The 114,718-nt window shown below is 62.2% G+C and carries 99 protein-coding genes, 1 tRNA gene, 2 pseudogenes and 1 other annotated feature (2 of these 103 running past the window's edge); of the genes and pseudogenes, 43 read left to right on the plus strand and 59 right to left on the minus strand.

Translation table 11 applies throughout. From position 1 onward, the window contains the following. The 3 genes from JKV55_RS14510 to dapA form a co-directional block, all read right to left on the minus strand. Positions 1–2,149, minus strand: partial view of a DNA polymerase II gene (locus tag JKV55_RS14510; protein ID WP_202087184.1) — the 5' portion only. The gene continues 200 nt to the left of window position 1, outside the view; the window shows 2,149 of its 2,349 coding nt (coding positions 1–2,149); the start codon lies at positions 2,147–2,149; its stop codon lies beyond the left edge, outside the window. Positions 2,150–2,251: 102 nt separating this feature from the next. Then, complete coding sequence (bamC, locus tag JKV55_RS14515; RefSeq protein WP_237332893.1) at positions 2,252–3,214, minus strand: NlpB/DapX family lipoprotein; 963 nt, start codon at positions 3,212–3,214, stop codon at positions 2,252–2,254. Positions 3,215–3,248: 34 nt separating this feature from the next. After that, positions 3,249–4,136, minus strand: coding sequence for a 4-hydroxy-tetrahydrodipicolinate synthase (gene dapA / locus JKV55_RS14520; protein WP_202087186.1), 888 nt, complete (start codon positions 4,134–4,136; stop codon positions 3,249–3,251). A gap of 132 nt (positions 4,137–4,268) precedes the next feature. Here dapA and JKV55_RS14525 point away from each other — a divergent pair, with 132 nt between their 5' ends. Both JKV55_RS14525 and bcp read left to right on the plus strand, forming a co-directional pair. After that, positions 4,269–4,796 carry a glycine cleavage system transcriptional repressor gene (locus JKV55_RS14525; RefSeq protein ID WP_202087193.1) on the plus strand — a complete coding sequence of 176 codons (528 nt, stop codon included), beginning with the start codon at positions 4,269–4,271 and terminating at the stop codon, positions 4,794–4,796. 17 nt (positions 4,797–4,813) lie between these two features. Beyond that, positions 4,814–5,281 carry a thioredoxin-dependent thiol peroxidase gene (bcp, locus tag JKV55_RS14530; RefSeq protein WP_202087195.1) on the plus strand — a complete coding sequence of 156 codons (468 nt, stop codon included), beginning with the start codon at positions 4,814–4,816 and terminating at the stop codon, positions 5,279–5,281. Between the two features lie 156 nt (positions 5,282–5,437). Here bcp and ruvC read toward each other — a convergent pair whose 3' ends face one another. From ruvC to aspS, 4 genes are all read right to left on the minus strand, one after another. After that, positions 5,438–5,959, minus strand: a complete 522-nt coding sequence (gene ruvC, locus JKV55_RS14535) for a crossover junction endodeoxyribonuclease RuvC (protein WP_202087197.1) — start codon at positions 5,957–5,959, stop codon at positions 5,438–5,440. Between the two features lie 83 nt (positions 5,960–6,042). Continuing rightward, positions 6,043–6,783: a YebC/PmpR family DNA-binding transcriptional regulator gene (locus JKV55_RS14540; protein ID WP_202087199.1), complete on the minus strand. Its 741-nt coding sequence runs from the start codon at positions 6,781–6,783 to the stop codon at positions 6,043–6,045. Then, the gene (nudB, locus tag JKV55_RS14545) at positions 6,770–7,231 is read right to left on the minus strand and encodes a dihydroneopterin triphosphate diphosphatase (protein WP_202087200.1); all 462 of its coding nucleotides are present in this window, start codon (positions 7,229–7,231) and stop codon (positions 6,770–6,772) included. The genes JKV55_RS14540 and nudB overlap by 14 nt, the downstream gene beginning before the upstream one ends. 3 nt (positions 7,232–7,234) lie before the next feature. Further along, entirely contained in the window at positions 7,235–9,016 is a 1,782-nt protein-coding gene (gene aspS, locus JKV55_RS14550) for an aspartate--tRNA ligase (protein WP_202087202.1), read from the minus strand. A gap of 390 nt (positions 9,017–9,406) precedes the next feature. On the opposite strand from aspS, the gene JKV55_RS14555 reads away from it, so the two are divergent. From JKV55_RS14555 to JKV55_RS14580, 6 genes are all read left to right on the plus strand, one after another. Then, on the plus strand, positions 9,407–10,249 hold the full coding sequence (locus tag JKV55_RS14555; RefSeq protein ID WP_202087204.1) for a DUF72 domain-containing protein: 843 nt from the start codon (positions 9,407–9,409) through the stop codon (positions 10,247–10,249). Positions 10,250–10,422: 173 nt separating this feature from the next. After that, positions 10,423–11,151 (plus strand): carboxy-S-adenosyl-L-methionine synthase CmoA, encoded by a 729-nt coding sequence (gene cmoA, locus JKV55_RS14560; RefSeq protein WP_202087205.1) that lies wholly within the window; start codon positions 10,423–10,425, stop codon positions 11,149–11,151. Continuing rightward, positions 11,148–12,158: a tRNA 5-methoxyuridine(34)/uridine 5-oxyacetic acid(34) synthase CmoB gene (cmoB, locus tag JKV55_RS14565; RefSeq protein WP_202087207.1), complete on the plus strand. Its 1,011-nt coding sequence runs from the start codon at positions 11,148–11,150 to the stop codon at positions 12,156–12,158. The genes cmoA and cmoB overlap by 4 nt, the downstream gene beginning before the upstream one ends. Continuing rightward, entirely contained in the window at positions 12,151–12,921 is a 771-nt protein-coding gene (locus JKV55_RS14570; RefSeq protein ID WP_202087209.1) for an ATP-dependent zinc protease family protein, read from the plus strand. The genes cmoB and JKV55_RS14570 overlap by 8 nt, the downstream gene beginning before the upstream one ends. 5 nt (positions 12,922–12,926) lie before the next feature. Then, positions 12,927–14,441: an inactive transglutaminase family protein gene (locus JKV55_RS14575; RefSeq protein WP_202087210.1), complete on the plus strand. Its 1,515-nt coding sequence runs from the start codon at positions 12,927–12,929 to the stop codon at positions 14,439–14,441. Beyond that, entirely contained in the window at positions 14,434–15,405 is a 972-nt protein-coding gene (locus tag JKV55_RS14580; RefSeq protein ID WP_202087212.1) for an alpha-L-glutamate ligase-like protein, read from the plus strand. The genes JKV55_RS14575 and JKV55_RS14580 overlap by 8 nt, the downstream gene beginning before the upstream one ends. Before the next feature lie 164 nt (positions 15,406–15,569). Here the strand turns inward: JKV55_RS14580 and rluB are convergent, their stop codons facing one another. From rluB to rnm, 3 genes are read right to left on the minus strand one after another with little or no spacing between them, the layout of a single operon-like run. Beyond that, positions 15,570–16,493, minus strand: coding sequence for a 23S rRNA pseudouridine(2605) synthase RluB (gene rluB, locus JKV55_RS14585; RefSeq protein ID WP_202087214.1), 924 nt, complete (start codon positions 16,491–16,493; stop codon positions 15,570–15,572). 9 nt (positions 16,494–16,502) lie between these two features. Further along, positions 16,503–17,123 carry an L-threonylcarbamoyladenylate synthase gene (locus JKV55_RS14590; protein WP_202087217.1) on the minus strand — a complete coding sequence of 207 codons (621 nt, stop codon included), beginning with the start codon at positions 17,121–17,123 and terminating at the stop codon, positions 16,503–16,505. A gap of 19 nt (positions 17,124–17,142) precedes the next feature. Beyond that, positions 17,143–17,967: an RNase RNM gene (gene rnm, locus JKV55_RS14595; protein WP_202087219.1), complete on the minus strand. Its 825-nt coding sequence runs from the start codon at positions 17,965–17,967 to the stop codon at positions 17,143–17,145. A gap of 109 nt (positions 17,968–18,076) precedes the next feature. Further along, positions 18,077–18,179 (plus strand) — a sequence feature (Trp leader region). A gap of 176 nt (positions 18,180–18,355) precedes the next feature. On the opposite strand from rnm, the gene JKV55_RS14600 reads away from it, so the two are divergent. Genes JKV55_RS14600 through trpA form a run of 6 tightly spaced genes read left to right on the plus strand, consistent with a single transcriptional unit; the run spans position 18,356 to position 24,874 of the window. Further along, positions 18,356–19,906, plus strand: coding sequence for an anthranilate synthase component 1 (locus JKV55_RS14600; protein WP_202087221.1), 1,551 nt, complete (start codon positions 18,356–18,358; stop codon positions 19,904–19,906). Further along, positions 19,899–20,495 carry an aminodeoxychorismate/anthranilate synthase component II gene (locus tag JKV55_RS14605; RefSeq protein WP_202087223.1) on the plus strand — a complete coding sequence of 199 codons (597 nt, stop codon included), beginning with the start codon at positions 19,899–19,901 and terminating at the stop codon, positions 20,493–20,495. Before JKV55_RS14600 ends, JKV55_RS14605 begins: the two co-directional genes overlap by 8 nt. After that, positions 20,492–21,499, plus strand: coding sequence for an anthranilate phosphoribosyltransferase (gene trpD, locus JKV55_RS14610; RefSeq protein ID WP_202087225.1), 1,008 nt, complete (start codon positions 20,492–20,494; stop codon positions 21,497–21,499). Before JKV55_RS14605 ends, trpD begins: the two co-directional genes overlap by 4 nt. Further along, entirely contained in the window at positions 21,493–22,881 is a 1,389-nt protein-coding gene (trpCF, locus tag JKV55_RS14615) for a bifunctional indole-3-glycerol-phosphate synthase TrpC/phosphoribosylanthranilate isomerase TrpF (protein WP_202087226.1), read from the plus strand. Before trpD ends, trpCF begins: the two co-directional genes overlap by 7 nt. Further along, positions 22,878–24,071 carry a tryptophan synthase subunit beta gene (trpB, locus tag JKV55_RS14620; protein ID WP_202087227.1) on the plus strand — a complete coding sequence of 398 codons (1,194 nt, stop codon included), beginning with the start codon at positions 22,878–22,880 and terminating at the stop codon, positions 24,069–24,071. Before trpCF ends, trpB begins: the two co-directional genes overlap by 4 nt. Continuing rightward, positions 24,068–24,874, plus strand: coding sequence for a tryptophan synthase subunit alpha (trpA, locus tag JKV55_RS14625; protein WP_202087229.1), 807 nt, complete (start codon positions 24,068–24,070; stop codon positions 24,872–24,874). Before trpB ends, trpA begins: the two co-directional genes overlap by 4 nt. Positions 24,875–24,950: 76 nt before the next feature. Here the strand turns inward: trpA and JKV55_RS14630 are convergent, their stop codons facing one another. Next, positions 24,951–25,523 (minus strand): PIN domain-containing protein, encoded by a 573-nt coding sequence (locus JKV55_RS14630; RefSeq protein ID WP_202087231.1) that lies wholly within the window; start codon positions 25,521–25,523, stop codon positions 24,951–24,953. After that, positions 25,520–25,978 carry a helix-turn-helix domain-containing protein gene (locus tag JKV55_RS14635; RefSeq protein WP_096778810.1) on the minus strand — a complete coding sequence of 153 codons (459 nt, stop codon included), beginning with the start codon at positions 25,976–25,978 and terminating at the stop codon, positions 25,520–25,522. The genes JKV55_RS14630 and JKV55_RS14635 overlap by 4 nt, the downstream gene beginning before the upstream one ends. Before the next feature lie 218 nt (positions 25,979–26,196). Between JKV55_RS14635 and JKV55_RS14640 the strand changes: the two genes are divergently transcribed. Genes JKV55_RS14640 through JKV55_RS14650 form a run of 3 tightly spaced genes read left to right on the plus strand, consistent with a single transcriptional unit; the run spans position 26,197 to position 32,824 of the window. Next, positions 26,197–26,775: a class I SAM-dependent methyltransferase gene (locus JKV55_RS14640; RefSeq protein ID WP_369409657.1), complete on the plus strand. Its 579-nt coding sequence runs from the start codon at positions 26,197–26,199 to the stop codon at positions 26,773–26,775. Beyond that, a complete protein-coding gene (locus tag JKV55_RS14645; RefSeq protein WP_202087233.1) occupies positions 26,772–29,684 on the plus strand; it encodes a DEAD/DEAH box helicase family protein in 2,913 nt (970 codons plus the stop codon). The genes JKV55_RS14640 and JKV55_RS14645 overlap by 4 nt, the downstream gene beginning before the upstream one ends. Before the next feature lie 11 nt (positions 29,685–29,695). Then, on the plus strand, positions 29,696–32,824 hold the full coding sequence (locus JKV55_RS14650; RefSeq protein WP_202087235.1) for a DEAD/DEAH box helicase: 3,129 nt from the start codon (positions 29,696–29,698) through the stop codon (positions 32,822–32,824). A gap of 59 nt (positions 32,825–32,883) precedes the next feature. Here JKV55_RS14650 and JKV55_RS14655 read toward each other — a convergent pair whose 3' ends face one another. The 3 genes from JKV55_RS14655 to JKV55_RS14665 form a co-directional block, all read right to left on the minus strand. After that, entirely contained in the window at positions 32,884–33,375 is a 492-nt protein-coding gene (locus JKV55_RS14655; RefSeq protein ID WP_202087236.1) for a nucleoside deaminase, read from the minus strand. Between the two features lie 205 nt (positions 33,376–33,580). After that, a complete protein-coding gene (locus JKV55_RS14660; RefSeq protein ID WP_202087244.1) occupies positions 33,581–34,558 on the minus strand; it encodes a calcium/sodium antiporter in 978 nt (325 codons plus the stop codon). 279 nt (positions 34,559–34,837) lie between these two features. Continuing rightward, on the minus strand, positions 34,838–35,281 hold the full coding sequence (locus tag JKV55_RS14665) for a hypothetical protein (RefSeq protein ID WP_202087245.1): 444 nt from the start codon (positions 35,279–35,281) through the stop codon (positions 34,838–34,840). Positions 35,282–35,647: 366 nt separating this feature from the next. On the opposite strand from JKV55_RS14665, the gene nirK reads away from it, so the two are divergent. Genes nirK through JKV55_RS14680 form a run of 3 tightly spaced genes read left to right on the plus strand, consistent with a single transcriptional unit; the run spans position 35,648 to position 38,341 of the window. Then, a complete protein-coding gene (gene nirK / locus JKV55_RS14670; RefSeq protein WP_202087246.1) occupies positions 35,648–37,069 on the plus strand; it encodes a copper-containing nitrite reductase in 1,422 nt (473 codons plus the stop codon). Beyond that, complete coding sequence (locus JKV55_RS14675) at positions 37,069–37,842, plus strand: formylglycine-generating enzyme family protein (RefSeq protein ID WP_202087247.1); 774 nt, start codon at positions 37,069–37,071, stop codon at positions 37,840–37,842. Before nirK ends, JKV55_RS14675 begins: the two co-directional genes overlap by 1 nt. Next, the gene (locus JKV55_RS14680) at positions 37,802–38,341 is read left to right on the plus strand and encodes an SCO family protein (protein ID WP_202087248.1); all 540 of its coding nucleotides are present in this window, start codon (positions 37,802–37,804) and stop codon (positions 38,339–38,341) included. The genes JKV55_RS14675 and JKV55_RS14680 overlap by 41 nt, the downstream gene beginning before the upstream one ends. A 4-nt stretch (positions 38,342–38,345) precedes the next feature. Here the strand turns inward: JKV55_RS14680 and JKV55_RS14685 are convergent, their stop codons facing one another. Then, positions 38,346–38,978: a YceH family protein gene (locus JKV55_RS14685; protein WP_202087249.1), complete on the minus strand. Its 633-nt coding sequence runs from the start codon at positions 38,976–38,978 to the stop codon at positions 38,346–38,348. A 395-nt stretch (positions 38,979–39,373) separates the two neighbouring features. On the opposite strand from JKV55_RS14685, the gene JKV55_RS14690 reads away from it, so the two are divergent. Both JKV55_RS14690 and JKV55_RS14695 read left to right on the plus strand, forming a co-directional pair. Beyond that, positions 39,374–41,257 carry a methyl-accepting chemotaxis protein gene (locus tag JKV55_RS14690; RefSeq protein ID WP_202087250.1) on the plus strand — a complete coding sequence of 628 codons (1,884 nt, stop codon included), beginning with the start codon at positions 39,374–39,376 and terminating at the stop codon, positions 41,255–41,257. A gap of 94 nt (positions 41,258–41,351) precedes the next feature. Further along, complete coding sequence (locus tag JKV55_RS14695) at positions 41,352–41,903, plus strand: hydrolase (protein ID WP_202087252.1); 552 nt, start codon at positions 41,352–41,354, stop codon at positions 41,901–41,903. A 123-nt stretch (positions 41,904–42,026) separates the two neighbouring features. Here JKV55_RS14695 and JKV55_RS14700 read toward each other — a convergent pair whose 3' ends face one another. Next, the gene (locus JKV55_RS14700; protein WP_202087254.1) at positions 42,027–43,448 is read right to left on the minus strand and encodes an alanine/glycine:cation symporter family protein; all 1,422 of its coding nucleotides are present in this window, start codon (positions 43,446–43,448) and stop codon (positions 42,027–42,029) included. A 420-nt stretch (positions 43,449–43,868) separates the two neighbouring features. Between JKV55_RS14700 and tal the strand changes: the two genes are divergently transcribed. Both tal and JKV55_RS14710 read left to right on the plus strand, forming a co-directional pair. After that, positions 43,869–44,822 carry a transaldolase gene (gene tal, locus JKV55_RS14705; RefSeq protein WP_202087256.1) on the plus strand — a complete coding sequence of 318 codons (954 nt, stop codon included), beginning with the start codon at positions 43,869–43,871 and terminating at the stop codon, positions 44,820–44,822. Positions 44,823–44,966: 144 nt separating this feature from the next. Next, complete coding sequence (locus JKV55_RS14710; protein ID WP_202087258.1) at positions 44,967–45,161, plus strand: DUF3545 family protein; 195 nt, start codon at positions 44,967–44,969, stop codon at positions 45,159–45,161. Between the two features lie 199 nt (positions 45,162–45,360). Here the strand turns inward: JKV55_RS14710 and ung are convergent, their stop codons facing one another. After that, positions 45,361–46,035, minus strand: coding sequence for a uracil-DNA glycosylase (gene ung, locus JKV55_RS14715; protein WP_202087260.1), 675 nt, complete (start codon positions 46,033–46,035; stop codon positions 45,361–45,363). Between the two features lie 211 nt (positions 46,036–46,246). On the opposite strand from ung, the gene JKV55_RS14720 reads away from it, so the two are divergent. Next, positions 46,247–47,434: a dicarboxylate/amino acid:cation symporter gene (locus JKV55_RS14720; protein WP_202087262.1), complete on the plus strand. Its 1,188-nt coding sequence runs from the start codon at positions 46,247–46,249 to the stop codon at positions 47,432–47,434. 292 nt (positions 47,435–47,726) lie between these two features. Here the strand turns inward: JKV55_RS14720 and tesB are convergent, their stop codons facing one another. The 5 genes from tesB to JKV55_RS14745 form a co-directional block, all read right to left on the minus strand. Further along, positions 47,727–48,590, minus strand: coding sequence for an acyl-CoA thioesterase II (tesB, locus tag JKV55_RS14725; RefSeq protein ID WP_202087263.1), 864 nt, complete (start codon positions 48,588–48,590; stop codon positions 47,727–47,729). A gap of 854 nt (positions 48,591–49,444) precedes the next feature. Continuing rightward, a complete protein-coding gene (gene thrC / locus JKV55_RS14730) occupies positions 49,445–50,719 on the minus strand; it encodes a threonine synthase (protein ID WP_202087264.1) in 1,275 nt (424 codons plus the stop codon). Continuing rightward, positions 50,716–51,672: a homoserine kinase gene (gene thrB / locus JKV55_RS14735; protein WP_202087266.1), complete on the minus strand. Its 957-nt coding sequence runs from the start codon at positions 51,670–51,672 to the stop codon at positions 50,716–50,718. Before thrB ends, thrC begins: the two co-directional genes overlap by 4 nt. Then, on the minus strand, positions 51,673–54,132 hold the full coding sequence (gene thrA, locus JKV55_RS14740) for a bifunctional aspartate kinase/homoserine dehydrogenase I (protein WP_202087271.1): 2,460 nt from the start codon (positions 54,130–54,132) through the stop codon (positions 51,673–51,675). Between the two features lie 217 nt (positions 54,133–54,349). After that, positions 54,350–55,048 (minus strand): tRNA/rRNA methyltransferase, encoded by a 699-nt coding sequence (locus JKV55_RS14745; protein WP_202087272.1) that lies wholly within the window; start codon positions 55,046–55,048, stop codon positions 54,350–54,352. A 156-nt stretch (positions 55,049–55,204) separates the two neighbouring features. Between JKV55_RS14745 and aceK the strand changes: the two genes are divergently transcribed. Then, on the plus strand, positions 55,205–56,944 hold the full coding sequence (gene aceK / locus JKV55_RS14750; protein ID WP_202087273.1) for a bifunctional isocitrate dehydrogenase kinase/phosphatase: 1,740 nt from the start codon (positions 55,205–55,207) through the stop codon (positions 56,942–56,944). 70 nt (positions 56,945–57,014) lie between these two features. On the opposite strand, the gene JKV55_RS14755 is transcribed toward aceK, so the two are convergent. Further along, positions 57,015–57,506, minus strand: coding sequence for a putative 4-hydroxy-4-methyl-2-oxoglutarate aldolase (locus JKV55_RS14755; RefSeq protein ID WP_202087274.1), 492 nt, complete (start codon positions 57,504–57,506; stop codon positions 57,015–57,017). A gap of 439 nt (positions 57,507–57,945) precedes the next feature. On the opposite strand from JKV55_RS14755, the gene arcA reads away from it, so the two are divergent. Further along, the gene (gene arcA / locus JKV55_RS14760) at positions 57,946–58,662 is read left to right on the plus strand and encodes a two-component system response regulator ArcA (protein ID WP_202087275.1); all 717 of its coding nucleotides are present in this window, start codon (positions 57,946–57,948) and stop codon (positions 58,660–58,662) included. Between the two features lie 196 nt (positions 58,663–58,858). Here arcA and JKV55_RS20010 read toward each other — a convergent pair whose 3' ends face one another. From JKV55_RS20010 to JKV55_RS14770, 3 genes are all read right to left on the minus strand, one after another. After that, positions 58,859–59,554 carry an MBL fold metallo-hydrolase RNA specificity domain-containing protein gene (locus JKV55_RS20010; protein WP_369409661.1) on the minus strand — a complete coding sequence of 232 codons (696 nt, stop codon included), beginning with the start codon at positions 59,552–59,554 and terminating at the stop codon, positions 58,859–58,861. Next, on the minus strand, positions 59,548–60,087 hold the full coding sequence (locus JKV55_RS20015; RefSeq protein ID WP_237332895.1) for an MBL fold metallo-hydrolase: 540 nt from the start codon (positions 60,085–60,087) through the stop codon (positions 59,548–59,550). Before JKV55_RS20015 ends, JKV55_RS20010 begins: the two co-directional genes overlap by 7 nt. Positions 60,088–60,260: 173 nt before the next feature. Next, positions 60,261–60,334: transfer RNA gene (locus tag JKV55_RS14770), tRNA-Gly, on the minus strand. Positions 60,335–60,627: 293 nt separating this feature from the next. On the opposite strand from JKV55_RS14770, the gene rcsF reads away from it, so the two are divergent. The 4 genes from rcsF (at position 60,628) to JKV55_RS14790 (ending at position 64,860) form a co-directional block, all read left to right on the plus strand. After that, complete coding sequence (gene rcsF / locus JKV55_RS14775; protein WP_202087276.1) at positions 60,628–60,996, plus strand: Rcs stress response system protein RcsF; 369 nt, start codon at positions 60,628–60,630, stop codon at positions 60,994–60,996. Further along, positions 60,997–61,719, plus strand: a complete 723-nt coding sequence (tsaA, locus tag JKV55_RS14780; RefSeq protein WP_202087282.1) for a tRNA (N6-threonylcarbamoyladenosine(37)-N6)-methyltransferase TrmO — start codon at positions 60,997–60,999, stop codon at positions 61,717–61,719. Between the two features lie 61 nt (positions 61,720–61,780). Further along, a complete protein-coding gene (locus tag JKV55_RS14785) occupies positions 61,781–63,499 on the plus strand; it encodes a proline--tRNA ligase (RefSeq protein WP_202087284.1) in 1,719 nt (572 codons plus the stop codon). Positions 63,500–63,708: 209 nt separating this feature from the next. Then, entirely contained in the window at positions 63,709–64,860 is a 1,152-nt protein-coding gene (locus JKV55_RS14790) for a patatin-like phospholipase family protein (protein ID WP_202087292.1), read from the plus strand. Between the two features lie 130 nt (positions 64,861–64,990). On the opposite strand, the gene tilS is transcribed toward JKV55_RS14790, so the two are convergent. The 19 genes from tilS to rpsB form a co-directional block, all read right to left on the minus strand. After that, positions 64,991–66,316: a tRNA lysidine(34) synthetase TilS gene (tilS, locus tag JKV55_RS14795; RefSeq protein WP_369409658.1), complete on the minus strand. Its 1,326-nt coding sequence runs from the start codon at positions 66,314–66,316 to the stop codon at positions 64,991–64,993. Then, complete coding sequence (locus JKV55_RS14800) at positions 66,313–69,198, minus strand: ligand-binding sensor domain-containing diguanylate cyclase (protein WP_202087304.1); 2,886 nt, start codon at positions 69,196–69,198, stop codon at positions 66,313–66,315. Before JKV55_RS14800 ends, tilS begins: the two co-directional genes overlap by 4 nt. A gap of 151 nt (positions 69,199–69,349) precedes the next feature. Then, positions 69,350–70,306: an acetyl-CoA carboxylase carboxyl transferase subunit alpha gene (gene accA / locus JKV55_RS14805; protein ID WP_202087306.1), complete on the minus strand. Its 957-nt coding sequence runs from the start codon at positions 70,304–70,306 to the stop codon at positions 69,350–69,352. 9 nt (positions 70,307–70,315) lie between these two features. Beyond that, positions 70,316–73,789 carry a DNA polymerase III subunit alpha gene (dnaE, locus tag JKV55_RS14810; RefSeq protein WP_202087308.1) on the minus strand — a complete coding sequence of 1,158 codons (3,474 nt, stop codon included), beginning with the start codon at positions 73,787–73,789 and terminating at the stop codon, positions 70,316–70,318. Next, positions 73,786–74,382: a ribonuclease HII gene (gene rnhB / locus JKV55_RS14815; protein ID WP_202087310.1), complete on the minus strand. Its 597-nt coding sequence runs from the start codon at positions 74,380–74,382 to the stop codon at positions 73,786–73,788. The genes dnaE and rnhB overlap by 4 nt, the downstream gene beginning before the upstream one ends. Beyond that, on the minus strand, positions 74,379–75,548 hold the full coding sequence (gene lpxB, locus JKV55_RS14820; RefSeq protein ID WP_237332896.1) for a lipid-A-disaccharide synthase: 1,170 nt from the start codon (positions 75,546–75,548) through the stop codon (positions 74,379–74,381). The genes rnhB and lpxB overlap by 4 nt, the downstream gene beginning before the upstream one ends. Next, the gene (lpxA, locus tag JKV55_RS14825; protein WP_202087314.1) at positions 75,523–76,314 is read right to left on the minus strand and encodes an acyl-ACP--UDP-N-acetylglucosamine O-acyltransferase; all 792 of its coding nucleotides are present in this window, start codon (positions 76,312–76,314) and stop codon (positions 75,523–75,525) included. The genes lpxB and lpxA overlap by 26 nt, the downstream gene beginning before the upstream one ends. Before the next feature lie 2 nt (positions 76,315–76,316). Continuing rightward, a complete protein-coding gene (gene fabZ / locus JKV55_RS14830) occupies positions 76,317–76,778 on the minus strand; it encodes a 3-hydroxyacyl-ACP dehydratase FabZ (RefSeq protein ID WP_116472487.1) in 462 nt (153 codons plus the stop codon). A gap of 63 nt (positions 76,779–76,841) precedes the next feature. After that, positions 76,842–77,870, minus strand: coding sequence for a UDP-3-O-(3-hydroxymyristoyl)glucosamine N-acyltransferase (gene lpxD, locus JKV55_RS14835; RefSeq protein WP_202087316.1), 1,029 nt, complete (start codon positions 77,868–77,870; stop codon positions 76,842–76,844). Positions 77,871–77,881: 11 nt separating this feature from the next. Next, entirely contained in the window at positions 77,882–78,376 is a 495-nt protein-coding gene (locus tag JKV55_RS14840; RefSeq protein ID WP_237332919.1) for an OmpH/Skp family outer membrane protein, read from the minus strand. Positions 78,377–78,589: 213 nt separating this feature from the next. After that, positions 78,590–81,004, minus strand: a complete 2,415-nt coding sequence (gene bamA / locus JKV55_RS14845) for an outer membrane protein assembly factor BamA (protein WP_202087321.1) — start codon at positions 81,002–81,004, stop codon at positions 78,590–78,592. Between the two features lie 29 nt (positions 81,005–81,033). Further along, positions 81,034–82,383, minus strand: a complete 1,350-nt coding sequence (gene rseP / locus JKV55_RS14850; protein WP_202087323.1) for a sigma E protease regulator RseP — start codon at positions 82,381–82,383, stop codon at positions 81,034–81,036. Then, positions 82,383–83,573, minus strand: coding sequence for a 1-deoxy-D-xylulose-5-phosphate reductoisomerase (gene ispC / locus JKV55_RS14855; protein ID WP_202087331.1), 1,191 nt, complete (start codon positions 83,571–83,573; stop codon positions 82,383–82,385). Before ispC ends, rseP begins: the two co-directional genes overlap by 1 nt. Positions 83,574–83,575: 2 nt before the next feature. Further along, a complete protein-coding gene (locus JKV55_RS14860; RefSeq protein ID WP_202087333.1) occupies positions 83,576–84,430 on the minus strand; it encodes a phosphatidate cytidylyltransferase in 855 nt (284 codons plus the stop codon). A gap of 225 nt (positions 84,431–84,655) precedes the next feature. Then, positions 84,656–85,423 carry a polyprenyl diphosphate synthase gene (gene uppS / locus JKV55_RS14865; RefSeq protein WP_202087335.1) on the minus strand — a complete coding sequence of 256 codons (768 nt, stop codon included), beginning with the start codon at positions 85,421–85,423 and terminating at the stop codon, positions 84,656–84,658. A 74-nt stretch (positions 85,424–85,497) separates the two neighbouring features. Beyond that, the gene (gene frr / locus JKV55_RS14870; RefSeq protein WP_202087337.1) at positions 85,498–86,055 is read right to left on the minus strand and encodes a ribosome recycling factor; all 558 of its coding nucleotides are present in this window, start codon (positions 86,053–86,055) and stop codon (positions 85,498–85,500) included. 58 nt (positions 86,056–86,113) lie between these two features. Then, a complete protein-coding gene (pyrH, locus tag JKV55_RS14875; protein WP_202087339.1) occupies positions 86,114–86,842 on the minus strand; it encodes a UMP kinase in 729 nt (242 codons plus the stop codon). A gap of 70 nt (positions 86,843–86,912) precedes the next feature. Then, positions 86,913–87,791 carry a translation elongation factor Ts gene (gene tsf, locus JKV55_RS14880; RefSeq protein WP_202087341.1) on the minus strand — a complete coding sequence of 293 codons (879 nt, stop codon included), beginning with the start codon at positions 87,789–87,791 and terminating at the stop codon, positions 86,913–86,915. A gap of 108 nt (positions 87,792–87,899) precedes the next feature. After that, the gene (gene rpsB / locus JKV55_RS14885; RefSeq protein ID WP_202087344.1) at positions 87,900–88,625 is read right to left on the minus strand and encodes a 30S ribosomal protein S2; all 726 of its coding nucleotides are present in this window, start codon (positions 88,623–88,625) and stop codon (positions 87,900–87,902) included. Positions 88,626–88,824: 199 nt separating this feature from the next. On the opposite strand from rpsB, the gene map reads away from it, so the two are divergent. Then, positions 88,825–89,742 carry a type I methionyl aminopeptidase gene (gene map, locus JKV55_RS14890; RefSeq protein ID WP_255511296.1) on the plus strand — a complete coding sequence of 306 codons (918 nt, stop codon included), beginning with the start codon at positions 88,825–88,827 and terminating at the stop codon, positions 89,740–89,742. 145 nt (positions 89,743–89,887) lie between these two features. On the opposite strand, the gene icd is transcribed toward map, so the two are convergent. Next, on the minus strand, positions 89,888–91,141 hold the full coding sequence (gene icd, locus JKV55_RS14895) for an NADP-dependent isocitrate dehydrogenase (RefSeq protein WP_202087348.1): 1,254 nt from the start codon (positions 91,139–91,141) through the stop codon (positions 89,888–89,890). Positions 91,142–91,404: 263 nt separating this feature from the next. On the opposite strand from icd, the pseudogene JKV55_RS14900 reads away from it, so the two are divergent. From JKV55_RS14900 to JKV55_RS14925, 6 genes and pseudogenes are all read left to right on the plus strand, one after another. Further along, positions 91,405–91,989 (plus strand): annotated as a pseudogene (locus JKV55_RS14900) (pseudouridine synthase); the annotation flags it as partial. 5 nt (positions 91,990–91,994) lie between these two features. Then, entirely contained in the window at positions 91,995–92,459 is a 465-nt protein-coding gene (locus JKV55_RS14905; RefSeq protein WP_202087352.1) for an NUDIX hydrolase, read from the plus strand. Positions 92,460–92,714: 255 nt separating this feature from the next. Beyond that, complete coding sequence (mnmA, locus tag JKV55_RS14910) at positions 92,715–93,821, plus strand: tRNA 2-thiouridine(34) synthase MnmA (RefSeq protein WP_202087353.1); 1,107 nt, start codon at positions 92,715–92,717, stop codon at positions 93,819–93,821. After that, positions 93,818–94,441: a high frequency lysogenization protein HflD gene (gene hflD / locus JKV55_RS14915; RefSeq protein ID WP_202087355.1), complete on the plus strand. Its 624-nt coding sequence runs from the start codon at positions 93,818–93,820 to the stop codon at positions 94,439–94,441. Before mnmA ends, hflD begins: the two co-directional genes overlap by 4 nt. A 41-nt stretch (positions 94,442–94,482) precedes the next feature. After that, on the plus strand, positions 94,483–95,853 hold the full coding sequence (gene purB / locus JKV55_RS14920; protein ID WP_202087361.1) for an adenylosuccinate lyase: 1,371 nt from the start codon (positions 94,483–94,485) through the stop codon (positions 95,851–95,853). A gap of 156 nt (positions 95,854–96,009) precedes the next feature. Continuing rightward, a complete protein-coding gene (locus JKV55_RS14925; RefSeq protein ID WP_202087363.1) occupies positions 96,010–97,158 on the plus strand; it encodes a cupin domain-containing protein in 1,149 nt (382 codons plus the stop codon). Positions 97,159–97,203: 45 nt separating this feature from the next. Here the strand turns inward: JKV55_RS14925 and JKV55_RS14930 are convergent, their stop codons facing one another. Both JKV55_RS14930 and pdxH read right to left on the minus strand, forming a co-directional pair. Then, entirely contained in the window at positions 97,204–97,695 is a 492-nt protein-coding gene (locus JKV55_RS14930; RefSeq protein WP_202087900.1) for a GNAT family N-acetyltransferase, read from the minus strand. A gap of 14 nt (positions 97,696–97,709) precedes the next feature. Then, entirely contained in the window at positions 97,710–98,345 is a 636-nt protein-coding gene (gene pdxH / locus JKV55_RS14935; protein ID WP_202087365.1) for a pyridoxamine 5'-phosphate oxidase, read from the minus strand. A 198-nt stretch (positions 98,346–98,543) separates the two neighbouring features. On the opposite strand from pdxH, the gene JKV55_RS14940 reads away from it, so the two are divergent. Next, the gene (locus tag JKV55_RS14940) at positions 98,544–98,795 is read left to right on the plus strand and encodes a YfhL family 4Fe-4S dicluster ferredoxin (RefSeq protein WP_202087370.1); all 252 of its coding nucleotides are present in this window, start codon (positions 98,544–98,546) and stop codon (positions 98,793–98,795) included. A 42-nt stretch (positions 98,796–98,837) separates the two neighbouring features. On the opposite strand, the gene JKV55_RS14945 is transcribed toward JKV55_RS14940, so the two are convergent. After that, complete coding sequence (locus JKV55_RS14945) at positions 98,838–100,016, minus strand: MFS transporter (protein ID WP_369409659.1); 1,179 nt, start codon at positions 100,014–100,016, stop codon at positions 98,838–98,840. Positions 100,017–100,143: 127 nt separating this feature from the next. Continuing rightward, on the minus strand, positions 100,144–100,638 hold the full coding sequence (locus JKV55_RS14950; protein ID WP_202087372.1) for an acyloxyacyl hydrolase: 495 nt from the start codon (positions 100,636–100,638) through the stop codon (positions 100,144–100,146). Between the two features lie 247 nt (positions 100,639–100,885). On the opposite strand from JKV55_RS14950, the gene suhB reads away from it, so the two are divergent. After that, on the plus strand, positions 100,886–101,689 hold the full coding sequence (suhB, locus tag JKV55_RS14955) for an inositol-1-monophosphatase (RefSeq protein WP_202087373.1): 804 nt from the start codon (positions 100,886–100,888) through the stop codon (positions 101,687–101,689). 255 nt (positions 101,690–101,944) lie between these two features. Here the strand turns inward: suhB and JKV55_RS14960 are convergent, their stop codons facing one another. The 4 genes and pseudogenes from JKV55_RS14960 to ydiJ all read right to left on the minus strand — a co-directional run bounded on the left by JKV55_RS14960 (position 101,945) and on the right by ydiJ (position 107,817). Then, on the minus strand, positions 101,945–103,720 hold the full coding sequence (locus JKV55_RS14960; RefSeq protein WP_202087374.1) for a DEAD/DEAH box helicase: 1,776 nt from the start codon (positions 103,718–103,720) through the stop codon (positions 101,945–101,947). Positions 103,721–103,843: 123 nt separating this feature from the next. Then, positions 103,844–104,271 (minus strand): annotated as a pseudogene (locus tag JKV55_RS14965) (hotdog fold thioesterase). A 38-nt stretch (positions 104,272–104,309) separates the two neighbouring features. Then, positions 104,310–104,552: a GlsB/YeaQ/YmgE family stress response membrane protein gene (locus JKV55_RS14970; protein ID WP_202087375.1), complete on the minus strand. Its 243-nt coding sequence runs from the start codon at positions 104,550–104,552 to the stop codon at positions 104,310–104,312. A gap of 208 nt (positions 104,553–104,760) precedes the next feature. Then, entirely contained in the window at positions 104,761–107,817 is a 3,057-nt protein-coding gene (gene ydiJ, locus JKV55_RS14975) for a D-2-hydroxyglutarate dehydrogenase YdiJ (protein ID WP_202087378.1), read from the minus strand. A 214-nt stretch (positions 107,818–108,031) separates the two neighbouring features. Between ydiJ and tyrS the strand changes: the two genes are divergently transcribed. Further along, on the plus strand, positions 108,032–109,309 hold the full coding sequence (gene tyrS, locus JKV55_RS14980; RefSeq protein ID WP_202087379.1) for a tyrosine--tRNA ligase: 1,278 nt from the start codon (positions 108,032–108,034) through the stop codon (positions 109,307–109,309). Between the two features lie 19 nt (positions 109,310–109,328). Here tyrS and rluF read toward each other — a convergent pair whose 3' ends face one another. From rluF to JKV55_RS15000, 4 genes are all read right to left on the minus strand, one after another. Then, entirely contained in the window at positions 109,329–110,219 is an 891-nt protein-coding gene (rluF, locus tag JKV55_RS14985; protein WP_202087389.1) for a 23S rRNA pseudouridine(2604) synthase RluF, read from the minus strand. A gap of 128 nt (positions 110,220–110,347) precedes the next feature. Further along, entirely contained in the window at positions 110,348–110,815 is a 468-nt protein-coding gene (locus JKV55_RS14990) for a methyltransferase family protein (protein ID WP_202087391.1), read from the minus strand. After that, the gene (locus tag JKV55_RS14995) at positions 110,815–112,572 is read right to left on the minus strand and encodes a SulP family inorganic anion transporter (RefSeq protein WP_202087393.1); all 1,758 of its coding nucleotides are present in this window, start codon (positions 112,570–112,572) and stop codon (positions 110,815–110,817) included. Before JKV55_RS14995 ends, JKV55_RS14990 begins: the two co-directional genes overlap by 1 nt. 101 nt (positions 112,573–112,673) lie before the next feature. Then, the gene (locus JKV55_RS15000) at positions 112,674–113,285 is read right to left on the minus strand and encodes a glutathione S-transferase family protein (protein WP_202087395.1); all 612 of its coding nucleotides are present in this window, start codon (positions 113,283–113,285) and stop codon (positions 112,674–112,676) included. Between the two features lie 247 nt (positions 113,286–113,532). Here JKV55_RS15000 and JKV55_RS15005 point away from each other — a divergent pair, with 247 nt between their 5' ends. Together JKV55_RS15005 and JKV55_RS15010 are read left to right on the plus strand one after the other, a co-directional pair. Beyond that, positions 113,533–114,537 carry a response regulator gene (locus JKV55_RS15005; RefSeq protein WP_202087397.1) on the plus strand — a complete coding sequence of 335 codons (1,005 nt, stop codon included), beginning with the start codon at positions 113,533–113,535 and terminating at the stop codon, positions 114,535–114,537. 3 nt (positions 114,538–114,540) lie between these two features. Then, positions 114,541–114,718, plus strand: the 5' portion of a protein-coding gene (locus JKV55_RS15010) for a GGDEF domain-containing protein (RefSeq protein WP_202087406.1). The gene runs 776 nt beyond the window's last position; only the first 178 of its 954 coding nucleotides appear in the window; its start codon is at positions 114,541–114,543; its stop codon lies off the right edge, out of view.

Consider the following 114,718-nt stretch of genomic DNA (forward strand, 5'->3'; position numbering starts at 1 on the left):
GGCCCCGCCGGGCATTGTGCTCGTCGGCCAGGCGCGCCGCCCGCACCTGGGGTGGCTGGGATTTCACGTACTGGGCCAGGGGCCGGCGCAAGCGCTTGCGATAGACCAGCTCCGCATCCCGCTCACCGGCCAGAGTCTGGGCCAGGGTCAGGCGGATGAAGTCGCGGGGATCCTGGTCCGCGAACACCAGCCGGTACAGTTCGGTCTGGAACTGCCGGGCCAGGGGCGTCCAGTCGGAGCGCACCGTTTCCATGCCCTTGAACACCAGCCCGCCTACGCCGTTTTTCAGCTGCAGCCCCGCATAGCGCTTTTTCGAGCCCTGCTCCCGGCCACGGATGGTGGGCATCAGGAAACGGGCGAAATAGCTTTCGAACTGCAGCTCCAGAAAACTTTCCAGTTGCAGCTCCGCGGCCAGTTTTTCCCGCCAGTGCCCGCTTACCAGGGCCGCCAGCCGCCGCCCCTCGCGGCTGGCCGAGGCCTCATCGTGATCCCCTTCCAGCAACACGAACACCGAGTCGGTGTCGCCGTAGATCACCTCGTGGCCCTCGCCTTCGATCCAGCGCGCGCTTTGTTGCATGATCTCGTGGCCGCGCAGGGTGATGGACGACGCCAGCCGGGTGTCGAAAAAGCGACAGCCCCCCGAGCCCAGCACCCCGTAGAAGGAATTCATCAGGATCTTGATGGCCTGGGAACGGGGCCCGTCCCGCTCCCGCTTGGCCTGATCCCGCTCCCGCCACAGCCGCTCGATGATGGCGGGCAGGAAGTGGTGGCGGCGGGAAAAACGCCCGCCGCGAAAACCGGGAATGGCATCCTCTTCCTCGAGTCCCAGCACCAGGCCGAGGGGATCTATCCTGAAGGTGCGGATGATGGCGGGATAGAGGCTCTTGAAGTCCAGCACCAGCACATGGCGGTACAACCCCGGGCGGGAGTCCATCACATAACCGCCGGGGCTGGCCAGGCCCCCACCCGCCGGCAGGTTGGGGGCCACAAAACCGGCCCGGTGCAGGTGGGGCAGGTAGACCTGGGTGAAGGCGGCCACCGAACCGCCGACCCGGTCCAGTTCCAGGCCGGTGAGCTGGCTGCGCAGGCGCAGGAAATCGAGCAGCCGGGTGTGCTCGAAGATGTCCCACACCAGGCGGCAGTCCTCCAGGTTGTAGGCGGCGAGTTTCGGTTTGTTGTGGCGAAAGTCCCGGCTGATGGCCGCCAGCCGGTTGGCTACGTCCTCGGTCTGCTTGCCCCGGCCCAGCAGTTGCCGGGCCACCGATTCCAGGCTGAAGCTGTCGAACTGGTAACAGGCGGTCTTGAGCGCCTCTATGCCGTCGATGGCCACCCGCCCGGGCAGGGTCAGGAACGCCTGGCCGGTCAGGCTCTGCTCCCGCAGGTGCGCGACTTCCCCGCCCCGTCCCAGGCGCAACCGCAGGCCATGGAGGGCGGCCCGCGCCAGCAGGGTGCGAAAGTCGAAGCCCACCAGGTTCCAGCCGATGATGATGTCCGGATCATGGGACTGCAGTTCCCGCTCCAGCGCCCGCAGCAGGGCCGGCTCGTCGGCCAGCCAGCGGATGTCGGTATCGGCGGGCTCGGGCTCGCCTATCATCAGCACCCGGGCGAACTGCTCGCCGTAGAGGCCGATGGAGTAAAGCTCGCCCTGGCCTGAACATTCGATGTCCAGCGACAGCACCCGAAAGCGCGGCTGCCAGTCGGCCGCCTTCAGCCGGATCCCGTCGAACTGGCGGTAGCCGTCCCGCCGCTGCTCCCGGCCGACAAAGGCCAGGCTGCCGCGGATAAAGCGGCTGATGAGAAAGCGCTCATGCAGGCGGAAGTCGTCCTCGTAGACCGCCACCCCTTCCCGGCAAAGGCATGCCGCCGCCGCCCGGTGCGCCGCCAGGGTCGGGAAATAGAGCACCGCCACCGGCCGGTGCTCGAAGCTCTGCAGCCCGGGCTCGGCCCACTGGTAGCCGATACCCGCCGCCGCCAGCAGACGCATCACCCGCTCCCGTTCCGCCACCGGCACCATAAACAGCGGCCGCTCGCCGGCCAGCAGCAGGCGTACCGGGCCCCGCTCGGTGCAGAGCCAGTAGCAGATTTCGGTGCGCCCCCGAAGATCCCGACTGTGGCGGCTGAGGATAAAGCCCTGCTCTATCTGGTTCATGGCCCCATTATAGGGAAGGATGAAAAGACTTCCCGCAGTACCGACGACAACAATGAAAAAGGGCCTGCCGGCCCTTCAATCCCCAGTGGCAATAGGTTCGCCTTAACGGATGAGATCGGTACGCTGGAAGGCCGCGCTCAGGGTGGTGGCGAACCCGCCCAGCACGTCGGCCGACACCGGTATCCGGTCCTTGTCGCTCAGGGTGATGCTGCTCTGGTTGCCCAGATCGCCGAGTTGGATACGGTATTCCCGCTCGGGAATATCCAGCTCCGGCAGACCCAGATCACGCCACTTGGAGGCGCTCAGGCCGTCGTAGTCCACGTCCACATAGCCCAGGGCCTGCTGCCGGTTGGTCAGCTTGAAGCCCAGCTGGGGCAACAGGGTCACCAGCCGCTTCCAGGTGCGGTCATAGCCGTCGGCAGCCAGCAGCCGTCCCTGGGGCTGATCCAGCTCCAGGGCGATGGGGCTGCGGTCCAGCAGCTCCTGCTGTTGGGTCAGCTCGCGCTGGTAGGACAGGGAAAAGGCATTGAGCATGGAGGACTCGGCCCGTTGCCGGTCCTGGACCAGGCTCTCGCCGCCCAGCAGATTCACCTGTACCGCCACCGCCCGCCGCACCGCGTCCGGCACCAGCTGCCAGCGGAACTGCTGGCCGGCGTTGCCGATGGGCCGGCCGTTGCTCTGCCAGCCCAGGCCATCGCGGCTGGGCGCCGCCCTCTGGGCGGCGAAAAACGCCTCCAGCGCCTGGCCCAGTTCCTGCTCCAGCGGCTGATCCAGCCGCTGCTGGTAGAACCAGAGCCCGGAGCCTCCTTCCATGGCTTCGGAACCGCGCACCAGGGGCAACACCTGGGTGGGTGGACGGATGTCCAGCTCCCGGCCGGTCACCCCGCGCAGGGCTTGCTCGGACAGGACAGGTACCACGTATTCGTTGTTGAAGGCCGGGGCCTCCAGCCCTGCCGGGATCAGCAGCGGGTTACTTCTCAGGCTTTCCCCTTCATAGTCGAAGCCACGATTGGCCTGGCTGCGGGTTTCCGGGTTGCTGCACCCCGCCAGCACACTGATAGCCAACAGGCCTATTACCATCTTTTTTGCATTCAAAGGTTTATCCACGCCCTATTAACTCCGCTTTAACTAACGCCGCCCTCACCTGCTCCTGCCCCGAAGTGTCCAGGGGGATCAAGGGCAGGCGCGGCATTGGTGATGCGATGAGCCCGAGCTCGGCACAGGCCCATTTCACCGGTATGGGATTGGTATCACAAAACAAACGCTGATGCAGCGGCAACAATCGCCGTTGGATGGACTCCGCCGCCGGCCAGTCTTCGGCCAGGGCCGCCCTGAACTGGGCCGCCATCTCCGCCGCCGCCACATTGGCGGTGACCGACACCACGCCATGGCCACCGAGGCGCACGAAATCGAGCGCCAGGTGGTCATCGCCGCTGAACAGCAGGAAGTCGTCACCGCAACAGGCCTTCAGCTCGCTGACTCGCTCGAGCCGACCGCTGGCCTCTTTGATGCCGATAACAGGCACAAGTTCCGAAAGAACGCCGACGGTTTCCGGCAACAGATCGCAACCGGTCCGGCCCGGCACATTGTAGAGGATCTGTGGCAGGCCACTGGCCTCGGTGATGGCGGTATAATGGGCCGTTAGCGCGGCCTGGGAAGGCTTGTTGTAGTATGGCGTGACCGACAGCCCCGCCGTGACCCCCATCTCCTCCATGGCCCGGCTCAGGCGGATGGCCTGGCGAGTATTGTTGGAGCCACAGCCGCCGATCACCGGAATACGGCCGTCGGCATGTTCCACCACGGCCCGTACTACCTCGAGGTGCTCGGCGGTGGTCAGGGTCGGCGATTCACCGGTGGTGCCCATGGCGGCAATGGCGGCCGTTCCACCGGCCACATGATGGTCGACCAGCCGGCGCAGGCTGCTGAAATCGATGTCACCATCCGCCGTCATCGGCGTAATCAATGCCACTATGCTGCCGCTGAACATGACAAATTCCGCTAAGTATCAAGAGTTCGCTATGGTAGTGGCGGCACTGTCGGAATACAAGAGAGGCGCTGGAGCCCCCCTTAATTTGTGCTACCATGGCCGCTCTCTTCCAATTGACCTTTCGGACCGCCGATGACCCATCATCTTGTGGTGACCGCCATAGGCGAAAACAGACCCGGTATCGTGAACGAAGTGGCCCGCCACGTTACCGACTGCGGCTGCAATATCGTCGACAGCCGGCTCGGCATCTTCGGCAACGAGTTCACTTTTATCCTGCTGTTATCCGGCAGCTGGAACCAGATCACCCGGCTCGAAACCACGCTGCCCCTGTTCGGCCAGAGCCTTGCGCTTATCACCATGATGAAGCGCACCCAGGTGCTGAGCCAGCCCAGCTACGCCCTGAGCGCCGACGTGGAAATGGTGCTGACCGACAGACCCGGCATCGTCAACCGCTGCACCCAGTTCTTCAGCGACCGGGGGTGGGATATCCAGGCCATGCAGAGCCAGACCCTGTCCGGTGACGAGTCGGGAAAGTTTCAGGCCCACTTCCAGCTCAACCTTCCGGAGCAGCTGGCCGACGGCGAGGCGGAAGATACCTTCGATCAGTTGTGCCGCGAGCTGGAGTGCCAACGCCACGGCTTTCGCCTTAAACGCAAATAACCCACAGGAAAGCGCAGATGACTTATCTTCCCGAAGGCAGCCAGGCCCCGGCCTTTACCCTGCCCGACCAGAACGGCACCCCGGTCAGCCTGAGCCAATTTGCCGGCCGCAAGGTGCTGGTGTATTTCTATCCCAAGGCCATGACCCCGGGCTGCAAGGTACAGGCCTGCGGCCTGCGCGACAGCCGGGCCGAGCTTGATGCCCAAGGCGTGGTGGTGCTCGGCATCAGCCCGGATCCGGCAGCCCGGCTCAAAAAGTTCGAAGAGAAGGACAGCCTCAACTTCACCCTGCTGTCCGACGAGGATCACGCCGTGGCCGACGCCTTCGGGGTCTGGGGGCCGAAGAAGTTCATGGGCAAGGAGTACGACGGCATCCACCGCATCAGCTTCCTCATCGACGAGGCGGGCAAGGTGGCCAGGGTGTTCGACAAGTTCAAGACCAAGGATCACCACCAGGTGGTGCTGGATTACCTGAACCAGGCGTAGGCTGGAAGCCTGAAGCTGATCGAGCTGGCCGACACCTATGCGCCATGTCCGCTGCCTGGGTAGTTCCTGCCGGCGGTCCATGAGGCCCGGTTGGTCTCCTGATCCCAGCCAACGCCGGGCTGCTTCCAGCATCCAGCTTCCAGTTTCTGGCTAAAGTCAGCGTAACCGTCCCCGCACCGTGCCGCGTACCTGGCCCGCCATGCTGATCAGGCTCTGGCGGGTATGGCCGTGACACAGGGCCACCGCCAGGGCGTCGGCGGCATCGGCCTGGGGCGTCCCCGGCAGATTCAGCAGCTTGACCACCATATGCTGCACCTGGGCCTTGTCGGCTCCCCCCTGCCCCACCACCGCCTGCTTGATCTGGCGGGCGGAATACTCCGCCACCTCCAGGCCGGCGTTGGCGGCGGCGACGATGGCCGCGCCCCTGGCCTGGCCCAGCTTCAGCGCCGAGTCCGGATTGCGCGCCATAAACACCTGCTCGATGGCGAACAGTTCGGGCCTGAATTGCAGGATGATCTCGCTCACCCCGTCGTAAATTTTTTTCAGCCTGGGCGCCAGCTCATCATCGCCCATGCGGATGCAGCCCGAGCCCAGGTATTCCATCTTGTTGCCGGTCTGGCGCACCACACCGTAGCCGGTGATACGCGAGCCGGGGTCGATACCTAAAATAATCGCCATATCAATAAAGCCGGAAGCCGGAAGCTGGAAGCCGAAACCCGAAGCAGAAACCTCTTCCAGCTTCAGGCTTCTAGCTTCAGGCTTCAGAGCTTTTCGGCCAGTTCATCGGAGATCTCGCCGTTATGGTAGACCTCCTGGACATCGTCCGCGTCTTCCAGCATATCGATCAGCCGCAGCAGTTTGGGGGCGGTGTCTTCGTCCAGCTCGGCCTTGGTGGAGGGGATCATGGTTACTTCGGCGTTCTCGGCACTCAGGCCGCCGGCGTCCAGCGCATCCTTGACGGTGCCGAATTCCTCCCACAGGGTGTAAACATCGATGGAGCCGTCCTCGTTCACCACCACGTCCTCGGCGCCGGCCTCCAGGGCCGCCTCCATCACCCTTTCTTCGTCTGCGTCCAGATAGGTGATCACGCCCTTCTTCTCGAACAGATAGGCCACAGAGCCGTCGGTGCCCAGGTTGCCGCCGCTCCTGGAAAAGGCATGGCGCACCTCGGACACGGTACGGTTGCGGTTGTCGGTCATGCATTCCACCATCACGGCGGTGCCGCCCGGGCCGTAGCCTTCGTAGATGACGGTTTCCAGCACCTGGCCGTCCAGCTCGCCGGCACCGCGTTTCACCGCCCGGTCGATGGTGTCCCGGGTCATGTTGTTGGACAGCGCCTTGTCGATGGCCGCGCGCAGGCGGGGATTGGTGGCCGGCTCGGAGCCGCCCTCACGGGCCGCGGTGCTCAGCTCGCGGATAAGCTTGGTGAAGATCTTGCCGCGCTTGGCATCCTGGGCCGCCTTGCGGTGCTTGATATTGGCCCATTTACTATGACCTGCCATAACCATCTTCTCCCTTTGTCTTGCGGTGGATCAACCTGCCGATAGCCTCTTTATTGGTCCAGGAGCTGGCCTGTTGCCGGGCCTGCTCCAGAGGCAGCCAACGCTGGGCCAGGTGCTCGCTTAACTGCACTTCGACCGGCGCGGGCAGGCACAAATAAAACTCGTATTCCCAGTTATGGGTCACCCCCGGGCGGTAACGGTGCCGCCAGCGGGGATAGATTTCAAAACGCACCCGCTGGCCGGTCTCTTCCAGCCGCAAGCCGTTGTCCAGCCGCAGTCCGGTTTCCTCCTCCAGTTCGCGCACCGCCGCCTGGTGGCGGCTTTCACCGGGCTCCAGGCTGCCGGTCACCGACTGCCAGAAATCCGGGTTGTCCTTGCGTTGCAGCAGCAGCACCTGGTCCTCGGTATGGATGAGGACCAGCACCGACTCCGGGTGCTTGTGGCCCATGCCTCAGTTGTCCGCCTTGTCCGTCTGGGCCGCCGGCAACTGGGTACGGATGGCCAGCTCCGCCAGCGCATCCGGATTGGCCAGGCTGGGGGCATCGGTCAGCAGACAAGAGGCGGTGGTGGTCTTGGGGAAGGCGATCACGTCGCGGATATTGTCGGTACCGGTGAGCAGCATCACCAGACGATCCAGGCCGAAGGCCAGGCCGGCGTGGGGCGGCGTGCCGTATTTCAGTGCCTCCAGCAGGAAACCGAACTTTTCCTGCTGCTCCTCGGCGTTGATGCCGAGCAGGCGGAACACGGTTTGCTGCATCTCGTTGTTGTGGATACGCACCGAGCCGCCACCCACTTCGTAACCGTTGATCACCATGTCGTAGGCATTGGCCACCGCCTCGAGCGGGCTGGCCTCCAGCTCGGCGGCGGCCACATCCTTGGCGGCAGTAAAGGGATGGTGCATGGCGTACAGACGACCGTCGTCTTCCTCGAACATGGGGAAGTCGACCACCCACAGGGGCTTCCAGCTCTCTTCCAGCAGACCCAGCTCCTTGCCGAGCTTGAGCCGCAGGGCGCCCATGGAATCGGCGACCACCTTGGCACTGTCGGCTCCGAAGAAGATGGCATCGCCGTCGGTGGCGCCGGTGCGTGCCAGCAGTTCGGCTACAATGCCTTCATTCAGGAACTTGGCGACCGGCGACTGGATGCCGTCCATGCCCTTGGCGGCCTCGTTGACTTTCAGCCAGGCCAGGCCCTTGGCACCGTAAATAGTGACGAACTTGCCGTATTCGTCGATCTGCTTACGGGAAAGCTGGGCGCCACCGGGCACCTTCAGGGCCGCGACCCGGCCCTTGGGATCCCGCGCCGGGCCGGCAAACACCTGGAAGTCCACGTCTTTCACCAGATCGGCTATATCGGTCAGCTCCATGGCAATACGCAGATCCGGCTTGTCGGAACCATAACGGCGCATGGCCTCGGCATAGCTCAGCACCGGGAAGGCACCCAGATCCACGCCGGCCACGTCCTGCCACAGCTCGCGTACCAGCTGCTCCATGACGGCCCTCACCTCATCGGCGGTCATAAAGGAGGTTTCCACGTCGATCTGGGTGAATTCCGGCTGGCGGTCGGCACGCAGGTCTTCGTCGCGGAAGCACTTGACTATCTGGTAGTAGCGGTCGAAGCCGCTCATCATCAGCAACTGCTTGAACAGCTGGGGGGATTGCGGCAGCGCATAGAAATACCCCTTGTGCACCCGGCTCGGCACCAGGTAATCACGGGCCCCTTCCGGGGTGGCCTTGGTCAGCATCGGGGTTTCGATATCGAGGAAGCCTTGCTCGTCCATAAAGCGGCGCACCCGGCTGGTGACCTTGGCACGGGTCTTGAGATAACGGGCCTGCTCGGGGCGGCGCAAGTCCAGGTAACGGTACTTGAGGCGCTGCTCTTCCGAGTTGTTCTGGTTGAAGTCCAGCGGCAGCGGCGCCGCCCTGTTGATGATGCTGAGCGCGTGGGCGAAGATCTCCACCTCGCCGGTGGCCATGTCCTTGTTGACCTGGGAGTCGGGGCGGGCGCGCACCACACCGGTGATTTGCACGCAGAATTCGGCACGCAGCTCGGCCGCCTTCTCGTAGGCTTCGGCCTTGTCCGGATCGAAGAATACCTGCACTATGCCTTCCCGATCGCGCATATCGATAAAGATAAGACCGCCCAGGTCGCGACGGCGATGGACCCAGCCACTTAAGGTCACGCTCTGGCCAACCAGGGCAGCGTTGAGCTGCCCGCAATAATGAGTGCGCATGGATGTCTTCCTATGGTGTTGCCGCACGACCGCCCGGGCCGCGGGACTGAATTTGTCAGCAAATAGCGCGCTAGTATAATGGAAAACCCGAACAGGGATCCAACCGCTTCGCGGTAGCATTAAGCCGGAAGCTTGAAGCCGGAAGCTTGAAGCCGGAAGCTTGAAGCTTGAAGCTTGAAGCTTGAAGCTTGAAGCCGGAAGCTTGAAGCCGGAAGCTTGAAGCTGGAAGCAGGAAGACGCTCGGAGCTGCTGGCGTCTTCAGCACCGAGTGTTCCGGGCTTGCAAGATCGGCGGGCTAACCCTGATATCAAACCGGCCTTGGTCTCTACCGACACCGCCGAACAGCTTCCAGCTTCCGGCTTACCGCTTCAAGCTCGACGAAGGAGTCACATGCCGTTATATCTGGGCCTCAGCCAGTGGTCCCATCCCGACTGGCCCGGCAGCCTGCTGAGTCCGGGCCTGAAAAACGCCGAGCACCTGACCGATTACGCCAAGGTGTTCAATACGGTGGAAGGCAATACCAGCTTCTACGGCATCCCCGAGCAACGCAGCCTGCTGCGCTGGGAGGCCCAGACCCCGGCCCATTTCCGCTTTACCTTCAAGTTTCCCTCCCAGGTCAGCCACCAGGGCCCGCTGGATGACAACATCGGCGCGGCGTTGGACTTTATCGCGCACCTGGCCCCCCTGCACCACAAACTCGGCATGCTGATGCTGCAGTTGTCCAAGGCCTCCGGGCCCGGGCAACTGGATCAATTGCAACAGTTTCTGGATGCCCTGCCGGCTCATTTCAACTACGGGGTGGAAGTGCGTCACCCGGCGTTTTTCGCCAAGGGCGAAGCGGAGCGCCGGCTCAACCGGCTGCTGCTAGAACGCCAGATCAACCGCATTATCATGGACTCGCGCCCGGTGTTTTCCTGCCCGCCCACCACCCCGGCCCTGGCCGACGCCCAGGGCAAGAAGCCCAGGGTGCCGGTGCACATCATCAGCACCGGCAACCACCCCATGGTCCGATTTATTGGCCATCCGGAACCGGCTTACAACCTGCCCTACTGGCAACCCTGGCTGACACGGATCCAGGGCTGGCTGCAGCAAGGCAAGTCGGTCTACCTGTTCGTGCATACCGCCGACAACCGGCTGGCACCACAACTTGCGGCAGAGATAGCCAACGCCCTGGCCGCCCCCCTGCCCGATTTTCCCGGCCAGGCGCCGGCTCCCCAGGGCGAGTTGTTCTGAGCCTGAGGATGGTTAGATGAGGAGTGAGGGACTTCCCCCTCACGCCGCCAGGCGAAAAATAATTTGTCGCGCCGCCTTGCCGCCCGCAAGACAACACCCTGCGCTTCTTTTACAATACCGGCCATTGAGTGCAGCTGTTGCTGCCGTGAGCCAAGGTCGTCATTACTAAAACCATGCAATCAAAAGATCATATTTTCGCCGCGCCCATCGCCCAGCTCGGTGATTTCTGCTTTGACCAAAAAGTCGCCGAGGTGTTTCCGGACATGATCAAAAGATCCGTGCCCGGCTATTCCAATATCATTTCCGCCATCGGCATGATGACGGCCCGTTTCGCCCGGCCAAACAGCCAACTGTACGATCTGGGCTGCTCCCTCGGCGCCGCCACCCAGGAAATGCGCCGCAACCTGACGCAACCGGGGTGTAAGATTATCGCCGTGGATAACTCGGCCGCCATGCTGGAGCGGGCGCGCAGCCATCTGGCGGCGTTCAAGTCCGATGCCGTGGTGGAACTGGTCGAGGCGGACATCAGCGATATCGCCATCGAAAATGCGTCCGTGGTGGTGCTCAATTTCACCCTGCAGTTTATCGCCCCCGAACGGCGCGAGGCGCTGCTGGCCCGTATTTATCGGGGACTGAACCCGGGCGGGGTGCTGATCCTGAGCGAAAAGTTTATCAGTGCCGACGACACCGTGAATGAATTGCTGATCGAGCTGCATCACGATTTCAAGCGGGCCAACGGCTACAGCGAGCTGGAAATCAGCCAGAAGCGCACCGCCCTGGAAAAGGTGCTGCGCCCGGATACCCCGGAACAGCACAAAGAGCGGCTCCGAAGAGTGGGTTTTTCACAGGTGGACCTGTGGTTCCAGTGCTTCAACTTTGGTTCCATGGTTGCTATTAAATGATTGATTTCAGTGACTTCTATCAGCAGATCGCCAAGAGTCGACTGCAACACTGGCTGCACTGCCTGCCGGGGCAACTGCACGATTGGCAGAAACAGCACCTGCATGGCGACTTTGCCCGCTGGGTGCGGGCGCTGCACAAACTGCCGAAGATAACCACCGACCATATCGAACTGGTCGACGGCGTGACCGTGGGCCGCCCGGGTGAAATCACCACCGGCGAGCAGAAAAAGATAGAAAGCCTGCTGCGCCAGTTCCATCCCTGGCGCAAGGGACCTTTCGAGATCCACGGTATCCATATCGATACCGAGTGGCGCTCCGACTGGAAATGGGATCGGCTGAAAGAACATATCAGCCCACTCAGGTACCGTTATGTGCTGGACGTGGGCTGCGGCAGCGGCTACCACCTGTGGCGGATGATGGGCGCCGGCGCCGAAATGGCGGTGGGCATAGACCCCTCCCAGCTGTTCCTGTGCCAGTTCGAAGCGGTGAAGCATTTCGCCAATGGTTATAAAGGGATTCAAGTATTACCCTTAGGTATCGAAGCGCTGCCCGAATTGCGGGCCTTCGACACCGTGTTTTCGATGGGGGTGCTCTACCACCGCCGCTCACCCATCGATCACCTGCTGCAGCTCAAGGCCCAGTTGCGCGGTGGCGGCGAACTGGTGCTGGAAACCCTGGTCATCGACGGGGACGAGCAGCAGGTCCTGGTGCCGGGCGAACGCTACGGCAAGATGCGCAACGTCTGGTTCATCCCCAGCAGTGCCGCCCTGGTCGGCTGGCTGGAAAAATGCGGTTTCGAACAGATTAGGGTGGTCGACGAAAGCACGACCAGCCTGGAAGAACAACGGCGCACCGACTGGATGCGCAACGAATCACTGGCGGATTATCTTGACCCACAAGACCCCAGCCGCACCATTGAAGGGTACCCGGCTCCCAAACGGACGATCATCATCGCCAACAAGCCGGTGGACCCACAGTATCAACCTCAAGAGGGAAGTTATGAATAAAGTCGCGACATCACTGGCATTATCCCTGTTGCTGACCGCCTGTGTCAGCCAGACCTCAGCGGTGGACGCGCAACCCGAGCCCTCTCCCGTTTCCGAAGCTCAGCTCAGCGCTTCGCTGGCCAGCCTGGAAGCCCGGCTGGTGGACACCATGTTCCAGCAGAACACCCAGCTCAGCAGTAACCACCATGCCTTTATGACCGCCCTGCAACAGGAGCTCAAGACCTTGAAAAAGCAACTCGATGAGCCGCAGCACGCCATGCCGCTGCCGCCGCCGCCGCCTCCCCCCCGGGGAGACTACCCCGAAAACGAAACCCGGGACGGCAAGCTGATCGTGGGCGAAACCGAGGAAATCTGGCTGGATGCGGTCAACGACAGCTTCCCGGCACGCATCGACACCGGGGCCACCACCTCCTCCCTCAGCGCTCAGGACATCACGGTGTTCGAGCGTGACGGCAATCCCTGGGTCAGCTTCAGCCTGGCCCACGAAGGGGTGGACGAGCGGCTGCAGGTGGAAACCCCCCTGGTGCGCTATGTACGCATCCGCCAGGCTTCCGCCGACAGCACCGAAAGAAGGCCGGTGGTTGCCATGACCATGCGCCTGGGCCGCTTGTCGGAACGCACCGAGTTTACCCTGACCGACAGATCCCAGATGACCTACCCGGTCCTGCTGGGCCGCGAATTCCTGAAAGACATTGCCGTGGTGGATATTGCCCGTCAAAACGTACAGGGCAAGCCCAAGCGTCCGACTTCTTCAAACGAGTAACCTTCATGTACTCACGCAAGCCGTTTTATCTGATTGTGGCCGCCCTGTTTCTGGTCGGCCTGGCACTGATGCTGCATCGCCATTTCGTGTATGAAGTGCCCTGGCTGCCCGGTGAAAAGCGCCAGATCTGGTCCATCGAAGCCAAGGTGGAATTCGAGGCCTCCGGCCGGCCGGTCAAGGCCTCGCTGGCCATTCCCGGCAGCCAGCCCGGCTTTACCCTGATGAACGAGTCGGCGGCCTCCCCCGGCTATGGCCTGTCCTTTGTCGAGGCCGACGGCGGCAGCCGGGCGGAATGGTCGATCCGCTCCGCCTCCGGCATGCAGGAACTGTATTACAAGGTCGACATGATGCAGGATCCCTTCGCCAAGGGCCCGCTCTCGAGCCAGATCCCCACAGTATCCCGCCCGCAGGTGCCCGAACCCTATGCCACCGCCATGGATCAGGTGCTGTCCCTGGCGCGGGAGCGGTCGGCCGACGGTATCACTCTCACCCGGGAACTGTTGAAGGAACTGAGCAACCGGGGTCAGAACGCCGAACTGCTGGCCCAGTACAAGTCCGCCGGCCCGCTGCTGGTGGATCTGCTGCACCGGGCCGAAGTGCCGGCCCGGCTGCTCAAGGGGCTGCAGCTGGAAGACGGCCGCCGTCGCCAGCAGCTTATCGATCTGGTGCAGGTCTACGAAGGTGAGCAGTACGAGCTGTTCCACCCGGTCAGTGGCCGCCAGGGCCACCAGGAGCAGCTGCTGCTGTGGGAATACAGCTCGGCGCCGGTGCTGGATCTGGTGGGCGGCAGCAACTCCCGGGTGACTTTCACCATGCTGCAGCAGGAGCAACCGGTGAACGTGGCCCTGGCGCAGAAGTTCGACCAGCCCGAGTGGATCAACGTCTCGCTCTACAACCTGCCACTGGAAGAGCAGGCCCTGTTCAAGGGCATACTGCTGATCCCCATCGGCGTGCTGGCGGTGGTGTTCCTGCGCATCATAGTGGGCGTCAAGACCTCGGGTACCTTTATGCCGGTGCTGATCGCCATGGCCTTTATCCAGACCAGCCTGCTCACCGGCCTGGTCGGCTTCCTGCTGATCGTGGGCACCGGCCTGGTGCTGCGTTCCTACCTGTCGCACCTCAACCTGTTGCTGGTGGCCCGGATATCGGCGGTGATCATCATGGTCATCGGCATGATCGGCTTTTTCAGCATCGTCGCCTATCAGTTGGGTCTGACCGAAGGTATGAAGATCACCTTCTTCCCCATGATCATCCTGGCTTGGACCATAGAGCGGATGTCGATCCTGTGGGAAGAGGAAGGCGCCAAGGAAGTGGTCAAACAGGGTGGCGGCTCACTGCTGGTGGCGGTGGCCGCCTTCCTGGCGATGAACAACGAATTCGTCCGCCACCTGACCTTCAACTTCCTCGGGCTGCAGCTGATCGTGATGGCCGCGGTACTGCTGCTGGGCAACTATACCGGCTATCGCCTGACCGAACTCAAGCGCTTCAAGCCGCTGGTGGATGAGCAGAAAGATGTTTAAGAGCCTGCTGGAAAAATACGCCTCGCCCTTTGCCCTGCGCCGCATGGGCATCATGGGCATGAACAAGCGCAATATTTCCTATATCAGCCGCTACAACCCGCGCCGGCTCTATCCGCTGGTGGACAATAAGCTGAAAACCAAGCAAATCGCCCTGGATGCGGGGGTGACGGTGCCCGAGCTGGTCGGCGTGATCGAGTTCCAGCACCAGGTGTCCCACCTCTGGGAGCTGGTCAAGGACTGGCCGGGTTTCTGCATCAAGCCTGCCAAGGGCTCCGGCGGCAAGGGCATAGTGGTGATCGAGCGCCACGACAGGACCAACTTTGTCAAACCGAGCGGCAAGGTCGAAACCATCGGTGATCTGGAGCGGCATATCTCCAACATTCTGGCCGGCCTGTTTTCCCTCGGCGGCAAGCCCGACGTGGCCCTGATCGAAGCGCTGATCAACTTCGACGACGTCTTCGAGGGCTTTTCCTACGAGGGCGTGCCCGATACCCGGGTGATCGTGTTCAAGGGCTTTCCGGTGATGGCCATGATGCGGCTGTCCACCGACGCCTCCGACGGCAAGGCCAACCTGCACCAGGGCGCCGTGGGCGTGGGGCTCGACATCAATACCGGCCGCGCCATCCGCGCGGTGCAGTTCAACCTGCCCATTCGCTACCATCCGGACACCGGCCGGGATCTGCTCGAACTCAAGGTGCCCTACTGGGAAGAGCTGCTGAGCCTGTCCTCTTCCTGCTACGAGATGTCGGGGCTGGGTTATATCGGCACCGACATGGTGCTCGACAAGCAGAAGGGCCCCATGCTGCTGGAGCTGAACGCCCGCCCGGGGCTGGCGATCCAGACCGCCAACGCCGCCGGCCTGGTGCCCCGGCTGCGCAAGATTGAAAAACTGGGCAAAAAGATCACCATGTCGCCGGAAGAGCGGGTGGCGTTTTCCCGACGGGAATTTGCGACCGAAGCCTGAGGCGCGAGGCTGGAAGCTGGAAGCTGGAAGCTGGAAGCTGGAAGCTGGAAGCTGGAAGCTGGAAGCATAAGCCTCTCAGTCCCATAAAACCAACAAAAACGGCGCCGGGATGACTCCCGGCGCCGTTTTTGTTCAAGCTTCAGGCATCCAGCTTAGCGCCACTTTTACATCCGGGTTTTGCGCTTCTGGCGCTGGTTCGTGCTGCGCGGGCGGGCGGGGGCCGGTTTTTTGGGTGCCGCACCGGTGCCGGCGCTCTTCATGCGGGAGTTGTGCTTGCGCACCGCCTTGCGGATCTGGGCCACCTGCTTGTAGCGCTCGGTGGCATGCACGTCCACCTTGCTCTGCTCTTCCGGCGCCAGCCCCACTTCCCGGCGCAGGTAGTTCACCTGCTCCAGCGCCATCTCGGCCCAGCCGCCCCGCGGCAGGGTACGGGGCAGCTCGATCTTGCCGTAACGCACCCGGATCAGCCGGCTCACCTGCATTCCCTGGGATTCCCACAACCGGCGCACTTCCCGGTTGCGGCCTTCCTTCAGGGTAACGTGGAACCAGTGGTTCATGCCTTCGCCGCCGCTGTACTTCAGGGTCTCGAACTTGGCCATGCCATCTTCCAGCATCACCCCCTTGCGCAGCCGCTGCAGCATGGCCTCGTCCACCTCGCCGAACACCCGTACCGCATATTCCCGGTCGATTTCATGGCGCGGATGCATCAGCCGGTTGGCCAGCTCGCCGTCGGTGGTGAACAGCAGCAGGCCGGAGGTGTTGACATCCAGCCGGCCCACCGCCACCCAGCGTGCCCCCTGCAGCTTGGGCAGGCGGTCGAACACCGTCGGGCGGCCTTCCGGATCCTTGCGGGTGCTTACCTCGCCTTCCGGCTTGTGGTAGGCCAGTACCCGGCAGATGATCTCGGCCTGGGGCTGGGTTTCCACGCTGTGGCCATCCACCCGGATCTGCTCGCTGCCGGTCACCCTGTCACCCAGGTGGGCCACGTTGCCGTTCACGCTCACCCGTCCCTGGCTGATCAGCGCTTCGATTTCGCGGCGAGAGCCCTTGCCCGCGCGGGCCAGTACTTTTTGCAGTTTTTCGGTCATGTCATTCACTTATTCAAAGGGACGGGTATCGCCGGCGCCTTGGCGCAGGATAACGGGAACATCGTCATAGAGATCCACCACAGTGGTGGGTTTGGGATCCAGCACGCCGCCGTCGATAATGAGGTCGACCACTTTTTCCAGCCGCTGGCGGATCAGGTGCGGATCGTATTCGGCCTCGGCTTCACCGGGCAGGATCAGACTGCAGGACATCAGCGGCTCGCCCAGGGCCTCGAGCAGCGCCAGACTGATGGCGTTGTCCGGCACCCGCAGGCCGATGGTCTTGCGCTTGGGGCTCTGCAGCCGCTTGGGCACTTCCTTGGTGGCATGCAGGATAAAGGTATAGGCGCCGGGAGTGTTGTTCTTCATCAGCCGGAAGGCACCGTTGTCGACCCGGGCGTAAAACGACAGCTCGGAGAGATCCCGGCACACCAGGGTGAAGTTGTGATCCCTTTCAATCTTGCGGATGCGGCAGATGCGCTCCATGGCATTCTTGTCGCCCACCAGGCAGCCGATGGCATAACCGGAATCGGTGGGATACACCAGCACCCCGCCCTGGCGTACGATGGCCACCGCCTGGTTGATCAGGCGGGCCTGGGGGTTGTCGACGTGAATTTCGAAATACTGACTCATAATTCCTCCCGGAATGATTTTAGAGAAAACGCTCCCACACGGGGGTCGCTTCTTTGGGCAGCCACAGTTGCCGGCCCAGCTCCCGCCAGTGGCTGGGATAATGAAAGTCCGAGCCCACCGAGGCCGCCAGGTTGAAGTCTTTGCTCCACTGTCCCAAATTAGCACGTTCCTGGGGACTCTGCTGAGCCATGGACACCTCCATGGCATCGCCCCCCGCCTCGGCGAAGGCCGCCAGCATTTTCTTGATCCACTTGTTGGACAGATCGTAACGGGTGGGATGGGCCAGCACCGCCACCCCACCCGCCTGCTGGATAACGGACACCGCCTCACCGAGCGGGCACCAGTCGGGCGGCGCATAGCCGGTGTTGCCCCGGCTCAGGAACTTCTGGAATACCTTGCCCATGGAGTCCGCCGCCCCCTGCTCCAGCAGCCACTGGGCCATATGGGTGCGGGTAATGGGCGCCTCGCCCGCAATGGCCCGGGCCCCTTCATAGGCGCCGGGAAAGCGGGCCTTTTCCAGCCGTTCGGCCATCAGCCGGGCGCGGGCCTCGCGCCGTTGCTGCTGCGCCTCGAGCAGGCGACTGAACCCTTCATGCCGCGGATCCATATTAAGGCCCACCACATGGATTTCCTTGTGCTCCCACAGGGCCGAGATTTCCACTCCGTCCACCAGCCGGATACCGTGCAGCTCGGCCGCCTGCCGCGCCTCGGCCAGGCCGGCCACGGTGTCGTGGTCGGTCAGGGCCAGCACCTCCACCTCCTGGGCCGCGGCCCGGGCCAGCAGCTCGCTGGGGCTGAGCCGGCCGTCGGAGGCGGTGGAATGGCAGTGCAGATCGATTCGCATAAAAAATCCTGTGGTCGGGGTTGACTTGCACCCCCGAATATCGTTTAACTGTACCCAGTTTCTGATTGACGAGAAGAGCGCGATGTTTCGGCAAATTTCCACTCTGACCATTTGGTGGTGGCACACTCCCTGAACGCGGGTGGTGTGAATTGCTGTATTCGTCTCAAAGTCTCAGCACACATAAAAGCCCGCAACCTTGCGGGCTTTTTTATTATCCAGCAAAAGGGGATGCGATGAAACCGACCCAGACAGTTTTTTGGCGATGGCAATCCGGGCCCCGGCTCCCGCCACTGCACGTGGCTTTTGTGTCCATAACCGATGACGACATTGCCAGCCAGGTGATCAGGCAAATACCTGATGACCGCGACTAACTAAAAAGGAAGACCCCATGGCGCATGGTCAGCTCCACGTTTTACTGCAAGATGCTCCCTATACCGGCGATCCCCTAGCCCTGTTCGCCGCCCTCACCACCCCAGGTGACAACAGCATATTGCTGGAGTCCGCCGAAATCGACACCAAGGCCGGCACCCAGAGCCTGCTGATGCTGGACGCCTGCGTCCGGCTGGTATGCCACCGCCACAGCGTCACCCTCACCGCCCTCAACGCCAACGGCCTGCCCGCCCTGGACCTGGTCGGGCGCGAGCTCGGCGGCGAACGCCAGGCCCATCAACTGGTGGTGACGGTGCCCGAGGCCGATGCCAATCTGGACGAAGACAGCCGGCTCAAGGCGCCCTCGGTGCTGGAAACCCTGCGCCTCATCCTGACCCGCTTCACCGCCGATCAGGGCCAGCAGCACCTGTTTATGGCCGGCACCTTCGCCTACGATCTCATCGCCGCCTTCGAGCAGTTGCCCGAGGTGCCCGAGGGCATCAACCACTGCCCCGATTTCTGCTTCTATCTGGCCGAAACCCTGATCACCCTGGATCACGTACAGGAAACCGGCCGCCTGGCCGCCTGCGTGTTCGACCCCGCCGAGCAAGGGAGGCTGCAGGCGCGCCTCGACCGGCTCGCCGCCGCCTGTGGCCAGGCTCACGCCGAGCCCGAGGCCGACAGCCTCCTCGCCGGTCAGGTGCAGGCGAACAAGAACGACGCCGAATTCCGTGCCGACGTGGAAACCCTCAAGGGCCATATCATGGTGGGCGACATCTTCCAGGTGGTGCCTTCCCGCTGCTTCAGCCTGCCCTGCCCCAGCCCCCTGGCCGCCTATCGCAAGCTCAAGCAGACCAACCCCAGCCCCTACATGTTCTACGTCAACGATCAGGACTTCATCCTGTTCGGCGCCAGCCCCGAGAGCTCGGTGAAGTTCGACCACGGCAACCGCCAGGTGGAGATGTACCCCATCGCCGGCACCCGCAAACGCGGCTTCAACCCGGATGGCAGCATCAACCTGGATCTGGACGGCCGCATCGAGCTGGACCTGCGCCAGGACGAGAAGGAAACCGCCGAACACCTGATGCTGGTGGACCTGGCCCGCAACGACATCGCCCGCATCAGCGAGCCGGGCAGCCGCTATGTGAAGGATCTGCTGAGCGTGGATCGCTACAGCCACGTGATGCACCTGGTGTCGCGGGTGGTGGGCACCTTGCGCGCCGACCTGGACGCCCTGCACGCCTACCAGGCCTGCATGAACATGGGCACCCTGACCGGCGCCCCCAAGATCCGCGCCAGCGACCTGATCCGCCACGTGGAGCACAGCCGCCGGGGCAGCTACGGCGGCGCCGTGGGCTACCTCAACGGCCTGGGCGACATGGACACCTGTATCGTGATCCGCTCCGCCTTCGTAAGCAAAGGCCTGGCCCATGTGCAGGCCGGCGCCGGCGTGGTGTACGACTCAAACCCTCAGTCGGAAGCCGACGAAACCCGCAACAAGGCGGCGGCGGTGCTCAATGCCATCGCCCTGGCCCACGGCAAGACCCTGGCGGAGGTGACCCATGGCTAACACCGTTTTCCTGCTCGACAACTACGACTCCTTTACCTACAACCTGGTGGATCAGTTCCGCGCCCTGGGCGCCACGGTGCACATCTACCGCAACACGGTGCCGGTGGCCCAACTGCTGGCCGCCATGGACGCCGCCGACCAGCCGGTGCTGGTGCTCTCCCCCGGTCCGGGCAAGCCCTCCGAGGCCGGCAACATGCCCGCCCTGCTGAAGCAGTGCATCGGCCGCTTCCCGGTGCTCGGCATCTGCCTGGGCCACCAGGCCATCGTGGAGCACTACGGCGGCACCGTGGAGAGCGCGGGCGAGATCAAGCACGGCAAGAGCTCGCTCATCCACCACTCGGGCCGCGACATGTTCGCCGGCCTGCCCCATCCGCTGCCGGTGGCCCGCTACCACTCCCTGGTGGGCACCGACATTCCCGCCGGCCTGGACGTGGTGGCCGATTACCACGGCATGACCATGGCGGTGCTGGACCGGGCCCGGCGGGTGCTGGGCTTCCAGTTCCATCCCGAGTCCATCATGACCACCGACGGGGCCCGCCTGCTGGCCCAGAGCCTCGACTTCATCACCGCACAGGAGCCCACCGCATGAACCAGGCCATGGAAAAACTCTACCGGGGCGAGCACATCAGCCGGGAGGAATCCCAGGCCCTGTTCGGCCAGCTGCTGCGCGGCGAGATGGACCCCATCGTCCTTTCCTCCCTGCTCACCGCCCTCAAGATCAAGGGCGAGAGTCCGGAGGAGATCGCCGGCGCCGCCAGCGCCCTGCTGGCCGCCGCCAGCCCCTTCCCGCGCCCGGACTACCCCTTCTGCGACATCGTCGGCACCGGCGGCGACGGCATGCACACCATCAACGTGTCCACCACCTCGGCGCTGGTGGCCGCCGCCTGCGGCATCAAGGTGGCCAAGCACGGCAACCGCGGCGTCTCCTCCAAGTCCGGCTCCTCGGATCTGCTGGAGCAGCTCGGCATCCGCCTCGATCTGAGCCCGGACAGCGCCCGCCGCTGCCTGGACGAAGTCAACGTCTGCTTCCTGTTCGCGCCCCACTACCACGGCGGCATCCGCCACGCCATGCCGGTGCGCCAGGCGCTCAAGACCCGCACCATCTTCAATGTGCTGGGTCCGCTCATCAACCCGGCCCGGCCCGACTTTATGCTGCTCGGCGTTTATGCCGGGCAGCTGGTCACCCCCATCGCCGAGACCCTGGTCGCCATGGGCCTTGAGCGGGGCATGGTGGTGCACGGCAGCGGCCTGGACGAAATCGCCATCCACGGCACCACCCGGGTGGCGGAGATCCGGGACGGCGCCATCGACCACTACGAGCTCAGCCCCGAACAACTGGGGCTGAAGCGCTACGACATCGGCGCCATCCAGGGCGGTACCCCGGCCGAAAACAAGCTGATCACCCTGGATCTGCTGGCGGGCAGGGGCAGCGACGCCCAGCGGAGCGTGATCGCCATGAACGTGGCGCCGCTGTTGGTGATGAACGGCCAGGCCGACAGCCTGAAAGAAGGCGTGGAGCAGGTGCTGGCTGTGTTAAAATCCGGCCGAGCAATGGATGTAGCCACCAGACTGGCGGAGTTGAGCCAATGTTAAGTACCGTTCTCGGCAAAATTGTTGCCGACAAGAAAATCTGGGTCGAGGCGCGCAAGCAGGCCCAGCCCCTGGACAGTTTTGAAGCAGGACTGGTCCCGAGCGATCGGGACTTCGAGGCGGCCCTGGCCGCCGGCCAGCCGGCCTTTATCCTGGAATGCAAGAAAGCCTCGCCCTCCAAGGGCCTGATCCGCGCCGACTTCGACATCGACGCCATCGCCGGTGTGTACGGCCGCCATGCCTCGGCCATCTCGGTGCTGACCGACGAAAAATACTTCCAGGGCAGCTTCGAGTTCGTGGCCCGGGTGCGCAATCAGGTGACCCAGCCGGTTGTCTGCAAGGACTTCATCATCGACCCCTACCAGATCAAGCTGGCCCGCCACCACCAGGCCGACGCCATCCTGCTGATGCTGTCGGTACTGGACGATGACCAGTACCGGGAGCTGGCCGCCGTGGCGCGCGCGCTCGGCATGGGCATACTGACCGAGGTCATCAGCCGTGAGGAAGTGGAGCGCGCGCTGCGCCTCGATGCCCGGGTTATCGGCATCAACAACCGGGATCTGCGCGATCTGTCCATCGATCTGAACCGCACCCGGGAATTGTCCGCCCTGATCCCGGCCGATCGCATCGTCATCTCCGAATCCGGCATCCATCACCACGCCCAGGTGAAGGCATTGTCCGCCCACGCCGACGGCTTCCTGGTGGGCAGCTCGCTGATGGCCGAGGATGACCTGGATCTCGCCGTGCGCCGCCTGATCCTGGGCGACAACAAGGTGTGCGGCCTGACCCGCCCACAAGACGCCGCCGCCGCCCATGCCGCCGGTGCCGCCTTCGGTGGCCTGATCTTCGTGGCCAAGAGCCCGCGCTGCGTCAGTCTGGAGCAGGCGCAGGCCCTGATCCGGACCGCGCCCCTCGACTACGTGGGCGTGTTCCAGAACCACAGGCGCACCGAGATTGCCGATACCGCCCGCACCCTGGGGCTGAAGGCGGTGCAGCTGCACGGTGACGAGGACGAGGCCTATATCGACGCCCTGCGCGCCATGCTGCCCGAAGGCGTGGAAATCTGGAAGGCGGTGGCGGTGGCGGATGCCCTGCCTCCTCTGCCCGCCAACGCCGACCGGCTGCTGTTCGACACCCAGGCCTTCGGCCAGAGCGGCGGCACCGGCCAGGCCTTCGACTGGTCGCTGCTGGCCACGCTCGACAAGCGCAACCTGATGCTCGCCGGCGGCCTCAACCCCGACAACGCCGCCCGTGCAGCCGCCCTCGGCTGCCGGGGGCTGGATTTCAATTCCGGCGTGGAAAGCGCCCCCGGGCAGAAAGACCCGGCCAAACTCGACGCGGCCTTCGCCGCCCTCAGACATTACGGACGCAGGAACACACAATGACCCTACTTAACCCCTTCTTCGGCGAATTTGGCGGCATGTACGTGCCCCAGATCCTGATGCCGGCCCTGCTCCAGCTGGAGCAGGCCTTTGTGGACGCCCAACAGGATCCGGAATTCGAGCGGGAATTCCGCGAGCTGCTGTGCGAATACGCCGGCCGCCCCACGCCCCTCACCAAGGTGCGCAACCTGGCATCCCACACCAAGACCCGCATCTACCTCAAGCGGGAAGACCTGCTGCACGGCGGTGCCCACAAGACCAACCAGGTGCTGGGCCAGGCGCTACTGGCCAAACGCATGGGCAAGCGGGAGATCATCGCCGAAACCGGCGCCGGCCAGCACGGCGTGGCCACCGCCCTGGCCTGTGCCCTGATGGGCCTCAAGTGCCGGGTATACATGGGCGCCAAGGACTGCGAGCGGCAGAAACCCAACGTGTTCCGCATGAAACTGATGGGCGCCGAGGTAATACCGGTGCACTCCGGCTCGGCCACCCTCAAGGACGCCTGCAACGAGGCGCTGCGCGACTGGGCCGCCAACTACGAGACCACCCACTACATGCTGGGCACCGCCGCCGGTCCGCATCCCTTCCCCACCATAGTGCGCGAGTTCCAGCGCATGATCGGCGAGGAAGCCAAGGTGCAGATCAGGGAGCGCGAAACCCGGCTGCCGGACGCGGTGATCGCCTGCGTCGGCGGCGGCTCCAACGCCATCGGCATCTTCGCCGACTTTATCGATGAAGAAGGCGTGGAGCTTATCGGCATCGAGCCCGCCGGCAAGGGCATCGACACCGGCGAGCACGGCGCGCCCCTGCGCCACGGCACCAAGGGCGTGTTCTTCGGCATGCACTCGCTGCTGATGCAGAACGACGACGGCCAGATTGAGGAGTCCTACTCGGTGTCCGCCGGGCTCGACTTCCCCTCGGTCGGCCCCGAGCACGCCTACCTGGCCTCCATCGGCCGCGCCCGCTACGAGTCCATCACCGACGACGAAGCGCTGGACGCCTTCCAGGCCCTGGCCCGCTTTGAGGGCATCATACCGGCGCTGGAGTCCTCCCACGCCCTGGCCTACGCCCTGAAGATGGCCGAGGCCGAGCCGGAGAAAGAACAGGTGCTGGTCGTCAACCTCTCCGGCCGGGGCGACAAGGACATCTTTACCGTGGCCGAGATCCTGGAGCAGAAAGGAGTGCTGAAATGAGCCGTTACCAGTCTTTGTTCGACCGGCTGAACGCCGCCGGTGAAGGCGCCTTCGTCCCCTTCGTGACCCTGGGCGATCCCACCCCTGCCCGGTCGCTCAAGGTAATCGACGCCCTGGTGGCCGGCGGCGCCGACGCCCTGGAGCTCGGCATTCCCTTCTCCGATCCGGTGGCCGATGGCCCCACCATCCAGGGCGCCACGGTGCGGGCGCTGGCGGCCGGCACCCGCTCCGCCACCTGCTTCGAGATGCTGACCCAGATCCGCGAACAATACCCGGAGCTGCCCATCGGCCTGCTGGTGTACGCCAACCTGGTGTACAAGCCGGGCCCGGCCAACTTCTACGCCCAGTGCGTGGCCGCCGGGGTAGACTCGGTGCTGGTGGCCGACGTGCCGGTGGAAATGGCCGCCCCCTTCAAGGCCGCCGCCGACGAAGCGGGCATTGCCAGCATCTACATAGCGCCGCCCAACGGCAACGACGACACCCTGAAAACCGTAGCGGAAATGGGCTCGGGCTACACCTACCTGCTGAGCCGCGCCGGGGTGACCGGCACCGAAACCAAGGCCGGCATGCCGGTGGACAGCCTACTGGCCAAACTGAAGGCATTCGGCGCCCCGCCCTCGCTGCTGGGCTTCGGCATCTCCAGCCCGGAGCAGGTGCGCGACGCCGTTCGCGCAGGTGCCGCCGGCGCCATTTCCGGCTCCGCCGTGGTCAAGATCATCGAGCAACACCTGGACGACGACCAGGCCATGCTGGACGCCCTGACCGCCTTCGTGCGGGATATGAAGGCGGCTACCCGCCCATAACCAGAAGGGCCGGAGTGCATCACTCCGGCCCTATTCACCCCCTGGCTTGTATAAACAGGCCGATACCGCCAGCCATTCAGATCAAAAGTTCAAACGGCCTCAATCTGGACACCGTTTCCGGGAGCCGCTGCTTCAACAGGCAGTCAAGGTATTCACTCGCGCTCAGCGCCGGACTTTTCAACGCCGCCCGTTGCCGACGAGCAGCTTCCAACACAACACTGATATTCAGCTCCATCAGATCCGTAATAAAGTCATCCGGGTGGATCGCTCTTATATTAAACGGAGTCAGTATGTCGTTGGGAAAATCCTTCAAATTGAAGGTGATAATCGACTCGGCCCGAGTCTGAATCGCGGCGGCCACCACATGGCGATCATCCGGATCGGGTAGCTCAATGCCCGGAATAAGCTGCTCATAGCCGGTGACCAAGGCACCTGGTACATGGCTATCCATCAGTTCGCGCACTCTCTCAACCTTTGACTCATCGAGTTCGGGACGATTTTTGAGCAGGTTACGCATCCATTCCCGGTGGATATCATTCGACCAGCGAGCCCGAAACTGGCCGGAAAGCGCCAGGTACATCAACAAGCTCCTCAGGGGAGCCGGATACATCACACAGGCATCGTAGATGACCGTATAGTTCGAGCTCATTCGTATCCCATCCCCAATGCCTGATCCAGCTCGGACAGCTCAGACAGGCTCGCCAATCGCTTCTGCTCAAGCTGCTGCTGATAGGCACGCAGATCGGCAAACTTCACCTTGCGGCGATTTCCCGTGCGATGGAAGGGAATGGCGCCCTCGTCGAGCAAGCGAATAAGAGTTGGCCGCGACACATTCAGCAGATCCGCCGCTTCCTGGCTGGTCAATTCGGCATGAATAGGGACTAATTTGACACTATTCCCTTCTCCCAATTCGGTCAGTACATCGACCAGTAGGCGCAGGGCGCTGACCGGGATCTTGACCCTGTGTACTTCTCCCTTCTGATCGGTAACCGCCAGGGTCTGGGTATCCGCCCTGGTTTCCAGAATCGCGGATAGCTCCTGACTACAGAGCTTGGCCAGACTGGCTTCTTCCTGGGTCGGCAAGGTATCTTGTAAACGGCTCATAAGACTATTTCCATCCGGTTGAACTAACCCGAATTATTCGAAACTTTCGCAAACATGTCAATTATTCGAATTATCCGAAAAAGATATGGCGGTTTATAGCCCTTATCCGAGCAGAGCAGTTGGGCTACCAACTCCACGCCGGCAGCCAAGAGCTGTGCCGACGCAGGAACTCTGATAAGGTACTGAACCATCATTGATTTTACTATTAGTGCCGGCCAGTGGATTTTTATCAGCAAAACGCCCTCAGCTTCTACCGGGATACGGTTTCCGTCGATATGGCGTCCCTCTATGGCCGTTTTCTGCCCCATGTCGCCAAGGGCGGCCGGATCCTCGACGCAGGATGCGGCTCGGGCCGGGATGCCCGCTATTTCCTTCACCAGGGCTTTGCGGTGGAAGCCTTCGATGCCAGCCCCGCCCTGGCCGATCTGGCCCGGCAACTGACCTGTCTACCGGTCGCGGTATGCCGTTTCGAGGAGTTTAGCGGCCTATCCCGGTTTGATGCCATCTGGGCCTGTGCCTCCCTGCTGCATGTACCGCTGGCGAAATTGCCCGGCGTCATGGCCCACCTGACCGACATGCTGCACCCCGACGGGGTGTTTTACTGCTCCTTCAAGTACGGCGACGGCGAAATCCGCCGCGACGGCCGCACCTTCACCAATATGACCGAAACCGGCCTGGCCCAGTTGCTGACGGGCTTGCCGTTACGCCTTGAAGCAATGTGGCAAACCAGCGATCTACGTCCGGGCCGGGAGCAGGAGCGCTGGCTCAACGCCCTGCTGGTCAAGGAGCCGTCATGACCGCCTTGCACCTGATCCCCGGCGGCAGCAGCGGCGACATCAGCTTCCAGCAGCCGCTGCTCGCTCCCCTGCTCGATGCCATCAACGCCACCGGCGCCGCAGGCCGTATCGATATCTGCGTATCCTTTATCCGCCTGAGCGGCCTCGAATTGCTGCAGCCGGCCCTGAGCGACGCTCGAGAGCGTGGGGTAAGGCTGCGCATCGTCACCTCCGATTACCTGGACGTCACCGAGCCGGTGGCCCTGCGCCGGCTGATGCTGCTGGCGGAACGGGGCGCCGAGGTGCTGATCTACGAGAGCGCGGGCAACCCGGGGTTTCATCTCAAATCCTATCTCTGTATTCATCAGCGGGCAGGCCACCGGCTCAGGGGCCACGCTTTTGTGGGCTCCAGCAATATATCCCGGGCGGCGCTGACCGAATCCCTGGAGTGGAACTGGTCGCTCAGGGTGGATGACGAAGCAACCGGCGAGTCGGCCCGTAGCCTGCTGGAACTGGCCGAACAGATGGAGCAACTGGCACGGGACCACCGGGTAACGACACTCAGCCACGATTGGATAGACGGCTATATCGAACGCTACCGGCATAGTCCGCTGACCGGATTGCGCGCGCTCAGCGGCGACGCCGATAGCGATGCCGACACCCTGCGCGAACCCCCCATTCCCAACAACGTGCAACAGGAAGTACTGGTAGCACTACAGGCCAGCCGCAGCCAGGGTTTCAAGCGAGGCCTGGTGGTGATGGCCACCGGCCTGGGCAAAACCTGGCTGGCGGCGTTCGATGCCCGCCAGTTACAGGCCCGGCGGCTGCTGTTTGTGGCACACCGGGACGAGATCATCGAGCAGGCCCAGCAGACCTTTATCCGGTTGCGCCCCGAGGCCCACACCGGGATCTACAACGGCAAACGGCAGGAGCAGGCCGACTGGCTGTTCGCCTCGGTGCAAACCCTGGGCAGGGCCGAACACTTGCGCAATTTCGCGCCGGATCACTTCGACTACATCATCGTCGACGAATTTCACCATGCCGCCGCCACTGGCTATCGCCGCCTGCTGGATCACTTTCGCCCCCGCTTTTTGCTGGGCCTGACCGCCACGCCGGATCGCACCGACCAAGCCGATATCCTAGCATTGTGCGACGACAACCTAGTGTTCGAACGGGGCTTACGCGATGCCATCCAGGCCCGTCAACTGGCGCCCTTTATCTATCAGGGGATCCTCGACGAGCACATCGATTATGCTCACATCCCCTGGCGCAACGGCCGTTTCGATCCCGCCGCGCTGGAACATGCCTTTGCCAGCCGCCGGCGAGCGCAGCACGCCCTCAGGCACTGGCGCGCCCATGCCCAGCAACGCACCCTGGCGTTTTGCATTTCCCGCGCCCACGCCGACTTTATGGCCAAGGAATTCATCGAGGCCGGCATCCGCGCCGTTGCCATCCATTCCCACTCCGAGATGCCGCGCAACCAGGCCCTGCGCGAGCTTGAAAGCGGCACCCTGCAGGTGATCTTCTCGGTGGACCTGTTCAACGAAGGCACCGATCTGCCCGCCATCGACACCCTGCTGATGTTGAGGCCCACCGAGTCGCGCATCGTCTTTTTGCAGCAACTGGGTCGCGGCCTGCGCCTGCACCCGGGCAAACAGCAACTGATGGTGGTCGATCTGGTGGGCAACCACCGGGCCTGCCTGTTCAAACCCTATCTGTTGCAACAGTTGTTGGAAGACGACGACCGCGCCATCCGCGCCAGTCAGCGGCCCGAGCTGCCCGACGGCTGTCATATCAACCTGGATCCGGCGCTGCTCCCCTTGCTCGAGCAACTGCGTCGGGGCCATCGACTGAAGATGGTGGACGACTACCGGGCTCTGAAGGAGGAGCTGGGATATCGTCCTTCCGCCGTGCAGGCCTTCCAGGCCGGGCTGGATTTTGCCAAGTTGCGTCGGCAGCATGGCAGTTGGTTCGAACTGCTGCACGACGAAGGCGAGCTGTCGGAAGCGGCCGGCCGGGTGCTGGCCGAGTTGCGGGACTTTCTGCGGACCGGCATTGAAACCACCACCCTGACCAAGAGCTTCAAGGCGATATTGCTGCAGGCCCTGCTGGAGCTGGACGGTCTGCGCCAGCCGCCTACCCTAGCGGCACTGGCCGAACAATCCCGCTATGTGCTGGAACGCCATCCCGATCTGCTGCAACTCGATCTACCACCCGCCCAGCAGGCCATGACCGCCGACTCCAGCGCCTGGCTGCGCTACTGGCAAGGCAACCCTGTCAGGTTCAGCACCGGCGGCACCCCAGGATCGCAAGCCGATTACTGGTTCGAGCTGAAAGACGACCGCTTCTGCCCCCGTTTTGCCCTGCCCGTTGCGGAGCTGGAGACCCTGCACCAAATGATGCAGGAACTGGTGGATCTGCGCCTGGCCGAATACCGCCGGCGCAAGGCACCGCAGCTTGCGAAAGCGAAACAGCCAGCGACCAACAGCGTCAGCACACCAATGGCAGAGGCCATCAAATTATTCTGTTTTCCCGACTTGAAAATTGCCTGTGGCCATTTCAAGACCGGCAGCGGTGACTACGCCGAGATGGTGCCGATGCCGGACCATTACGGACGGCTCGATCCTAGTCGCCACTTTCTGGCCCGGGCCAGCGGTTACTCCATGAACGGTGGCAAACAGCCGATACAGGATGGCGATCTGCTGTTGCTGGAATGGATCAGGCCCGACGCCGCCGGCAGCATCAGCGGCCAGACCCTGGCCATAGAACGGCAGGACGAATCCGGCGACAGCCAATACCTGTTGCGGGTGATTAACAAAAATCCGGACGGCAGCTATCGGCTACATGCCACCAACCCGGCTTATGAGGATCTGGCCGCCACCTTTGATATGAAACCCTTTGCCCGGTTCAGGGCGGTGGTCGCAGAATAATAAGGAACAGGATGAAAACACCGCTGGCACAGGGACTCTACGATCTGCTGACCACCCAAGGGATAGCGGCGGCGCTGGAACGATCCGGGCTTTATGCCGAGCCCGAAGCGCTGAACCCGGCGTTCAGCCACGAGCGTCTGGCCGATGCCCTGGCCGAGCAGTTGTCGCAGCTGCTGGCTGAAGTTGCGGGTGACAAGCAAGCCAAGGTGAAAGCGCAGGCTGAGCTTATCAACGACATACTGCAATATTCCCGTCAGCGATTGAACCAGGCCGAAGAGCCCGATCTGCTGTGCACGCCGCCCCAGGTGCTGCGCTCGCTTTATCCTGCCCAACGAAAGCCAGCGTTGCCGACCATCGGCCTGGCACAGCCCTGGTTGTTTACCGCCGGCAAGGACTCCCCCGCCCTGTTGCATGAGCTGACCGCCGAACTGGCCTCCTGTAACAACGTGGATATTCTGGTGAGTTTTATCACCGTATCGGGGGTGCGCAAAATCATCGAAGTGCTCAAACGGATCACCAGCACCGATGCTGGGGGCGCCAGCCAGGCCCGGATCCGGGTACTGACCACCACCTATGTGGGTGCGACCGAGCAAAAGGCGCTAGATATGCTGGCCCGACTGCCTCACTGCGAAGTCCGGGTATCACTCGACGGCCGCCGCACCCGCCTGCATGCCAAGGCCTGGATCTTCGAGCGGGACACCGGTTTCGGCTCAGCCTATGTGGGCAGCGCCAACCTCTCCGGCGCCGCCTTGATGGGCGGCCTGGAATGGACGGTCAAATTCACCGAAAAAGGGCAGAACCTGCTCTTCCAACGGGCCCAGGCGCATTTTGAAACCCTGTGGGAAGACGGCGAGTTCCAACCCTATAACCCGGACAATCAGACGCACCGTGACGAGCTGGAAAAGGCGCTGAAACGGGAATCAGGCAGGGATCTGATCGCCACGCCTACTTTCTTCGATATCGAGCCCAAGCCTTTTCAACTGGATATTCTGGAACAGCTGGATAACGAGCGGGAACATGGCCGCATGCGTAACCTGCTGGTGGCTGCCACCGGCACCGGCAAAACCGTGATGGCGGCGTTCGATTACCGCCGTCTGGCCCGCAAGCAGGGGGGCTGGCCACGGCTATTGTTTATCGCCCACCGCAAAGAGCTGCTACTGCAGGCCCTGCGTACTTTTCGGCTGGTATTGCGTGAGCCGGAGTTCGGCGATCTCTTTACCGGCGAGCACCAACCCGAGCAGGATCAACACCTGTTTGCCACCATCCAGAGCCTCAATGCCCGCAAGCTGGTCACCCACCAGAGCGCCGCTTACTGGCAGATGGTGATCGTCGACGAATGCCATCATATCGAGGCCAACAGCTTCGACACTTTGCTTTCCACCCTCAGACCCGCATGCCTGCTGGGCCTTACTGCCACCCCCGAGCGGGCCGACGGCAAGAATATCCTGCGCCATTTCGATAACCGGCCGGATGGCTCACCGGCGGCGCAGCTGCGCCTGTGGCAGGCGCTGGATCTGCAACTGCTGGCGCCCTTTGAATATTACGCCTGCGACGATGACACCGACTACAGGGGCATTCCCTGGCAGCAGGCCAACGAACTCAAGGCCCTGGATACGCTGCTAACCGGCAACCAGGTACGTGCCGCCGCCGTGATCCGCGCCTGGCAACAGCTGGTAGACGATCCTCGCCGGAGCAAAACCCTGGTGTTCTGCGTGAGCATTGCCCATGCCGAATTTATGGCAACCCAGTTTGAGCAAGCCGGCATCCTCGCCCGGGTGATCTCCGGGCAAAGCGCGGCCAAGGAGCGGCGGGATCTGCCCAGGCAACTGGAGCGCGGTGAGATCCACGCCCTGGTGACGGTCGACCTCTATAACGAAGGGGTCGACTTGCCCTTTGTCGATACCTTGCTGCTGTTGCGGCCCACACAGAGCTCCACCCTGTTCCAGCAACAAATCGGCCGGGGGCTGCGCCTGTTCGAGGGCAAGGAAAGCTGTCTGATCCTGGATTTTGTCGGCCAGCATAAAGAAGGGTTCCGTTTCGATCTGCTCTACGGCGCCATTACCGGCCTGTCGCGCCGTGAGGTCATCGGCTGCATAGAAAACGGCTTTGCTCGCCTGCCCAGCGGTTGCCATATCCAGCTGCAAAAGCAAGCCCGGGAACATATTCTGGCCAGCCTGAAGCAGGCGCTGAACCAGAACTGGCGCCGACTGCAGCAAGAGCTGCACGCCTATGTCAGCCTAACCGGCAACCGCCGGGTTGCGCTTGGGGATTTTCTTCGCGATCAACAACTGGAACTGGACGATATCTATCGCGGCGGTAACAACAGCGGCTGGACCAATCTGCAACGGGATGCGGGTTTATTACCGGGAGAAGCCAACCCCGAGGAGCATTACTTCAGCCGCCGCCTGAGCAGCCTGTTGCACCTGGACGATCCGGAACAACTACAGCTGTTCGGCCAGGTAGCCGAGCAGCGGGCCCGATACGTCATCGACGATGAGCAACGCCGACAGCGGCTACAGATGCTGGCCTATCAAATCGATGGCCAACAAAGCCAGACCGGCTCGGCCCAGGCTTTTCTCGAACGGCTGGCCCAGGCGCCGGCGGTGTGTGATGAACTGGCCCAGCTCAGCCGCTACCTGGATGCCAGGACCCAGCATCAATACCCGTCCCTGCCAGGGTTGGAGCATACCCCTCTTAAGCTGCATGCAGCCTACCACAACCGGGAAATCCTCACCGCCGTGGGCTTTTTGACCGCGGAAAAACGCACCCCTTTCCAAGCCGGGGTACTAGTGCTAAAAGCATGTAAAACCGAGCTGCTGTTTGTCACCCTGGATAAAAGCACCTCCCTGCACGAGGGCGTGGCCTATCACGATTACGCCATCAGCCAAAGCCTGTTCCACTGGCAATCCCAGAACAGCGCCGGTCCCCACACCTCGACCGGTCGCCGCTATATCGACAGCGGGCACAATGGCTGGCGCTTCCAGCTGTTTGTGCGCATCGACAAGAATGCCCCCTACCGTGCCTGCGGCCCAGTGCGCTTCGTTCGCTACCATGGCAGCAAGCCGATGAACATCACCTGGCAGTTGGAACACCCGCTGCCGGTGCGACTGTTCAAGGAGTTCAGTGTGTTGAAGGGGTAAAAAGAATAGGCCCCCGCCTTCGCGGGGGCGACATGGGATAGTTCAAGCGGAAGCTGAGCCTAGTCCTTGCTCTCAATGCCAAAACAACGCCGGTACAGCTCGCGCAGCTGTGCCGCCAGCTCGGGCTCGGGGCCGTCCACTGCTATGTTCGGCGCCACCTGATGGATGGACAGCGGCGCGACCGGCGAGGCCGGCAGGCCCCACTCCTGGCACCACTGGCCGAACTGCTCGGCCGAGCAAGCGTAAACGATGCGCCCCAGCCCCCCCCAGGCGTGAGCGGCGGAGCACATGGGACAGTGCTCACCCGAGGTATAGAGAATGGCGGCGGCCCGCTCCTGCTCGGTGAGGTGCCCGGCGGCCCAGCGCGCCAGGGCGATTTCCGGGTGCCAGGTGGGCTCGCGGCTGTGGATGCGGTTGCGATCTTCCGCCAGCACGCTACCGTCCGCTCCCACCAGCACGGAGCCGAACGGCTGATCCCCGGCCGCCAGCGCCTGTGCCGCCAGTTCCACACAACGGCGCAGATGCCGTTTATCCTGTTCTGTGATTGCCATTGTTGCCTCCCTTTAAATTACGGTTCCAGATCATGTCATTGTCCCGAGTACGCATGTGGGCCCCGTAATGCCGTTCGGAGGATTCAGCCGTTCTCTTTACGGACCACGGATTTGCAAAGCGAGAGTAGACAGATCCACCACACTGATAGAAATAGCAGGCCCGGCCTATGCCGGGCTCGCAAGAATCGGGCCCTTAGCCTCCGGCTCAGGCGGCGCCCAGCACGCCCAGCGCCAGCCAGGTGGTGTAACCGCCGTAGGCCAGCAGCAGCAGGCCGCCTTCATAACGGTTGATGCGGCCCTGGCGGCCCTTGAAACCGTAGCCCAGCACGAACAGCGACAGGGTCAGGGCACCCATCACCATAAAGTCGCGGCTGATCACCTCGGGCGCCACCGCCAGGGGATGGATGACACCGGCCAGCCCGACCACCGCCAGGGTGTTGAACAGGTTGGAGCCGATGACGTTGCCGATGGCCAGATCGTGCTCGTTCTTGCGGATGGCGGCGATGGACGACGCCAGTTCCGGCAACGAAGTGCCCACCGCCACTATGGTCAGGCCGATGATAAGATCGCTCACGCCGAAGGCCTGGGCCACGTTCACCGCGCCCCACACCAGGATGCGCGAGCTGATGATCAGCAACAGCAGGCCGGCCACCAGCCAGAACAGTGCCTGCTTGAGGCTCATCTGGTTTTCATCCAGCGCCTTGGCTTCATCCGCCGCCATGGCATCGTTGCCGTCGCGCAGGCCCTGCCAGATGCTCCAGCCCATCAGCAACACGAACACCCCCAGCAACACCAGGGCATCGCCGCGCGCAAGCCAGCCGTTCCACAACAGGCCGAGGGAAAGCAGGGTGATCAGCAGCAGTATCGGCAGCTCCTTGCGCAGCACCTGGGAATGCACGGTAATGGGGCTTATCAACGCCGTTATCCCCAGGATCAGCCCGATATTGGCGATATTGGAGCCATAGCCGTTACCCAGTGCCAGGCCGGGGTTGCCTTCCAGGGCGGAGATGATGGACACCACAATCTCGGGTGCCGAGGTACCGAAACCGACGATTACCATGCCGATCAGCAAGGGGGGCATGCCTGCATAACGGGCGGTGGCCGAGGCGCCGTCCACGAAACGGTCGGCACTCCAGACCAGCACGGCCAGGCCGAGAGCAATGGCGGCTAACGACATCAGCATGAGCAGGTTTCCCCCTGGGCCGGGGTAACAAAAAAACAGAAGGGTGTGTTGTGTTTCATAGGCGCTCTTCAGGGCGGGATCATGGATACCGGAGACCTCGTGACGTCCCGCCCGGAAAGTCACGCTGTCTCAGGTCTCATCAATCCATCAGGACACCACTGCCATAAGCCTTCGGCTCAGAGATTGTTGACAGTGGTTTCGGTGGGCACCGAACGATTACTCCCCCAAGAGGGGCCTATTCTGACAGCTTGCTCAGAGGATGAAAAGGGGGAAAAGGACTCAGCCCCGGCCGTTACCGCCGCCGTTACCGCCGCCGTTGCCGCCTCGGCCGGCACTGTTGGCCGCGCCCATGGAGGAGCGGCTTTCACCCTGGGCGCCGATACCATTCTCCTGGCCCGACTCCTTCGCCTTGGCCGCCGCGGAGGTGATGGCGCCGGTCTGGCTGACCTGCTGGGCGTGTGCTATGGCCTCCAGGGCCTGCTCGGACGCTTCCCCTTCCTCCACCTTGATGCTCAGCTTGTCATATACCCGCTGCAGGGTCTCGGCACTGGCCGCGTGGATCACGGCGCCTTCGGTTACTTCTTCCGTTTGCTCGGGCGCCGGCTCTTCCGCCAGGGTTTCCTCTATCGACGTTTCTTCCACCAGGGGGGCTTCCTGGGCATAGAGGGCACCAGACAAGGCCCACAGGGTACAGGCCGCGGTGATCATGCTGGCTTTCTTCATCCTTCACTCCTTCTATAACAGGATGACGCTCCTCCCAACGGGAACGCCTTGGCGGATTCTAGGAGCGAATGGCCGCCGACAACAGCGGCCATGCGCTCGCCAGGGCCAGCTCCTGACGCCTGCCCTGCCGACAAAGCTCAAACGAGGCCTTTCCGGCGAAAAAAAAGGGGCAGGAAACACTCCACGCCTTTCCCGCCAAAACTGTGCGCCATGTCGATAAATTGCACACCGCCGCCTCCCTCCAGGGAGGTATAGCGACCTTTATTGATCCAAATCAGCCCCGTTTGGTGATGCCACAACCAAACTTACATATGAAATACAGATTAAAACCAATCAACAACAAGCGCCAAGCGCAGGGAGCATCCCATGAAAGTGAGCAAGTTAGTCGCAGCCCTCGGCATGACCTTCGCCCTGTCCGTGCAGGCCAATACCCTGCCGGTGGAAGAAGCCGTTCTCACCGCCCCGCCCCTGGTGCCGCCGCCCATCACCCGGGATCACGCCGCCAAGGTGGTGGTGAAGATGGAAACCGTGGAAAAAGTGATGGAAATCGCCGACGGCGTGGATTACATGTTCTGGACCTTCGGCGGCTCGGTACCGGGCCAGTTCCTGCGGGTGCGGGAAGGGGATGAAGTGGAGTTCCACCTCTCCAACCACCCCGACTCCAAGATGCCCCACAATATCGACCTGCACGCGGTCACCGGCCCCGGTGGCGGTGCGGCGGCCTCCTTTACCGCCCCCGGCCACACCTCGGTGTTCAACTTCAAGGCGCTCAACCCCGGCCTTTACGTCTACCACTGCGCCACCGCGCCGGTGGGCATGCACGTGGCCAACGGCATGTACGGCCTGATCCTGGTGGAGCCGAAGGAAGGGCTGCCACCGGTGGATCGGGAATACTATGTGATGCAGGGCGACTTCTATACCCAGGGCGCCTACGGTGAGCAGGGCCTGCAGCCCTTCGACATGGACAAGGCCATCAAGGAGCAGGCGGACTACGTGGTGTTCAACGGCGCCGTGGGGGCCCTGAACGGCGACAAGGCGCTGACCGCCAACGTGGGCGAAACGGTGCGCCTCTTTGTGGGCAACGGCGGGCCCAACCTGGTGTCTTCCTTCCACGTCATCGGCGAAATCTTCGACAAGGTCTATGTGGAAGGCGGCGACCTGGTCAACCACAACGTGCAGACCACCCTGGTGCCGGCCGGCGGCGCCGCCACCGTGGAATTCAAGCTGGACGTGCCCGGCAACTTCATCCTGGTGGACCACTCCATCTTCCGCGCCTTCAACAAGGGCGCGCTCGGCATGATGCAGGTGGACGGCCCCGAGGACAAGGTAGTCTATTCCGGCAAGGTGGCCGACAACGTCTATCTGCCCGAGGGCTCGGCGGTGCAGAGCATTCCCAACGGTCATCCCAAGGTTACCGCCAAGAACAAGGAGGAGCAGATGCTGTACGGCAAGCGCGCCTATGAAGCCAACTGCCAGGCCTGCCACCAGGGCAGCGGCCAGGGCATTCCCGGCGCCTTCCCTCCGCTGGCCGCCTCCGACTACCTGAATGAAGATCCGATCCGCGCCATCGACGTGGTACTGCACGGTCTCAAGGGTCCGATCAAGGTCAACGGCCAGGCCTACGACAGCATCATGCCGGGCATGCGCCTGTCCGACGAGGATGCCGCCAACGTGCTGACCTATGTGCTCAACAGCTGGGACAACCAGGGGGGCGAAATCACCCCCGCCCAGGTCGCCAAGCGCCGCGAGGAAGGCAAGGCCATAGTGATGGAAGGGAGCGCCCACTGATGAACCCGGCGCTGCTGCTGGTCCTGGCGGCGCTGCAGATGGCCGACCTGCCCGGCGGGGAGGTCCGGCCCCTGTATCTCAGCAAGGACAGCCCGCTCACCCGGGTGGCACCGTTCCGGCTGGATGTCACCCCGGTCACCAACCGGCAGTTCGCCGACTTCGTGGCCGCCCATCCCCGCTGGCAAAAAGGGCGGCTTCCCGCCCTCTTCGCCGAGCCCAACTACCTCAGGCACTGGCCGGGGGAGCAGCCCTCCCCCGCGCTGGCAGCCCAGCCGGTCACCCATGTGTCCTGGTTCGCGGCCAGCGCCTACTGCCAGGCCCAGGGCAAGCGGCTGCCGACGGTGGCGGAGTGGGAGTTCGCCGCCCAGGCGTCGGAGCAGGCCGCCAACGGCAGCAGCGAACCCGGCTACAACCGGCGTATCCTGTCCTGGTATGCCCGCCCCGCCACCGCCAGCCTGGCCGAGGTCGGCCAGGGTCCGGCCAATTACTGGCAGGTGCAGGATCTGCACGGCCTGGTGTGGGAATGGACCCGGGATTTCAACTCCACCCTGGTCACCGGCGAATCCCGCGGTGACAGCAGCCTGGACGGGGCCATGTTCTGCGGCTCCGGCGCCGCCGGCAGCGCCGATCCGTCCGATTATGCCGCCTTTATGCGTTTCGGCTTTCGTTCCAGCCTGAAGGCCCCCTATACCCTGGGCAACCTGGGTTTTCGTTGTGCACAGGAGATAACCGATGAAACCATGGCTACTGCTGATCTGGCTGGCCGCCTTTAACCTCCAGGCGGCCCTGCCCGGCGACTCCGTCTACCAGCTCGATGCCCCCTGGCAGGACAGCCGGGACGAACGGCTCCAGTTGCGGGAGCTGGCCGGCAAGAAACAACTGCTGGGCTTTATCTATACCGACTGCGCCACCGCCTGCCCGGTGATCGTGGCCAACCTGCAGGCGGTGCAGAAAGTGCTGACCCCGGCGCAGCAGGCCGAACTCGGCTTCGTGCTGGTGTCGCTCACCCCGGGGCGGGACACCCCCAGGGTGCTGCGGCATTTCGCCGAGCAGCGCGGCCTGGATGAACACTGGACCCTGCTGAGCGGCACCGATGATAACGTGCGCGAGCTGGCCATGGCGCTCAATATCCAGTACATGGGGCAGGCCGACGGCGAGATTTCCCACTCCAATGCCATCACGGTGCTGGATGAACAAGGCCGGCTGTGGTTACAGCAGGTCGGCCTGCCCGAGGGCGCCCGGGATCTGGCCGACCAGCTGTTCGTACGCTAGTCCTCTAGCCTTCCAGCTCGGCGATGCGCGCCTGCAGGCGCTGCACTTGCGCTTCCAGCTCATGGATGCGCGCCTGCAGCTCGGCCTCCCGGTCCTGGCCGCCGGGCTCCTGCTCGGCATCGAGCGCGGCGTAGTCGGTATTGCCGAACAGGTGGGCGTAGCGGGATTCCCGCTTGCCGGGCTGGCGCGGCAGCCTGACCACGAAGGGGCCCTTGTCGGCCAGGCTTTGCAGGCAGGCTTCCACCTGGGTCACGTCGTCGAAGGCATGCAGGCGCGGGGTTCGGCTGCGCAGCTCACCCGGGGTCTGGGGGCCACGCAGCAGCAGTTCGCAGACGATGGCCAGCTCTCCCGGGCTGAACTGCAATTCACCGAATTCGGTGTTGCAGAAACGGTGTTGATACTTGGCGGCACGGGCATTAAAGCCCGCCATGTTATTCACCAGACGCCGGGCAATCAGCGTATTCAGCACCGACTGCACCGCCTTCTCGTCCAGGCTCAGCACCGGGTCCCGGTTGCTTTTCTGGTTGCAGGCATTGACCAGCGAATTCAGGGTAAGCGGATACACTTCGGGGGTGGAAACCTGTTTTTCGATCAGGCAGCCAATCACCCTTTGTTCGAGGGCGGAAAGCATTTCCATAAGCAGACTCCTCAGGTTTATTGCTTTCAGCCTACCGGACAAACCCCGAAACACCAACGAATTCCGTGATTTAAGCCGCTACCGGAGCTCTGTCCAAGGACCACGCGGATAAAGCTGCCACCAGGGCAATGCCCGTCCAGGTCCCTACAAGTAAATTGAAAGCCATCCGGAATCAAGAGGGTGGCGAGGCGGCCGATAAAGAAAAAAGCAGTGTCTGTTGTTGCGGCCAAGAAAGGTCTCAAGTGACAACATATCTGCACGTAAAACCGCGGTAAAAACTGTGCACCAACGCAGGATATTGCAAACTTTTAAATTTTTTCAGTATGTTACTCTGATATATACGACTAAAGTATGAGCCGCTCTCGATCAAACAATAATTATAGGGACCTAGTTGTATGAAAATAGCCCATAAAGTCGGACTGACCGCCGCCGCCGTGCTGCTGATTACCGTCAGCATACTCTCCTGGATGCAGATCTCTCAGGTACGGGATGCGTTACGTACGCAAACCGCCGCCGCCATCGGTGAAACCAGCTCGACCCTGGCCAAGCAGATAGAAAACTGGCTCAACGCCAAGCTCGGCCTTATCGACATGATGGCCCAGAATATCGACAGCCAGTTCAGTCCCGAACAGGTGCAACGCACCTTCGACCTGCCGCTGCTGAAGGACGAGTTCGTGATGATCTTCGGCGGCCTGGACAGCCAGAGCGGCCGCCCCATCGGCAACGATGCCAGCTGGAACCCCGCCGGCTGGGATGCGCGCCAGCGCCCTTGGTATGCGGTGGCCATGGGCTCCCCCCACGCCGCCCTGACCGAGCCTTACGCCGACGCTGGCACCGGCGAAATCCTGATCTCCGCCGTGGCCAAGCTGAGCGATAAAGGACGTCAGCAGGGCGCCTTCGGCGGCGATCTCAGCCTGCAGACCGTGGCCGATGCCATCAACGTCATCGACTTCAACGGCGCCGGTTATGCCTTTCTGGTGGCCGAAAACGGCAACATCATCTCCCACCCCAGGGCGGAGCTGAACGGCAAGCCGCTCAGCGAGCTGTTCGAAGGGCAGCGCCCCGCACTGGCTGCCACCCTGACCAACCACCGCCTGGAGGGCAAGAACCACTGGGTTTCCTTCACCCCGCTGTCGGAGCTGCAGAGTGCCAAATGGTATGTAGGTGTGGTGCTGGATGAAGCCGCAGTCATGGCCCAGGCCGATCGCCTGCAGTGGCAGGCCCTGCTGATCGCGGTGCTGGGGGTGCTGATCAGCATGGCCTTGTTGATCCTGCTGATGAGCAGCCTGCTCAAGCCGCTGAACGGCCTGCATCAGTCCCTCAAGGACATCAATGGCGGCCAGGGCGACCTGACCAAACGCCTGCCCATAGTACGCCGCGACGACTTCGGCCTGGTGGCCAACGAATTCAACGGCTTCCTGGGGCATCTACAGAAGTTGATCGGCGATGTCATGGACAGTTCGGACAAGCTGAAAGCCAGTATCAATGATACTTCCGGCCAGTCGGCGCAGGCGGAAAACCAGCTGCAGCAGCAGCTGCAGGAGCTGGATCAACTGGCCACCGCCATGCATGAAATGGCCGCCACCGCCACCGAAGTGGCCCAGCATGCCCAGAATGCCGCCGAGGCCGCCAACGCCGCCAACCGGGAAACCGAGCAAGGCGCCCTGGTGGTGTCCCGCTCCACCCAGGCGGTGGAGCGGCTGGCCGCCGACATGGAAGACACCATGACCTCGGTCAACGAGCTGGCCCAACTGAGCCGCAATATCGAGTCCATCCTGTCGGTGATCACCGGCATCGCCGAGCAGACCAACCTGCTGGCCCTCAACGCCGCCATCGAGGCGGCCCGGGCCGGCGAATCGGGCCGGGGTTTTGCGGTGGTGGCCGATGAAGTGCGTTCGCTCGCTTCCCGCACCCAGCAGTCGACCCAGGAGATCGGCGACATGATCGAGCGACTGCAGTCCGGCGTACGGCTGGCGGAAAGCAAGATGAAACAGAGCCAGGAGCTGGCCGCCCAGACCTCGGTCGATGCGGCCGAAGCCAACGAAGTGCTGGCGCGGATCCGCCAGGCCATCAGCCATATCAATGATATGAACCTGCAAATTGCCACCGCGGCGGAAGAGCAAAGCGCCACCAGCGAGGAAATCAATCAGAACACCACCAACATCCGTGACATCAGCCAGGATGTGGCCAGCGGTGCCATTGCCCAGGTAAAACAGTGCCAGTCCATGCTGGAGCAGATGCAACGGCAGAACAACCTGCTGGGAGAGTTCAAGGTCTGAGACCGACACTATCATCAAAGGGCGCCGCGGCGCCCTTTTTCTTTACCCGACAAAAGGGCCATACTAACGGCACCAGACAGAAAGGGAGAAAACGATGTTGATGGAGTTCGATAAAGCGGCGCTGATGGTGATCGACGTGCAGGACAAGCTGATCCCGGCCATCGATCATGGCGAGCGGCTGAGTGCCCGCATTCAGTGGCTGATCTCGGCCTGCCAGACGCTGGGCACCCCCATCTTGTTTACCGAGCAGTATCCCAGGGGCTTGGGCCATACCCAGGCCGCCCTCACCACCCTGGTGGACGAACCCCAAGTAGTCGAAAAGATGCACTTCTCGGTGGTGGCCGCCGGTTGCCTGCCGGCCCACTGGCACAACCACAGCCAGGTGATCGTCTGCGGCATGGAAACCCATGTCTGCGTGCTGCAGACGGTGATGGATCTGCTAAAGGCGGGCAAGGAGGTGTTTGTGGTGGCGGATGCGGTGGGTAGCCGTACCGAAGAGAACCGGCAGTTGGGACTGGCCCGGATGCGTGATGCCGGCGCCCGGATCGTCAGCCGGGAAATGGTGGTGTTCGAACTGCTGCACCAATCCGGCACCGAGCAGTTCAAGAGCATCAGCAAGCAATTCCTGGTGGGAGAACAGCCCTGATGGCGTGAAGCGTGAAGCGTGAAGCGTGAAGCGTGAAGCGACAGCATAATAGAACGTCGTCAAAGGCATAACACCACCTGAAGGTGGGGACTGGGGAATGCCTGATCCCCAGTCTCCGGCCTATTATTTCCTGTCCCAGATCCCCTCTTCCAGTTGGCGATGCAGCTCCGGATATTTGGTGGCATCGAAGGTCGGTACCTTGCCCAGCTTGAGCTGGTCGTTGTAGTCCTGGGCCAGCTTGATGGCCACGCCGGACAGCAGCAATATCGCCACCAGGTTGATCAGTGCCATCATGCCCATGGAGGCATCGGCCATGGCCCAGATGGTGGGCAGCTCACCCACGGCACCGAACATCACCATGCCCAGCACGAACAGGCGGAACACCAGCAGGCCGGCCTTGTGGTTGTGCTCCAGGAAAATCAGATTGTTTTCCGCATAGGCATAGTTGGCCACGATGGAGGTAAAGGCAAAAAACAGGATGGCAATGGCGATAAAGGTATTGCCCCAGTTCCCCACTTCGTTGGCCAGCGCCCGTTGGGTCAGTTCGATACCGGTAATACCGGAGCCGGGCTCAAACTGGCCGGACAGCAGTATGATGGACGCGGTACAGGTACAGATGACGATGGTGTCGATAAAAACGCCCAGCATCTGTACATAACCCTGCGATGCCGGATGAGGCGGATAGGGCGTGGCCGACGCCGCCGCGTTGGGCGCCGAGCCCATGCCCGCTTCGTTGGAGAAGAGGCCGCGCTTGATACCGTTTATCAGGGCCTGGGAAATGGCATAGCCCATGGCGCCACCGCCGGCCTGCTCCAGCCCGAAGGCCGACTTGACGATAAGCAGCAGCACGCCCGGCAGCTCGGTGATGTTCATGGCCACCACCACCAGGGCAATCAACAGATAGGCCAGCGCCATCACCGGCACCACCAGTTCGGCAAAACGGGCGATGGTGCGCAGGCCGCCGAAGATGATAAGGCCGGACAGGAACACCAGGGCCAGGCCGGAAGCCCAGTCGGGAATACCGAAAGCCACCTTCATGGCGGCACTGATGGAGTTGGCCTGTACCGCGTTGAATACCAGGCCGAAGGCGATGATCAGGAAGATGGCAAACAGCACCCCCATCCAGCGCAGCCCCAGGCCCTTCTCCATGTAATAGGCCGGCCCCCCGCGGTAGTTGCCGTCTTCATCCTTGACCTTGTACAGCTGGGCCAGCGAGCTTTCCACGAAAGCGGTCGACATGCCGATCAGCGCGATCACCCACATCCAGAAGATGGCGCCCGGCCCCCCCAGATACAGGGCCACGGCCACCCCGGCCAGGTTGCCGGTGCCAACCCGGGCCGCCAGGCTGGTACAGAGCGCCTGGAAAGACGAGATGCCCGCGGCATCGGACTTGCGGCTGTGCTTGAGCACCGAAAACATATGACCAAAATGACGGAACTGAATAAAGCTCAAACGCAGGGTAAAAAACACCCCCACACCCAGCAATAAATAGATCAGCACGGTTCCCCAGAGCAGGTCGTTGATAAAACCAATTATTGTATCCATTAATGTGTCTCTGCTTTCTTCGAATGATGAACCTTACCCTGGGCTGACCGATTCATCCGGCCCCCGGGTCCGCAGCGCACGGAATCTAGCACAGGCAGCAAAAATCGCCATGTGACGCAGGTCACACCAAAGCATAATAAACTACAAAAAAACCTTAAAAACACCAATAAAGGCATATTTAGACTAAACAGTTAAAACAAAAAACCAACAACTATCGATCTTTAAAAACATAAATTTGTTGTATTTGTGCGCGAACTTGAATGGATTCATATAACCCCTTTTCCGTCGACGCCGATAATTCCTGTGCGCAGAGTCAGGATTTAAAACACTCCTCCGTTCCGTCTCTTTATTTTAGTAGCCCGAATAAGGGATACTGTCCCACCGTTCCCGCAAGCCGACCCAGATGAAGGATCTTTTTCAATGGCTGATAAACTGACCCAACTGAGAAAACTCACCACAGTGGTTGCCGACACCGGCGACATCGACGCTATCCGCAAGTACCAGCCGCAAGACGCCACCACCAACCCATCGCTGATCCTCAAGGCGGCGCAGATCCCGGAATATGCCCCTCTGTTGGCGGACGCCGTGGCCTGGGCCAAGTCCCAGAGCCAGGATGCCGCCCAGCAGTTGATCGACGCCTCCGACAGGCTGGCGGTCAACATCGGCTGTGAAATTCTCAAGATCATTCCCGGCCGTATCTCCACCGAGGTGGATGCCCGTCTGTCGTTCGATACCGAGGCCAGCATCGCCAAGGCTCGCCGCCTGATCGAGCTGTACCGCCAGGCCGGTATCGGCCGCGAGCGCATCCTGATCAAGCTGGCTTCCACCTGGGAAGGCATCCGCGCCGCCGAAGTGCTGGAGCAGGAAGGCATCAACTGCAACCTGACCCTGCTGTTCAGCTTCGCCCAGGCCCGGGCCTGTGCCGAAGCCGGCGCCTTCCTGATCTCCCCCTTCGTGGGCCGCATCCTGGACTGGTACAAGCAGAACAGCGCGCAAAAAGACTATGCACCGGCAGAAGATCCGGGCGTGCTGTCGGTCAGTCGTATCTACGACTACTACAAGGCCCATGGCTACCACACCGTGGTGATGGGCGCCAGCTTCCGCAATACCGGTGAAATCCTGGAGCTGGCCGGTTGCGATCGCCTGACCATAGGCCCCAACCTGCTGGAAGAACTGAGCCAGGCCGAAGGCGAAGTGGTACAAAAGCTGAAGGATCAGGGTGCCACCCAACCCCGCCCGGCTCCCATGACCGAAGCCGAATTTCGCTGGGAGCAGAACCAGGACGCCATGGCGACCGAAAAACTGGCCGAAGGTATCCGCAACTTCGCCGTGGACCAGGGCAAACTGGAAGAAATGCTCAGCGCCATGCTGTAAGAAAAGCACTCGTATGAAAACCAAAGGCGGGCCTTCCCGCCTTTTTTATTGCCTTAATAAAAGTGAAATAACCAGGTTCTATTTTAGAACAGGCTGTGATATATCAAACGTGACTACAACTGATAGCCAACAGGAGGGAGCCCCATGGAAAGGTTCAGCTTCGATGATCAGGAATTTGTGGTTGAACGGTCCCCACGCAGTGCATCGCGTGAGCCCGCCAAAAAGCGCAAATGGCGGGAAATAGAGGCATTGAAGGACAAACAGCGCTTACAAAAAGAACTTCAGCTGCTCGACTGTGCCTTTGAATACGAAGGATCTCAGGAAGAGCTTGAGCTGTAGAGCACGAAGAAAAAATTTCAGGCGCCTGCGGGCGCCTTTTTTCTGGAACCGGAACACGGGACTGGCCACGTTCCGATTCTAGGGTCCATGTCAGCGGACCTTCCAACATCGGCGCCATATCCGGTCGAATAAATTCGACCCTACACGTCCACCGTGTTCCAGCCGTAGGGTCGATTTCAATCGACCAATAAACGCGACCTCAGACCTCCAGCGGCAACTGCCAGTCGATGGGCGCCTTGCCCTGCTGCTGCAGCAGCTCGTTGGCCTGGGAAAAATGCCGGCAGCCGAGGAAGCCGCGGTGCGCGGACAGCGGACTGGGATGGGGCGCCGCCAGGATATGGTGCCGTTGCCTGTCGATCATGGCCCCCTTCTTCTGGGCATGGCTGCCCCAGAGTAAAAAGACCACCCCGTCGCAATGGTCGTTCACCGCCCGGATCACCCGGTCGGTAAAGGTTTCCCAGCCCAGTTTGGCATGGGAGTGGGCCTTGCCCGCCTCCACCGTCAGCACGGTGTTGAGCATCAGCACTCCCTGGCGCGCCCAGGACTCGAGGTAACCGTGGGCAGGCGCCTGGAAACCCGAAATATCCGCGCTCAGCTCCTTGTACATATTCTGCAACGAGGGCGGCACCCTTACCCCCGGCAGCACCGAAAAGCACAAGCCGTGCGCCTGGTTGGGTCCGTGGTAGGGATCCTGGCCCAGCATCACCACCTTGACCTCCCCCAGCTCGGTATATTTGAAGGCGTTGAAGATATCCTGCTGCGGCGGGTAGACGACCCGGCCCGCGTCCCGTTCCTGCTTGACGAAGGCCATGGCCTGCTGAAAGTAGGGTTGTTCTTTTTCGTGGCCTATTACCTGGCTCCAGGTCAGGGTCATGGGAAGCTTCCGTTGAAGACGAGGGTACCAAGCGCCTAGCTTAAAAGCTGCGCCTGGCAGCTGCAAGTCCTGCTCCCGGGCTCCTTTTTGTTAACCCGGTCATGAAATCGCCAAAACAAACGGAATCAAAAACCGTAGTGTGATAAATTGACGGCGTAAACATCTGGCTTAACGCCAATTTAACAACACTTGGCACTATTGTAGGTTGTATATGTCGCTGATCATAAAACTTATTGCCGGTATTTTGTCCGGCCTGGTGATCGGGCTCTTCGCCCCTGAACTGCTGGCCCGCCTGATGCTGACCTTCAAGATGCTGTTCGGGCAGCTGATTTCCTTCACCATCCCCCTGCTGATCCTGTTCTTTATCACCAGTGGTATCGCCAGCCTGCCCCAGAAATCGGGCAAGCTGCTGGGCAAGACCATAGGTATGGCTTATGCCTCCACCCTGGTGGCCGGTATCCTCGCCTTCCTGGTGGCCAGCACCTTCATCCCCATGCTGGCCAATCCCGCGGCGCCCGCCGCCGCCGCGGAAGCCGACAAGCTCACTCCCCTGGTCAACCTGCAGTTCTCACCGCTGTTCAGCGTCACCAGCGCCCTGGTGGCCGCCTTTATCTTCGGCATCGGCATCTCCGCCCTGCAGTCCAAGCCGTTGAAAGACGTCTCCGACCAGGCCCGGGACGTAATAGACCTGCTGCTGGCCAAGGTGATCATTCCGCTGCTGCCGGTCTATATCGCCGGGGTGTTCACCGAAATGGCGCTGGAGGGCACTGTGTTCAACACCCTCAAGACCTTCGGCGTGGTGCTGCTGCTGGCGGTGCTGATGCACTGGCTCTGGCTCACCGCCCTGTACACCGTCACCGGCCTGGCCATGGGCCGCTCGCCGCTGCACCTGATCAAGAACATGCTGCCGGCCTACTTCACCGCCCTGGGTACCATGTCCAGCGCCGCCACCATTCCGGTGTCGCTGCGCGCCACCAAGGCCAACGGGGTGCGTGACGGCATCGCCAACTTCACCGTGCCGCTGACCGCCAACATCCACCTGTCCGGCTCCACCATCACCATCACCACCTGTGCCGTGGCGGTGATGTACCTCACCGAGCAGCTGGCCATCCCCTCCCTGGCCGCCATGATGCCCTTTATCATCATGCTGGGTGTGGTGATGATCGCCGCCCCGGGCGCCCCCGGCGGCGCCGTGATGTCGGCCCTGGGCCTGCTCAGTACCATGCTCGGCTTCGGTGAAGGCGCCGTGGCATTGATGATTGCCCTCTACATGGCGCAAGACAGCTTCGGCACCGCCTGCAACGTCACCGGCGACGGCGTCATCGCCCTGTGGGTGGACAAGTTCGCCGGCGAGGACGCCGCCCTGGCGGCCAGTGAAATCCAGGCCGAAAAAGCCTGATAACACCCGCCAGCACACAGCAAAAAGGGCCGCAAGGCCCTTTTTTCGTACGGCTGACAAACCCCATCAGCCTGTTTTTAGTCAGAAATTATCCCTGCGACGCTGCTGTTTAGTAGCAGTCATCTCCGCGAAGGCGGAGATCCATGACATAGTGCACTGGACTCCCGCCTTCGCGGGAGTGACCACAGAATAATTCGACGGTTTATCGGCAGTCTGAAAAGGCCGCAACGTCCTTTTTCTTTAGCTGAGTAAACAGGGCCGGAGGCAATACGGCCTTGCCTCCCCAGCCAGGCTATTCCGTGCGGGGCCGGATAATCCCCTCCTGCATCGCCGTGGCCACCAGCTTGCCATCCCGCGTATAAAAATGCCCCTGCACCAGGCCCCGCCCGGCAATGGCCCGCGGGCTGTCGATGACATAGAGGATCCAGTCGTCGAAACGAAAGTCCTGGTGAAACCACATGGAGTGATCGATGGTCGCCACCTGCAGCTGAGGCTCCCAGAACGAGTGGCCATGGGGCATCAGCGCCGTGGGCAGGAAGTTGAAGTCGGAGGCATAGGCCAGCAGGTATTTGTGAATGCGGGGATCGTCCGGCAGGGTACCGTTGGCCTTGAGCCAGATATGGCGTACCGGCTTCGCTTTCTCCGGTTTCATCGGGTCAACGTAATTCACCTGGCGGACCTCTATCGGTTTTTCCGCCAGCAGCTTGTCCTTGACCCGTTCCGGCAGAAAGCCGGCCAGGGCGGCGATGCGCTCGCTCTCCGGCACCAGCCCCTCCGGACCGATCACCTCGGGCATCGGCGCCTGGTGTTCGAAGCCCGCCACCGGCTGCTGGAACGACGCCGTCATGTAGAAGATGGGTTTGCCGTATTGCAATGCCTGCACCCGACGGGTGGAGGTGGTCTTGCCGTCACGGATATTCTCTACGTCATAGATGATGGGCTTGCTGACATCACCGGGCCGCAGAAAATAGGAGTGAAACGAATGCACCGGCCGCTCCGGCTGCAGGGTATATTTGGCTGCCGCCAGCGCCTGCCCCATGACCTGACCACCGAACACGGCACCAAACCCCAGATCCTTGCTCTGACCGCGGTAGAGGCCATCGTCCAACGGCTCCAGCGCCAACAGTGTCAATAACTCATCCAATGCCTGACTCATGGCTTGTTACCTGGTTAATCCAACTGGTCGTACAAGTTAACATAAGGCGATGGCCACTTGGTAGCCCGAACATATGGGCACGTATATATAGAAAAGGGGCAGCCGTTGGCTGCCCCTTTTGGTGTCGTCGGTTTGTTCCTTGAACCTGGTTGCTCCCTGCAATCCCTGACCTGACCCGTCCCGAGTCTTCCCCTTCCCGTTCCGTCGGGGTATTCCTGTATCGTCCTGACTAGCCGCGTCCTGCCGCTAACCGCTCCATCCTGGAGGTATCCCTGACCGTTCCTTCAGCCGTCCCTTTGGCGATCCGCGCCCGGTTCCTTGCCTCCTGGCTGCCGGCTTCCACTCCGACACCGCTTCCTTAATCCTTGTTCCGGCTCCTGCCGGTTTTCCCTGAAGGCGTTCCTGCCGTTTGTCTTCCTGACAAGCCAGCCTGCCTTGCTGTTGCTGACTACTATACGGATTTAGCGGACCGGCTCAATTTACCCGGGGCGGGATCTTGACTGAGCAAAAAACAAACAATCAATAAAAGTCATTAAATAACAGATGGCTACAGGAAGCCTTTACCAAATTCCGCGGCAACAAACCGACTTGTCTCCAGCCTTATTGAGAGATCTCTTACAAGCTCTTGCAGCGATGGCGGATGGCAGCAGGTCGACTGAGGTCGCCCCTTGTCCCACCGTGGGACTCGTTTCAACAGCGCCCACCGTTGGGTCCGCTGCAGGCTCCGTTTCAACGGACCTTTCCACCAACGGCGCCGGGTTTGGCCGAATAAAAAAGGGCGGAGGCAACGATAAATGCCTTCGCCCTTTTCAGACCCGAGAAGGGACTGGGGAACATGCAGTCCCTAGTCCCGATTATTTCATCATCTTCGCTTTCAGGGCGGCGAAGTCGGCGGGGATCACTTCGGACAGGGATTCCATGGCGCCGTGCTTGGCCAGGGGGCCGGGCAGCGGGATATCCTGGCCCAGGATCTCGTCCACGCTCTCCTTGAACTTGGCCGGATGGGCGGTACAGAGGAAGATGCCTATTTCGTCCTTGCCGCGCTCCTTGTTGAGCAGTTCCCAGGCGATGGCACCGTGGGGCTCGCACAGGTAGCCCTGGGCGAACAGCCGCTTGAGGGCGTCTTTGGTCTGCTCGTCATCGAGGGCGCCGGAGGCGATGTCGGAAAGCTGCCAGCCCTTGACCCGGCACAGCTCTTCCACCCGCGGCCAGTTGTTGGGCCGGCTCACGTCCATGGCGTTGGACAGGGTGGCGACGGTGGCATGGGGATCCCAGCTGCCGCTTTCCAGGTAACGCGGCACCGTGTCGTTGGCGTTGGTGGCCGCCACGAAGCGCTTCACCGGCAGGCCCAGCGCCTTGGCGATAAGGCCGGCGGTGAGGTTGCCGAAGTTGCCGGAAGGCACGGCAATCACCGCCTTGTGGCGCTGCTCGGCGGGCAGCTCGGCCACCGCTTCGAAGTAGTAGCACACCTGGGCCACCAGCCGGCTGATGTTGATGGAGTTGGCGGAGTTGAGGCCCACCGCCGCTTTCAGCTCTTCGTCGTCGAAGGCCTGCTTGACCAGCGCCTGGCAGGCGTCGAAATCGCCCTGTACCGCGAAGGTGCGGATATTGCCGCCCAGGGTGGTGAACAGCTTCTCCTGCAGGGGGCTGATCTTGCCCTCGGGATAGAGGATCACCACCTCGATGTTGGGCAGGCCGTAGAAGGCATGGGCCACGGCGGCGCCGGTGTCGCCGGAGGTGGCGGTGAGGATGGTGATCTTGCCGTCGTCGCTCAGGGTGGCCAGGCACTGGGCCATGAAACGGCCGCCGAAGTCCTTGAACGCCAGGGTCGGGCCGTGGAACAGCTCCAGGGCATAGGTGTGGTCGTCCACCTTCACCAGCGGCGCCGGGAAGGTGAAAGCCTGCTCCACCATGGCGGCGAGGGTGCTTTCCGGAATTTCATCGCCGATCAGGTGCCGCAGAATGGCCACGGAACGCGGCACCAGCGGCAGCTCCAGCAGGCTTTCCACGTTGGGCAGCGGGCTCAGGCTCTCCGGGAAAAACAGCCCCTGGCCCCGGCCCAGCCCCTGCCGGACGGCACCGGCAAAGTTGATGGTCTCGCTATTGTCCTTGATGTTGTACAGCTTCATAGTTCCGTTCCTGTTACCCGAGCGCCTTGGGCATCGAGTTTGCAAATATGGCAAAAGCCATCCTGGTTCTGAATAAAATGCTCGGCCAGCCAGACCTTGAGTTTTTCCGCCTGGTGCAGATCCTTCATCACGCAAAAGACGGTGGGGCCGCTGCCGGAAATACCGGTGGCCAGGGCGCCCATGGTGGCGGCGTGCTCACGCACCTCGTTGAAGCCGGGGATCAGCTGGGCGCGGTAGGGCTCGGCGATCACGTCCTTCAGCATGGCGGCGGCCACTTTTTCCTGGCCGGTGTGGCTGGCATGTACAAAGCCCGCCAGCCGGCGGCCATAGGCCAGGCAGTCCTGGCGGCGGTACTGGGCCGGCAGTATGGCCCGCGCCGCCGAGGTGGACACCGCTATGCCCGGGTAGCACAGCACCCAGTACCAGTCGTCGAACACCGGCAGCGACTGGCTGATCACGCCGGCTTCATCCAGCACCAGCTGCATGCCGCCGAGGTGACAGGGTGCCACATTGTCGTAGTGAACTGAACCGGAAATCTGCCCTTCCAGCTCGCCCATCAGCAGGGTCAGCTCATGCTCGGTCAACGCTTCGTCGTGGAAGGCGTTGAGCGCCACGAAGGCGGCGACGATGCTGGTGGCGCTGGAGCCCAGGCCCGAGCCCACCGGCAGGTTTTTCTCCAGGGTCATCACCAGCGGCTTGAGCCCCAGGTCCTTTTTCGCCAGCGCCTTGCCGTAGGCCACATAGCAGTCGTAGACGATGTTCTGGGTGAAATCGTCCGGCAGCTTGTGGGCGAAGGGGCCCACATTGACCAGGTTGAACTCGCCCTCGGTCTCGCCCACCAACACCCGGTCACCCAGCAGGGTGCCGTCCAGGGGGGCCATCGCGGCCCCCAGCACATCAAAACCCACGCTCACATTGGCGGTAGAGGCAGGGGCGTACGCAACAACACTCATTTATATCTCCTGCTTCCAGTTATGGGTGCGCAACAGGTCGGCGAACACGCCGGCGGCGGTGACGTCGGCACCGGCCCCGTAGCCGCGCAGCACCAGCGGGATCGGCTGGTAATACTGGGTGTAGAACGCCAGGGCGTTTTCGCCGTCCTTGACCTTGAACAGGGGATCATCGCCGTCTACCGCCTTGATGGCAACCTTGCAATGGCCGTTTTCGATGGAACCCACGTAACGCAGCACCTTGCCCTCGGCGGCAGCTTCCGCCACCCGCGCCTCGAACCAGGCATCGGCCTCCGGCAGCCGGGCCATAAAGCTGTCGATATCGCCGTCGGCGTCGAACTCCGGCGGCAGCGCCATTTCCACCTCGATATCGCTCAGGTCCAGCTCCATGCCCGCCTCCCGGGCCAGGATCAGCAGCTTGCGCGCCACGTCCATGCCATTGAGATCGTCGCGCGGATCCGGCTCGGTAAAACCGTTCTCCCGGGCAATGCGGGTGGCGTCGGCAAAGCTCATGCCTTCGTCCAGCTTGCCGAAGATGTAAGACAGGGAGCCGGACAGTATGCCGCCGAACGCCTTCAGCTGGTCGCCGGCGCGGATCAGGTTCTGCAGGTTCTCGATCACCGGCAGGCCGGCACCCACGTTGGTCTCGTACAGGAACTTGCGGCGGGTGGCCTGGGCGGTACGGCGCAGCTCGCGGTAGTAATCCAGGCTGGCGGTATTGGCCTTCTTGTTGGGGGTCACCACATGGAAGCCGGCGGCGAGGAAGTCGGCGTACTGATCCGCCACCCCTTCACTGGAGGTACAGTCCACCAGCACCGGGTTGATCAGGTGGCTGTCTTCCACCATCCGCGCCACCCGTTCCAGGTTGAAGGCTTCATGAGCCTGCTCCAGCCGGTCGCGCCATTCGTTCAGGTTGATGCCGTTGCGGTCCAGCGCCATCTTGCGGGAGTTGGCGATACCCACCACCCGGATGCCGATATCCTGGGCTTCCAGCACCGGCTGCTGGCGACGGATCTGCTCGAGCAGGGCCGCGCCCACGCCACCGCAGCCCACCAGGAACACATCGATAAACTGGCGGCTGGAGAAGAAATTCTGGTGGCAGGCCTTGATCGCCTCGGTGGTCTTTTCCTTGCGGATCACCGCCGAGATGGAGCGCTCGCTGGAGCCCTGGGCGATGGCCACGATATTGATGGAGGCTTCGGCCAGGGAGTTGAAGAAGCGGGCCGACACGCCCTTGGCGGTGCGCATGCGATCGCCCACCAGGGAGATGATGGCCAGATCGTCAAGCACATCCAGCGGCTCCAGCAGGTTGTTCTTGAACTCCAGGGCGAACTCAGCGGCGATGGCCTTCTCGGCCTTGTACTTGTCGTAACTGTGGATACAGAAGCTGACGCTGTATTCGGACGAACTCTGGGTGATCAGCACTATGCTGACCCCGGCGCGGGACACGCAGGAGAACAGCCGGCCGGCCATGCCCACCATGCCCTTCATGCCCGGGCCGGAGATATTGATCATGGTCATGCCGGCCAGATCGGAGATGCCCTTGACCTGCAGATCGTCGTCGCTGCACTCGGGGCCGATCAGCGAGCCTTCGCCCTGGGGATTGCCGGTGTTCTTGATAAGGCAGGGAATATGGAACTGGGCGATGGGGGCTATGGTTTTGGGGTGCAATACCTTGGCGCCGAAGTAGGACAGCTCCATCGCCTCCTTGTAGGACAGCTGCTTGAGCAGCTTGGCGTCAGGCACCAGGCGCGGATCGCAGTTGTAGACGCCATCCACATCGGTCCAGATCTCGCAGCACTCGGCATCCACACAGGCGGCCAGTACGGCGGCGGAATAGTCGGAGCCGTTGCGGCCCAGGATCACGGTCTCGCCCTTGTCGTTGCCGGCGGTAAAGCCCGGCATCAGGTAGACGCAGTCGGTGCGCAGGCCCTGGTCGCGGAAACGCTGGCGGGAGACTTCGATATTGACGTGGGCCTCGAGGAAGCTGCCCTCGCCCAGCAGCATGGCCTGGGGTGAAATCACTTCCACCTGCTCGCCACGGGCCTTGAGCAACTCGGCCATCACCGCGATGGACAGCGCCTCGCCCCGGCTCAGGATGCGGGCCTGGATGTTGTCCGGACACTGTTGCAGCAGGCTGACACCCTGCAACAGACGGGTCAGCTGACCCAGCTCCCGGTCGACCTGACCTTTCAGCTCCAGGTCATCCAGCCGCTCGAAGCGTTGCTTGAGGCCATCGATGATGGCGTGGAAGACCTGCTCGATCTCCTTCAGCACCGGGGCCGCTTCCAGGCCACGGATAGTCTGCTCCACCACCGCCACCAGATGGTTGGTGACCTTGGCCGGCGCCGACAGTACCAGGGCCACCTGGGACTGCTGCTGATTGTTGACCACGATATCGGCCACGGTCTGGAACCGATCGCTGTTGGCCAAAGAGGTGCCGCCAAATTTCAAGACACGCATTGATTACTCCCTGTGTAAAACGAAAAAGCCCGCATCTGGTTGGGATACGGGCTTTAGGATTCAAATCTGTTTGTCGTCAGCGCATCAGCCCGCCCCAGTGCCACCAGTGGTGGTACCGGTAATAATAATGGTGGTGATGGTGCGGCTTGCATGGAACAGCATGACGAACAACCTCGAAAAACGGATGGCATAGCAATAACCCGAGCCTCCCCGCTTGTCAACTTCCATCCTTGTCGTTCAGGGCACGCTCCAGGTCCTTATACAGCAGATGCAGCAGATTCAGATCCCGCTGTGCCAGCATAGGCAATCGGTCCCTCACCCAATCAGCCAGTTTTTCCTGCTGCGACACACCGACAAGATCAAACAATTGCTCTGTTTTTGCTTGCAACACCCTTAACTGGGCATTTTCTGCCTGAATGGCGCTTTTTTCCTCGTTTCCGGACGCAAGCCCCTGGCTGAATTCCCAGGCATAAAGCATGATGGCCTGGCCCAGGTTGAGCGAAGGATAAGTCACTTTCAGCGGCAAGTAGCTGATGATATCGGCACAGGCCAGATCCTCATTACTTAACCCTGACTCTTCGCAGCCGAACAACAGCGCCACTTTCTGCAACTGTTTGTTATTTACCTGGGCAATGGTCTCCTTGGGCGTGAGATAGTGCAGGTAACGGCCACGCCGGCGCGCCGTGGTGGCGATGACCAGGTCCATGTCCGCCAGGCCCTCGGCCAGGGTCGGAAAATACTCGGCCTGCTCCAGTACCTCCTGGGCGCCGTGGGCCACCCAGTGGGCCTGTTCCCGTTCGTGCACCCGGCTGTCCACCAGCCGCATATGCTCAAAGCCCATGGTTTTCATGGCGCGGGCGGCGGCGCCGACATTCTCGGCCCGGGCCGGCGACTTGAGTACGAAATAAAGCTCCATGCCACTCCCCTTTGTATAAGACCGCGCATTGTCCGCAAAGCGGAGGCTGAGGTAAAGCATGAGGCGTGAGGCGTGAGGCATCGCAATAAATTCCCCACAATGGCACCCGGATCCATTACTATCCCGACAGAACGCCATAACAACAGGGATAGCATCATGCACGGCAACGCCAGGGAATTGGCCACCATCATCATGGGCAGGTTCGACGCCTTCTATCGCCGCTTTCTCGACATCACCCAGGGCGCCAAGCTCAGGTTCGAAACCCAGGACTGGCTGGGGGTGCAGCTGGCCGGGCGCCAGCGCATCCGCCTCTATGACCACCATGTGAACGACACCCTGCAGGCGGTGAGCGACCACATGGGCGGCTCGCCCCTCGGCCAGGAAGGCCTCAAGGAGCTGAAACAGGCGTTCAACGATCTGCTTACCCACCACCCCAACCCCGAGATCGCCGAGTCCTTCTACAACTCGGTGTACCGGCGCTCCCTGCGCCACAAGAACATCCGCGCCGAAAACCTCTATGTGCACGGCTTCGTCCGCCGCGCACCCGATCCGGATCTGAGCCCCTATTGCTGGCAGTACAGCACCGATGTGGGCGGCCTGCGCGACTGCCTGCGCCAGGTACTGGAACGGCTGCAACTGAACACGGGGTTCAGCCATCTGGAGCGGGATCTGGGCTATGTGTGCCGTTACCTCGAAGAGCAGGGACCGCCCGAGCTCGGCCAGGAAGCATTCAGCCTGACCTTTATCAACACCCTGCTCTACCGCAACAAGGGCGCCTACCTGATCGGCCGGCTGGAATTGGGCCCACTGCTGCTGCCTTTTATCCTGCCGATAGTGCATGATGAGCAGGGCGGCCTCTGCCTGGATACCCTGATCCTCTCGAAAGACGATGCCTCCATCCTGTTCGGCTTTGCCCGGGCCTACTTCATGGTGTGGTGCCCGGTACCGGCACTGCTGGTGCACTTCCTGCGCCCCTTGCTGCCCAACAAGGCGGATTACGAAATCTATACCGCCATCGGCTGTCAAAAACACGGCAAGACCGAATTCTACCGCCACTTCCTGCGCCAGCTGCACCAGTCCCGGGATCTGTTCGTGGCCGCGCCCGGCATCAAGGGCATGGTGATGAGCGTGTTCACCCTGCCTTCCTTCGACGTGGTGTTCAAAATCATCAAGGACAAGTTCACCCCGCCGAAGGAGGTGAACCACGAAACGGTCAAGGCCAAGTACCGGCTGGTCAAGCAACACGACCGGGTCGGTCGCATGGCCGACACCATGGAGTTCACCAATTTCGAACTGCCTTTACATCGCATCAGCCCGGAGCTGCTAACCGAGCTGCAGCAGTTGGCCCCCTCCCTGCTTACCATCAAGGGCGATACCCTGGTGATCCGCCACCTGTATACCGAGCGGCGCATGACCCCACTCAACATCTACCTGGAACACGCCTCGGACCAGGCGGTATGTGACGCCATCGACGAATACGCCAACGCCATCAAGCAACTGGCGGCCGCCAACATCTTCCCGGGCGACATGCTGTTCAAGAACTTCGGCGTCACCCGCCACGGCCGGGTGATCTTCTACGACTACGACGAAATCGCCTACATGACCGAGTGCAACTTCCGCGACATCCCCAAGGCCCGCTACCCGGAAGACGAGCTCAGCGCCGAGCCCTGGTACTCGGTGGGCCCCAACGACGTCTTTCCGGAAGAATTCGCCACCTTCCTGCTCAGCAGCCCGCGCATCCGCGAGGCCTTCAAGCAGCAGCACAACGACCTGTTCAGCGCCGGCTACTGGCGCCAGCTGCAGCAGAATATCGAAGCCGGCCAGTTCGTCGACGTCTTCCCCTACCGGCGCCGGCAGCGCTTCAAATACCTGTACGGTGAGGAACGTGAAGCGTGAAGCGTGATGCGTGAAGCGTGAAGCGTGAAGCGTGAAGCGTGAAGCGCACTATCACCTCACGCTTCGCGGCCTACAACAGGGGGTGACTCAAGGGCTCGCGCGCCACCAGGATGCCGTTGATATCGGCGTAGAGGTAGTCCCCGGGGTGAATGGTGACGCCGGCAAAGGTCACCGGCACATCCACCTCCCCCAGGCCGCGCTTCTCGGTTTTCATCGGGCAAGTGGCGAGGGCCTTCACGCCCAACACCATGGTGCCGATGGCGCCGGCATCGCGGATGGCCCCGTTGATAACGATACCTTCCCAGCCGTTTTCCACCGCCTTTGCCGCCAACTGATCGCCGAGCAAGGCCCGGCGCACCATGGCACCGCCATCCACCACCAGTACCTTGCCGGTGCCCGGGGTGGCCACCAGCTCCCGCACCCGGGAGTTGTCTTCATAACAGCGCACCGTCACCACCTGGCCCCAGAAAATCTGCTCTCCGCCAAAATCACGGAAGCAGGGCTCCAATACCCTGACCTTGTCGGCGTGCTCGTCGCATAAATCAGGCAATAAATCCAGCATCCTGTTCTCCTTGCTGCGTTTATATGGAAGACGGATCCGACACGGAAAGCCCCGCAACCGGCCATCCGGCATCTTAATTATTTGTATAACATTCGAGGCTTTTTGTTAAATCAGCGCTTGACCTGGATCAAGCCCGGCCATAAAACTATTTAACAATATCGGCCGCAGGCTGTTGTTATGCCCCTGTTAACTGTTAAAATAAGACAACTTTACGCAATGGACCTCTGTTCGTCCCGTTTGTTGGTTTTATTGGGCATGAAGCAGTAACTGCATGGGATGCAAGTAAAAACGGCTAAAAATTACAGTACGACCGCGCTTATGCACTATGCATTTAGAGGTAGATAGCGTAATTTAGTTACACTATTTTCTGAGTAGCGCCTGCTTGGCTCCGTCGGCTGTTGGCACTGAATTATCTTTACATCTAAAAACAGGTACGCTCATGCAGACACCTCACATTCTTATCGTTGAAGACGAACTGGTCACCCGCAATACCCTCAAGGGCATCTTCGAGGCCGAGGGCTACATAGTACTGGAAGCCACCGACGGCGAAGAGATGTACAAGGCCCTCTCCAACAACAAGATCAACCTGGTGATCATGGACATCAACCTGCCCGGCAAGAACGGCCTGTTGCTGGCTCGCGAGCTGCGCGAACAGCACAACCTGGCATTGATGTTCCTTACCGGCCGCGACAACGAGGTAGACAAAATCCTCGGTCTGGAAATCGGTGCCGACGACTACATCACCAAGCCGTTCAATCCGCGTGAGCTGACCATTCGTGCCCGCAACCTGCTGGGGCGCACCATGCAGACCCCCGAAGCCCAGGACGAAGAGAAACAGGTAGAGTCCTACCGTTTCAACGACTGGACCCTCGACATCAACAGTCGCGCCTTGGTCAGCCCCAGTGGCGAAGTGTTCAAGCTGCCGCGCAGCGAGTTCCGCGCCATGGTGCATTTTTGCGAAAATCCGGGGCAGATCCAGAGCCGTGCCGAACTGCTGAAGAAGATGACCGGCCGCGAGCTCAAGCCCCACGACCGCACCGTGGACGTCACCATCCGCCGCATCCGCAAGCACTTCGAGTCGGTACCCGATACTCCCGAGATCATCGCCACCATCCACGGCGAAGGCTATCGCTTCTGCGGCGACCTGGAGTCCTGATACCGCGCTGCCATTCAATAGTGGTCATCTCCGCGCAGGCGGAGACCCGTAACGGTTTGCACTGGACTCCCGCCTTCGCGGGAGTGACGGAATAATCGCGGGAGTGACCACGGAGTAATCCGACGGTTTGTCAGCAGTCTGAAAGCCCGGCCATCCCGGGCTTTTGGTATCATATTGTCCCCTCACCACTTCCAGGCTAACGCGCAATCACCACCCTGGTCGCCGGCAACATCGCCTCCAGCTTTTGCTTCAGCGCCGCCTTGGCCTTCTCCTCCCCGTGGATCAGGCGGATTTCCCCCGGCGGCGGCACTATGCCCGCCACAAAATCCAGCAAGTCCTGCTGGCCGGCATGGGCCGAATAACCGCTTACCTGGTGCACCCGGGCTTTGATGTGATAGCGCTCCCCGTCCAGCGCCACCCAGCCGCCTTTGGAGCCGTAGTCCAGAATGGCGCGCCCCGGCGTGCCCTCGGCCTGGTAACCCACAAACAAAATATCGTTGCGGGCCTCGTTCAGCAGCGCCTTGAGGTAATTCACCACCCGCCCGCCGGCGCACATGCCCGAGCCCGCCAACACCACGCAGGGCCGGTGCGAACGCGCCAGGTAGCCCACGGCGTTGAGATGATCCCGGTGGCTGTCCACCACCGTCAACTGTTCGAAAGAAAGCGGATGCCGGCCGCTGGCCAGCAGGGCCTGGGCCTCGGCATTCCAGAAGGGCTTTAGCTTGCGGTACAAGGCCGTGAAGTTGGCCGCCAGGGGCGAGTCCACCACCACTTCCAGCTGGTTCCAGGGCAGCTCCGGGGCCGCCGCCTCCGTGCCGAATTCGGCGATCAGGCTCTCCAGTTCGTACAGGATATCCTGGGTACGGCCCAGGCTGAAGGCCGGGATCAGCAGGGTGCCACCAGCAAGGGAGAATGGGGCGCGCCCAGGTCGCCGCTGAACACCAGCCGTTTATTCTCGGCCTCGCACTCCACATAGGCCGAGCCCAGGATATGGCCGGCCCGCTGCAACCGTACCCGCAGCGGGCACTCAGGCACCGGCTGCCACTGGCCATAGGGCAGGGGCACCAGACGCGACGCCAGCAAGGTCAGCACCCGCCGCACCAGCGCCTTGTCCCGGGTAAAGCCGATACTGAGGGCATCTTCCAGCATGGCCGGCAACAGCAGGGCCGAAGGCTGGGAACAGTAGATGGGCCCCGTGAAGCCGGCGCCCAGCAAATAGGGCAGCCGCCCCACATGGTCGATATGCACATGGGTCACCACCAGCGCACGGATATGCTCAATCTCGAAGTCGATGGCCGGGCCGGTCCCGGCTTCCGTGCCCTGAAACAGGCCACAGTCGATGAGAATGCCGGCGTCGTCCACCCGCAGCTCATGGCAAGAGCCGGTCACCCCCTTCACCGCCCCGTGGTGCAGCACCTCGACCATAGCGCCCCCAGTAGAAGAACCAATTGAGGCTAACTATAAACCAGGAATAGGGAACAACACAGCCATGGGCGGCGTGATCAGCTGTGCCGGCCCGGCAACTTGACCCAAAAAGCCAAACTCACCGGAGTCGATATCGAGTAGAGGGAGATAAAAAAGATTTAACGTCAGATACTTGGAGCGGGCGATGGGAATCGAACCCACGTATGCAGCTTGGGAAGCTACCGTTCTACCATTGAACTACGCCCGCCGAGGAATCATCACTATAAACTGTTTTGCGTGTTCGGCAATCCCCCAAGTGGTTGATTGCGCAAGGAGTGAGCTATGATGGGGCAGGTTTTGTCTTGTGCCGGTTTTCGGGTTCGATATTGGCGCTTTTGCGGCAGTCGTAGTCGAAGGGGATGGTTGGGAATCTTGGTCGGGTGCCTTGGTCGCATAAATTCGCCCCTGGATAACATGTTCCCGCCTGCGCTCCTACCATTGGCAGCCTTGCCGTCATGGTGCAGAATAGAGCCAGCTTCACTTTCATATTAAGGACTTATCATGCGTCTTATCGGTCTGGCCCTGGCCGCCCTCACTCTCTCCGGTTGTGCCGGTTGGGGCTTTAACAGCAATGTTTCTCCCGCCGGTATCAAGGATTACTACAAGGGCGACGGCGTTACCCTCTACAGCAAGACCGAACTGGAAGGGGTCAACTACGTTACCCTGGGCTCGGTGGAGGGCGAAGCCTGCCAGGTGGAAGCCAATGAGGCCCCGCCCAAGGAAGCGGATGCCCGCGCCCAGATCCGCCGCCGCGCCGCCGACATGGGTGCCAATGCCCTGATACTGAACAGCTGCATCCGCTTCGACGATATGCCCGGCTGCCTCGAGCAGGTGCTGTGCAGCGGCCAGGCCATCGTGGTTGCAGACTGAATGGAGACGGTCAACCTCGACCCCATCGGGATCATCCGCTCCCCCTACAAAGAGAAATTTGCCGTACCCCGCCAGCCGGGGCTGGTTACCCGTGCCCGCGCCCGGCTGGAGATGGTCCCGCCCTACAACGAGCCCAGCGCCTTTCGCGGGCTGGCCGAATTCAGCCACCTGTGGCTGATATTCGTATTCCACCAGACCCAAGAGCAGGGATGGAATCCCACGGTGCGGCCGCCCCGCCTCGGCGGCAACGAACGGGTGGGCGTGTTCGCCACCCGCTCGACCTTCAGGCCCAACCCACTCGGGCTGTCCGTGGTCCGGCTCGAGGAAATGTGCCGGGACGGCAACAAGGTCTGGCTGGAACTGAGCGGGGTAGACCTGGTGGACGGCACCCCGGTGATGGATATCAAGCCCTACCTGCCCTGGGCCGATGCCGTGCCCGATGCCCATGGCGGCTTTGCGCCGGCCCCGCCGGACATCAGCATGGAGGTGATTTTCAGCCCCGCCGCCGAGCTGGCCTGCCAGCGCTCCTCCATTCCAGACCTGCAGGAATTCATCAGCGAGGTGCTGGTGCAGGATCCGCGCCCGGCCTACAAACGGGGCGGCCAGGGCTGGCAGCAGTACGGGGTTCGGCTGTACCACTACAATGTGCGTTACGAAGTGTTCGGCCAGTTGACCCGGGTACTGGCCATAGAGCCGGAACATGACGCCGGCACTTCTGCCTGACCGGCCCCCCTGCTACAATCGCCTTCTTTAATGGATTTTAAGCTCAACAAGGTTCAAGCGCATGCGTACCAGTCAATACTTGCTTTCCACCCTCAAAGAGACCCCGAGCGATGCCGAAGTGATCAGCCACCAGCTGATGCTGCGCGCGGGCATGATCCGCAAGCTGGCCTCCGGCCTGTACACCTGGCTGCCCAGTGGCCTGCGGGTATTGAACAAGGTGGCCGCCATCGTAAGGGAAGAAATGAACCGGGCCGGCGCCATCGAGGTGCTCATGCCCATGGTGCAGCCCGCCGACCTGTGGCAGGAAACCGGCCGCTGGGACAAATTCGGCCCCGAACTGCTGCGCATGCAGGACCGGCATGAGCGTCCCTTCGTGCTGGGCCCGACCCACGAGGAAGTGATCACCGCCATGGTGCGCAACGAAGTGGCCTCCTACAAGCAACTGCCGCTTAACCTGTACCAGATCCAGAGCAAGTTCCGCGATGAAGTCCGTCCCCGCTTCGGGGTGATGCGCGCCCGGGAATTCCTGATGAAGGACGCCTATTCCTTCCACACCAGCCAGGCAAGCCTGCAGCAGACCTACGACGACATGTACCAGGCCTACAGCCGGGTGTTCGAGCGCATGGGCCTGGATTTCCGGGCGGTACTGGCCGATACCGGCGCCATCGGCGGCAGCGCCTCCCATGAATTCCACGTGCTGGCCCAAAGCGGTGAAGACGATATCGCCTTCTCCACCGAGTCCGATTACGCCGCCAATATCGAGATGGCGGAGGCGGTCGCGCCCAAGGAACACGCCGATGCCCCCACCCAGGAACTGACCCTGGTGGACACCCCCAACGCCAAGACCATCGCCGAACTGGTCGGGCAATTCGGGCTGGACATCACCAAAACCGTCAAGACCCTGCTGGTGCGCGCCGCCGAAACCGAAGACTGCTCCCTGGTTGCGCTGATGGTGCGGGGCGATCACGAACTGAATGAAATCAAGGCCGAGAAACTGCCCCAGGTGGCCAGCCCGCTCACCTTCGCCACCGAAGAGGAAATCCGCATTCTGGTGGGTGCCGGCCCCGGCTCCCTGGGGCCGCTCAATATGCCGGTACCTGTGGTCATCGACCGCGCCGTGGCGGTGATGAGCGACTTCGGCGCCGGCGCCAATATCGAAGACAAGCACTACTTCGGTATCAACTGGGGCCGGGATCTGCCGCTACCGGAAGTGGCCGACCTGCGTAACGTCAAGGAAGGGGATCCCAGCCCCGACGGCAAGGGGGTGCTGCAGATCAAGCGCGGTATCGAAGTGGGCCACATCTTCCAGCTGGGCAACAACTACTCCGCCAAGATGAACGCCACCGTGCTGAACGAAGACGGCAAGGCGGTAGTGCTGGAAATGGGCTGCTACGGCATCGGTGTCTCCCGCATCGTGGCCGCCGCCATCGAGCAGAACCATGACGAGCGCGGCATTATCTGGCCGGATGCCATCGCCCCCTTCCAGGTGGCCATCATCCCCATGAACATGCACAAGTCCCATCGGGTGCAGGACGTGGCGGAGAAACTCTACGCCGAACTGAGCGCCGCCGGCATCGAGGTGTTGTTCGACGATCGCAAGGAGCGCCCTGGCGTAATGTTCGCCGACATGGAGCTGCTGGGCGTGCCCCACAGCATCGTCATCGGCGAACGCGGCCTGGATAACGGCGTGGTGGAGTACAAGACCCGCCGCGGCGGCGACAAGCTGGAAGTGGCCATCGACGAGGTCGTAACCCAGATCCGCCAAGCCCTGGCCGGTTAGGCATAAAAAGTAAAGCCGTAGGGTCCGTTTCAACGGACCTTTCGGCCAACGGCGCCGTGGTTTGGTCGAATAAATTCGACCCTACAACGACCATTTCCCCCTCAAACCTTCCGCCTCCCCCTCACAACCTGCGCTTGTTCACATGCCGGTTAATCGACACTTTCTGCTCCATTAACAAGCACTTATACTGAGCAAAAAGGGGGATCGCCATGGAACAAGAAGAGAGCAATGCCTGTGCACTGGTGCTGACCGGGGGCGGTGCCCGGGCGGCCTATCAGGTGGGCGTGATCAAGGCCATTTCAGAGTGCTACCCGCGCGGGCAGCCGATCCCCTTCCCCATACTGTGCGGTACTTCGGCCGGCGCCATCAACGCCACCGGCCTGGCCTGTTACGCCTCCTGTTTCCATCTGGGAATACGCAAGCTGGAATACGTATGGCGTCACTTGCATACCGAAGATATTCTGCAGCTGCAAGCCGGCCGCGTCCTGCTCCACTCGGCCAAGGGCATGGTGCTCGATCTTATCGGCAAACCCAACGACAACCGCTTGTCGCTGTTCGATAACAGCCCGCTGGAACGCCTGCTGGAAAAACTGATCGACTTCCAGCGTATCGACAACAACCTGCTCTATGGGGCCCTGGAGGTACTGGCCATCACCGCCTCCAATTACGATACCGGTGATTCCACCACCTTTTTCCAGGGGCGCCCCTATCATCAGCCCTGGGCCAGGGCCGGTCGTTCGGGCCGTTCCGCCATCATAGCACCGCCCCATCTGCTCGCCAGCAGCGCCCTGCCCTTTGTATTCAAGCCCTGTCGGCTGCAGAACCATTACTATGGCGATGGCTCCATCCACCAGCTCAATCCGCTCAGCCCGGCCATCCATCTGGGGGCCCGCAAGATCCTGATCATCAGCCTGGCCGCGGAAGAAACAGACCCCAACGTACTGCGCAGCGACCCGAGCAGCTCGGATATTGCCGGCCACCTGCTCGACACCATCTTTACCGATGCCTTGACCTCGGACATAGAGCGACTGCAGCGGATCAACAGCACCATCAAGCTGGTACCGGAACGCAAGCGGGAACAGCTCTCCCTGCGCCATATCGACAACCTGGTGCTCAAGCCGAGCAAGAACCTGGACGATCTCACCCTCAGGCACTTCCATAAGCTGCCGCTCAATATTCGCGGCCTGTTACGGTTGTTCGGGGTCAATGCGGGGGATGCCACCGGCCTGGCCAGCTTCCTGCTGTTCGAGCAGGACTACTGCCAGGAACTGATCGAGCTGGGCTATCGGGATACCTACGATCGCCTCGATGAAGTATGCCGCTTTCTGCTGGTGGACGAGCCCCTGCGGAAGACCGGCTGAATAACATCGCCTCGGTATTTAAGACGCCCGCCGCTCCCTGGAGCGCAGGCGGCTCGCCTGCATTCCCGCGCGGCGGGAACCTTTGGCCGGGATGCAGCACCTCTTGCGGGCGGGCCGCCCGCGCCCTTATTCAGTGGTTCTGCCCGTCCTGGGGCTGCCACTGCAGGCGCCAGCCGGGCCGATCCGGGAGAGAGGCGTACTCCTGGCTGATGAAGACCCCCAACGCCGCCACCAGCCGGTCGCCGTCCAGCAGCAGGGGGATACGCTCCCGTTGCCAGGGCGGAATGGCGTATTCCTGCCACAGTTTCTTCAGCGGCCGGGAGCCGGTCCGCCCCAGCGGTCGGGCACGCAGGCCCGGTACGCCAAAGGCCAGGTGCAACCGGGCCGGATCCAGGCCGGCGGCCAGCTCCGCGCCCGTCTCTGTCCACTCAAGCCTTATCCGCCCTGCCCCGCAGTCCTGCCAGGTGCCGGCCTGCAAGGCCGGCAGGGGTCGCGGCGCCGGCCCCGGCTCGGGCAGGTAGAGCGCGCCCTGGTAACGGCGGACCTCTTTCTGCCCCAGCCGGAGCTGCGGCGTGGCGTCGGGGCGGGCCAGGGCCAGCTCCCGCCACAGGGCCGTCAGTTGGACCCGGCTGCAATGGATGCCCTGGCCCTGCAGCCAGTGGCGCAGGGCATTGCCGCGCCGGGCCGGGCTGAGCCGGGCCAGCCCGGCCACCGACAGGCCGCCGCCGGCCGTCAGCAGCCCAGGCAGATCCTGCGCCGCCAGCTCGCCGGCCAGATCCAGTTGCTCGGCGCACAGCTCGGCGCTGCGGCTCAGGGTGTCCATAAAAGAGGGCCACTGGGCCTGCAGCCTAGGCAGGATCTCGTTGCGCAGAAAGTTGCGATCGAAGCGGTTGTCGGCATTGCTGGGATCCTCGACCCAGCTCAGTCCGGCCTCCCGGGCATGGGCTTCCAGCTGCTGGCGGGAGCAGTCCAGCAGGGGGCGCAGCTGCACCCCGGCGCCGAGCGGCCGGCTCGCCGGCATGGCTGCCAGCCCCGCCACCCCGGCGCCGCGCTTGAGCGCCAGCAACAGGGTTTCGGCCTGATCGTCCCGGTGGTGGCCGGTCAGCAGGGCGTCCCCGGGCGCTAGCTCAGCCGCCAGCGCCCGGTAGCGGGCCTCCCGCGCCGCCGCCTCCAGGCTGATGCGCGGCCCCAGCGCCACCTGCACATACAGGGTACGGCAAGGTACCCCCAGCCGGCTGGCCACGGCGGCACAATGGGCGGGCCAGGCGTCCGCTACCGCCTGCAGGCCATGATGAACGTGAAGCGCCGTCAGCGCCCTGCCCTGCCCGGCGGCCAGGCGGGCACACAGCGCCAGCAGCACGGTGGAGTCGAGCCCGCCGCTGAAGGCCACGAACCAGCGCCCGGCCGGCGCCAGCGCCTGCATCTTGCGGCAAAAGTGCGGGTAAAGCGCGCTCACGACCATAACTCCACCCGGTTGCGGCCCTCGCGCTTGGCCCGGTACAGGGCCTTGTCGGCGCAGGACAGCAGCTTGTCTTCGTCGGGCAGGGTGCCCGCCTCCGCCAGCCCCAGGCTGACGCTCAGGCACAGGCCGGCGGCGATGGGGCCGCAGTCCATTTCCTCAATGGCCCGGCGCACCCGTTCGCAGATGCGGCGGGCATCCTCGACGGTGGTGCCCGGCAACAGCAGGGTGAACTCTTCTCCGCCCCAGCGCGCCGCCAGATCCCCGGCCCGCAGCTCGCGCCGCAATACCGCGGCCACCGCCTGGATGGCCTGGTCGCCCACCGCATGGGACCAGCGATCGTTCACCTGCTTGAAATGGTCGATGTCCAGCACCGCCAGGCACAGCGGCGCCGTGCCCCGGCTGGCCCAGGCCGCCTGCAGCCCTTCGTCGAAGGCCCGGCGATTGGCCAGGCCGGTCAGCTGGTCTTCCCGCGCCTGGCGCTCGAACGCCTGGGACTGGCGTTGCAGCTCGCCGGTCTTCTCCGCCACCTGCTGCTCCAGCTGTTCGGCCCGCCGCCGCAGCAGCCGCAGGCGCAACCGCATCAGCAGCCAGACACCGCCCAGGCCCAGGGCAGCCAGGCTCCACCAGAACAGGGACCGCTGCCAGAAAAAGGGCGCTATGGTAAAGGCCAGGCGGGCTTCCTGTTCGCTCCAGTCACCGTAGGGATAGGCCGCCGCCACCCGGAACAGATAACGCCCCGGCGGCAGGTTGGTGTACTCGGCCTGGGTCTGGTGCTCACGCGGCACCCAATCCTGATCGAAGCCTTCCAGCAGGGTACGGTAGCGGATGCGCTCCGGCATCACGTAGCCCAGGCCGGCAAAGCGCAATTGCAGGCGCTCGCTGCCCGCCGCCAGCCGCTGGGGGCCCGCTATCCCCGTCGACTGGCCGTTGACCTCCACCCCCTCCAGCACCACCGGCAGCCGGCTCCGGCCAAAGTCGGCCAGCCGCTCCGGCTGCACCCGGGCCACGCCCTTGGCGGTGGCAATCCAGACGCTGCCGTCGGCGGCCTGCACCGCCGCCGGGCCCGAGCCGCCGTTGGCCTGGCTGCTGGCCATGCCGTCCCCTTCCCCGAACAGCTCGAAGCCAACCTGCGCCAGCTCGCCGTCGGCCACCCGGTGGGCATCGGCCTGCTCAATGCGGATAATGCCCCTGTTGGTGGTCAGCCAGAGCCCGCCCAGCCGGTCCGCCACGGGCTGGAACATCTTCTCCACCGGCAGGCCGTGCCGGCGCCCCACCACCGCCAGGTTGCCGTCCCGGTAGCGGTAGCGCAGCAGGCCCCGGTCGGTGGCCATCCACAGGTGGCGGCCATCCGGCTCCTGGTAAAAGCCGAAGGCGTACTCGGCGTTTTCCTGGCTGTTGAGGTAGAGCGGCGTGACGGTGCCGTCGCGCACCCGGGCCGCCCCCACCCCGGTCCCCACCCAGATATCGCCGTTCACCGCCTCGAACAGGTTCATCACAAAGTCGCCGGGCAGGCCGTCCGCCTGGGTATAGGTGCGGATGCCGTCCTCCGCCAGCCGGTTCAACCCCTTGGCGGTGCCCACCCAGAGGCTACCGTCCCGGGCCGGCAACACGGCCCGCACCTCGTTGGCGCCGAGGCCGCTCTCCCGGTCGAGGATCTCCGCCAGCTCTCCGTCCTGCAGCCGCAACAGGCCATGGGTATAGGTCCCCACCCACAGCTCGCCTCGCCGGCCTTCGGCCAGGCTGAGCACGGAGGGAATGCCGCCATCGGGCAGGCGCAGCGGCAGGCTGGTGATGCTGTCACCGCGGATCTGGCTGAACCCGTTGCTGCTGCCCACCCAGACCGAGCCGTCGCTGTGGGCCAGCACGGTGCGCACATAGTTGCCGGCCAGGCCGTCGTCCTGGGTGTAGCTGGTGAAGGGGGCGTCGCGCAACCGCAGCAGGCCGCCATTGGTGCCCACCCAGATGCTGCGCTCGGCGTCCTGGAACAGCGACACCACCCGCTTGTCCGGCAGCCCCTGCGCCAGCCCCAGGCGCTCCAGGCCAAACCGGCTGACCCGGACCAGCCCCCGGTCGATGGTACCCAGCCAGAGGGAACCTTCGTCATCCAGCAGCAGACTGCTGACGGCCTCCCCCGCCAGGGCCGGTGAATGGGGCCGGGCGCTGTCGTCCTCCCACGCATAGAGCCCCTGCTCGGAGCCGATCAGCAGGCGCCCCCGCTCGTCGTGCAGCAGGGCCAGCACCGGCACCGGCGGCACCCCGGGCACCACGGCCACCTCGCCGTCCCGGATCCAGGCCAGGCCCTGGGAGGTGCCGGCCCATATCCGCCCGTCGTCGTCTTCCAGCAGGCGGTAGACCCCGGCCCCGGGCAGGCCCTCGGCCACGCCGTAGTGGTGCTCGCCCCCGCCGTCGCGCATATAGATGCCCTCGCCCTCGGTGGCGAACCACAAGCGACCACGGCGGTCGCGCAGCACATGGTTGACCATGGCGGCCACCGGCGGCTCGGCCGTCCAGCGCTGCTGCTCGTAGCGGCTGACGCCGCCCCGTGCCCCGGCCACCAGCACACCCTGGCCGTCCGGCGTCAGGCTGCGCAGCCCGGAGTCGGGCAGGCCGGTGTGCTCGCCCCGCTCGAACACCCTGAACTCCCGGCCGTTGTAACGGGCCACCCCTTCCCAGGTGGCAAACCACAGGTAGCCTTCGCTGGTCTGGGCGATGGCGTTGATGGAGTTGTGGGGCAGGCCGTTGCGGGTGGTCCAGGTGTCCTGGTAATAGTGGGAAAGCGGCGCCTGGGCGGCAGAAAGGGAGGATGACAATAGCAGCAGCAGGCCGAGGAGCCGGTTGAATCGACGAAGGAGAGGCGGCGGGATCTTGAGCTTCATGGCGAGAACTTCATACCTCTGGTCCAATACGTTCGTCGTGCCCGGTCGAATCAATTCGACCCTACACTGGGGTGAGGCGTCAGAGGGAATGGAACAACGGAGGAGGCGGGAAGGGCTCTTCACACCTCTCCCCTCCCACCTCACCTTTTCATCAGCAGTAACCGTATTTCATCAGCCGCTGGTAACGTTGTTCCAGCAAGGTGTCGGTATCGAGCAGCTCCAGGGCGCTCAGATCGGCCTGCAACCGGGCCTTGAGCCGCTCGGCCATCAGCCAGGGGTTGCTGTGGGCACCGCCCATGGGCTCTTCCACCACGTTGTCGATAAGCTTCAGTTCGTGGATACGCTCGGCGGTGATGCCCATGGCTTCCGCCGCCACCGAGGCCTTGTCGGCGCTCTTCCACAGGATGGAGGCGCAGCCTTCCGGCGAGATCACCGAGTAGGTGGAATACTGCAGCATGTTGACCCGGTCGCCCACGCCGATGGCCAGGGCGCCCCCGGAGCCGCCCTCGCCGATCACGGTGCAGACGATGGGGGTCTTGAGCCCGGCCATCACCTTGAGGTTACGGGCGATGGCCTCGGACTGGCCGCGCTCTTCCGCCCCCACGCCCGGATAGGCGCCGGGGGTGTCGATAAAGGTGAGGATCGGCATCTTGAAGCGCTCGGCCATTTCCATCAGCCGCAACGCCTTGCGGTAGCCCTCGGGACGGGGCATGCCGAAGTTGCGCTTGATCTTCTCCTTGGTTTCCCGTCCCTTCTGCTGGCCGATCACCATCACCGGACGGCCCTCGAAACGGGCCACGCCACCGACGATGGCCTTGTCGTCCGCGTAGGCGCGATCCCCGGCCAGTTCGTCGAACTCACCGAACATCATCTCGATATAGTCCAGGGTATAGGGGCGGCGCGGATGCCGGGCCAGCTGGGAGATCTGCCAGGGGCCCAGGTTGCTGAACACCTTGCGGGTCAGCTCGTCCCGCTTCACCTCCAGGCGCTTGACCTCTTCGTCCAGGTCGATGTCCAGGCCGTCCCCTTCGCTGACATGACGGAGTTCTTCAATTTGGGCCTGAAGCTCTGCGATGGGTTGTTCAAAATCCAGAAAATGGTGGCTCATAGGTCCCCTCTATTCAAAAATCAGCGCGACCTTATCCTGACCCAGCAACTGCTTCAGCGACTCCAGCATCTGGTCGGTGGGGGTTACCCGCCACTCGGTTCCCAGAGTCAGCTGCGCCCGTGCTCCCGGTCTGTGATAGGTCACTCGAACAGGACAGACCCCCGCCCTCACCGGCGTGAGTATGTCCAGCAATTGGGTAAAAAAGCCCTGATCGATCTGGCTTTTGTCGATGTTCAATTGTAGCCCGCGGGCAAAACGCTCGCGGGCGTCGCTAATATCAAGCACTTCCCGTGCCGACATTTTAAGGCCGCCGGAGAAGTCGTCAAAGCTGACCTGTCCGCTGATGACCAGGATTTTATCCTTTTCCAGCAAAGACTCATAGCGATCCAGCGCATCCGAAAACAGAGTCACGTCCAGCCGGCCGGACTTGTCGTCCAGGGTGAGGATGCCCATGCGGTTGCCGCGCTTGGTGGTCATCACCCGGGCGGCAATCACCAGCCCCGCCACTGTGGTACTGCGATCCCGTCCGGTGGGCTGCACCTCGTTCAGCCGGCCACCGGTGTAATGGCGCAGCTCTTTTGCATACTGATTGATCGGGTGGCCGGTAAGATAGAGCCCGAGCGTGTCCCGCTCCCCTTCCAGCCACACCTTGTCCGGCCAGGGTGTCACCTCGGCGAAGGCGTGCTCGATGTTCTCCTCCTCCACCAGCACCCCGAACATGTCGCCCTGGCCCAGGGCCTCGGCCCTGGCGTGCTGGTCGGCGGCCTGCATGGCCTCGGCCAGGGTGGCCATCAGCGAGGCCCGGTGCGGCCCCAACCGGTCCATGGCGCCGGAGAGGATCAGCTTTTCCATCACCCGTTTGTTGAGCTTTTTCAGGTCGACCCGGTTGCAGAAATCGAACAGATCCCGGAAGGGACCGCCCTGCTCCCGGGCCTCGAGGATGGCCTCGATGGGCGCCTCGCCCACCCCCTTGATGGCGCCTATGCCATAGACGATATGGCCGTCCTCGTTGACGGTAAAGCGGTAGCGACCGGAGTTGACGTCCGGCGGCAGCAGGGTCAGCCCCATGCGCTGGCACTCGTCCACCAGGGTCACCACCTTGTCGGTGTTGTCCATGTCGGCGGTCATCACCGCCGCCATGAATTCGGCCGGGTAGTGGGTCTTCAGCCACAGGGTCTGGTAGGACACCAGGGCGTAGGCGGCGGAGTGGGACTTGTTGAAGCCGTAACCGGCGAACTTTTCCACCAGGTCGAAGATCTTGATCGCCAGCTCGCCGTCGATGCCGTTGGCCCGCGCGCCCTCTTCGAAACCGGCCCGCTGTTTGGCCATCTCCTCCGGTTTTTTCTTGCCCATGGCCCGGCGCAGCAGGTCGGCGCCGCCCAGGGAGTAGCCCGCCAGCACCTGGGCTATCTGCATCACCTGCTCCTGGTAGAGGATGATGCCGTAGGTCGGCTCCAGGATAGGCTTTAGCGACTCGTGCTGCCACTGTTCGTCCGGGTAGGAAATGGCTTCCCGGCCGTGCTTGCGGTCGATGAAGTTGTCGACCATGCCCGACTGCAGCGGCCCGGGACGGAACAGCGCCACCAGGGCTATCATGTCCTCGAAGCAGTCCGGCTGCAGCCGTTTTATCAGATCCTTCATGCCGCGGGATTCGAGCTGGAACACCGCCGTGGTCTCGAAGCGCTTGAGTACCTTGAACGAGGCCTGGTCGTCGATGGGAATGGCGGCGATATCCACCGCTGGCTTGCCTTCCTTCGCCAGGCGCGGGTTGATCATCCCCAGCGCCCAGTCGATGATGGTCAGGGTACGCAGGCCGAGGAAGTCGAACTTGACCAGGCCGGCGTATTCCACGTCGTTCTTGTCGAACTGGGTGACCGGGTTGCGGCCGTGCTCGTCGCAGTAGAGCGGCGAGAAGTCGGTGATTTTGGTGGGCGCGATGACCACGCCGCCGGCGTGCTTGCCGGCGTTGCGGGTCACCCCTTCCAGCGCACGCGCCATGTCGATCAGCGCCTTGACCTCTTCGTCCTGCTCGTAGAGCTCGGGCAGTTTGGGCTCGGCCTCGAACGCCTTGGCCAGGGTCATGCCCGGATCCGGCGGTATCAGCTTGGAGATGCGGTCGACGAAACCGTAGGGGTGGCCCAGTACCCGGCCCACGTCGCGCACCACCGCCTTGGCGGCCATGGTACCGAAGGTGATGATCTGGCTCACCGCGTCCCGGCCGTACAGCTCGGCCACGTGGTCGATCACCTCGTCGCGCCTGTCCATGCAGAAGTCGATATCGAAGTCGGGCATCGACACCCGCTCCGGGTTGAGGAAGCGTTCGAACAGCAGGTCGAACTCGAGGGGGTCCAGGTCGGTGATCTTGAGCGCATAGGCCACCAGGGATCCGGCACCCGAGCCCCGCCCCGGCCCCACCGGAATGCCGTTATCCTTGGACCACTGGATAAACTCCATCACGATCAGGAAGTAACCGGGGAAGCCCATCTGGTTGATCACTTCCAGCTCTATCCTGAGCCGATCATCGTATTCGCCGCGCTTCTCGGCGCGCACGGCCGGCTCCGGGAACAGGAAGGCGAGCCGCTCTTCCAGCCCCTCTTGCGAGCACTTGACCAGAAAGTCTTCGATGCTCATGTCGCCGGTGGGAAAGTCCGGCAGGAAATACTCGCCCAGGCGCACCGTCACGTTGCAGCGCTTGGCGATTTCCACGCTGTTTTCCAGCGCCTCGGGGATGTCGGCGAACAACTCGGCCATCTCGGCCGGGCTTTTCAGGTACTGCTCGGCGCTGTAGCGGCGCGGCCGGCGTTTGTCGTCCAGGGTGTAGCCGTCGTGGATGGCCACCCGGATCTCGTGGGCCTCGAAGTCGCTCTTGTCGAGGAACACCACCTCGTTGGTGGCCACCACCGGCAACCCTTCCCGCTCTGCCAGCGCCACCGCCATGTGCAGGTAGCTTTCTTCGTCCGGCCGCTCGGTACGCAGCAGCTCCAGGTAATAACGGTCGGCAAAGTGCTGCCGGTAAAAGGCGAGGCACTGCTCCACCAGGGCGTCATTGCCTTTCAGCAGGCCCATACCCACATCCCCTTCCCGCGCACCGGAGAGGAGGAGGATCCCCTGGCTGTGCTCGGCCAGCCAGGCCTTGTCGACCAAGGGCCGATGCTGGACATGGCCGCGCTCGTAAGCCTTTGATATCAGCAGGGTGATATTCTGGTAGCCGGTGTTGTCCATGGCCAGCAACGTCAGGCGGAACACTTGCTCACCGAGCTCTTCGCTCTGCACCCAGATGTCGGTACCGACTAGGGGTTTGAGTCCCTTGCCGTGGGCGTCGCCGTAGAAGCGCACCAGGCCACACAGGTTCATCTGGTCGGTCAGCGCCAGGGCCGGATAACCCAGCTCCCGCACCCGCTTGTTGATGGGGCTTATCTTGGCCAGGCCGTCCACCATGGAAAAATCCGAATGGACGCGCAGATGAATAAAAGGAGTCGTCATCGCTCCTCCGCCAGGGCCAGGGCCACCGGCCTGAAACTGCGCCTGTGTTCGGGCAGGGCACCGAAGCGGGCCAGGGCGGCCAGGTGTTCCTGGGTGGGGTAGCCCTTGTGGCGGGCAAAACCATATTGGGGATGGCGGGCGTCGAGCGCCACCATCTCCTGATCCCGGGCCACCTTGGCCAGGATGGAGGCGGCACTGATCTCGGCCACCCGGCTGTCGCCCTTCACCACGGCCTGGGCCGGCATCGGCAAGACCGGGCAGCGGTTGCCGTCGATAAACACAAAACCGGGTTGCACGCCCAGCGCCGCCACCGCCCGCTGCATGGCCAGCAGGGTGGCATGAAGAATGTTCAGTTCATCGATCTCGCCGGGCGAGCAACGGCCAATGGCCCAGGCCAGGGCCCGCTCACGGATAAGGGGGGCCAACTGCTCGCGTTTTTTCTCGCTGATTTTCTTGGAGTCGGCCAAGCCGGGAATGGGACGGCAAGGGTCGAGGATCACCGCGGCGGTGACCACGTCCCCCACCAGGGGGCCGCGCCCGACTTCGTCCACACCGGCGACCAGGACGTTTGCGGGGTAGATGATGTCGCTCATGGCTGCCGGGCCAGCTCCAGTACCGCCAGGGCAGCCTGTTCATCGGCGTTGCAGCGGATCTGTTTATGCAACCGGGTAAAGCGGGCAATCAGCTCGCTGTTGTCGTGTTCCAGCAGCTTGCCTACCTCGTCCACGATATGGCCCGGGGTGCATTCGTGCTGGATCAGCTCCGCCACCAGGGTCTGGTCGGCCAGCAAGTTGGGCAGGGACACATGCTCGGTCTTGACCAGGCGCTGGGCCAGCCAGTAGCTGAAGTCCTTGAGCTTGTAGCCCACCACCATGGGTTTCTTGGCCAGCATGGCCTCCAGAGTGGCGGTGCCCGACGCCAGCAGGACCACGTCGGCGGCGGTCATCACCTCCCGCCCCCGGCCTTCCACCAGGGTGATATCCAGGGTCGGTGCCACCTGCTGCTTGATGGCCAGGAATTCCTGCCGCCGCTTGGCGTTGACCAGGGGCACCACGAATTCCAGCTCCGGATGGCGAACCTTGAGCTGTTTGCAGGCTTCCAGGTACACCGGGCTCAGCAGGGTGACCTCCGCATGGCGGCTGCCGGGCAGCAGGGCGAGATAGGTGCCTTCCGGGTCCAGCCCCAATCGTTCCCGTGCCCCCCGGGTATCGGGAGTGAGCGGCATCTGATCCGCCAGGGTATGGCCGATAAAACGGCAGGGGGCGTCGAACCTGTCATAGAAGGCTTTTTCGAACGGCAGGAAGGCCAGCACCTGGTCGGTGGCCGCCTTGATCTTGTGGATCCGATTCTGCCGCCAGGCCCAGACCGAAGGGCTGACGTAATGCAATGTCGGGATACCGGCTTTTTTCAGCTTGAGTTCAACCCCGATGTTGAAATCCGGGGCATCGATACCCACGAACACATCCGGCGGATTGTCGATAAAGTGGCGCACTATCTGGCGGCGGAGATGCAGGATACGTGGCAACCGCCCCAGCACTTCCACCACGCCCATCACCGCCAGTTCATCCATATCGAACAGCGCACGACAGCCGGCGGCCACCATCTGCGGGCCGGCGATACCTTCGAACAGGGCGTCGGGATGGCGGGCACGGAGCTCACGGATAAGACCCGCACCTAAAGTATCGCCGGAGACTTCCCCGGCGACGATTCCGATGCGCAGCGGGCGTTGCGACTCAGGCACGAATGATCCCACGTTCATTTTGCTTGAGAAACTCAATCATGATACCCACTTCCGGTTGCTTTTCATTCAGCGCCTCGAGCACCGGGAGCACTTCCGCCACCGTCTTGCCGCTGCGGAAAATTTCCCTGTAGGCCAGCTTGATGGCGGAGATGGCTTCGGCGGAAAAACCGCGGCGGCGCAACCCTTCGGAGTTGATGCCGAACGGCTTGGCATAGAGGCCGGCGGCCATCACGTAGGGCGGCACGTCCTTGTTCAGGGCGGCACAACCGGCGATAAAGGCGTGGCTGCCGACCCGGCCGAACTGGTGAATGGCGGCATGGCCACCGAAGATAACGTGATCCCCGATATGCACGTGCCCGGCCAGGGTGGCGTTATTGGCGAAAATGCAGTCGTCACCGATACGGCAGTCGTGGGCCACGTGCACGTTCACCATGAAGAGGTTGCGGCTGCCCACCCGGGTCAGGCCCTCATCCTGGGCGGTGCCCCGGTGGAAAGTGCAGGATTCGCGGATCACGTTGTCATCGCCGATGTCCAGGAAGGTCCGCTCGCCGGCGTACTTCTTGTCCTGGCAGTCTTCGCCGATGGACGCAAACTGGAAGATGCGGTTACGCTTGCCTATCCGGGTCGGTCCCTTGATCACCACATGGGGACCAATCCAGCAACCGTCGCCGATCTCCACTTCCGGGCCGATCAGGGTCCAGGGGCCGATTTCTACCCCCTTGCCCAGTTTGGCATCCGGATGGACGATGGCGGTTTCATGGATCACTGCACTTTGTTCAGTCACACTCAACCCTCGCGTTTGGCACACATCAGTTCGGCGGTACAGACCACTTCACCGTCAACGGTGGCAACTCCGGTAAATTTAGCGATACCGCGGCGCTCCTTCAAATACACCACATCCAGCACCAACTGGTCGCCCGGCACCACGGGACGCTTGAAACGGGCGTTATCGATGGAGGCAAAGTAATACAGCTCGTTCGGCTTGGGCTTGCCCACCATCTTGAACGCCAGAATGCCGGTGGCCTGGGCCATGGCTTCCAGGATCAAGACTCCCGGGAACACCGGTTTCTGGGGGAAGTGGCCGGTAAACATCGGCTCGTTGAAAGACACGTTCTTGATGCCTCTCAGGGTCTTGCGCTCGGGGCTAATTTCATAATGCGCCACCCGGTCGACCATCAGAAAAGGGTAACGGTGCGGCAACAGTTCCAGGATCTCCTGGATGTCCAACTGATTCAGTTCGTTATTCAAAATGTAACCCTACCAATCGCTTAGTTTTTTGTCCAAACAGCCGATCCTGGTGCAGCCAGCGACCTACTCTTCGGAACTGTTATTTAGTTGTTTTTCAAGCCGGCTGAGCCGCTTGTGCATGTCGTCGATGCGCATCACCCGCGCCGCCGTTTTGCGCCACTCTTTGTTGGTCTGCAACGGTATGCCGGAGGAATAGACGCCGGGCTCGGTAATGGGCCGCATCACCATGGCCATGCCGGTGATGGTGACCCCGTCGCAAATCTCCATATGGCCGTTGAAGACCGAAGCACCGCCAATGATACAATATTTCCCGACTTTCAGACTACCGGCCATGATGGTACCACCGGCCATGGCGGTACCATAGCCGATCTCCACGTTGTGGGCTATCTGGCACTGGTTATCGATGATCACGTTATCGGCGATAAGGGTGTCGCCCAGGGCACCGCGGTCTATGGTGGTGCAGGCACCGATTTCCACCCGGTTGCCAATCACCACACCGCCGAGCTGGGGGATCTTGACCCATTCGCCCTTGTTGTTGGCATAACCGAAACCGTCGGCGCCGATCACCGTCCCCGACTGCACCAAGCAGTCGCTGCCCAGCACCACATTGTGGTAGAGGGTGACATTGGCCCACAGCCGGGTGCGGGCCCCCAACTTGCTGTTTTTACCGATAAAGCATCCCGGGCCGACGACGGCGCCCGCTTCCAGCACCACGCCCGATTCGATCACCGCATTGGCGCCGATGGCCACGCCCGCCCCCAGGGTGGCATCTTGCGCGACCACGGCACTGGGATGGATATCCACCGCCGGCTGCGGGGTGGTGTCCAGTCGTTGGGCGGCCAGGGCGAAGCCGAGGTAAGGGTCGGCCATCACCAGGCTGGCCACCGGGCAGGCGACGCTGTCTTCGGCTTTCAGGATCACGGCGGCCGCCTTGGTCTCGGCCAGCAGATGGCGATACTTGCTGTCCGACAAAAAGGCCACCTCGCCCGGGCCGGCCTTGTCCAGGGTGTTGACCCGGGTGATCTCCATCCCCGGATCGCCCTTCAGCTCGGCGCCCAGATGGCCGGCCAGCTCTTGCAGCGTTACTTTCATTGACTGCTCTCTTACTTGCTGACCCGACTGATCACCTGCTCGGTGATATCGAGGGAAGGCGAAACATAAATGGCGGCGGCGCGCTCAATCACCAGCTCCAGCCCTTGGGCCCGGGTAATTTCATCGATGGCGGTCTTGATGCGCGACAACATTTTCTGACGCTCTTCATGCTCGCGGCGGGCCTGATCTTCTTCCAGAGAACGGCGCTTCTGCACATAGGTGCCCTGCATCTCGTTCAGCTTCTTCTGGGCCTCGGCCTTCTGCTGATCGTTCATGAAAGCCATGTCTTTCTGCTGCTTTTCCACAAAACTGCGGCCATCGGCCTCCAGTTTCTGGACCTCCTTGACCCGGTTTTCAAACTCTTTCTGCAACTGGTTGGCCACCACCTGCCGCTGGGGCATTTTCTGGAACACTTCGGCGGTATCCACCACCGCAATCTTGCCACTCTGGGCCTGGGCCACACCGGCGCTCAATACCAACGCCATCACACCCAACATCTTCATCATTTGTTTCAAGGTAACACTCCTGCTTGTAAGCCATGTTTTCACGTAGGATCGATGTCAATCGACCGTCCCAACGCCGGCGCCTCGCCCGGTCGAATAAATTCGACCCTACCGTCGCCGAAGACCGATGCCTGGCCCTGTAGGGTCGATTTCAATCGACCACTCCAACCACCACGCCGCGCCCGGTCGAATAAATTCGACCCCACAGTCGCCGAATTAGAAGGTCCGGCCGATATTGAAGTTGAACACTTCGGTCCTGTCACCCTCGACATCCTTGATGGGGGTGGCCAGGGAGAACACCAGGGGCCCCAGCGGCGACAGCCACTGCATGCTGACCCCGGCAGACGCCCGGAAGTTTGACGGGGAACCGAAGTCGTAGATCAGCTCGCAGCCGCTGACACAGTCCAGGTCGTAGGCCGAGTATTCGGTATCCCAGACGGTGCCCACGTCCACGAACAGGCTGGTCCGCAGGGAACGCTGGGCATCCTCACCGGCGAAGGGCGTGGGCACGATCAGCTCCGCCGAGGCCGCCAGCAGGGCGTTGCCGCCGATGGAGCTGTCAGAGCCGCGCAACCCCGTGCCTTCCGGATAAATCGCCCGCGGGCCCACCGAGTTGCTCTTGAAACCACGCAGGGTAGTGAAACCGCCGCCGTAGTAGTTCTCGAAGAACGGCAGCCGCTGGCTACCATCGCTGGCATCGCCATAACCGTTGCCGTAAGCGGCGCGGAACTTGCCGTGCATTACCCAGTTATGGGCCCGGTCCAGCGGGAAATAGTGGGCGTTATCGAAGCTCAGCTTGTAGTACTGCAGATCCGATCCCGGCACCGTCACCTTGGCGTTCAGGCTCTGGCGGTTGCCGGCGGTGGGGAAGAAGCCCCGGTTCAGGGTATTACGGGTCCAGCCGGCGCTGACGTCGAAGGTGTTGAAGCTGATCTCGTTGTTGCTGTCGACGTTTTCACCGTGCAGGGTCCAGAAATCGTCCAGCTGCAGATAGCTGTCCTGGGGTTTGCCCAGGGTGTTGTGCTCGAAGCCGGTGCTGAAATTCAGGCTGTTGGTTTCGTTGATCGGGAAGCCGCTGAGGATACGGGCACCGTAAGTGGTGCTGTCGTAGTCCGCCAGGTTGGCGTTGCGGGCCTCGAACTCACGGTAATACAGGCGGCCGCCCAAGCTGACCCCGTCCACGGTGAAGTAGGGATCCGTGTAGTCCAGGGACACGTCCTTGGAATAGTCGTTCATCTGGGAATTGATGCCCACCCGGTTGCCGGTACCGAGGAAGTTGTCCTGTTGCAGGCCGGCCTGGATGCTGAAACCCGAGTCGGTGCCGTAGCCGATACCAAAATTGATGGAGCCGGCGGGCTGCTCCTTGACATTCACATCCAGGTCGACCAAGTCATCCTCTCCCGGCACCCGGCGGGTCTCCACCTGCACATCGGAGAAATAGCCCAGCCGGTTCAGGCGGGTACGGGACTGTTCGACGTTTTCGCTCGACAGCCAGGTGCCTTCCATCTGGCGCATTTCCCGGCGCAGCACCTCATCCTTGGTGATGATGTTGCCGCTGAAGTTGATGCGGCGAACATAGACCCTGTTACCCGGCTCGATGTTGACGATCAGCTCCACCTGCTTGGTCGCCTCGTCGATCTGCGGGAAGGTATTGATGCGCGGGTAGGCGTAGCCGAAGCGGCCCAGGAACTTGGACAATACCTCTTCCAGGTGCGCCACGTCGGCGGCGGAATAGAGATCCCCCGCCCGCATCGGCACCATGGCCTCCAGCTCGCGCCGGCGGTCGATCAAATCCCCCCGCAGGCTCACGCTTGACACCCGGTACTGTTCACCTTCCTCCACGTTCAGGGTGATATAGACCCCTTCCCGATCCGGCGACATGGACACCTGGGTGGAGGTCACCTCCGCCTTGAGATAGCCCCGATCCCGGTAGTAGGAGCGCAGGGTCTCGATATCGCCGGCCAGCTTCTGCCTCTGGTAGCGCTGGTCGGCCATAAAGTTCCACCAGGGCACGCTGTCGGACAGCTGCAGCTGGGCCAGCAGTTGTGCCTCGCTGAAGGCGCGGTTGCCGACGATATTGATCTGCTTGATTTCCGCCGCCGGGCCTTCCACGAATTCAAACTTCAGATCCACCCGGTTACGGGGCAGCGGCGTCAGCACCGCCTTGACCTGGGCCGAGTACTTGCCCACGCCGTAGTAAAAATCTTCCAGTCCCTTTTCGAGCGAACTCAGGGTAGTGCGATCCAGCGGCTCGCCGACCCGCACGCCCGCGCCCTCCAGGCTCTCCCTGAGTTGCTCTTCCTTGATTTCCTTGTTGCCGCTGAAACTGATACCGGCAATGGTGGGCCGTTCGGTCACCTGGACCACCAGCACGTTGCCATCGCGCAGCAGCTGCACATCTTCGAAGTTGCCGGAGGCATAGAGGCTCTTGATCGCCTCGGCCAGACGAGAGTCGTCAATCTCTTCCCCCACCCGCACCGGCAGGCTGAGCAGGGCCGCCCCCAGGGTGACCCGCTGCAGGCCGTTAACCTGAATATCCTGAACCACAAAAGGGGTCATGCTGCTCTGCGCCTGGGCCAGCAGGCTGGCACCCAACAGGCAGGAAGCGGCAAGTGTTTTTTTAACTGCCATTATTGGACATTATCCTTGTGTCGTTCGCCCTAGAGGCGAGCAAAATCATTAAACAGCGCCAGCCCCATCAACAACATCAGCAGGGCCGCCCCAATCTTGAAACCGATTTCCTGTATTTTTTCCGGCACCGGCCGCCCGGTAACCGCTTCCACCAGATAGAACAACAAGTGGCCGCCGTCGAGTACCGGCAAGGGCAACAGGTTGATAATGCCCAGATTCACACTGACCAACGCCAGAAAACCGAGAAAATACACCAGCCCGAACTCGGCACTGACCCCGGCCCCCTTGGCAATGGAGATGGGGCCGCTCAGGTTGTCGACCGATACAATACCGGTAAGCAGCTTGCCGATCATCTGAAAGGTCAGCACCGTCAGCTCCCAGGTCCGTTTGGTACCGGCCCAGATGGCCTCCAACGGGCCGTAGCGGAGATCGAAGCGATATTGCTCCGCCACCGGCAACACCTCCGGCGCCAGGCCGGCATAGCCGATGACCCGCTCCCGGCTTTCGCGCCGTTCCGGCGTCAGGGTCAAACCTAAGCTCTGACCCGCGCGCGCAACCAGGAGTTCCATCGACACATCGGGGGACGACTGGATCAGTTCAACCAATTGGCTCCAGTGCCCCAGGGGTTCACCGTTCACCGCCTGCAGGGTATCGCCGGGTTGCACCCCGGCGAGCGCCGCCGGCCCGCCCGTCACCACCTCGGCCACCGTCAGGGTCAGCCGCGGTCCTTCCGGCACCAGACCGAGGGCCGCGATGGGCGAGGTTTCATCCGGGTTGAAGCGCCACTGTTCGAGCGGGATCTGGTACTCCCGGCGCTGGCCGTAGCTGTCCTGCGCCTCGAAGCGGGTCTGGGCGTCGCCCAGGCGACCGATCAGGGCAAAATTCACGTCTTCCCAGGTACGCACATGACGCCCGTCGATGGCCACGATTTCCATTCCCGCCGTCAATCCGCCCTGGGCCGCCGGCGAACCGGGCGTCACCTCGTTCAGCACCGGCTTCACCGCCGGCACCCCAATCACGAACATCAGCCAGAACGCAAAAATGGCAAACAGAAAATTGGCCATGGGGCCGGCCACCACTATCGCCATCCGCGCCCACACCGACTTGCTGTCGAAGGCCTGGTGGCGCTGTTCCGGAGGAATGTCGTCCACCCGGCCGTCCAGCATCTTCACGTAGCCGCCGAGGGGGATCATGGCCACCACGTACTCGGTGCCGTCTTTCCCCATCCGCCGCCAAATCGCCTTGCCGAAGCCGATGGAAAACCGCTCTACCCTGACCCCGTTGCGGCGGGCCACCCAGAAGTGGCCGAATTCATGCACCGCCACCAGAATGCCGAGGGCGACGATAAAGGCGCCCAGGTTCCACAATACGCCGGTCATCATCGTCTCCTGATAATCGCTGTTGCACTACGACGGGCCTGGTCATCCAGCGCGAGGATATCGTCCAGGCCGCTTACCTTGGTTAGACCCAGCTTTTGCACCACCGTCTCATTCACCGCCGCAATCCCCATGTAATCCAGCCCGCCGGCCAGAAAGGCCGCCACCGCCACTTCGTTGGCGGCATTGAGTGCGGTGGTGGCGCCCTGCCCCGCCGTGCAGGCGTCGATGGCGAGCTGCAGGCAGGGGTAACGCGCCATGTCCGGCGCCATAAAGGTCAACTCCCCCAGCCGGCAGAAGTCCAGCGGCGCCACCCCCGAGCCGATGCGCTCCGGGTACGCCAGCGCATGGGCGATGGGGGTCATCATATCCGGCTGGCCGAGCTGGGCCAAGACCGAGCCATCCGAGTACTGCACCATGGAATGGATCACCGACTGGGGATGCACCAGCACCTCCAGTTGCTCGGGCGGCGCATTGAACAGCCAGCGCGCCTCTATGTATTCCAGGCCCTTGTTCATCATGGTGGCCGAGTCCACCGAAATCTTGGGGCCCATGGACCAGTTGGGATGGGCCACCGCCTGGGCCGGCGTCACCGCCGCCAATTCCTCCGGCGGAGTGTAACGGAAAGGGCCACCGGAGCCGGTCAGCAGTATCTTGCCGATGCCGGCCGCCACCAGGCTGCCGCGCCCCGGGTTTTGCTGCAACTCGGGCGGCAGGCACTGAAAAATGGCATTGTGCTCGCTGTCCACCGGCAACAACCGGGCGCCATGCCGGTGCACCGCCTCGATAAACAGCTCGCCGCTCATCACCAGGGCCTCCTTGTTGGCCAGCAGCACCCGCTTGCCCGCCCGCACCGCCGCCAGCGTCGGCAACAAACCGGCGGCGCCGACAATGGCGGCCATCACGGTCGTCGCCTCGGGATCGGCCGCCACCTCGCACAGGGCATTCACCCCGCTCAGCACCTGGGTGGCACAGCCGCGCTCCGTCAGCAATAGGCGCAGCTCGCGGGCGGCTCCGTCATCGGCCATCACCGCATAACGGGGGGTGAATTCCAGGCAGTCGGCCAGCATCCTCTCCACCTGGCGGCTGGCGGTCAGGGCGAACAGGCCGAACCGCTCCGGATGGCGGCGCACTACGCCCAGGGTACTCTGGCCGATGGAGCCGGTGGCGCCGAGCAGGGTCAGCATTTCCATGGTCAGCCCCGCCCCAGCAAGTGCACGATAACGATAAAGACCGGCAAGGCGGCGGTCAGGCTGTCAATCCGGTCCATGATACCGCCATGACCGGGCAGGATCTGGCCGGAATCCTTGATGCCCGCCTCCCGCTTGAACATGCTCTCCACCAGGTCGCCCAGTACAGAGGCAAATACCGCCACCACCGAGGCCAGCAGCAGCACCAGGCTCTCCGCCAGCGGCAATGCCATGGCCTGGGTCACCACCAGCGCCAGCACACTGGCCGCCGCAACCCCGCCCAGCATGCCCTCTATGGTCTTGCCCGGACTGACCCTGGGGCAGAGTTTGTGCTTGCCGAAGGCCTTGCCCACGAAATAAGCGCCGGTATCGGCCGCCCATACCAATGACATCACAAACAGCAGCAACCAGGCGCCGAAATAGGGGTTCTGTTCGTACTGGTAGCTGCGCAACACCAGCAACGCCCAGAAGAAAGGGATCAGGCTGAACAGGGCAAACAACGCCTTCAACCACAGATGGTCACGCCAGAACGCGGCGCTGCGCGGATAAGCCAGTACCAACGCCAGTGACACCAGCCACCAGCCGGCCCCAGCGTAGAGAACCAGGGCAATGCCACCATGCAGCCCGGCCGCCCAGATCTGTCCGATGGGCACCATGGCCATCAGGCCAATCAGTACCAGGGCCAGGGACACCATCACCACATTGGCTTTTTGGATATCGATAAAACGCCCCCACTCCCGGCCGGCCAGCAGGAAGACGCCGGTGGCGAACAAGGCGAAGAAGGGCAACGGCAGCAGAAAAATGGCCGCCAGCACCAGGGGTACAAGGCACAGGGCCGTGATGATTCTAAGCTTCAGCAAGAAATATCCTCTCTTATTGAAGTGAGGGGGTGAAGTGTGAGGAGTGAGGGGAATTCCCCCTGAACACCTGCTTCACACCCCGCCCCTGACCTCTTTTGTCTTTATATGTTCATAGCGCGTGGGTCGGTTTTTAGCTCCGTAGGGTCGATTGCAATCGACCATCCCAGCCACGGTGCCGCACCCGGTCGAATATATTCGACGCTAGGATTGGACTCCCGTCTGCCCTCATGCTTCACGCTCCGCCACCAAGGCGCGGATTTGCTCACCGGTACAGCCGAAACGGCGTTCTCGCCCCACAAAAGCAGCTACCGCCTCGCTGAAGGACTCTTCACCGAAATCAGGCCAGAGTACGGGGGTAAAGTACAGCTCGGCGTAGGCCAGTTGCCAAAGCAGAAAATTGCTGATGCGTTGCTCGCCCCCGGTGCGGATCAACAGATCCACCGGTGCCAAATCGGCCAGGTTCATCAGTTGGTCCAGATGGTGTTCGCTAATCTCGGCCGGTGCCAGCCGGCCTGCCGCCACCAGCTCCCCCAGTCGGCGGCAGGCCTGGGTGATATCCCAACGGCCACCGTAGTTGGCGGCAATATTGAGGGTGAGGCCGGTATTGGCCGCGGTCAGCATCTCGGCATCGACAATCTTGCGCTGCAGGTGCTCACTGAAGGCATGGCGCTCACCGATGATACGCAGGCGGATATTGTTACGGTGCAGTTTGCGTACCTCGGAGCCCAAGACGGCGATGAAGAGCCCCATCAGGGCGCTGACCTCCTCTTCGGGGCGACGCCAGTTTTCGCTGGAAAAAGCGAACAGGGTCAGGGCATCCAGCTTGAGCTTGTAGGCAAAGGTCACCGCCTCGCGCACCGCCTTGACCCCGGCCTTGTGGCCGCTTACCCGGAACTTGCCGCGCCGTTCGGCCCAGCGGCCGTTGCCATCCATGATAATGGCGACGTGGCGAGGTAGCTGGGATGGCTCGTCGAATGCTGCCGTTGTTGGCATTGAATCACTCCTGCACAAAGACAAACGCCGTGCAGGCAGCTACACGGCGTCGGCTACTATACCTGATGTAAGTATCAGATTTCCATTAACTCTTTCTCTTTGGCGGCGAGCGCTTCGTCCACCAGCTTGATGTAGAGATCGGTCAGTTTCTGGATGTCGTCCTGGGCACGGCGGTCGTCGTCTTCGGAAATTTCCTTGTCTTTCAACAGCGCTTTCAGATCACCGTTGGCATCACGGCGGATATTGCGAATGGCCACCCGGCCCTGTTCCGCCTCGTGACGAACCACCTTGATCAGATCCTTGCGGCGCTCTTCGTTCAGCGGCGGCAGCGGAATACGGATGGTGGTGCCGGCGCTGGCCGGGTTCAGGCCCAGATCCGAACTCATGATGGCTTTTTCCACTGCCTGGATCATCGAGCGATCGAACACCGTCACCGCCAGGGTGCGAGAGTCTTCGGTGGTGATGTTGCCGACCTGCTTGAGCTGGGTGGAAGTGCCATAGTAATCCACGTAGATGGTATCGAGCAGGCTGGGATGGGCCCGGCCGGTACGCACCTTGTTCATCTGGGTCTTCAGCGCTTCCACGCTTTTTTCCATGCGCACTTTGGCGCTGTTCTTAATCTCGTTAATCACTGTCTTTATCCTCTTTGTCCTGAGTGAGGTTCTACGCCTGACACCTTACTCCACAGAGTTACTTGCGACTGATAAGGGTGCCTTCGGTTTCCCCCATCACGGCCCGTCGCAGCGCACCCGGTTTATTCATATTAAACACCCGGATCGGCAGGTTGTGATCCCGGGCCAGGGTAAAGGCGGCCAGATCCATCACCTTGAGCTCCCGCTCCAGGACATCGTCATAGTTGAGATGATGATGGAGTTCGGCCTCGGGGTTTTTCATGGGGTCGTCGCTGAACACGCCGTCCACCTTGGTGGCCTTCAATACTACGTCGGCTTCGATTTCAATACCACGCAAACAGGCGGCCGAATCGGTGGTAAAGAAGGGGTTGCCGGTGCCGGCGGAGAAAATCACCACCCGGCCCTTGCGCAACAGGCTGATGGCTTCCGCCCAGTTGTAGCTGTCGCACATGCCTTCCAGGGTGATGGCGGACATCAGGCGAGCATTCACATAAGCACGGTGCAGGGCATCACGCATGGCCAGGCCGTTCATCACGGTCGCCAACATACCCATGTGGTCGCCCACCACGCGGTTCATTCCCGCCTTGGCCAGGCCCGCACCACGGAACAGGTTGCCGCCGCCGATCACCAGGCCGACCTGAACGCCCAATTCAACCAGTTCCTTGATTTCCTGAGCCATACGCTCCAGTACGGCGGGGTCGATACCAAAGCCTTCTTCCCCTTGCAGCGCTTCGCCGCTCAGTTTAAGAAGAATGCGTCTGTATGCGGGTTTAGGATTGGTACTCATGCTTTCTATTCCTGGTCATAGAAAGACCGCGACGGGTGTCGCGGTCTGGATAGCACTAAAATTGCGGGAATTAACCCTTGGCGGCAGCGATTTGCGCCTGAACTTCGGCAGCGAAGTCTTCTTCTTTACGCTCGATACCTTCACCCACTTCGAAACGCACGAAGCCCAGGGCATCGGCACCTTTCTGCTTGAGCACGTCGGCAACGGAAACGGACGGGTCCTTGACGAAGGGCTGGCCGGTGAGAGAGATCTCGCCGGTGAACTTCTTCATGCGACCTTCAACCATCTTCTCGGCGATGTCTTTCGGCTTGCCGGAGTTGACCGCGATTTCCACCTGGATTTCGCGCTCTTTGGCCACCACGTCTTCGGATACATCTTCCGGCTTGACGAACTGCGGGCTGCAGGCAGCCACGTGCATGGCCACGTCTTTGGCCACTTCTTCGTCACCGCCTTTCAGGTTGACGATAACACCGATGCGGGTGCCGTGCAGGTAGGTGGTCAGGTTGTCGCCTTCCACCAGCACTACACGACGCAGGCTCATGTTCTCGCCGATTTTGGCGATCAGGTTGGTGAGGGTGGTTTCCACGCTCTCGCCGTTTTCATACTCGGCCGCTTTCAGGGCGTCCAGGTCGTTGATTTTGTTGGCCAGGGCGATATCGGCAACCTTGTCGCCGAAGGCGCGGAAGCCGGCATCCTTGGCAACGAAGTCGGTTTCGCTGTTCAGCTCGATCATCACGGCAGTGTTGCCGGCCTGGCGCACCAGGATGATGCCTTCGGCGGCGATACGGCCGGCTTTCTTGGCGGCTTTGGCCTGGCCGGACTTACGCATGTCTTCGATGGCCTGCTCGATGTCGCCATTGGCTTCGGTCAGGGCTTTTTTACAATCCATCATGCCGGCGCCAGTGCGCTCACGCAGTTCTTTTACCAGGGCGGCGGTAATAGTTGCCATGTCTCATTTCCTCGGTCTTGGTCTACAAGAAAACAGGGGCACAAGGCCCCTGTTAACCCATTACTTGCGTATGGTTAATAAAGGCTGGAGCGGCTCGCTCAGACTTTATTATTCTTCAACGACGTAGTTGTCTTCGGCTTGCACGGCCAAGTCTTGCGCACGGGCGGTGGTCACAGCGTCAGCAGCGGCGTTCAGGTACAGCTGAACGGCGCGGATGGCGTCATCGTTACCGGGAACGATATAGTCGATGCCGTCCGGGTTAGAGTTGGTGTCCACTACCGATACCACGGGAATGCCCAGGTTGTTGGCTTCCTTGATGGCGATGTGCTCGTGATCGGCGTCGATGACGAACAGTACGTCGGGCAGACCGCCCATGTCCTTGATACCGCCCAGGGACTTCTCCAGCTTTTCCATTTCGCGAGTGCGCATCAGCGCCTCTTTCTTGGTCAGCTTGTCGAAGGTACCGTCTTGAGACTGGATTTCCAGCTCTTTCAGGCGGCTGATGGATTGACGTACGGTTTTCCAGTTGGTCAGCATGCCACCCAACCAGCGGTGGTTGACATAGTACTGATCACACTTGGTAGCGGCTTCTTTAACGGCTTCAGAGGCTGCGCGCTTGGTACCAACAAACAGAATTTTACCTTTTTTGGAAGCAACGCTGCCCAGGTAGTTCAGGGCGTCGTTGAACATAGGTACTGTTTTTTCCAGGTTGATGATGTGAACCCGGTTGCTGGCGCCGAAAATGAAGGGCTTCATCTTGGGGTTCCAGAAACGGGTCTGGTGACCGAAGTGAACGCCGGCTTTCAGCATGTCGCGCATAGATACTTGTGCCATGATTTCCTCTAATAAATGTATTGGGTTAGGCCTCCACACATCCCATGGCTCCGACCCTAAGGCACCCTGGAGCATGTGCCGATGTGTGTGTGTGTTAAATAAAGTGAATGTATCGTGACCGGGCCAGGCCGCAGGCATGGCTGTCACGGCGCGCTTTATACCATGAAACCGGACCCTACGCCAGTACGAGCCGCGATCCATGGCAAGGCCGCCACTGGAAGTTAAGCCCGCTTGGGGTTACACTTTTGGCCCTTTAACGGCATGGCCGACAGCCGCCCCAAGCGAAACAGACGCGACAAAACCGGGCGCCAAAACCACAGAGACGAGTTTGATGAGCATAGTCATAAAAACCCCGGAAGAAATAGAAAAAATGCGTGTGGCCGGCCGCCTGGCCGCCGAAGTGCTGGAAATGATAGAGCCCCACGTGAAGGCCGGCGTGACCACAGACGAGCTGAACCAGATCTGCCATGACTATATCGTTAACGAACAGCAGGCCATTCCGGCACCGCTGAACTACCACGGCTTTCCCAAATCCATCTGTACCTCGGTCAACCATGTGATCTGCCATGGCATCCCGTCCGATAAAAAGCTGAAGGACGGCGATATCATCAATATCGACATCACGGTGATCAAGGACGGCTACCACGGTGATACCTCCAGGATGTTTTTTGTGGGCAAGGCCAGCATCATGGCCGAGCGGCTGTGCCGGGTCACCCAGGAATGCATGGAGCTCGGCATCAAAATGGTGAAGCACGGAGTGCGCCTGGGCGACATCGGCGCCGCCATTCAGCAACATGCGGAAGCCCACCACTACTCGGTAGTGCGGGAATACTGCGGCCACGGCATCGGCCGTGAATTCCACGAGGAGCCCCAGGTGCTGCACTACGGCAAGCCAGGCACCGGCGAAGTGCTGCAGGCCGGCATGTGCCTGACCATAGAGCCGATGATCAACGTGGGCAAACGCCACAGCAAGATGCTGGGCGACGGCTGGACGGTGGTGACCAAGGACCGCAGCCTCTCGGCCCAATACGAACACACCATTCTGGTGACCGAAGACGGTTGCGAAGTGCTGACCCTGCGCCAGGACGATAACCTGCCGCGCATTATCAAGGCGTGAAGCAGCGTAACCAGCCGCCGCCAAGATGGAAGGCAGGCGGCTCGCTTGCCTTCCCGCAAAGTGACAACCGGATCCTGGCCCCTGCCTAGGGAGCAGGGATGAGGAAGCTTCCCAGCCACGTCCCCCCAGTCCCTGTTTCCTGGCCTCACATATTCGCCACCATGTCTTCGGCGAATTCGGAGCACTTGCGCAGGGTGGCGCCATCCATCAGCCGTTCGAAGTCGTAGGTTACCGTTTTGTTGGCGATAGCCCCTTCCATGCCCTTGATGATGAGATCCGCCGCTTCGGTCCAGCCCAGGTGGCGCAGCATCATTTCGGCGGAGAGGATAAGCGACCCCGGGTTGACCTTGTCCTGCCCCGCATACTTGGGTGCGGTGCCGTGAGTGGCCTCGAACAGGGCCACACCATCGCCGATATTGGCGCCGGGAGCGATGCCGATGCCGCCCACCTGGGCCGCCAGGGCGTCGGAAATATAGTCGCCGTTGAGGTTCATGCAGGCAATCACGTCGTATTCCGCCGGACGCAACAAAATCTGCTGCAGGAAGGCGTCGGCGATCACATCCTTGACCACGATTTCCTTACCAGTTTTAGGGTTTTTGAATGAACACCAGGGGCCGCCGTCGATAAGCTCGGCGCCGAACTCCTCCCGCGCCAGTTCGTAGCCCCAGTCCTTGAAGGCCCCTTCGGTAAACTTCATGATATTGCCCTTGTGCACCAGGGTCAGGGAGTCACGATCGTTGTCCACCGCATACTGCAGCGCGGCCCGTACCAACCGGCGGGTGCCTTCGCGGGAGGTGGGCTTGATGCCGATGCCGCAATCCTCGGGGAAACGGATTTTCTGCACCCCCATCTCTTCCCGCAAAAAGTCGATGACCTTTTGGGCCTCGGCGCTGCCGGCCTTCCATTCGATGCCGGCATAGATGTCCTCGCTGTTCTCGCGGAAGATCACCATATCGGTGAGCTCGGGCTGTTTCAGCGGGCTGGGGGTACCCTGGTAATAGCGCACCGGGCGCAGGCAAATGTAAAGATCCAGCTCCTGGCGCAGGGCCACGTTGAGGGAGCGGATGCCACCGCCCACCGGGGTGGTCAGCGGGCCCTTGATGGCCACATGATAGTCACGGATAAAGTCGAGGGTTTCTTCCGGCAGCCAGGTGTTTTCGCCATAAACCCGGGTGGACTTTTCGCCGGTGTAGATCTCCATCCAGCTGATGTTGCGCGCGCCGCCATAGGCCTTGGCCACGGCCGCATCCACCACCGTTTTCATCGCCGGGGTAACATCCACCCCTATGCCGTCGCCTTCTATAAAGGGAATAATGGGATCGTTCGGAACCACCAGCTTGCCGCTCGCATCCAGGGTGATTTTTTGCCCTTCCGCTGGCACCGTCACTTTTGAAGTCATCGCTTTCTCCTGGCTTGTTGATGTGTTTTGTATTTATTGCTGGAGCGCAGGCGGCTCGCCTGCCTTCCCGCACAGCGGGAACTTTAAGCCTGGGTGCAATATCCCTGCGGAGGACAAGACCCGCGCTCCATATCTGCACTGGCATCATAGGTTAAAGAATTACCCATTAATATTGGCCCAATCACAGTTCCACCGCCCCACCGTTAGCCGGCCGGGGCGCACTCTGTTATGCTTGAAGCCCCTGTTTCATCAGCCTTTTTGCCATGAAAGCCAGAAAACCCCGCCCCGCCCCCCGACCAAAGTCTAACAGGCCGCCGGCCGGGCCGCCGACCACCCTGCTGTTCAACAAGCCCTATATGGTGCTGTGCCAGTTTACCGACGGCGAGGGCCGCCAGACCCTGGCCGACTTCGTCGATGTGCCCGGTGTTTATGCCGCCGGCCGGCTGGACCGGGACAGCGAAGGCCTGCTGGTGCTGACCAACGACGGCGCCCTCAACGCCCGCCTGACCCAACCCGGGCGCAAAACCGAAAAAACCTATTGGGCTCAGGTGGAAGGTATTCCCACCAAGGCGGATCTCGACAAGCTGCGCCAGGGGGTTACGCTTAACGACGGCCCCACCCTGCCGGCCCAGGTGCGGCTGATGGCCGAGCCCGAGGTGTGGCCCCGTGTTCCACCCATTCGCGAGCGCCAGGCCATTCCCACCCGTTGGCTGGAAATAAAAATAGTGGAAGGGCGCAACCGCCAGGTACGACGGATGACCGCCCAAATCGGCTTTCCCACCCTGCGGCTGATCCGCTACGCCATGGGCGACTGGACCCTGGGCGATTTGCAACCCGGACAATGGAGAAAAACATGAGCCATGCGGTAACCCTGGCGGTGATAGTGCGTGCCGGCGATCGTTTTTTGATGGTGGAGGAATGGCAGCAGGGCCGGGTGATGTTCAACCAGCCCGCCGGCCATCTGGAGCCGGGCGAGGAACTGCTGGCCGGCGCCCGCCGCGAATTGCTGGAAGAAACCGGGCTTGCCTTGCCCATAGAGCAGGCGGTAGGCATTTACCAGTACAGTGCGCCGGACAGCGGCAAGCACTTCGTGCGCTTTACCTTCTGCGTGGCGGTGGCCGAGCCGCTGGCTACCCGGCCCCAGGACCCGGACGGCGACATCATCCGCTGCCACTGGCTGACCCTGGACGAAATTGAAGCCCTGGGCGAGCAGCTGCGCAGCCCGCTTATCCTCGCCTCGTTCCAGGATTACCTGGCGGGAGCACGCTTTCCGCTGGACGCCTTGAAAAGCGTGAGGCATAAGGACCCTCAGCCTTGAGGACGTACGCCGCTCCCTGGAGCGCAGGCGGCTCGCCTGCATTCCCGCAAAGCGGGAACCCTCGGGCCCACCAACCACACCCAAGCCACGGCATAACACCCCTGCGGGCGGGCCGCCCTCCTGCGGAGGACAAGACCCGCGACTTGTCATGTCTTCCCGCTTCAAGCTTCGGGCTTCCGGCTTAAACCACGCCTCCCCCTCGCGGCATTTGTCTGGTAAAATGCCGCCCGTTTTGCTAACAGGTAACGGCAGGTTATGAGCGATAACAGTCAGCTAAAAGTGATTGTCGGCATGTCCGGCGGTGTGGATTCTTCGGTGTCGGCCTGGCTGCTGCAACAGCAGGGCTATCAGGTGGAAGGCCTGTTCATGAAGAACTGGGAAGAAGACGACACCGACGAGTACTGCTCCGCCGCCGAGGATCTGCGCGATGCCCAGGCGGTGTGCGACAAGCTCGGTATCGAACTGCACACCATCAACTTCGCCGCCGAGTACTGGGACAATGTGTTCGAGCACTTCCTGGCCGAATACAAGGCCGGGCGTACCCCCAACCCGGACATCCTGTGCAACAAGGAAATCAAGTTTAAGGCGTTCCTGGAGTTCGCCGCCGAGGATCTGGGCGCCGACTACATCGCCACCGGCCACTATGTGCGCCGCAGCTTCGACGACCAGCCCAAGCTGCTGCGCGGGCTGGACGACAACAAGGATCAGAGCTATTTCCTCTATACCCTGAGTGCACAACAGGTGGCCAAGAGCCTGTTCCCGGTGGGCGAGCTGGAAAAGCCCGAAGTGCGCCGCATCGCCGAGCAGCTGGAGCTGGTTACCGCCAAGAAGAAGGATTCCACCGGCATCTGCTTTATCGGCGAGCGCAAGTTCCGCGACTTTCTGGCTCGCTATCTGCCCGCCCAGCCGGGCAGGATCGAAACCGTTAACGGCGAGGTTATTGGCGAGCACCAGGGTCTGATGTACCACACCCTGGGCCAGCGCAAGGGCCTTGGCATCGGCGGCCTCAAGAACGCCACCGACGATCCCTGGTATGTGGTGGATAAAGATCTGGAGCGCAATGTGCTGGTGGTGGCCCAGGGCGATCATCCCCGCCTCTATTCGAACGGCCTTATCGCCCGCCAGTTGCACTGGGTAAACCGCCAGCCGGTGACCCAGGCCTTTCGCTGCTCGGTAAAAACCCGCTATCGCCAGGAAGACATTCCCTGTTTGGTAGAGCCGGTGGACGCCGAAACCATCAGGGTGACCTTCGACAGCCCGCAGGCCGCGGTGACCCCGGGCCAGTCCGCCGTCTTCTACCAGGGCGAGGTCTGTCTGGGCGGCGGCATTATCGAAACCCGATTCAGTCAGGAGCAAGCGTGAGTCATAGTCTGGAAAACCAAACCCTGGCCTTTGCCGGTATCTGCCAGGCGGCCAGCCTGGTACAGCAGGTCGCTCGCCAGGGCACTATCGAAAACAAAACGGTGCTCACCGCCACCCTCAACAGTATTCTGGTGACCGACGCCGAGCGCTCGGAAGACATTTACGGCGGCCATGCACAGTTACAGCTGGGTTATCAGACCCTGATCGACCAGCTCAGCACCGACAGCGGCCAGAAAAATGCTGAACTCACCCGCTACTTGGTGGGCCTGGTGGCGCTGGAGCGCAAGCTGGCCAAACGCCGGGATCTGATGGCGATGCTGGGCGAGCGTATCAACCAGGTCAAGCGTCAGCTGCACCATTTCGAGCTGCTCGACGAGCAGGTGCTGGCCAACCTGGCCGGCATTTACAGCGACATCGTCAGCCCCATAGGGCCGCGTATCCAGGTGGCGGGCAACCCCAGCTATCTGCAGCAGCTGCTGGTGCAGCACCAGATCCGTGCCCTGTTGCTGGCCGGTATCCGCAGTGCCGTGCTGTGGCGCCAGCTCGGCGGCAAGCGCCGCCATATCCTGTTTTCCCGCAAGCGACTGGTGGCGCAAGCCCAGGCCGCCCTGCGCTATTGATGTATTCTTAGTTACCCCCCAACGTTCAGGAGTCCTTGTTCATGGAATTGTCAGCATTAACGGCTATTTCCCCGGTCGATGGCCGTTACGGCGCCAAAACCCAGGAGCTGCGCGCCATTTTTTCCGAGTTCGGTTTATTGCGCTTTCGTGTTGAAGTGGAAGTCCGCTGGCTGCAGGCCCTGGCCGAGCATGCTGAAATCACCGAGGTGCCGGCCCTGTCCGCCGAGGCCAATGCCTACCTGGATCGCATCGTGGCCGAGTTCAACGAGGCCGACGGCCAGCGCATCAAGGACATCGAACGCACCACCAACCACGACGTGAAGGCGGTGGAGTACTTCCTCAAGGAGAAGGTCGAGGCCCTGCCCGAGCTGGCGGCGGTGAGCGAGTTTATCCACTTCGCCTGCACCAGCGAAGACATCAACAACAACGCCCATGCGTTGATGCTGAAAGCCGCCCGGGAAGAAGTGATCGCCCCCTACTGCCGCGAGCTTATCGACGCGGTCAAGCAGCTGGCCAAGCAGTACCGGGACGTGCCCATGCTGAGCCGCACCCACGGCCAGCCCGCCTCTCCCACTACCCTGGGCAAGGAAATGGCCAACGTGGCCTACCGGCTGGAGCGCCAGTTCAAGCAGATCCTGGCGGTTGAAATGCTGGCCAAGATCAACGGCGCCGTGGGCAACTACAACGCCCATATGTCCGCCTACCCGGAAGTGGACTGGCACGACTTTGCCGAGCAGTTCGTCGCCCGCCTGGAGCTGACCTGGAACCCCTACACCACCCAGATCGAGCCCCACGACTACATCGCCGAGCTGTTCGACGCCCTGGCCCGTTTCAACACCATCCTTATCGACTTCGATCGGGATATCTGGGGCTACATCTCGGTGGGCTACTTCAAGCAGCGCACCGTGGCCGGTGAAATCGGCTCCAGCACCATGCCGCACAAGGTCAACCCCATCGACTTCGAAAACTCCGAAGGCAACCTGGGGCTGGCCAACGCCGTGTTCAACCACCTGGCCGCCAAGCTGCCCATCTCCCGCTGGCAGCGGGACCTGACCGACAGCACTGTGCTGCGCAACCTGGGCGTGGCGGTGGGTTACTCCCTCATCGCCTACCAGGCAACCCTCAAGGGCATCAGCAAGCTGGAAGCCAACCCGCAGGCGCTGGCCGCCGATCTGGATCAGAACTGGGAAGTGCTGGCCGAGCCAGTACAGACGGTCATGCGCCGCTACGGTATCGAAAAGCCCTACGAGAAGCTCAAGGAACTGACCCGCGGCAAACGGGTGGACGCCGAAGGCATGCGCGCCTTTATCGACAGCCTCGAGCTGCCCGAGTCGGTGAAGGCCGAGCTCAAGCAGCTGACCCCGGCCAACTACATCGGCCGCGCCATCCAGCTCACCGACGAGCTGAAGTAAAACGTAAGGGGGAGCGAGAGCTCCCCTGGAGCGCAGGCGGCTCGCCTGCATTCCCGCGCAGCGGGAACCTTCGGGCACTCCGGTTCCCTTCTCCATCACGCCTTGGCATAATACTCCGCTATTCTTTAAGCATTATTCCCATCCCGACAGGCTCCCATGCACAGCGCACTCAAACTGGATATCGAACACTTTCTCGCCCACCACTGGCAGCGTAAGCCATTGTTGATTAAAGCCGGCCTGCCCGGCTTCGAAGATCCGCTCAGCCCCGATGAACTGGCCGGGCTCGCACTGGAGCCCCATATCGAATCCCGCCGGGTTTGGCGGGAAAACGAGCGCTGGCAGGCGGAAACCGGCCCCTTCGACAGCTACGACCACCTGGGCGAGGAAGACTGGACCCTGCTGGTGCAGGCCGTCAACCAGTGGCATCCGGCGGTACAGGACATCGCCGAGGCATTCCGCTTTATCCCCGGCTGGCGTTTCGACGACGTCATGGTGAGCTTTTCCACCCCGGGCGGTGGCGTCGGCCCTCATATCGATCAATATGGTGTCTTTATCATTCAGGGTGAGGGCACACGCCGCTGGCGGGTAGGCAAGCAGCAAACCCTGAAGGAATTTGCCGCCCACGGCGCCCTGCGCCATTGCGAAGCCTTCGAGGCCGAGATCGACGCTGTGCTGGAGCCGGGCGATATCCTTTATATCCCTCCCGGCTGCCCCCACGAAGGCTATGCGGTGACGCCGGCGCTCAACTACTCGGTCGGGTTCCGCGCTCCCGACGCCAAGGATCTGATCTCCAGCTTCGCCGACCATATTTTGGCCCACGAGGTGGTGACCCGCCGTTTCGACGACGCCGCCATCACACCCTGCCAGGCCCACGGCCGTATCGACCAGGCCGTGCTGAGCCAGGTTAAATCGCTGATGAGCGAACTGCTGGAAGAGCCGGGTCGCCTGGCCGACTGGTTTGGCGAAATGATGTCGGAAGCCAAGCACGATCTGGACCTGGAGCCGGCCGAGCCGCTCTACAGCCTGGAAGAGCTGGTGCTGCGCCTGGATCACGGCGACCACCTGTATCGGCTGGGCGGGGTGCGCTGTTTCTATATGGAAGGCAGCGAACAGGTGTTCTACCTGGACGGCGACCGTTACCAGTTGGAGGTACCCGATGCGGATGCCATCGGCCTGCTGTGCGACCAAGCCCGTATCTGCGGTCCGGAAGTCGCCTGCCTGAAAGAGCCCAAGGTACTGTTGGAAGTGCTGCTGCCGCTGGTCAACCAGGGCTATTGGTATTTCGAGGAAGATGAAGAGGCGTGAAGCTGCTTATCCCTCTTTACGCCTCCCCCCTTACACCTCACCCGCTCACGACACGCCGTCGAAGGCGGGATGGTAGGTCACCAGACCACTGGGCGCCGGCTGCTTCAGGGCCAGCGCCATAAAGGCATCGCCCGCGTCGGGAAAGGGACAATGCAAACCCAGCTCCCGCGCCGGTTTAAAACCGAAACGGCCGTAGAAGGCCGGATCACCCAGCACCACTATGCCGGCCCAGTCCAGTTCGTTGGCGGCGTTGATGGCTTCCTTGATCATCTCCGAACCCACCCCCTGGCGCTGGCAGTCGGGCCAGATACTGACCGGTGCCAGCCCCAGCCACCCCAGATCCTCGCCGTTAATATAGACCGGACTCATGGCCAGATGACCGATCACCGCCCCCTCGTATTCCGCCACCTGGCTGACACTGATGGCGCCCTGCTCACGTAAGGCCAGTACCAGATCCGCTTCGTCGGGACGGTCGAAGGCGGCATACACGACTTCATCGATATCGTCGCCGTCACCCGGGCGCTCGGTTCTGAATATCAGCATAAGGGCTCCTAGGGTGCCAGGCGATCGATGGTCCAGCCATCGGGGCTGCGTTGATAAAGAAAGCGATCGTGCAATCGGTTGGCCCCCCCCTGCCAGAACTCGACAGTCTCGAAGCACACCCGGAAACCGCCCCAGAAACTCGGCAACGGCACTTCGCCACTGGCGAATTTCTGTTTCATTTCCAGGAACTTGGCCTCCAGCAGGCCACGGGCGGAAATACGGGAGGACTGGTTGGAAACCCAGGCGCCGATCTGGCTGTCTTTCGGACGGCTGCTGAAGTATTTCATCACCTCCATGGTCGACAGCCGCTCGACCTGGCCGGTAACGTGCACTTGCCGCTCCAGCATGTGCCAGGGAAACAGCAGGCTGATGCGAGGATTGGCTGCCAGTTGGCTGGCCTTGCGGCTTCCCATATTGGTGTAAAACACAAAGCCCCGCGCATCCGCATGCTTGAGCAATACAATACGCTGGAACGGCTGCCCCCGTTCATCCACCGTGGCCACCACCATGGCGGTGGGATCGGCCAGGCCGGCAGCAATGGCCTGCTGCATCCAGGTTTCAAACAAGCTCAGGGGATTATCCGGCAGATCTTTACGCCGCAAGCCGCCCTGCAGGTATTCCCGCCGGTAGTCAGCCAACTCCATAGATTAGGATCTCTCATATGTCGGGGTAGCCGCTATTGTGCGTTGGCCGCCCGGGATTGGCAAGCAGGGCAAGGCATGTTGCAGCCGCCGCCGCTGGCACTGCCGGCATCACCACAAAAGCCCCTCTATCACGGCAAAAAGTGCTAAAATCCGCCCCTTGCTACCTTCTTTCATCCCAGCTGATACGAGTTTTATACCATGGCGCTACTTATCACCGACAAGTGCATCAACTGCGATATGTGCGAGCCGGAGTGCCCAAATGGAGCCATCACTTTCGGTCCGGAGATCTACGAGATCGATCCGCGCCTGTGCACCGAGTGTGTCGGCCATTACGATAAGCCCACCTGCATCAGCGTCTGCCCCATCGACTGTATCATCGACCATCCCGACCACCGGGAAACCGAGGAACAGCTATGGGACAAATTCGTACTGCTGCACCATAAGCCTTGAGGTTGAAGACTGGGGATTGGGCACAGTCCCAGTCCCGACACTTTATACCCCGTGCTCCGGCACGGCCTCGCCGCTCGGCAGCAAAAACCACATAACCAGTCCGGCAAAGGCCAGCAACAAACCACCCAGTACCAGCTGATTCATTTCCGGCAAGCCTCCCTGTACCAACAGGAAGAGGCCACCGCCCAGGTTGGAGCTGCCGCCCAGCAGGGCACCGGCGGTACCGCTGTGCTGGGGAAAAGGCGCGACCGCCTTGGAGGTGGCAACCGGAAACAGCAGGCCGGCACCGGCAAAATAGAGGCCGCCCCCCAGAACCAGGCCGGCCACGCTCAGGCGCGGCTCGAAGGCGGATGCCAGCACTATGGCAGCCCCCAGTAACAGGCCGGCGGTAGAGATCCATTGCAAACGGGCAATGGACCAGCTCGCAGCCTTCCAGGAAGCCAGCATGGCGCCGGCAAAATACAGCGGCAGCGGCATGATGAACAGCAGGCTGATCTCGGCACTGCTCAGGTTGCTTTGCTTGCCGACCAAGACGCTGAACACCGCCTCGTAGAGGATGACTCCGGCAAAGGTGGCAATCAGCATCCCCAGCTGGCGACGAAAACTGCTGTTATGCAGCACATACTGATAGGCCGGCAACATGGGCTGGGCATGACGACGTGCCTGCGGCAGGGTTTCCCGGAAGCACAGCACCATCACCAGGGTGATCGCCAGCCCCATGGCCAGCAAGAACAGGTACATGGATTGCCAGCCAAAATGCAGGTTGAGATAACCGCCGAGCAGCGGGGCCAACAGCGGCGCCAGCATGATGCCCATGGACACATAGCCGTTGTAGCGTACCAGTTCGGTACCTTCAAACTTGTCCCGCATCAGGCTGCGGCACAGGCTGCCCGCGGCCGCCGTGCCCGCGCCCTGGATAAAGCTGCCCAACAGCAGTGCAGGAAACACCGGCCAGGCCAGGATCAGCCCAGAGCCCAGGACGTAGATGGACAGCCCCGCCAGCAATACCGGACGGCGGCCGAAGCGATCGGACAGGGGGCCATAGATAAACTGGAATAATCCGTATGGAATAAGGTAAAAAGCCATCACCAGCGGCAGGCGGTCGCTTGCCACCTGCAGTTCGGCGGCCATATCGCCCATGGCGGGCACATACAGGGTTTGGGTCATTTGACCCGAAGCCACCATCAATACGGTGAGTAATACCAAGGACAGGCCCGACATGGCCGCGATCTCCAAAAACGCCCTCTTGGGCAGACTGTGATGTGGATCGCATGATAATGAATAGAGAGATTAACTGGCAAGGGCAGCCTGAACGACCTTTTATAATGTCCAGGCCTAGATTTTCTAATCAGAAATTATAACGATAGCTGACGCCCCAGGAACTCAGCCCATCGTTCGGCTGTTTGAGGCCGCCATTGGACAAATGCCAGCCTTCCAGGGCCAGACTGTGCTGGTCCAGCGCCACCCCGACGCCAGCCCGGCTGGAAAACTGAAACTGGCTGGACAGCTGGCGCGAACCGAGCCAGGTCTGGCTGATCCAGGCAGGCCCCAGGCCCACAAACACGAAGGGGCGAAAACCGTCCTGTTTACGGGCACTGTAACTCAGGGCCGGCACCAGGCTCAGTTGCTCCAGGGCATCATCATCCAGCTCCCAATAACTGCTGTCGAAACCGATACCATAGCCCAGTTGCCCGGCCCCCAGCGCACGCCAGCTTTCCGTCCATCCAATACCCAGGCTGTAACGAACCGCGCCGTCACCGCCGCCGGCCCCTATCTGCAGCTCTATTTCGGCATATGCCGGTGCCGACAAAAGCACAAACAGCCACAAGCCCCATTTGTTCATGTTTGAGTCCCTTTGATTGCCACTACGTCATCAAAGATAGCTGGCTTTCTTAATTTCGAGGGGCCTTTTTCCTTTTTTGCCAACCCTTTTTTCTACCGGGATCCGTACCTTGATACACGGCCGTCGATGATGCCCGCCCTGAGCGACGCCCCCGCCGGGCATACCATTTAATCCTTGCCTGAGCCGGGTACGCTGGTATAATTCGCCGCTCAAATTTCGTTCTTTAACATCAAGTGGGTTCACTGATATGCATCCGATGCTGAATATTGCGGTGCGCGCTGCGCGCAACGCCGGTCAAGTTATCGTCAAAGGTTTCGCCAACCCGGACAACGTGGAAACACACCAAAAAGGCCAGAGCGATTTTGTTACCAATGTCGACCTTGATGCGGAAAACGCCGTAGTAAACACCATCCGCAAGTCTTATCCGGAGCATACTATTATCGGTGAAGAATGTGGCGAACTGACCGGCAGCAACACCGATTATCAGTGGATCATCGACCCCCTTGATGGCACCACCAACTTTGTCAAAGGCATTCCCCACTTCGCGGTGTCCATCGCCTTGCGGGTCAAGGGCCGTACCGAACAAGCCGTAGTTTACGATCCTATCCGTGACGAACTCTTTACCGCCAGCCGCGGTGCCGGCGCCCAGCTGAACGGTTACCGTATCCGTACCGGCAAGGCCAAGGATCTGAGCAACACAGTGCTGGCCACCGGCTTCCCCTTCAAGCAGAAACACCAGGCCGACGCTTATCTGGCCATGTTCAAAAGCATGTTTGTCCAGTGCGCGGACATCCGCCGTGCCGGTGCCGCCAGCCTGGATCTGGCCTATGTCGCGGCCGGCCGGGTAGACGGTTATTGGGAGCTGGGCCTCAAGCCCTGGGACAGCGCCGCCGGCAGCCTGATCGCACGTGAAGCCGGTGCCATCGTCACCGACTTCGTTGGCGGCCACAACTATGAGCGCAGCGGCAATGTCGTCTGCGCCAATCCCAAGGTACTGAAAGTCATGCTGTCGACCATTCGCGAGCACCTGCCGGAATCCCTCGCCAACTGACCGATACGACTCCACTCGATATAAAGCCCCGCTTCGGCGGGGCTTTTTTGTGCCCGCCGGTCGGCGGCTTGCCTCTTCTGGGAGACGGCCGAACCACCGAGTTGCCCTAATGTTCCCTCGGCTTGGAAGGCGTACACCGCTCCATCACGCCTAACGCCGTCCCTCCCCCCTCACGCTTTCACGCTTTCACGCCCGTGATAAAACAAAAAGGCCTGCCGGTTACCCGGCAGGCCTTTGGTCGTCATAAGGCGGCGATTAGCCGTTCAGACGCTTGTCGTTACGACGGGGACGGAACTTGCCGCCGCGCTCATCGTTATTGGGGCGGAAATTGCCGCGACGGGGCAGCGGACCGCCTTCGTACTTGGCCAGGTTCAGCGGACGCTGACATACCCGCACCTTCTGCAGTACCTGCTGTACTTCGGCGGTCATGCCTTCCGGCAGATCCACGGTGGAGAAGTCGTCATGGATCTGGATCTGGCCGATATAACGGGATTCCAGGTCCGCTTCGTTGGCGATGGCGCCCACCAGGTGGCCCGGCTTGACGCCGTGCACCCGGCCCACGTCCACGCGGAAGGTTTCCATCACCACGCCGGACACGTCGTCCTTGCTGCCACGGGCGGCGCGGGGGCGTTCGGCACGCTCGAAACGCTCGCGACCACCGTCACGGCTTTCGCGCACGTCGGGCCGGCGGGCGGCCATCGGCTTGTCTTCCACGAACAGCGGGCGGTCACCCTGCAGCAAACGAGCCAGGCCCGCCGCCAGTTGGGCGGTGTCCACACCATCGGCCTGCAGCTCGTCGATCATCGCCACGAAGGGAGCCAGGGCCTTTTCATCCGCTTCCACGCTGGTGCGGATGCGGGACTTGAAGCGCTCGGCGCGGATCTTGTTGATGTCGTCGGCGGAGGGCATCTGCATTTCTTCGATCGGCTGGCGGGTATGGCGCTCCAGGTTGAACAGGTTGCGCTTTTCACGACCGGTCACGAACAGGATGGCATCCCCCTCGCGGCCGGCACGGCCGGTACGGCCGATACGGTGCACGTAGGATTCGTTGTCGTGGGGCATGTCGAAGTTGACCACGTGGCTGATGCGCTCCACGTCCAGACCCCGGGCAACCACGTCGGTCGCTACCAGTACGTTCAGGCGGCCGTTTTTCAGGCGGTCGACCACTTTCTCACGCAGCTTCTGCGGAATGTCACCGTGCAGGGCTTCACAGGCATGGCCTTCGCGCACCATCATCTCAGCCAGATCTTCGGCATCTTTACGGGTGCGTACGAACACCAGCATGGCGTCCATCTCTTCGGTTTCCACCAGGCGGCACAGGGCTTCATGCTTGGACATACCGCGCACGAACCAGTAACGCTGACGGATGCTGGCGTTGGTGCGGGTCTTGTTGGCGATGCGCACTTCCTGCGGATTTTTCAGGTACTTCTGCGCCACGCGCTGGATGGCCGGCGGCATGGTGGCGGAAAACAGGGCGATCTGACGGCTCTCGGGGGTGTGCTCCAGGATCCATTCCACGTCGTCGATAAAGCCCATGCGCAGCATTTCATCGGCTTCGTCCAGCACCAATGCTTGCAGGTTGTCGAGCTTCAGGGTGCCGCGACGCATGTGGTCCATGACCCGGCCCGGGGTACCGACGATGATGTCGACACCGCGCTTGAGGGCACGGATCTGGCTGTCGTAGGCCTGGCCACCGTAGATGGACAGGATGCGAATGTCTTTTTGGTATTTGGCGTAACCTTCGAAGGACTCGGCGACCTGGATGGCCAGTTCACGGGTCGGGGCCAGCACCAGCACCTGGGGCTGGGCATTGCCGCCGGTGATGCGGCTCAGCATCGGCAGGGCGAAGGCTGCGGTTTTACCGGTACCGGTTTGTGCCAGACCCAGTACATCCTGCCCGGTCAGCAGGGTAGGAATGGCGGCGGCCTGAATAGCAGAAGGCTGCTCATAACCGGCGTCGGTCAGAGCTTGAAGAACGGCAGGCGCCAGCCCGAGGTCAGCAAAACCAAGTACAGAAGAAGTATTTGTCATTTAACAGTTCCGAATAAATAAAATGTCGGCGGACTGATACAGTAAAAGGCCAGGGACAGCCCATTCTCACCGGGGGCGAGGGCTTCCCTTCACACAGTGTGTGTCACACATAGATTCACAAGGCTAATCTGGCCGTTTTTGTCTCAACACCGCCATGGTTAACCGGCTGGTACACACCAGTCGATCTTGCTCATCATGGATGTCGATCTGCCAGACTTGTGTCGTCGCGCCCAAATGGAGGGGACGTGCGGTACCTGTAACAAGGCCGCTTCGTTTGGCGCGGACGTGATTTGCGTTAACCTCCAGACCAACGCAATAATAACCCGCTTCAACGCACATATATTGGCAGCTACTTAACCCAGGGTCTTGGCTGACGCTACTGAAGCGCCGCCATGTAACATGCCAAGAGGCTGGTGAGTACGGTGCTCGACCGGCATGGCGCCGTTCAAAAAACCGTGACCCACTTCACAAAAGGTCATGCCCAACTGGGCTGCGGGCGTATTCTCCGACAGTTGCTTCAAACTGTCCAGCGTAAATTCACGTTTCCACATATTTAAATAGCGGGACTGGGGACAAATCCCTAATCCCGCTAACGCCGGGCGATTTTGCCGGCGATAAAGATCAGCAGTACGGCCCCCACCACCGACATGATCAGGGAGCCGATCAGTCCTGTGGCAGCCAGCCCCAGTAGGCGAAACACCAGGCCGCCGAGAAAACCGCCCACCAGCCCCACCACTATGTTGCCGAGCAGGCCGAAGCCCTGCCCTTTCATCAGGTTGCCGGCAATCCAGCCGGCCAGGGCGCCGATAATCAATCCCCAGAAAAGTCCCATAAGCTCTCCTTCTTGTTTCGGTTGGCCAGGGTTCATTGCAGTGAGCCCCGCCCCCTCTTCATCATCCAGCGCAGCTCCAGCCGTAGGGTCGATTTCAATCGACCAAATGCCACACCTCGGCCACGGGCATAACACCCTTGCGGGCCGGCCGTAGGCCGAATTTATTCGACCAGATGGAGCGCCGCTTCACCAGTCCGGATCCCGGTCATCAAGCCAGCAGGCTTAGCAGCGCCTGCACCGGATGCCTGACCGGCTGCCCTTCCATCCGCTTGACCTGGCTGCGGCAGGAGAAGCCGGTGGCCAGGCAGCGCTCACGGGGCAATTTGCTTATGGGCTCGGCCCAGCTCAGGCCATAGAGGGTTCTGGAACCTTCCAGGTTTCTGGTTTCGTGGCCGTAGGTACCGGCCATGCCGCAACAGCCCACCGCCACCGGCTCGAGCCGGGCGCCCAGGTGGCCGAAGATGTAGCCCCAGTCCTGATGGGTGGCGGGCTTGGCGGTTTTTTCGGTGCAGTGGCCGAACAGGTACCAAGGCTCGCCGGCCGGCTCCCGGGCCGGGATCTGCTCCAGCACCCGCAGCAGCCACTCCTGGGGCAGCAGCACCTCGAAGTCGCCCCGGGCCGGGCCCAGGATTTTCTCGTATTCGTCCCGGTAGCAGAGCACCAGGGAGGGATCCACCCCCACCATGGGGATACCGAGCCGGGCCAGCCGGTTGAGGAACTGGGCGCTGTCGGCGGCCATGGCGGCGAAACGGCGCAAAAAGCCCTTGACGTGGGCCGCCTTGCCGTTGGGCTTGAACGGCAGCACCACCGGCGCGAAGCCGAGCGCCGTGGCCAGGCGCACCAGATCGAACACCACCTGGGCATCGTAGAAGGAGGTGAAGGGATCCTGCACGATGAGCAGGGTTTTCGCCTTCTGCTCCGCGCTCAGGCCCTGCAGCCGGGCCAGGTCGAACTGGCCGGCCGGGCCGTCGGCCAGCAGGGTCTTGAGGCTGGGCTCGCTCACCAGGGGCATGTCCACCATGCCAAGCCAAGAGGCGGCGCCGCGCTTGACCCACTGGTTCTTCATCACCGGGTTGACCAGGCCCGGGGCCTTCGCCATCCAGGGGGTGTAGCTTTCCACCCAGGATACCAGGTAATCCTTGGGCGGGCGCTGGTAGCGTTGGTGGTAAAGCTGCAGGAAGCGGGCGCGGAAGGTGGGCACGTCCACCTTGATCGGACACTGGCTGGAGCAGGCCTTGCAGGCCAGGCAGCCGTCCATCGCCTCCTTCACCTCGTGGGAGAAGTCGTATTCGCCCCGGCGCCTGGCCAGGGTGTGCTTGATGCGCTCCACCATGCCCTTGACGCTGCTGCCCCGGCTCATCACCGCCGCCTCCTCGGCCATGGGATCGAAGCCCTGGGCCGAGAGCTGGCGCAGCCACTCCCGCACCAGGCCGGCCCGGCCCTTGGGCGAGTGGCGCCGGTCGGCGGTGAGCTTCATCGAGGGGCACATGGGCGAGCGCACTTCGAAGTCGAAACAGAGCCCGTTGCCGTTGCAGTCCATGGCCTGGGTGAAGCCGTCACGCACGTGCACCGGTATCTGCCGGTCGAAGAAGCCGCGCTTGGTGGCATCCACCGACACCAGTTGTTCCAGGCTGTCGAGCGGGGTGCAGATCTTGCCTGGGTTCAGCCGGTTGAAGGGATCGAAGGCCGACTTGATGCGGCGCAGCTCGGTAAACAGGGTTTCGCCGAAAAACACCGGGCTGTATTCGGAGCGGTAGCCCTTGCCGTGCTCGCCCCACATCAGGCCGCCGAATTTGGCGGTCAGCGCATTGACCTGGTCGGAAATGCGACGCAGCATCACCTCCTGCTCCGGGTCGGTCAGGTCCAGCGCCGGGCGCACGTGCAGTACGCCGGCGTCCACATGGCCGAACATGCCATATTGCAGGCCGTTATCGTCGAGCAGTTGGCGGAATTCCATGATGTAGTCGGCCAGGTGCTCGGGCGGCACCGCCGTGTCCTCCACGAAGGCCACCGGCTTCTTGCGGCCCTTGGCATTGCCGAGCAGGCCCACCGCCTTCTTGCGCATGGCGTAGATGCGGTTGAGGGAGGCCAAATCGTCGCACCGCTGATAACCGATGATGCCCGCCTCGCCCCGTTCGATGAGTTCGTCGAGCCGGGCGCAGAGGGCCTCGACCTTGTCGCGCTGGGCGGCTTCGTCCTGGTCGGCGTATTCCACCATGTTGAGGCCGTCCATCACCTTGCCCGGCACATCCTGGATAAGATTACTCACCGAATGCCAGATGATGTCTTCCCGCGCCAGGTTGAGCACCCTGGAGTCCACGGTTTCCACCGACAGCGCCTTGGCCTCCACCATCAGCGGGGCGTTGCGCAGGGCGGACTGGAAGCTGTCGTACTTGACGTTGACCAGGGTGCGGTAGTTGGGAATGGGGGTCAGATCCAGCCAGGCTTCAGTGATAAAGGCCAGCGACCCCTCGGAGCCGCACAGGATGCGGGTCAGATCCAGGGTATGGGTATGCTTGTCGTAAACATGTTTGAGGTCGTAGCCGGTCAGGAAGCGATTGAGCTTGGGGAAGCGGCGCTCTATCTCGCCCGCGTGCCCGGTGACGCTGTGGTAGACGCAGCGGTACAGCTCCCCTTCCCGGCTGTCTTCCTCGAGCTTCCGGTCCAGCGCCTCGCCTGACACCGGCCCGGTTTCGATAAGGGTGCCGTCCACCAGCACGGCGGTCACGCCCAGCACGTGATCCGAGGTCTTGCCATAGACCAGGGAACCCTGGCCGGAGGCGTCGGTGTTGATCATGCCGCCGATGGTGGCCCTGTTGCTGGTGGACAGATCGGGAGAGAAGAAGAGCCCATGGGGCTGAACCAGCTGGTTCAGCTTGTCTTTCACCATGCCGGTCTGCACCCGTACCCTGCGGCCATCCGCATCCACGGTCAGCAACTGGTGCATATGGCGGGACAGGTCCACCACTATGTTGTCGTTGAGCGACTGGCCGTTGGTGCCGGTGCCGCCGCCCCTGGGCGCGAAGCGGATGTCCTTGTAGGCCTCCTTCCCGGCCAGGGTCAGCATCACCACCAGATCCTGGCTGGAGCGGGGAAACACCACCGCCTGCGGCAGGCACTGGTAGACGCTGTTGTCGGTGGCTACCGCCAGCCGGCTGGCGTAGCTGCGTTCTATGTCACCGCGAAAACCGCTGCCGGCCAAGGCCTCGAGAAACGAAAAATAGGTGGGGTGTATCTGCTGCTGCAGATCAATCCTTGGGATCATAACGACCTGTCCCCTTTATATCCTGAATGCGCCCAGAGAGGCGTCCAGTATACACCCGGGGGGGCTGCCGGGGCGAGCGGCGAGACAGGGGACCACCGTAGACAAGTCGCCGTGGATTCGGCCTGATCTGCCCCAACTGTCCCTTTAGGGACATGGCCGGAAACGACCGGGCACGGCAGCATAAGCTATCTGAATCCATTATTGCGGAGCCATAGTGACCTCTATCCATCCCCTGCTGGACCATCTGAAACAACGGGGGCTTATCGCCCAGGTTTCCGATGAAATCGCCCTGACACGGCATCTCGAGAGCGGCTCCCGGGTGCTCTATTGCGGTTTCGATCCTACCGCCGGCAGCCTGCATATCGGCCACCTGGTGCCCTTGCTGATGTTGCGCCGCTTCCTGGCCGCCGGCCACCGGGTGGTCGCCCTGATCGGCGGCGCCACCGGCCTGATCGGCGACCCCAGCTTCAAGGCCACCGAACGCAGCCTGAACAGCGCCGATACCGTGCAGGGCTGGGTGGACAGCCTGGCTGAACAGATAGGCCGCTTGCTGGACGTAAACGAGGAGGCGCGGGTACGGCTGGTCAACAACGCCGACTGGATGGGCACCATGGACGTGCTCGGTTTCTTGCGGGACATCGGCAAGCACTTTTCGGTCAACGCCATGATCGCCAAGGAATCGGTCAGGCAACGGCTGGCCCGGCCCGAACAGGGGCTGTCGTTTACCGAGTTCTCCTACTCCCTGTTGCAGTCCTACGACTTCGCGCTGCTCAACCGGGAGCTCGACTGTACCCTGCAGATCGGCGGCAACGATCAATGGGGCAATATCACCAGCGGTATCGATCTGACGCGCCGCCTCAACCGGCAGCGGGTATTCGGGCTGACCCTGCCGCTGATCACCAAGGCCGATGGCACCAAATTCGGCAAGACCGAGACCGGCACCGTCTGGCTGGATCCGGCCAAGACCTCGCCCTACGCCTTCTACCAGTTCTGGCTGAACACCGCCGATGCCGATGTGTACGCTTTCCTCCGTTACTACACCTTCTTGTCCCTGGCGGAGATAGCGACGATTGAACGGGCGGATAACAGCGGTCCGGGCAAGCCCAGGGCCCAGGAGGTGCTGGCCACCGAACTGACCCGGATGGTGCATGGCGAGGCGGCCCTGGCCGGTGCCGGGCGCATCAGCAGGGCGCTGTTTTCAGGCGACTTCAGCCGGCTCGGCGCCGACGAGTTCGCCCAACTGGAGCAGGACGGTATTCCCATGAGCACCACGGGTGAACCGGACGCACTGCCTCCCCTGCTGGTGCAGGCGGGCCTGGCCGGTTCCCATCGCCAGGCCCGGGAATTGATCGCCCAGGGCGCCATCACCGTCAACGGCATCCAGGCCCATGGTGAGTCCCTTTCTGGCCATGCGCGGCTGCACCGGCATTACCTGGTGTTGCGCCGGGGCAAGAAACACTTCCACCTGCTCAAGGTACGGGATAAGGCCTGAGCCAACGACGGCCACCTTGTTAGCGGCTACGTCGCCCGCCGCCGCTCCGTTTGCCGGCGGTATCAGGCTTCCCGCGCCCCGAGCCCGTCGAGCGCGCTCCCGGGGCCGCCGCTTTAGTTCTGCCGTCCTGGCCGACCCTCGGCCCCTTGCGGGCCGCCTTGGGCACATCGAGGCGGGACGCTTCCTCGGTTTTGCTCGAGCCCTCGACCATGGCATTGATCACCGCCAGTTCCTGGACGCTGACTTCTCGCCACTGGCCCGGCTTGAGGTTGCCCAGGGCGATGTTCATGATCCGGATGCGCTTCAGGCTGGTGACCTGAAACCCCAGGTACTCCGCCATCCGCCGGATCTGCCGGTTCAACCCCTGGGTCAGGATGATATTGAAGGTCTTCGGCCCTATTTTGCGTACCTTGCAGGGCTTGGTCACGGTGTCGAGAATGGGCACTCCCGCCGCCATGCGGGCAACAAAGTCGTCGGTGATGGGCTTGTCTACCGACACGATATATTCCTTCTCGTGGGCGTTGCCGGCACGCAGTATCTTGTTGACGATATCGCCGTCGTTGGTGAGCAGGATCAGGCCGGACGACGGCTTGTCGAGGCGGCCGATGGGGAAAATCCGCGCCTGGTAGTTGACCGCGTCGACGATGTTGCCGGGAATGGCCTGATCGGTGGTGCAGGTAATGCCGATGGGCTTGTTATAGACCAGGTAAACCGGCTGAGGCTTGCTCCGCAAGGGTTTGCCGTTGATGGTGATCTTGTCCGCCGGCGTCACCTTGACGCCCATGCCGGCCACCTGGCCGTTCACGGCCACCTGCCCCTGCTCAATCAGCCGGTCGGCCTCACGGCGGGAGCAGATGCCGGTTTCACTGATAAATTTGTTCAGGCGGGTGCCGCCGTTGTCTGCTGTCATGGGCCCTGAAGCTCTCCCTCGGTGGCGATAAACCGGCCCAATCCGGACGGACCCGGGGCGGTTTTGCTGAAAAGCGGCAGTGTAGGCGCCCGGGCCAGCCATCGCAAGCCCCTTCCCCGGGCAGCCAGCTAGAGCCAGCGCCTGACCCGGGCACAGTAGTCGAGGTATGGCTTCCCGAATTTAGCGGCCAGCGCCCGCTCTTCCGCCGCTATCTGCACCCGGTTCATATAGATGACGAAGGCCGCCAGCCAGAGCAGGTTGAACAGGCTGCCGAGCCAGAGCAACCAGGCCAGCAACAGCAGCAGGTCGGCCAGGTAGATGGGATTGCGCGAGCGGCGAAAGACCCCTGTGGTCACCAGGTGCGACGCCTGCTCCGGATGAAAAGGCAGCACAGTGGTATGGGCCCGGAGCAGCTGCCACGCCGCCACCGCCATCAGCGCCAGCCCCGCCGCCAGCACCAGCAGGGCAGCCAAGCCCTGGCCGGCAAAGGCCTGCCCGCCGCTCCAGCGCCGGACCAGCCACATCAGGCCGGCGGTCAACGCCACCACGCCGGGCGGCGGCAGCCACAGCAGACGGCGCAGGGTGGCCGGGCGCATCAGGACTCCGCCAGCCATTCTCGCGGCGATGCCGGTGCGGCAGGCGAGGCCTCCGCCACCGGCTCTTCCGGCTCCCGGTAGCAACGGGTCATGCGCAAGGCTTCATACAAATCCGGATAAAGCAGGATACCGTCTTCGCCCACCCGGATGCCGGCCTGGTGCAGCCAGTGGGTCATCTGGCTGCGCCGGCCGGCCATCACCATGTGAATGCCGCGCCGCTTCAGCTCCTTGTGCAGCTCCCCCACCATGCTCATCACGCTGATATCCTGGTGGGTAAAACAGGAGACCGCATCGATGATCAGGCACTTGGGCTGGTATTTCTCCCCGTTTAGCAACAGCAGCACCCGGCGTTTGAAATAGGATGCATTGAAATAGGTCAGCGGTGAATTAAAGCGGTAGATCAGCACCCCGGTGACGGCCTTGACCTCTTCGTTATGGCCCAGGGTATGGACTATGCCCTCCTCATTCATGCCCATCAGTTGATCGGTCGGTCGCATCACATTGCGCAAAAACTGGAACAACCCCAACAGTACCGCCAGGGTAATGCCGGGAATCACCCCCATGAACAACACCCCGACGAAGGTGATCCAGGCCAGCCAGAAGGCGGCGTTGTCCGAGTGGCGCAGCGCCCACTGACCGCGCAGATCAATCAGTGACAGCGAGGCCATCACCAGCACTATGCCCAGCGCCGCGGTGGGAATATATTGCAGCGGCGCGGTCAGCAAAAAGGTGACCAGGGCGATCACGGTAGCGGCAACGACGGATACCAGCTGGCTCTTGCCGCCGTTGGCGTCATTGACCGCGGTGCGCGAGTCGGCCCCGCTGATGGCGAACCCCTGGGACACCGCCGACGCCAGGTTGGCCATGCCGAGGGCACGAAATTCCTTGTCGGCGTCGATTTCATAGCCGTTTTTGGCGGCAAAGCTGCGGGCGGTGAGCATCATCGACACGAAGCTCACCATCGCCAGGTTGAGTGCCGGCAGTACCAGCTCCCGCATCAGGCCGGGGGGAAACTCGGGGATCTGCAACGACGGAATGCCCCCGCTGATGGTTCCCACCACCATGATACCGGCCCGCTCCGGCCCAAGCCCCCACAACAGGGCGGCGGTGACGGCCAGCGCCAGCATGCTGCTGGGCCACTGGGGACGGAAACGACGGCAGGCCAGCATCACCGCCAAGGCCAGCAGGCTGATGCCCAGGGTGGGCCAATGGATAAGCGACAGGTAATTGGGGGCCGCGGCTATCCGTTCAATCAATTCGGACTCGTCGAAGGTAAAGCCGAAGATACTCGACAGCTGACCGACCATGATGGTGATGGCCACCCCGTTAAGCAGCCCCAGCAGAATCGGACGGGACAGAAAATCGGCCAGTACCCCCAGTTTGAACCGGCTGGCGATCAGGCACCAGAAGCCGGTCATGGCGGTCATGGTCATCACCAGTTGCCAGTGCCGGGTGGCATCACCCGCCGCCAGGGGGGTGACCACGGCGGCAATCACGGCACAGGTGGCGGCGTCGGGTCCGACGATCAACTGACGGGAAGTGCCGAACAGGGCATAGGCCAGCATCGGCAGTATGCAGGAATAGAGTCCCACCACGGCCCCCACCCCGGCCAGCTCCGCATAGGCGATGGCCACCGGCAGCGCCACCGCCGCCACCGACAGGCCGGCGCGCAGATCCGGCAGCAACCAGGCCCGCTGATACTCCAGCAATGCCACCAGTCCCGGCATCCAGCGAGCCAGGGTGAAAAAATCGCGCATTTTTCAACCACTTGCAATTAGTTATCCGGTCTTAATTATAGGGCGACAAAGCGGCAAAGTGCGCGAGCGCCACCACAGTTAGTAGAAACAGCGGCGGCGGTTCAGCATCCGGCCAGGGCGGGACGCCCATTTACCCGGGCCAGCCAGCGCTGGATATGGGGCATGGATGTCACCTCCATCCCCAGCCGCGGCAGGAAGCCTATCAGCACATAGGCGGCGATATCGGCGATGGAATAGCGCTCCCCCGCCAGGTAATCCGCTTCCGCCAGGCGCCGCTCCAGCCGGGGCAGGAACGCCTGTACCCGCGCCCTGGACTCCTCGCCCCAGGCGGGGACGCAGGTTTCCCTATCCCGATACACCCCGCTCAGATTGCGGAAGGCCTGAAAGGCCGGGATCAGCCCGTCCAGCTCTACGATACGGTGCCACATCTCCACCCGGGCCCGGGCCAGGGGACTGTCGCCGAACAGGGCGAGCTCATCCGGGTACAGCTCATCGAAATAGCGGCAGATGTCCACCGATTCGCACAGGTAGCTGCCGTCGTCGAGCTCCAGCAAGGGGATGCGTCCGTTGGCGCTGATCGCCTTGAATTCCTCGGTGAGGTTGGCACCGGCGCGCACGTCCACCTGAATACGTGCGATGTCCACGCCTTTTTCGGCCAGAAAGATATTCAGCCGCCGGGCGCTGGGGGTGGTCGCCAGCTCATACAGTTTCATAGGGTAACCTTGTCGTGGTGGGCTCATGGCCCTGAACTCTAGATGATCCGGGCTTGCGCCGCCAATATCGGGGGAATGCCGTCACTCGCGCTAAGGTCGCCCATATCGCAAAAATAGAATCCGATTATCCGGATTGCGACCTCGGTGCCGTTTGTTGCCTGTCCACCGACGCCAAAGTATGGTTGAATAATCCTCTGCCAGCCCGGCAACCGCTTTCCCATCCCATGACCAACAGGCTCCCGATGGCATGACGACACGCATTCTGATTTGTGACGACTCCGTCCTGGCACGCAAGCAAATGGCCAGATCCCTGCCCGGTGACTGGGAGGTGCAGCTTGATTTCGCCGAACATGGCCGCGCGGCCCTGGAACACTTGCACACCCGGGGTGCCGATGTGCTGTTCCTGGATCTGAACATGCCGGAGCTGGATGGCTATGGTGTGCTGGAAGCCATAAAAAAAGCGGACCTGCCGGTGATGACGCTGGTGGTGTCCGGCGATATCCAGCCCCAGGCACGTGACCGGGTCAGGGCGCTGGGCGCCATGGGCTTTGTTAAAAAGCCCATCGATGGCCAGGAACTGGTCGGCCTGCTGCGTCGGTATGGCCTCTACCAGCCAGCGGCCATGGCGCCGAGCCAGCCGAGGGATAACGCCCCTGATGAGCCGTCGTTATCGCTGCATGATTACCTGCAGGAGTTGGCCAACGTCGCCATGGGCCAGGCCTCGGATCTGCTGGCCCGCCTGTTTGACGTCTTTATCCGTCAACCCATCCCCCGGGTCGCGCGCATCGCCCGCAGCGAACTCAGCATGGCCATTTCCGCGGTGGAAAGCAGCTGCTATTCGGCCGTGTGCCAAGGGTTCGTGGGCGCCGGCGTGTCCGGCGAGGCGCTGCTGCTGTTTTCCGATGCCAGCATAGAGGAAATGTCCCGGTTGTTGCATTACGACGCCCCCACCACCAGGGCACCGGAAGTCGAGATCCTGATGGACATGTCGAGCATCTTGTTCGGCGCCTTTCTCAAGGGGATGGGGGATCAACTCGATATCCGCCTGGGGCTGGGGCACCCGACGGTCCTCGGCCGGCACCAGCGGATAGATGTATTGCTCGAGCATCACAGCAAGCAAAGCGAGCAATTGCTGTGCATCGAGATCCCTTACGCCATCGAACATCACCACATTCACTGCAACCTGCTGGTGCTGCTGACGGAGGAGTCGGTCCGCCGGCTGGAGCAGCGCCTGTTTTATCTGACGGAGTAAAGGATGAGCCCCACCGAACAGGACGCATACGCTTTTCACTGGCTGGTAGACATGCTGGAGTCGGTTGAAATCGGCCTGGTGGTGATCGATCTGGACTTCCGGGTACAGCTGTGGAACGGTTTTATGGAAAACCACAGCGGCCGGACCTCCACCGCCGTACGCGATAACAACCTGTTCAGGC

It is taken from the genome of Zobellella iuensis, from assembly GCF_016746085.1.
GTDB lineage: Bacteria > Pseudomonadota > Gammaproteobacteria > Enterobacterales > Aeromonadaceae > Oceanimonas > Oceanimonas iuensis.

Coding starts and splice junctions, on each gene's coding strand:
- dapA (WP_202087186.1), bottom strand. CDS start 4,136: ATGTTCAGCGGCAGCATAGTGGCATTGATTACGCCGATGACGGCGGAT.
- JKV55_RS14525 (WP_202087193.1), top strand. CDS start 4,269: ATGACCCATCATCTTGTGGTGACCGCCATAGGCGAAAACAGACCCGGT.
- bcp (WP_202087195.1), top strand. CDS start 4,814: ATGACTTATCTTCCCGAAGGCAGCCAGGCCCCGGCCTTTACCCTGCCC.
- ruvC (WP_202087197.1), bottom strand. CDS start 5,959: ATGGCGATTATTTTAGGTATCGACCCCGGCTCGCGTATCACCGGCTAC.
- JKV55_RS14540 (WP_202087199.1), bottom strand. CDS start 6,783: ATGGCAGGTCATAGTAAATGGGCCAATATCAAGCACCGCAAGGCGGCC.
- nudB (WP_202087200.1), bottom strand. CDS start 7,231: ATGGGCCACAAGCACCCGGAGTCGGTGCTGGTCCTCATCCATACCGAG.
- aspS (WP_202087202.1), bottom strand. CDS start 9,016: ATGCGCACTCATTATTGCGGGCAGCTCAACGCTGCCCTGGTTGGCCAG.
- JKV55_RS14555 (WP_202087204.1), top strand. CDS start 9,407: ATGCCGTTATATCTGGGCCTCAGCCAGTGGTCCCATCCCGACTGGCCC.
- cmoA (WP_202087205.1), top strand. CDS start 10,423: ATGCAATCAAAAGATCATATTTTCGCCGCGCCCATCGCCCAGCTCGGT.
- cmoB (WP_202087207.1), top strand. CDS start 11,148: ATGATTGATTTCAGTGACTTCTATCAGCAGATCGCCAAGAGTCGACTG.
- JKV55_RS14570 (WP_202087209.1), top strand. CDS start 12,151: ATGAATAAAGTCGCGACATCACTGGCATTATCCCTGTTGCTGACCGCC.
- JKV55_RS14575 (WP_202087210.1), top strand. CDS start 12,927: ATGTACTCACGCAAGCCGTTTTATCTGATTGTGGCCGCCCTGTTTCTG.
- JKV55_RS14580 (WP_202087212.1), top strand. CDS start 14,434: ATGTTTAAGAGCCTGCTGGAAAAATACGCCTCGCCCTTTGCCCTGCGC.
- rluB (WP_202087214.1), bottom strand. CDS start 16,493: ATGACCGAAAAACTGCAAAAAGTACTGGCCCGCGCGGGCAAGGGCTCT.
- JKV55_RS14590 (WP_202087217.1), bottom strand. CDS start 17,123: ATGAGTCAGTATTTCGAAATTCACGTCGACAACCCCCAGGCCCGCCTG.
- rnm (WP_202087219.1), bottom strand. CDS start 17,967: ATGCGAATCGATCTGCACTGCCATTCCACCGCCTCCGACGGCCGGCTC.
- JKV55_RS14600 (WP_202087221.1), top strand. CDS start 18,356: ATGGCGCATGGTCAGCTCCACGTTTTACTGCAAGATGCTCCCTATACC.
- JKV55_RS14605 (WP_202087223.1), top strand. CDS start 19,899: ATGGCTAACACCGTTTTCCTGCTCGACAACTACGACTCCTTTACCTAC.
- trpD (WP_202087225.1), top strand. CDS start 20,492: ATGAACCAGGCCATGGAAAAACTCTACCGGGGCGAGCACATCAGCCGG.
- trpCF (WP_202087226.1), top strand. CDS start 21,493: ATGTTAAGTACCGTTCTCGGCAAAATTGTTGCCGACAAGAAAATCTGG.
- trpB (WP_202087227.1), top strand. CDS start 22,878: ATGACCCTACTTAACCCCTTCTTCGGCGAATTTGGCGGCATGTACGTG.
- trpA (WP_202087229.1), top strand. CDS start 24,068: ATGAGCCGTTACCAGTCTTTGTTCGACCGGCTGAACGCCGCCGGTGAA.
- JKV55_RS14630 (WP_202087231.1), bottom strand. CDS start 25,523: ATGAGCTCGAACTATACGGTCATCTACGATGCCTGTGTGATGTATCCG.
- JKV55_RS14635 (WP_096778810.1), bottom strand. CDS start 25,978: ATGAGCCGTTTACAAGATACCTTGCCGACCCAGGAAGAAGCCAGTCTG.
- JKV55_RS14645 (WP_202087233.1), top strand. CDS start 26,772: ATGACCGCCTTGCACCTGATCCCCGGCGGCAGCAGCGGCGACATCAGC.
- JKV55_RS14650 (WP_202087235.1), top strand. CDS start 29,696: ATGAAAACACCGCTGGCACAGGGACTCTACGATCTGCTGACCACCCAA.
- JKV55_RS14655 (WP_202087236.1), bottom strand. CDS start 33,375: ATGGCAATCACAGAACAGGATAAACGGCATCTGCGCCGTTGTGTGGAA.
- JKV55_RS14660 (WP_202087244.1), bottom strand. CDS start 34,558: ATGCTGATGTCGTTAGCCGCCATTGCTCTCGGCCTGGCCGTGCTGGTC.
- JKV55_RS14665 (WP_202087245.1), bottom strand. CDS start 35,281: ATGAAGAAAGCCAGCATGATCACCGCGGCCTGTACCCTGTGGGCCTTG.
- nirK (WP_202087246.1), top strand. CDS start 35,648: ATGAAAGTGAGCAAGTTAGTCGCAGCCCTCGGCATGACCTTCGCCCTG.
- JKV55_RS14675 (WP_202087247.1), top strand. CDS start 37,069: ATGAACCCGGCGCTGCTGCTGGTCCTGGCGGCGCTGCAGATGGCCGAC.
- JKV55_RS14680 (WP_202087248.1), top strand. CDS start 37,802: ATGAAACCATGGCTACTGCTGATCTGGCTGGCCGCCTTTAACCTCCAG.
- JKV55_RS14685 (WP_202087249.1), bottom strand. CDS start 38,978: ATGGAAATGCTTTCCGCCCTCGAACAAAGGGTGATTGGCTGCCTGATC.
- JKV55_RS14690 (WP_202087250.1), top strand. CDS start 39,374: ATGAAAATAGCCCATAAAGTCGGACTGACCGCCGCCGCCGTGCTGCTG.
- JKV55_RS14695 (WP_202087252.1), top strand. CDS start 41,352: ATGTTGATGGAGTTCGATAAAGCGGCGCTGATGGTGATCGACGTGCAG.
- JKV55_RS14700 (WP_202087254.1), bottom strand. CDS start 43,448: ATGGATACAATAATTGGTTTTATCAACGACCTGCTCTGGGGAACCGTG.
- tal (WP_202087256.1), top strand. CDS start 43,869: ATGGCTGATAAACTGACCCAACTGAGAAAACTCACCACAGTGGTTGCC.
- JKV55_RS14710 (WP_202087258.1), top strand. CDS start 44,967: ATGGAAAGGTTCAGCTTCGATGATCAGGAATTTGTGGTTGAACGGTCC.
- ung (WP_202087260.1), bottom strand. CDS start 46,035: ATGACCCTGACCTGGAGCCAGGTAATAGGCCACGAAAAAGAACAACCC.
- JKV55_RS14720 (WP_202087262.1), top strand. CDS start 46,247: ATGTCGCTGATCATAAAACTTATTGCCGGTATTTTGTCCGGCCTGGTG.
- tesB (WP_202087263.1), bottom strand. CDS start 48,590: ATGAGTCAGGCATTGGATGAGTTATTGACACTGTTGGCGCTGGAGCCG.
- thrC (WP_202087264.1), bottom strand. CDS start 50,719: ATGAAGCTGTACAACATCAAGGACAATAGCGAGACCATCAACTTTGCC.
- thrB (WP_202087266.1), bottom strand. CDS start 51,672: ATGAGTGTTGTTGCGTACGCCCCTGCCTCTACCGCCAATGTGAGCGTG.
- thrA (WP_202087271.1), bottom strand. CDS start 54,132: ATGCGTGTCTTGAAATTTGGCGGCACCTCTTTGGCCAACAGCGATCGG.
- JKV55_RS14745 (WP_202087272.1), bottom strand. CDS start 55,048: ATGGAGCTTTATTTCGTACTCAAGTCGCCGGCCCGGGCCGAGAATGTC.
- aceK (WP_202087273.1), top strand. CDS start 55,205: ATGCACGGCAACGCCAGGGAATTGGCCACCATCATCATGGGCAGGTTC.
- JKV55_RS14755 (WP_202087274.1), bottom strand. CDS start 57,506: ATGCTGGATTTATTGCCTGATTTATGCGACGAGCACGCCGACAAGGTC.
- arcA (WP_202087275.1), top strand. CDS start 57,946: ATGCAGACACCTCACATTCTTATCGTTGAAGACGAACTGGTCACCCGC.
- JKV55_RS20015 (WP_237332895.1), bottom strand. CDS start 60,087: ATGGTCGAGGTGCTGCACCACGGGGCGGTGAAGGGGGTGACCGGCTCT.
- rcsF (WP_202087276.1), top strand. CDS start 60,628: ATGCGTCTTATCGGTCTGGCCCTGGCCGCCCTCACTCTCTCCGGTTGT.
- tsaA (WP_202087282.1), top strand. CDS start 60,997: ATGGAGACGGTCAACCTCGACCCCATCGGGATCATCCGCTCCCCCTAC.
- JKV55_RS14785 (WP_202087284.1), top strand. CDS start 61,781: ATGCGTACCAGTCAATACTTGCTTTCCACCCTCAAAGAGACCCCGAGC.
- JKV55_RS14790 (WP_202087292.1), top strand. CDS start 63,709: ATGGAACAAGAAGAGAGCAATGCCTGTGCACTGGTGCTGACCGGGGGC.
- JKV55_RS14800 (WP_202087304.1), bottom strand. CDS start 69,198: ATGAAGCTCAAGATCCCGCCGCCTCTCCTTCGTCGATTCAACCGGCTC.
- accA (WP_202087306.1), bottom strand. CDS start 70,306: ATGAGCCACCATTTTCTGGATTTTGAACAACCCATCGCAGAGCTTCAG.
- dnaE (WP_202087308.1), bottom strand. CDS start 73,789: ATGACGACTCCTTTTATTCATCTGCGCGTCCATTCGGATTTTTCCATG.
- rnhB (WP_202087310.1), bottom strand. CDS start 74,382: ATGAGCGACATCATCTACCCCGCAAACGTCCTGGTCGCCGGTGTGGAC.
- lpxB (WP_237332896.1), bottom strand. CDS start 75,548: ATGAACGTGGGATCATTCGTGCCTGAGTCGCAACGCCCGCTGCGCATC.
- lpxD (WP_202087316.1), bottom strand. CDS start 77,870: ATGAAAGTAACGCTGCAAGAGCTGGCCGGCCATCTGGGCGCCGAGCTG.
- JKV55_RS14840 (WP_237332919.1), bottom strand. CDS start 78,376: ATGATGAAGATGTTGGGTGTGATGGCGTTGGTATTGAGCGCCGGTGTG.
- bamA (WP_202087321.1), bottom strand. CDS start 81,004: ATGGCAGTTAAAAAAACACTTGCCGCTTCCTGCCTGTTGGGTGCCAGC.
- rseP (WP_202087323.1), bottom strand. CDS start 82,383: ATGACCGGCGTATTGTGGAACCTGGGCGCCTTTATCGTCGCCCTCGGC.
- ispC (WP_202087331.1), bottom strand. CDS start 83,573: ATGGAAATGCTGACCCTGCTCGGCGCCACCGGCTCCATCGGCCAGAGT.
- uppS (WP_202087335.1), bottom strand. CDS start 85,423: ATGCCAACAACGGCAGCATTCGACGAGCCATCCCAGCTACCTCGCCAC.
- pyrH (WP_202087339.1), bottom strand. CDS start 86,842: ATGAGTACCAATCCTAAACCCGCATACAGACGCATTCTTCTTAAACTG.
- tsf (WP_202087341.1), bottom strand. CDS start 87,791: ATGGCAACTATTACCGCCGCCCTGGTAAAAGAACTGCGTGAGCGCACT.
- rpsB (WP_202087344.1), bottom strand. CDS start 88,625: ATGGCACAAGTATCTATGCGCGACATGCTGAAAGCCGGCGTTCACTTC.
- map (WP_255511296.1), top strand. CDS start 88,825: ATGGCAAGGCCGCCACTGGAAGTTAAGCCCGCTTGGGGTTACACTTTT.
- icd (WP_202087348.1), bottom strand. CDS start 91,141: ATGACTTCAAAAGTGACGGTGCCAGCGGAAGGGCAAAAAATCACCCTG.
- JKV55_RS14905 (WP_202087352.1), top strand. CDS start 91,995: ATGAGCCATGCGGTAACCCTGGCGGTGATAGTGCGTGCCGGCGATCGT.
- mnmA (WP_202087353.1), top strand. CDS start 92,715: ATGAGCGATAACAGTCAGCTAAAAGTGATTGTCGGCATGTCCGGCGGT.
- purB (WP_202087361.1), top strand. CDS start 94,483: ATGGAATTGTCAGCATTAACGGCTATTTCCCCGGTCGATGGCCGTTAC.
- JKV55_RS14925 (WP_202087363.1), top strand. CDS start 96,010: ATGCACAGCGCACTCAAACTGGATATCGAACACTTTCTCGCCCACCAC.
- pdxH (WP_202087365.1), bottom strand. CDS start 98,345: ATGGAGTTGGCTGACTACCGGCGGGAATACCTGCAGGGCGGCTTGCGG.
- JKV55_RS14940 (WP_202087370.1), top strand. CDS start 98,544: ATGGCGCTACTTATCACCGACAAGTGCATCAACTGCGATATGTGCGAG.
- JKV55_RS14945 (WP_369409659.1), bottom strand. CDS start 100,016: ATGTCGGGCCTGTCCTTGGTATTACTCACCGTATTGATGGTGGCTTCG.
- JKV55_RS14950 (WP_202087372.1), bottom strand. CDS start 100,638: ATGAACAAATGGGGCTTGTGGCTGTTTGTGCTTTTGTCGGCACCGGCA.
- suhB (WP_202087373.1), top strand. CDS start 100,886: ATGCATCCGATGCTGAATATTGCGGTGCGCGCTGCGCGCAACGCCGGT.
- JKV55_RS14960 (WP_202087374.1), bottom strand. CDS start 103,720: ATGACAAATACTTCTTCTGTACTTGGTTTTGCTGACCTCGGGCTGGCG.
- JKV55_RS14970 (WP_202087375.1), bottom strand. CDS start 104,552: ATGGGACTTTTCTGGGGATTGATTATCGGCGCCCTGGCCGGCTGGATT.
- ydiJ (WP_202087378.1), bottom strand. CDS start 107,817: ATGATCCCAAGGATTGATCTGCAGCAGCAGATACACCCCACCTATTTT.
- rluF (WP_202087389.1), bottom strand. CDS start 110,219: ATGACAGCAGACAACGGCGGCACCCGCCTGAACAAATTTATCAGTGAA.
- JKV55_RS14990 (WP_202087391.1), bottom strand. CDS start 110,815: ATGCGCCCGGCCACCCTGCGCCGTCTGCTGTGGCTGCCGCCGCCCGGC.
- JKV55_RS14995 (WP_202087393.1), bottom strand. CDS start 112,572: ATGCGCGATTTTTTCACCCTGGCTCGCTGGATGCCGGGACTGGTGGCA.
- JKV55_RS15000 (WP_202087395.1), bottom strand. CDS start 113,285: ATGAAACTGTATGAGCTGGCGACCACCCCCAGCGCCCGGCGGCTGAAT.
- JKV55_RS15005 (WP_202087397.1), top strand. CDS start 113,533: ATGACGACACGCATTCTGATTTGTGACGACTCCGTCCTGGCACGCAAG.